Source organism: Sphingomonas sp. YR710, assembly GCF_900101455.1.
Lineage (GTDB): Bacteria > Pseudomonadota > Alphaproteobacteria > Sphingomonadales > Sphingomonadaceae > Rhizorhabdus.
The window spans coordinates 169,564-279,274 of the sequence record NZ_FMZJ01000002.1; the positions used below are offsets into that span (position 1 = coordinate 169,564).

The 109,711-nt window shown below is 64.2% G+C and carries 126 protein-coding genes and 3 tRNA genes (2 of these 129 running past the window's edge); 90 read left to right on the plus strand and 39 right to left on the minus strand.

The genetic code is table 11. The annotated features are described in order from the left end of the window. From BLS13_RS03210 to BLS13_RS03225, 4 genes are all read left to right on the plus strand, one after another. Positions 1-208 carry the final stretch of a DUF1552 domain-containing protein gene (locus BLS13_RS03210; RefSeq protein ID WP_093449753.1) on the plus strand. The gene continues 1,133 nt to the left of window position 1, outside the view, so the window shows 208 of its 1,341 coding nt (coding positions 1,134-1,341); the start codon falls outside the window, past its left edge; it ends in the stop codon at positions 206-208. Beyond that, on the plus strand, positions 201-1,595 hold the full coding sequence (locus tag BLS13_RS03215; protein WP_256325689.1) for an ankyrin repeat domain-containing protein: 1,395 nt from the start codon (positions 201-203) through the stop codon (positions 1,593-1,595). Before BLS13_RS03210 ends, BLS13_RS03215 begins: the two co-directional genes overlap by 8 nt. A gap of 31 nt (positions 1,596-1,626) precedes the next feature. Further along, positions 1,627-2,106 (plus strand): c-type cytochrome, encoded by a 480-nt coding sequence (locus tag BLS13_RS03220; RefSeq protein WP_093449756.1) that lies wholly within the window; start codon positions 1,627-1,629, stop codon positions 2,104-2,106. A 65-nt stretch (positions 2,107-2,171) separates the two neighbouring features. Then, positions 2,172-2,825 (plus strand): cytochrome b/b6 domain-containing protein, encoded by a 654-nt coding sequence (locus BLS13_RS03225; RefSeq protein ID WP_256325690.1) that lies wholly within the window; start codon positions 2,172-2,174, stop codon positions 2,823-2,825. Between the two features lie 117 nt (positions 2,826-2,942). Here BLS13_RS03225 and BLS13_RS03230 read toward each other — a convergent pair whose 3' ends face one another. From BLS13_RS03230 to hisS, 4 genes are all read right to left on the minus strand, one after another. Further along, positions 2,943-4,028, minus strand: coding sequence for a DUF4167 domain-containing protein (locus BLS13_RS03230; RefSeq protein WP_093449757.1), 1,086 nt, complete (start codon positions 4,026-4,028; stop codon positions 2,943-2,945). Positions 4,029-4,323: 295 nt separating this feature from the next. Beyond that, a complete protein-coding gene (prmC, locus tag BLS13_RS03235; protein ID WP_093449759.1) occupies positions 4,324-5,148 on the minus strand; it encodes a peptide chain release factor N(5)-glutamine methyltransferase in 825 nt (274 codons plus the stop codon). A gap of 205 nt (positions 5,149-5,353) precedes the next feature. After that, entirely contained in the window at positions 5,354-6,436 is a 1,083-nt protein-coding gene (gene prfA / locus BLS13_RS03245; RefSeq protein ID WP_093449762.1) for a peptide chain release factor 1, read from the minus strand. A 7-nt stretch (positions 6,437-6,443) separates the two neighbouring features. Beyond that, a complete protein-coding gene (gene hisS, locus BLS13_RS03250; protein WP_093449763.1) occupies positions 6,444-7,691 on the minus strand; it encodes a histidine--tRNA ligase in 1,248 nt (415 codons plus the stop codon). Between the two features lie 142 nt (positions 7,692-7,833). Here hisS and ppa point away from each other — a divergent pair, with 142 nt between their 5' ends. Beyond that, complete coding sequence (ppa, locus tag BLS13_RS03255) at positions 7,834-8,376, plus strand: inorganic diphosphatase (protein WP_093449765.1); 543 nt, start codon at positions 7,834-7,836, stop codon at positions 8,374-8,376. Positions 8,377-8,408: 32 nt separating this feature from the next. Here ppa and BLS13_RS03260 read toward each other — a convergent pair whose 3' ends face one another. Both BLS13_RS03260 and BLS13_RS03265 read right to left on the minus strand, forming a co-directional pair. Beyond that, the gene (locus BLS13_RS03260; RefSeq protein WP_093449766.1) at positions 8,409-8,759 is read right to left on the minus strand and encodes a TfoX/Sxy family protein; all 351 of its coding nucleotides are present in this window, start codon (positions 8,757-8,759) and stop codon (positions 8,409-8,411) included. A gap of 1 nt (position 8,760) precedes the next feature. Beyond that, on the minus strand, positions 8,761-9,078 hold the full coding sequence (locus tag BLS13_RS03265) for a DMT family transporter (RefSeq protein WP_093449768.1): 318 nt from the start codon (positions 9,076-9,078) through the stop codon (positions 8,761-8,763). Between the two features lie 63 nt (positions 9,079-9,141). Between BLS13_RS03265 and BLS13_RS03270 the strand changes: the two genes are divergently transcribed. Then, on the plus strand, positions 9,142-9,798 hold the full coding sequence (locus BLS13_RS03270) for a DUF1345 domain-containing protein (protein WP_093449770.1): 657 nt from the start codon (positions 9,142-9,144) through the stop codon (positions 9,796-9,798). 3 nt (positions 9,799-9,801) lie between these two features. Here the strand turns inward: BLS13_RS03270 and BLS13_RS03275 are convergent, their stop codons facing one another. The 4 genes from BLS13_RS03275 to ispG all read right to left on the minus strand — a co-directional run bounded on the left by BLS13_RS03275 (position 9,802) and on the right by ispG (position 13,491). After that, a complete protein-coding gene (locus BLS13_RS03275; RefSeq protein ID WP_093449772.1) occupies positions 9,802-10,707 on the minus strand; it encodes a DMT family transporter in 906 nt (301 codons plus the stop codon). Positions 10,708-10,866: 159 nt separating this feature from the next. Next, the gene (locus BLS13_RS03280; protein WP_093449773.1) at positions 10,867-11,334 is read right to left on the minus strand and encodes a DUF1203 domain-containing protein; all 468 of its coding nucleotides are present in this window, start codon (positions 11,332-11,334) and stop codon (positions 10,867-10,869) included. Between the two features lie 73 nt (positions 11,335-11,407). Continuing rightward, positions 11,408-12,373, minus strand: coding sequence for a polysaccharide deacetylase family protein (locus BLS13_RS03285; RefSeq protein ID WP_093449775.1), 966 nt, complete (start codon positions 12,371-12,373; stop codon positions 11,408-11,410). Then, positions 12,370-13,491 carry a flavodoxin-dependent (E)-4-hydroxy-3-methylbut-2-enyl-diphosphate synthase gene (gene ispG, locus BLS13_RS03290; RefSeq protein ID WP_093449776.1) on the minus strand — a complete coding sequence of 374 codons (1,122 nt, stop codon included), beginning with the start codon at positions 13,489-13,491 and terminating at the stop codon, positions 12,370-12,372. Before ispG ends, BLS13_RS03285 begins: the two co-directional genes overlap by 4 nt. Before the next feature lie 93 nt (positions 13,492-13,584). Between ispG and BLS13_RS03295 the strand changes: the two genes are divergently transcribed. The 13 genes from BLS13_RS03295 to BLS13_RS03360 all read left to right on the plus strand — a co-directional run bounded on the left by BLS13_RS03295 (position 13,585) and on the right by BLS13_RS03360 (position 25,883). Then, complete coding sequence (locus BLS13_RS03295; RefSeq protein ID WP_093449778.1) at positions 13,585-14,547, plus strand: isoaspartyl peptidase/L-asparaginase family protein; 963 nt, start codon at positions 13,585-13,587, stop codon at positions 14,545-14,547. Further along, entirely contained in the window at positions 14,547-15,389 is an 843-nt protein-coding gene (locus BLS13_RS03300) for a S1/P1 nuclease (protein ID WP_093449779.1), read from the plus strand. Before BLS13_RS03295 ends, BLS13_RS03300 begins: the two co-directional genes overlap by 1 nt. Before the next feature lie 140 nt (positions 15,390-15,529). After that, the gene (locus BLS13_RS03305) at positions 15,530-15,979 is read left to right on the plus strand and encodes a 3'-5' exoribonuclease (RefSeq protein ID WP_093449781.1); all 450 of its coding nucleotides are present in this window, start codon (positions 15,530-15,532) and stop codon (positions 15,977-15,979) included. Between the two features lie 46 nt (positions 15,980-16,025). Then, positions 16,026-16,832 (plus strand): diaminopimelate epimerase, encoded by an 807-nt coding sequence (gene dapF / locus BLS13_RS03310; protein ID WP_093449782.1) that lies wholly within the window; start codon positions 16,026-16,028, stop codon positions 16,830-16,832. 113 nt (positions 16,833-16,945) lie between these two features. After that, positions 16,946-18,247 carry a tRNA (N(6)-L-threonylcarbamoyladenosine(37)-C(2))-methylthiotransferase MtaB gene (gene mtaB / locus BLS13_RS03315; protein ID WP_093449784.1) on the plus strand — a complete coding sequence of 434 codons (1,302 nt, stop codon included), beginning with the start codon at positions 16,946-16,948 and terminating at the stop codon, positions 18,245-18,247. A gap of 223 nt (positions 18,248-18,470) precedes the next feature. Continuing rightward, positions 18,471-19,409, plus strand: coding sequence for a signal recognition particle-docking protein FtsY (gene ftsY / locus BLS13_RS03325; protein WP_093449787.1), 939 nt, complete (start codon positions 18,471-18,473; stop codon positions 19,407-19,409). Continuing rightward, positions 19,409-20,017, plus strand: coding sequence for an inner membrane-spanning protein YciB (locus tag BLS13_RS03330; protein ID WP_093449789.1), 609 nt, complete (start codon positions 19,409-19,411; stop codon positions 20,015-20,017). Before ftsY ends, BLS13_RS03330 begins: the two co-directional genes overlap by 1 nt. Then, on the plus strand, positions 20,017-20,346 hold the full coding sequence (locus tag BLS13_RS03335; protein ID WP_093449790.1) for a cupin domain-containing protein: 330 nt from the start codon (positions 20,017-20,019) through the stop codon (positions 20,344-20,346). The genes BLS13_RS03330 and BLS13_RS03335 overlap by 1 nt, the downstream gene beginning before the upstream one ends. An 87-nt stretch (positions 20,347-20,433) precedes the next feature. Further along, positions 20,434-21,063 carry a glutathione binding-like protein gene (locus tag BLS13_RS03340; RefSeq protein ID WP_093450142.1) on the plus strand — a complete coding sequence of 210 codons (630 nt, stop codon included), beginning with the start codon at positions 20,434-20,436 and terminating at the stop codon, positions 21,061-21,063. 223 nt (positions 21,064-21,286) lie between these two features. Beyond that, complete coding sequence (locus BLS13_RS03345; RefSeq protein ID WP_093449792.1) at positions 21,287-22,480, plus strand: SGNH/GDSL hydrolase family protein; 1,194 nt, start codon at positions 21,287-21,289, stop codon at positions 22,478-22,480. Next, positions 22,477-23,898 (plus strand): SGNH/GDSL hydrolase family protein, encoded by a 1,422-nt coding sequence (locus tag BLS13_RS03350; protein ID WP_093449793.1) that lies wholly within the window; start codon positions 22,477-22,479, stop codon positions 23,896-23,898. Before BLS13_RS03345 ends, BLS13_RS03350 begins: the two co-directional genes overlap by 4 nt. 247 nt (positions 23,899-24,145) lie before the next feature. Continuing rightward, positions 24,146-25,543, plus strand: a complete 1,398-nt coding sequence (locus BLS13_RS03355; protein ID WP_093449795.1) for an MBOAT family O-acyltransferase — start codon at positions 24,146-24,148, stop codon at positions 25,541-25,543. Between the two features lie 10 nt (positions 25,544-25,553). Beyond that, positions 25,554-25,883 (plus strand): hypothetical protein, encoded by a 330-nt coding sequence (locus BLS13_RS03360; protein ID WP_093449797.1) that lies wholly within the window; start codon positions 25,554-25,556, stop codon positions 25,881-25,883. Here the strand turns inward: BLS13_RS03360 and ybaK are convergent, their stop codons facing one another. Together ybaK and BLS13_RS03370 are read right to left on the minus strand one after the other, a co-directional pair. Continuing rightward, positions 25,884-26,357: a Cys-tRNA(Pro) deacylase gene (ybaK, locus tag BLS13_RS03365; protein WP_093450143.1), complete on the minus strand. Its 474-nt coding sequence runs from the start codon at positions 26,355-26,357 to the stop codon at positions 25,884-25,886. It lies immediately after the preceding gene. A 45-nt stretch (positions 26,358-26,402) separates the two neighbouring features. Continuing rightward, the gene (locus BLS13_RS03370) at positions 26,403-26,975 is read right to left on the minus strand and encodes a cell wall hydrolase (protein ID WP_093449798.1); all 573 of its coding nucleotides are present in this window, start codon (positions 26,973-26,975) and stop codon (positions 26,403-26,405) included. A gap of 484 nt (positions 26,976-27,459) precedes the next feature. On the opposite strand from BLS13_RS03370, the gene BLS13_RS03375 reads away from it, so the two are divergent. From BLS13_RS03375 to BLS13_RS03430, 12 genes are all read left to right on the plus strand, one after another. Continuing rightward, positions 27,460-28,602 (plus strand): AI-2E family transporter, encoded by a 1,143-nt coding sequence (locus tag BLS13_RS03375; RefSeq protein ID WP_093450145.1) that lies wholly within the window; start codon positions 27,460-27,462, stop codon positions 28,600-28,602. A 61-nt stretch (positions 28,603-28,663) separates the two neighbouring features. Continuing rightward, positions 28,664-28,740, plus strand: a tRNA-Asp gene (locus BLS13_RS03380). A 355-nt stretch (positions 28,741-29,095) separates the two neighbouring features. After that, positions 29,096-31,021 carry a methyl-accepting chemotaxis protein gene (locus BLS13_RS03385; RefSeq protein ID WP_093449799.1) on the plus strand — a complete coding sequence of 642 codons (1,926 nt, stop codon included), beginning with the start codon at positions 29,096-29,098 and terminating at the stop codon, positions 31,019-31,021. A gap of 10 nt (positions 31,022-31,031) precedes the next feature. Beyond that, a complete protein-coding gene (locus BLS13_RS03390; protein WP_093449801.1) occupies positions 31,032-32,444 on the plus strand; it encodes a chemotaxis protein CheW in 1,413 nt (470 codons plus the stop codon). Next, positions 32,441-33,532 (plus strand): chemotaxis-specific protein-glutamate methyltransferase CheB, encoded by a 1,092-nt coding sequence (cheB, locus tag BLS13_RS03395; RefSeq protein ID WP_093449802.1) that lies wholly within the window; start codon positions 32,441-32,443, stop codon positions 33,530-33,532. The genes BLS13_RS03390 and cheB overlap by 4 nt, the downstream gene beginning before the upstream one ends. Continuing rightward, entirely contained in the window at positions 33,529-34,383 is an 855-nt protein-coding gene (locus BLS13_RS03400; protein ID WP_093449804.1) for a CheR family methyltransferase, read from the plus strand. The genes cheB and BLS13_RS03400 overlap by 4 nt, the downstream gene beginning before the upstream one ends. Next, complete coding sequence (locus BLS13_RS03405; protein WP_093449805.1) at positions 34,383-36,305, plus strand: chemotaxis protein CheA; 1,923 nt, start codon at positions 34,383-34,385, stop codon at positions 36,303-36,305. The genes BLS13_RS03400 and BLS13_RS03405 overlap by 1 nt, the downstream gene beginning before the upstream one ends. 317 nt (positions 36,306-36,622) lie before the next feature. After that, positions 36,623-37,006, plus strand: coding sequence for a response regulator transcription factor (locus tag BLS13_RS03410; protein ID WP_093449807.1), 384 nt, complete (start codon positions 36,623-36,625; stop codon positions 37,004-37,006). Beyond that, the gene (locus BLS13_RS03415; protein WP_093449808.1) at positions 37,003-37,641 is read left to right on the plus strand and encodes a chemotaxis protein CheX; all 639 of its coding nucleotides are present in this window, start codon (positions 37,003-37,005) and stop codon (positions 37,639-37,641) included. The genes BLS13_RS03410 and BLS13_RS03415 overlap by 4 nt, the downstream gene beginning before the upstream one ends. Before the next feature lie 16 nt (positions 37,642-37,657). Continuing rightward, entirely contained in the window at positions 37,658-39,637 is a 1,980-nt protein-coding gene (locus tag BLS13_RS03420; protein ID WP_093449810.1) for a hybrid sensor histidine kinase/response regulator, read from the plus strand. Between the two features lie 183 nt (positions 39,638-39,820). Further along, positions 39,821-40,333: a hemerythrin domain-containing protein gene (locus BLS13_RS03425; protein WP_093450146.1), complete on the plus strand. Its 513-nt coding sequence runs from the start codon at positions 39,821-39,823 to the stop codon at positions 40,331-40,333. A 44-nt stretch (positions 40,334-40,377) separates the two neighbouring features. Continuing rightward, positions 40,378-41,010 (plus strand): SDR family NAD(P)-dependent oxidoreductase, encoded by a 633-nt coding sequence (locus BLS13_RS03430; protein ID WP_093449811.1) that lies wholly within the window; start codon positions 40,378-40,380, stop codon positions 41,008-41,010. Between the two features lie 132 nt (positions 41,011-41,142). Here the strand turns inward: BLS13_RS03430 and BLS13_RS03435 are convergent, their stop codons facing one another. Beyond that, a complete protein-coding gene (locus BLS13_RS03435; RefSeq protein WP_093449813.1) occupies positions 41,143-41,856 on the minus strand; it encodes a Crp/Fnr family transcriptional regulator in 714 nt (237 codons plus the stop codon). Between the two features lie 188 nt (positions 41,857-42,044). Here BLS13_RS03435 and BLS13_RS03440 point away from each other — a divergent pair, with 188 nt between their 5' ends. The 3 genes from BLS13_RS03440 (at position 42,045) to BLS13_RS03450 (ending at position 45,379) form a co-directional block, all read left to right on the plus strand. Beyond that, entirely contained in the window at positions 42,045-42,944 is a 900-nt protein-coding gene (locus BLS13_RS03440; RefSeq protein ID WP_093450148.1) for an iron-containing redox enzyme family protein, read from the plus strand. 150 nt (positions 42,945-43,094) lie between these two features. Further along, entirely contained in the window at positions 43,095-43,847 is a 753-nt protein-coding gene (locus tag BLS13_RS03445; protein ID WP_093449815.1) for an ATP-binding cassette domain-containing protein, read from the plus strand. Continuing rightward, positions 43,844-45,379, plus strand: coding sequence for an ABC transporter permease/substrate-binding protein (locus tag BLS13_RS03450; RefSeq protein WP_093449817.1), 1,536 nt, complete (start codon positions 43,844-43,846; stop codon positions 45,377-45,379). Before BLS13_RS03445 ends, BLS13_RS03450 begins: the two co-directional genes overlap by 4 nt. A gap of 6 nt (positions 45,380-45,385) precedes the next feature. On the opposite strand, the gene BLS13_RS03455 is transcribed toward BLS13_RS03450, so the two are convergent. Then, positions 45,386-45,817, minus strand: coding sequence for a response regulator (locus BLS13_RS03455; protein ID WP_093449818.1), 432 nt, complete (start codon positions 45,815-45,817; stop codon positions 45,386-45,388). Beyond that, positions 45,807-48,212, minus strand: a complete 2,406-nt coding sequence (locus BLS13_RS03460) for a PAS domain S-box protein (RefSeq protein WP_093449820.1) — start codon at positions 48,210-48,212, stop codon at positions 45,807-45,809. The genes BLS13_RS03455 and BLS13_RS03460 overlap by 11 nt, the downstream gene beginning before the upstream one ends. Before the next feature lie 505 nt (positions 48,213-48,717). On the opposite strand from BLS13_RS03460, the gene BLS13_RS03465 reads away from it, so the two are divergent. The 4 genes from BLS13_RS03465 (at position 48,718) to BLS13_RS03480 (ending at position 54,698) form a co-directional block, all read left to right on the plus strand. Continuing rightward, a complete protein-coding gene (locus BLS13_RS03465; RefSeq protein WP_093449822.1) occupies positions 48,718-49,899 on the plus strand; it encodes a sensor histidine kinase in 1,182 nt (393 codons plus the stop codon). Positions 49,900-49,957: 58 nt separating this feature from the next. Next, the gene (locus BLS13_RS03470) at positions 49,958-51,640 is read left to right on the plus strand and encodes a putative bifunctional diguanylate cyclase/phosphodiesterase (RefSeq protein ID WP_176943415.1); all 1,683 of its coding nucleotides are present in this window, start codon (positions 49,958-49,960) and stop codon (positions 51,638-51,640) included. Between the two features lie 142 nt (positions 51,641-51,782). Further along, positions 51,783-53,165 carry an amidohydrolase family protein gene (locus tag BLS13_RS03475; RefSeq protein ID WP_176943416.1) on the plus strand — a complete coding sequence of 461 codons (1,383 nt, stop codon included), beginning with the start codon at positions 51,783-51,785 and terminating at the stop codon, positions 53,163-53,165. Positions 53,166-53,309: 144 nt separating this feature from the next. Then, positions 53,310-54,698, plus strand: a complete 1,389-nt coding sequence (locus tag BLS13_RS03480; RefSeq protein ID WP_093449827.1) for an amidohydrolase family protein — start codon at positions 53,310-53,312, stop codon at positions 54,696-54,698. A gap of 67 nt (positions 54,699-54,765) precedes the next feature. Here the strand turns inward: BLS13_RS03480 and BLS13_RS03485 are convergent. The 15 genes from BLS13_RS03485 to BLS13_RS03555 all read right to left on the minus strand — a co-directional run bounded on the left by BLS13_RS03485 (position 54,766) and on the right by BLS13_RS03555 (position 61,247). Further along, positions 54,766-54,839: transfer RNA gene (locus tag BLS13_RS03485), tRNA-Gly, on the minus strand. Between the two features lie 49 nt (positions 54,840-54,888). Next, on the minus strand, positions 54,889-55,299 hold the full coding sequence (locus BLS13_RS03490) for a DUF2513 domain-containing protein (RefSeq protein ID WP_093449828.1): 411 nt from the start codon (positions 55,297-55,299) through the stop codon (positions 54,889-54,891). Positions 55,300-55,301: 2 nt separating this feature from the next. Beyond that, positions 55,302-56,432, minus strand: a complete 1,131-nt coding sequence (locus BLS13_RS03495) for a tyrosine-type recombinase/integrase (protein WP_093449830.1) — start codon at positions 56,430-56,432, stop codon at positions 55,302-55,304. Continuing rightward, positions 56,429-56,620 (minus strand): hypothetical protein, encoded by a 192-nt coding sequence (locus tag BLS13_RS03500; protein WP_093449832.1) that lies wholly within the window; start codon positions 56,618-56,620, stop codon positions 56,429-56,431. The genes BLS13_RS03495 and BLS13_RS03500 overlap by 4 nt, the downstream gene beginning before the upstream one ends. Next, complete coding sequence (locus tag BLS13_RS03505) at positions 56,617-56,817, minus strand: hypothetical protein (protein WP_093449834.1); 201 nt, start codon at positions 56,815-56,817, stop codon at positions 56,617-56,619. The genes BLS13_RS03500 and BLS13_RS03505 overlap by 4 nt, the downstream gene beginning before the upstream one ends. Then, entirely contained in the window at positions 56,814-57,176 is a 363-nt protein-coding gene (locus BLS13_RS03510; RefSeq protein ID WP_143011855.1) for a hypothetical protein, read from the minus strand. Before BLS13_RS03510 ends, BLS13_RS03505 begins: the two co-directional genes overlap by 4 nt. Before the next feature lie 3 nt (positions 57,177-57,179). Beyond that, on the minus strand, positions 57,180-57,449 hold the full coding sequence (locus BLS13_RS03515; RefSeq protein WP_093449837.1) for a hypothetical protein: 270 nt from the start codon (positions 57,447-57,449) through the stop codon (positions 57,180-57,182). Beyond that, positions 57,449-57,856: a hypothetical protein gene (locus BLS13_RS03520; RefSeq protein ID WP_093449839.1), complete on the minus strand. Its 408-nt coding sequence runs from the start codon at positions 57,854-57,856 to the stop codon at positions 57,449-57,451. Before BLS13_RS03520 ends, BLS13_RS03515 begins: the two co-directional genes overlap by 1 nt. Continuing rightward, positions 57,853-58,473, minus strand: a complete 621-nt coding sequence (locus tag BLS13_RS03525; RefSeq protein ID WP_093449840.1) for a hypothetical protein — start codon at positions 58,471-58,473, stop codon at positions 57,853-57,855. Before BLS13_RS03525 ends, BLS13_RS03520 begins: the two co-directional genes overlap by 4 nt. Beyond that, positions 58,470-58,904, minus strand: a complete 435-nt coding sequence (locus BLS13_RS03530) for a hypothetical protein (RefSeq protein ID WP_093449842.1) — start codon at positions 58,902-58,904, stop codon at positions 58,470-58,472. The genes BLS13_RS03525 and BLS13_RS03530 overlap by 4 nt, the downstream gene beginning before the upstream one ends. After that, on the minus strand, positions 58,901-59,107 hold the full coding sequence (locus tag BLS13_RS03535; protein ID WP_093449843.1) for a hypothetical protein: 207 nt from the start codon (positions 59,105-59,107) through the stop codon (positions 58,901-58,903). Before BLS13_RS03535 ends, BLS13_RS03530 begins: the two co-directional genes overlap by 4 nt. Then, positions 59,104-59,355, minus strand: a complete 252-nt coding sequence (locus BLS13_RS03540; RefSeq protein WP_093449845.1) for a hypothetical protein — start codon at positions 59,353-59,355, stop codon at positions 59,104-59,106. Before BLS13_RS03540 ends, BLS13_RS03535 begins: the two co-directional genes overlap by 4 nt. Continuing rightward, positions 59,352-59,702: a hypothetical protein gene (locus BLS13_RS03545; RefSeq protein ID WP_093449846.1), complete on the minus strand. Its 351-nt coding sequence runs from the start codon at positions 59,700-59,702 to the stop codon at positions 59,352-59,354. Before BLS13_RS03545 ends, BLS13_RS03540 begins: the two co-directional genes overlap by 4 nt. A gap of 70 nt (positions 59,703-59,772) precedes the next feature. Continuing rightward, positions 59,773-60,561 carry a hypothetical protein gene (locus tag BLS13_RS03550; protein ID WP_093449848.1) on the minus strand — a complete coding sequence of 263 codons (789 nt, stop codon included), beginning with the start codon at positions 60,559-60,561 and terminating at the stop codon, positions 59,773-59,775. Then, a complete protein-coding gene (locus tag BLS13_RS03555) occupies positions 60,558-61,247 on the minus strand; it encodes an XRE family transcriptional regulator (RefSeq protein WP_176943417.1) in 690 nt (229 codons plus the stop codon). The genes BLS13_RS03550 and BLS13_RS03555 overlap by 4 nt, the downstream gene beginning before the upstream one ends. 102 nt (positions 61,248-61,349) lie before the next feature. Here BLS13_RS03555 and BLS13_RS03560 point away from each other — a divergent pair, with 102 nt between their 5' ends. Continuing rightward, a complete protein-coding gene (locus tag BLS13_RS03560; protein ID WP_093449851.1) occupies positions 61,350-61,571 on the plus strand; it encodes a helix-turn-helix domain-containing protein in 222 nt (73 codons plus the stop codon). 39 nt (positions 61,572-61,610) lie between these two features. Here the strand turns inward: BLS13_RS03560 and BLS13_RS03565 are convergent, their stop codons facing one another. Both BLS13_RS03565 and BLS13_RS03570 read right to left on the minus strand, forming a co-directional pair. Next, positions 61,611-61,964, minus strand: coding sequence for a hypothetical protein (locus BLS13_RS03565; protein WP_093449852.1), 354 nt, complete (start codon positions 61,962-61,964; stop codon positions 61,611-61,613). A gap of 84 nt (positions 61,965-62,048) precedes the next feature. Next, positions 62,049-62,327, minus strand: a complete 279-nt coding sequence (locus BLS13_RS03570; protein WP_093449854.1) for a hypothetical protein — start codon at positions 62,325-62,327, stop codon at positions 62,049-62,051. Positions 62,328-62,413: 86 nt separating this feature from the next. Here BLS13_RS03570 and BLS13_RS03575 point away from each other — a divergent pair, with 86 nt between their 5' ends. The 41 genes from BLS13_RS03575 (at position 62,414) to BLS13_RS03755 (ending at position 95,811) form a co-directional block, all read left to right on the plus strand. Next, the gene (locus tag BLS13_RS03575; protein WP_093449855.1) at positions 62,414-62,671 is read left to right on the plus strand and encodes a hypothetical protein; all 258 of its coding nucleotides are present in this window, start codon (positions 62,414-62,416) and stop codon (positions 62,669-62,671) included. Continuing rightward, a complete protein-coding gene (locus BLS13_RS03580; RefSeq protein ID WP_093449857.1) occupies positions 62,668-63,150 on the plus strand; it encodes a hypothetical protein in 483 nt (160 codons plus the stop codon). Before BLS13_RS03575 ends, BLS13_RS03580 begins: the two co-directional genes overlap by 4 nt. Before the next feature lie 5 nt (positions 63,151-63,155). Continuing rightward, the gene (locus tag BLS13_RS03585) at positions 63,156-63,761 is read left to right on the plus strand and encodes a hypothetical protein (RefSeq protein WP_093449858.1); all 606 of its coding nucleotides are present in this window, start codon (positions 63,156-63,158) and stop codon (positions 63,759-63,761) included. Then, entirely contained in the window at positions 63,761-64,387 is a 627-nt protein-coding gene (locus BLS13_RS03590; protein ID WP_093449860.1) for a hypothetical protein, read from the plus strand. Before BLS13_RS03585 ends, BLS13_RS03590 begins: the two co-directional genes overlap by 1 nt. Positions 64,388-64,534: 147 nt before the next feature. Continuing rightward, positions 64,535-65,041: a hypothetical protein gene (locus BLS13_RS03595; protein ID WP_256325691.1), complete on the plus strand. Its 507-nt coding sequence runs from the start codon at positions 64,535-64,537 to the stop codon at positions 65,039-65,041. Next, positions 65,038-65,238 (plus strand): hypothetical protein, encoded by a 201-nt coding sequence (locus BLS13_RS03600; protein ID WP_093449864.1) that lies wholly within the window; start codon positions 65,038-65,040, stop codon positions 65,236-65,238. The genes BLS13_RS03595 and BLS13_RS03600 overlap by 4 nt, the downstream gene beginning before the upstream one ends. After that, on the plus strand, positions 65,235-66,344 hold the full coding sequence (locus BLS13_RS03605) for a phage Gp37/Gp68 family protein (RefSeq protein WP_093449865.1): 1,110 nt from the start codon (positions 65,235-65,237) through the stop codon (positions 66,342-66,344). Before BLS13_RS03600 ends, BLS13_RS03605 begins: the two co-directional genes overlap by 4 nt. Beyond that, entirely contained in the window at positions 66,341-66,799 is a 459-nt protein-coding gene (locus BLS13_RS03610) for an ASCH domain-containing protein (RefSeq protein ID WP_093449867.1), read from the plus strand. The genes BLS13_RS03605 and BLS13_RS03610 overlap by 4 nt, the downstream gene beginning before the upstream one ends. After that, on the plus strand, positions 66,796-67,221 hold the full coding sequence (locus BLS13_RS03615) for a DUF4326 domain-containing protein (RefSeq protein ID WP_093449869.1): 426 nt from the start codon (positions 66,796-66,798) through the stop codon (positions 67,219-67,221). Before BLS13_RS03610 ends, BLS13_RS03615 begins: the two co-directional genes overlap by 4 nt. Next, complete coding sequence (locus BLS13_RS03620; protein WP_093449870.1) at positions 67,218-69,947, plus strand: DNA methyltransferase; 2,730 nt, start codon at positions 67,218-67,220, stop codon at positions 69,945-69,947. The genes BLS13_RS03615 and BLS13_RS03620 overlap by 4 nt, the downstream gene beginning before the upstream one ends. After that, positions 69,944-70,387: a hypothetical protein gene (locus BLS13_RS20580; protein WP_176943418.1), complete on the plus strand. Its 444-nt coding sequence runs from the start codon at positions 69,944-69,946 to the stop codon at positions 70,385-70,387. Before BLS13_RS03620 ends, BLS13_RS20580 begins: the two co-directional genes overlap by 4 nt. Continuing rightward, positions 70,381-70,818: a single-stranded DNA-binding protein gene (gene ssb, locus BLS13_RS03625; RefSeq protein ID WP_176943419.1), complete on the plus strand. Its 438-nt coding sequence runs from the start codon at positions 70,381-70,383 to the stop codon at positions 70,816-70,818. Before BLS13_RS20580 ends, ssb begins: the two co-directional genes overlap by 7 nt. Positions 70,819-70,886: 68 nt before the next feature. Beyond that, a complete protein-coding gene (locus BLS13_RS03630) occupies positions 70,887-73,712 on the plus strand; it encodes a phage/plasmid primase, P4 family (RefSeq protein ID WP_093449873.1) in 2,826 nt (941 codons plus the stop codon). A 256-nt stretch (positions 73,713-73,968) separates the two neighbouring features. Continuing rightward, positions 73,969-74,409: a hypothetical protein gene (locus BLS13_RS03635; protein ID WP_093449875.1), complete on the plus strand. Its 441-nt coding sequence runs from the start codon at positions 73,969-73,971 to the stop codon at positions 74,407-74,409. A gap of 193 nt (positions 74,410-74,602) precedes the next feature. After that, positions 74,603-74,953, plus strand: a complete 351-nt coding sequence (locus BLS13_RS03640) for an HNH endonuclease (RefSeq protein ID WP_093449876.1) — start codon at positions 74,603-74,605, stop codon at positions 74,951-74,953. A gap of 108 nt (positions 74,954-75,061) precedes the next feature. Next, positions 75,062-75,532 (plus strand): hypothetical protein, encoded by a 471-nt coding sequence (locus BLS13_RS03645; protein ID WP_218123225.1) that lies wholly within the window; start codon positions 75,062-75,064, stop codon positions 75,530-75,532. Next, positions 75,532-77,199, plus strand: coding sequence for a terminase large subunit (locus BLS13_RS03650; RefSeq protein ID WP_093449879.1), 1,668 nt, complete (start codon positions 75,532-75,534; stop codon positions 77,197-77,199). The genes BLS13_RS03645 and BLS13_RS03650 overlap by 1 nt, the downstream gene beginning before the upstream one ends. Next, positions 77,196-77,369: a hypothetical protein gene (locus tag BLS13_RS20585; RefSeq protein WP_176943420.1), complete on the plus strand. Its 174-nt coding sequence runs from the start codon at positions 77,196-77,198 to the stop codon at positions 77,367-77,369. The genes BLS13_RS03650 and BLS13_RS20585 overlap by 4 nt, the downstream gene beginning before the upstream one ends. Continuing rightward, positions 77,366-78,601 carry a phage portal protein gene (locus BLS13_RS03655; protein WP_093449881.1) on the plus strand — a complete coding sequence of 412 codons (1,236 nt, stop codon included), beginning with the start codon at positions 77,366-77,368 and terminating at the stop codon, positions 78,599-78,601. Before BLS13_RS20585 ends, BLS13_RS03655 begins: the two co-directional genes overlap by 4 nt. Before the next feature lie 10 nt (positions 78,602-78,611). Further along, complete coding sequence (locus BLS13_RS03660) at positions 78,612-79,391, plus strand: HK97 family phage prohead protease (RefSeq protein WP_218123226.1); 780 nt, start codon at positions 78,612-78,614, stop codon at positions 79,389-79,391. Positions 79,392-79,407: 16 nt separating this feature from the next. After that, the gene (locus BLS13_RS03665) at positions 79,408-80,763 is read left to right on the plus strand and encodes a phage major capsid protein (RefSeq protein ID WP_093449882.1); all 1,356 of its coding nucleotides are present in this window, start codon (positions 79,408-79,410) and stop codon (positions 80,761-80,763) included. Positions 80,764-80,833: 70 nt separating this feature from the next. After that, complete coding sequence (locus tag BLS13_RS03670; RefSeq protein WP_093449884.1) at positions 80,834-81,283, plus strand: hypothetical protein; 450 nt, start codon at positions 80,834-80,836, stop codon at positions 81,281-81,283. 67 nt (positions 81,284-81,350) lie between these two features. Next, positions 81,351-81,884 (plus strand): head-tail connector protein, encoded by a 534-nt coding sequence (locus BLS13_RS03675; protein WP_143011856.1) that lies wholly within the window; start codon positions 81,351-81,353, stop codon positions 81,882-81,884. Continuing rightward, positions 81,884-82,228 carry a phage head closure protein gene (locus tag BLS13_RS03680; protein WP_093449887.1) on the plus strand — a complete coding sequence of 115 codons (345 nt, stop codon included), beginning with the start codon at positions 81,884-81,886 and terminating at the stop codon, positions 82,226-82,228. The genes BLS13_RS03675 and BLS13_RS03680 overlap by 1 nt, the downstream gene beginning before the upstream one ends. A gap of 8 nt (positions 82,229-82,236) precedes the next feature. Further along, positions 82,237-82,677: a hypothetical protein gene (locus tag BLS13_RS03685; protein ID WP_093449888.1), complete on the plus strand. Its 441-nt coding sequence runs from the start codon at positions 82,237-82,239 to the stop codon at positions 82,675-82,677. Beyond that, positions 82,670-83,077, plus strand: coding sequence for a tail completion protein gp17 (locus tag BLS13_RS03690; RefSeq protein WP_093449890.1), 408 nt, complete (start codon positions 82,670-82,672; stop codon positions 83,075-83,077). Before BLS13_RS03685 ends, BLS13_RS03690 begins: the two co-directional genes overlap by 8 nt. Before the next feature lie 65 nt (positions 83,078-83,142). Next, entirely contained in the window at positions 83,143-83,580 is a 438-nt protein-coding gene (locus tag BLS13_RS03695; protein WP_093449891.1) for a phage tail tube protein, read from the plus strand. Positions 83,581-83,582: 2 nt separating this feature from the next. After that, positions 83,583-83,996 carry a hypothetical protein gene (locus BLS13_RS03700; protein ID WP_093449893.1) on the plus strand — a complete coding sequence of 138 codons (414 nt, stop codon included), beginning with the start codon at positions 83,583-83,585 and terminating at the stop codon, positions 83,994-83,996. After that, the gene (locus BLS13_RS03705) at positions 83,993-84,127 is read left to right on the plus strand and encodes a phage tail assembly chaperone (RefSeq protein WP_093449894.1); all 135 of its coding nucleotides are present in this window, start codon (positions 83,993-83,995) and stop codon (positions 84,125-84,127) included. Before BLS13_RS03700 ends, BLS13_RS03705 begins: the two co-directional genes overlap by 4 nt. A 3-nt stretch (positions 84,128-84,130) precedes the next feature. Continuing rightward, positions 84,131-85,945, plus strand: a complete 1,815-nt coding sequence (locus BLS13_RS03710) for a phage tail tape measure C-terminal domain-containing protein (protein WP_093449896.1) — start codon at positions 84,131-84,133, stop codon at positions 85,943-85,945. Positions 85,946-85,948: 3 nt separating this feature from the next. After that, positions 85,949-86,542 carry a hypothetical protein gene (locus BLS13_RS03715; RefSeq protein WP_093449897.1) on the plus strand — a complete coding sequence of 198 codons (594 nt, stop codon included), beginning with the start codon at positions 85,949-85,951 and terminating at the stop codon, positions 86,540-86,542. Beyond that, complete coding sequence (locus BLS13_RS03720; protein ID WP_093449899.1) at positions 86,542-87,195, plus strand: hypothetical protein; 654 nt, start codon at positions 86,542-86,544, stop codon at positions 87,193-87,195. Before BLS13_RS03715 ends, BLS13_RS03720 begins: the two co-directional genes overlap by 1 nt. Further along, positions 87,195-87,629: a DUF6950 family protein gene (locus tag BLS13_RS03725; RefSeq protein WP_093449901.1), complete on the plus strand. Its 435-nt coding sequence runs from the start codon at positions 87,195-87,197 to the stop codon at positions 87,627-87,629. The genes BLS13_RS03720 and BLS13_RS03725 overlap by 1 nt, the downstream gene beginning before the upstream one ends. Continuing rightward, on the plus strand, positions 87,626-90,118 hold the full coding sequence (locus BLS13_RS03730; protein WP_093449902.1) for a phage tail protein: 2,493 nt from the start codon (positions 87,626-87,628) through the stop codon (positions 90,116-90,118). The genes BLS13_RS03725 and BLS13_RS03730 overlap by 4 nt, the downstream gene beginning before the upstream one ends. Before the next feature lie 7 nt (positions 90,119-90,125). Next, positions 90,126-90,293, plus strand: coding sequence for a hypothetical protein (locus tag BLS13_RS20590; protein ID WP_176943421.1), 168 nt, complete (start codon positions 90,126-90,128; stop codon positions 90,291-90,293). Between the two features lie 19 nt (positions 90,294-90,312). Then, complete coding sequence (locus tag BLS13_RS03735) at positions 90,313-90,747, plus strand: hypothetical protein (RefSeq protein ID WP_093449904.1); 435 nt, start codon at positions 90,313-90,315, stop codon at positions 90,745-90,747. A gap of 11 nt (positions 90,748-90,758) precedes the next feature. Continuing rightward, positions 90,759-91,454: a glycoside hydrolase family 19 protein gene (locus tag BLS13_RS03740; protein ID WP_093449906.1), complete on the plus strand. Its 696-nt coding sequence runs from the start codon at positions 90,759-90,761 to the stop codon at positions 91,452-91,454. A gap of 70 nt (positions 91,455-91,524) precedes the next feature. Then, a complete protein-coding gene (locus tag BLS13_RS03745) occupies positions 91,525-91,713 on the plus strand; it encodes a hypothetical protein (protein WP_093449907.1) in 189 nt (62 codons plus the stop codon). A 109-nt stretch (positions 91,714-91,822) separates the two neighbouring features. After that, positions 91,823-91,948: a hypothetical protein gene (locus BLS13_RS20950; protein WP_256325692.1), complete on the plus strand. Its 126-nt coding sequence runs from the start codon at positions 91,823-91,825 to the stop codon at positions 91,946-91,948. A 24-nt stretch (positions 91,949-91,972) separates the two neighbouring features. After that, entirely contained in the window at positions 91,973-95,077 is a 3,105-nt protein-coding gene (locus BLS13_RS03750) for a coiled-coil domain-containing protein (protein ID WP_093449909.1), read from the plus strand. Between the two features lie 8 nt (positions 95,078-95,085). After that, a complete protein-coding gene (locus tag BLS13_RS03755) occupies positions 95,086-95,811 on the plus strand; it encodes a hypothetical protein (protein ID WP_093449910.1) in 726 nt (241 codons plus the stop codon). 174 nt (positions 95,812-95,985) lie between these two features. On the opposite strand, the gene BLS13_RS03760 is transcribed toward BLS13_RS03755, so the two are convergent. The 3 genes from BLS13_RS03760 to BLS13_RS03770 all read right to left on the minus strand — a co-directional run bounded on the left by BLS13_RS03760 (position 95,986) and on the right by BLS13_RS03770 (position 97,063). After that, a complete protein-coding gene (locus BLS13_RS03760) occupies positions 95,986-96,378 on the minus strand; it encodes a type II toxin-antitoxin system HicB family antitoxin (RefSeq protein WP_093449912.1) in 393 nt (130 codons plus the stop codon). A gap of 22 nt (positions 96,379-96,400) precedes the next feature. Continuing rightward, positions 96,401-96,601: a type II toxin-antitoxin system HicA family toxin gene (locus tag BLS13_RS03765; protein ID WP_093450150.1), complete on the minus strand. Its 201-nt coding sequence runs from the start codon at positions 96,599-96,601 to the stop codon at positions 96,401-96,403. A gap of 270 nt (positions 96,602-96,871) precedes the next feature. Beyond that, positions 96,872-97,063 (minus strand): hypothetical protein, encoded by a 192-nt coding sequence (locus BLS13_RS03770; RefSeq protein ID WP_037528641.1) that lies wholly within the window; start codon positions 97,061-97,063, stop codon positions 96,872-96,874. Positions 97,064-97,338: 275 nt separating this feature from the next. Here BLS13_RS03770 and BLS13_RS03775 point away from each other — a divergent pair, with 275 nt between their 5' ends. After that, on the plus strand, positions 97,339-97,593 hold the full coding sequence (locus tag BLS13_RS03775; RefSeq protein ID WP_093449913.1) for a hypothetical protein: 255 nt from the start codon (positions 97,339-97,341) through the stop codon (positions 97,591-97,593). 111 nt (positions 97,594-97,704) lie between these two features. Here BLS13_RS03775 and BLS13_RS03780 read toward each other — a convergent pair. Then, positions 97,705-97,790 (minus strand) — tRNA-Tyr (locus BLS13_RS03780). Positions 97,791-97,917: 127 nt separating this feature from the next. Here BLS13_RS03780 and rlmB point away from each other — a divergent pair. Further along, positions 97,918-98,661: a 23S rRNA (guanosine(2251)-2'-O)-methyltransferase RlmB gene (gene rlmB / locus BLS13_RS03785; RefSeq protein WP_093449915.1), complete on the plus strand. Its 744-nt coding sequence runs from the start codon at positions 97,918-97,920 to the stop codon at positions 98,659-98,661. Positions 98,662-98,759: 98 nt separating this feature from the next. Here the strand turns inward: rlmB and BLS13_RS03790 are convergent, their stop codons facing one another. Beyond that, the gene (locus BLS13_RS03790) at positions 98,760-99,077 is read right to left on the minus strand and encodes a 2Fe-2S iron-sulfur cluster-binding protein (RefSeq protein ID WP_093449917.1); all 318 of its coding nucleotides are present in this window, start codon (positions 99,075-99,077) and stop codon (positions 98,760-98,762) included. A 76-nt stretch (positions 99,078-99,153) separates the two neighbouring features. On the opposite strand from BLS13_RS03790, the gene BLS13_RS03795 reads away from it, so the two are divergent. Continuing rightward, positions 99,154-99,798 (plus strand): DNA-3-methyladenine glycosylase family protein, encoded by a 645-nt coding sequence (locus tag BLS13_RS03795; RefSeq protein ID WP_093449918.1) that lies wholly within the window; start codon positions 99,154-99,156, stop codon positions 99,796-99,798. A 53-nt stretch (positions 99,799-99,851) separates the two neighbouring features. Further along, complete coding sequence (locus tag BLS13_RS03800; RefSeq protein WP_093450152.1) at positions 99,852-100,760, plus strand: glucosamine inositolphosphorylceramide transferase family protein; 909 nt, start codon at positions 99,852-99,854, stop codon at positions 100,758-100,760. On the opposite strand, the gene BLS13_RS03805 is transcribed toward BLS13_RS03800, so the two are convergent. Beyond that, positions 100,757-102,022: a glycosyltransferase gene (locus tag BLS13_RS03805; RefSeq protein WP_093449920.1), complete on the minus strand. Its 1,266-nt coding sequence runs from the start codon at positions 102,020-102,022 to the stop codon at positions 100,757-100,759. The genes BLS13_RS03800 and BLS13_RS03805 overlap by 4 nt on opposite strands. Before the next feature lie 170 nt (positions 102,023-102,192). On the opposite strand from BLS13_RS03805, the gene BLS13_RS03810 reads away from it, so the two are divergent. The 5 genes from BLS13_RS03810 to BLS13_RS03830 all read left to right on the plus strand — a co-directional run bounded on the left by BLS13_RS03810 (position 102,193) and on the right by BLS13_RS03830 (position 108,222). After that, positions 102,193-102,762, plus strand: coding sequence for an RNA polymerase sigma factor (locus tag BLS13_RS03810; RefSeq protein ID WP_093449921.1), 570 nt, complete (start codon positions 102,193-102,195; stop codon positions 102,760-102,762). Beyond that, a complete protein-coding gene (locus tag BLS13_RS03815; RefSeq protein ID WP_093449923.1) occupies positions 102,752-103,696 on the plus strand; it encodes a FecR family protein in 945 nt (314 codons plus the stop codon). The genes BLS13_RS03810 and BLS13_RS03815 overlap by 11 nt, the downstream gene beginning before the upstream one ends. Further along, positions 103,686-106,076, plus strand: coding sequence for a TonB-dependent receptor (locus BLS13_RS03820; protein ID WP_093449925.1), 2,391 nt, complete (start codon positions 103,686-103,688; stop codon positions 106,074-106,076). The genes BLS13_RS03815 and BLS13_RS03820 overlap by 11 nt, the downstream gene beginning before the upstream one ends. Positions 106,077-106,174: 98 nt before the next feature. After that, entirely contained in the window at positions 106,175-106,543 is a 369-nt protein-coding gene (locus BLS13_RS03825) for a BlaI/MecI/CopY family transcriptional regulator (protein ID WP_093449926.1), read from the plus strand. After that, positions 106,543-108,222, plus strand: coding sequence for a M56 family metallopeptidase (locus tag BLS13_RS03830; RefSeq protein ID WP_093449928.1), 1,680 nt, complete (start codon positions 106,543-106,545; stop codon positions 108,220-108,222). The genes BLS13_RS03825 and BLS13_RS03830 overlap by 1 nt, the downstream gene beginning before the upstream one ends. Here the strand turns inward: BLS13_RS03830 and BLS13_RS03835 are convergent, their stop codons facing one another. Then, the gene (locus BLS13_RS03835; RefSeq protein WP_093449929.1) at positions 108,223-108,702 is read right to left on the minus strand and encodes a MarR family winged helix-turn-helix transcriptional regulator; all 480 of its coding nucleotides are present in this window, start codon (positions 108,700-108,702) and stop codon (positions 108,223-108,225) included. 79 nt (positions 108,703-108,781) lie between these two features. Here BLS13_RS03835 and hppD point away from each other — a divergent pair, with 79 nt between their 5' ends. After that, positions 108,782-109,711, plus strand: the 5' portion of a protein-coding gene (gene hppD / locus BLS13_RS03840) for a 4-hydroxyphenylpyruvate dioxygenase (RefSeq protein WP_093449931.1). The gene runs 126 nt beyond the window's last position; 930 of the gene's 1,056 nt are visible here — the first part of the coding sequence; it begins with the start codon at positions 108,782-108,784; its stop codon lies off the right edge, out of view.

The following is a 109,711-nucleotide window of genomic DNA, read 5'->3' on the forward strand; positions in this document are numbered from 1 at the left end:
CTCGGCCTTCGGCGATCCCAACGAGCATGACCATATGGATCTGCCCGTGATCGTCGCCGGCGGCCTGGTGAAGGGCGACCGCCACATCGTGGTGGAGAAACATACCACCATGTCGAACCTGTTGCTCGCTTCGCTGCATCTGCTGGACGTGCCCGATGCCTCGTTCGGCGACAGCACCGGGCCGCTTAAGGAACTGGCCAGTGCCTAAGCGCGTCGGGGCCTTCCTCGCCGGCCTGGCCTGTTGTGGCGCCGCCCACGCGCGCACTGTGCCGGACGACGGCGCATTGGCGCGCGCGATCCGCGCCAATGATGTCGCCGCCGCACAGGCGGCGCTCGCGCGGCATGCCGACCCCGATCAGCGGCTGGCGTTCGGCGCGACCCCGCTCAGCCAGGCGGTCAACACGCAAAATCCGGACATGGTCGCGGCCTTGCTCGCCCGAGGCGCTAAACCGAACAGCGCCGACACCGACGGCGTCACCCCGCTGGCGCTCGCGTGCGAGCTGGGGAATCCCGGCATTGTCACCCAGTTGCTGGCCGCGCACGCCGATGTTCGCGCCGCCAGTGCCGATGGCACGACGCCGCTCCACATCTGTGCGCGCTATGGCCCAGCCGACGCCGTCGCGCGGATGCTCGCGGCGGGCGCGACGGCGGACGGTGCCGACAGTCGCGGCCAGACGCCATTGATGTGGGCCGCCGCATCGGGACGGACCGAAGCGATCGCTTTGCTGATCAAGGCCGGTGCGGATGTGAACCGGCTTTCGGCGGGCGGCTTCACCCCCTTGTTCTTCGCTATCAAGAGCGGCGTCGTGCCGGCAACGGAAGCACTGCTCGCAGCCGGAGCAAAGGCCGATTATCGCGGCCCCGAGCACACCAGCGCTGCGCAGCTTGCCGTCTATCAGCACAATTATGCCGCCGCCGCGCTGATGGTCGCGCGCGGCGCCGATCTCACGGAGCGCGATCGTACCGGCCTCCAGTTGCTCCATGCCGCGGCGGCGGGAGGCGATGCAGCACTCGCCAGCCTGCTGCTGACAAAGGGGGCGGACCCCAATGCGCTGACCGGCCCTTCGCGCATCACATGGGTGACCGAGGCCAATTTCGGCCGCCCGCCACCGCCCGTCCCGCCGACACCGCCGCTGCTGCTGGCCGCCGCCGGCGGGCATGAGACCGTCATGAAGCTGTTGCTCGCCGCCGGCGCCAATCCGCGCTTCGTCGCCGAAGACGGCACCAATGTGGTGCTCGCCGCGGCACAGGGCGGCAGCGCGGCGGCACTTGAACTGGCGTTGCGCATTGCCCCCGACGCCAATGTCGCCAATGCCGGTGGCTATACCGCGCTTCACATGCTGGTCGGCGGTGGCATGAAGCCCGAACTCGGCGCGATGATGCGGGTGCTGGCCGCTTATGGCGCGCGCGCCGACATCAAGAGCAAACATGGCCTCACCGCCGCGGCGATGGCCGCCGATGGCCTGACCGAGGTGAAGGCGCTCTTCCTTCAAAGCTTTCCCGCCTCAGCCGGCGCGAAACTCATTGACGGGGCCGGCAATCCGCCGGCCCTCCATCGGCAGGTGGCGACTGCGCGGACGACGGCCCAACCATGACCATCCACCCCCACCCAAAGCGGGAGATCCCATGATCGCTTCACGTTTCCTCAAGGCCTTGTCCGCCGCCATGCTGGCGATGATCGTGCCGGTGCTGACGATCGCACCAGTTGCGGCCGCACCCACGCCGCAGGCCGCGATCGCGACCCGGCAGGCAGGCTATAAGAAGATGGGCGCCGCAATGAAGGCGTTGAACGACCAGCTGAAGAGCGATGCGCCGGCCAAGGCGGTGATGCTCGACGCGGCGCGGACGATCGCCGCCACGGCGCCCGAACAGCCCAAACTCTTTCCCGCCGGCAGCGGTGCTTCGGCCGGGGTGAAGACCGATGCACTCCCGAGCATCTGGACCGATCGCGCCACCTTCGACTCGAAGATGAGGCAACTGCTTACCGAATCCGCCAAACTTGTGACGGTGGTGAATGGCGGCGACGTGGCCGCGATCCGGGCGCAGGCCAAGGCGACCGGCGCGACCTGCGCAGGCTGCCATCGCCAGTTCCGCGCCGACAATTGATCGATCCGGGAACACGGAGCCGACTTATGCCCCCCGTCCAGACCATCACAACAGAAAAAGCACGCATGCTCATATGGGATGTGCCAATCCGCCTGTTCCACTGGTCGCTTGTCGGGCTGCTCGCTTTCTCGTGGTGGAGCGGCGAGCAGCACGCGATGGATTGGCATCGCCGTTCCGGCTATGCGATCCTCGCGCTGCTGATCTTCCGCATCTACTGGGGCTTTTTCGGCGGGCGGACGGCACGGTTCGTGCAATTCGTGCGGGGGCCACGCGCGACGATCGGCTATATCCGTTCGTTCGCAAGCGGCAGCTACGCCACAACGCCGGGGCATAACCCAATCGGCGGGTGGAGCGTGGTGCTGATGCTGGCCAGCCTGATGGTTATGGTCGTCGCGGGGCTATTTTCGGTCGATGTCGACGGGCTCGAATCCGGGCCGCTCGCCGATTATGTGAGCTTCGATCAGGGCCGCCTCGCCGCGGCAACCCACCATATCATGTTCAACCTGCTGCTCGCACTCGTGGCGCTGCACGTGCTGGCGATCCTGTTCTATCTGATCGGGCTGCGACACGATCTGATCACGCCGATGATTCACGGGCGCCGCCGCGTCGACACGCCGACTCCCGTCGGCGATCTCGGCGCCTCGGCATGGAAAGCGGCGATCGGCGTCCTTATTGCCGGGGCCTGTACCTATGCGATTGCGCAAGGCTTCCGCCTATAGGCGACCCATGCCGGCCAATAGTTTCCCGAAATGCAAAGCGCCTGTGCGGTAGCCCGCACAGGCGCTTTGCAGTCGCGATGCTGCAAGCAGGGGCCTGACCCCGCTCGCCGCGTTCAATCAGACATCGGCAACGGTACCGTCGCCTGTCCGTGCGCGCCGAACACGGCGGCGTGGCTTTTCATCGGCATCGTTCGCGGGATCGGATGGCGGCGGCGTCAGTGCGAAAGCCGGCGGCAGGCGATCCGCCTGGATCCGTTCGGCCTCGGCGGGGACCTCCTCGACCGAGCTCGCGGCAGGCCGGCGACCGCGCTTCGCCCGTATTGGGCTGTCTTCGGCCGCAGGCGCCACTTCGGCGACGGGCGGGACGGGGGCCGCTTCCACCGCGGGCTGCTCGCGGCGCGGACGACGGATCCGCTCCTCACCACGCGGGGCTGCGTCGCGGACGGGCTCCGGCGGGGCCGATATCGGCGCGGACGCCTCCTGCGTGACCCGCACGTCGGACCGCTCGTTCGGCTCGCGGCGCGGACGACGTGACCGATCCTCTCCGCGATATTCACTGTCGCGGGGCGGACGTGCGGCTTCCGAAGGCTGGCTGTTGCCATTGGAAGACTGGTTGTTGCCATTATAGGCATCACCATCCTGGCGCATGCCCTGATCCCGGCGCGGACGACCATAGCCGTCGCCATTGTCGGCGCGGGGGGCCTGATCACGACGGGGCGGGCGACGGCCACGATCATCGTCACGCGCTTCATCGCGGCGACCATCGCCTTCATTGCCATAGCGGTTGCCGTCGTTGCGCGGAGCATAGCCGCGATCGGCCGACGGCTGTTCGTCACGCTGATCCGTGCCGGTCAGATCGCCTTCGTCGCCAAACTCCTCGTCACCCTCGTTCGGCGACATGAAATCGTCACGCCGCGGACGCGGCTGCTGCTCCTCGAAACGCGAGCGGCTTTCGGCCAGTACGCGAAAGTAATGATCCGAGAATTGCAGATAATATTCGGTCGACACGCGATCGCCCTGCATCTGCGCATCGCGGGCCAATGCCTTATATTTCTCATGGAGCTGGGCGGCATTGCCGCGCGCGCGATTGTCGATGCGATTACCGCGTTCGGCGCCCGCGCCATTGCCACTGTTGGGCCGCGGCGCACCACCTGCGCCGCCGCCACGACCGCGACGACGGCCGTTCTGACGATTGTTGATCAACTTTCCGATGTCCTCGCAACTCGTGGTATCGGTTCACCACTCCCAACACCGGGACAGCCCCGGATCTGCTCTTCAGGGCACCGCCCCGAATCCATTTGAATTGCAAGCCGCCACAGCAGGCGCAGACCTTCCGGTCTGCATCCGCCAAAGGTCCCGGTCGCCTTCGCTGGCGTCCATGGCATTGGGGGTCGGCTGCATCGGGCCGATGCAGTTCAGCATCCCAAGCCCGTGTCCATAGGCCCGATGTAAGGTGTTGCGCGACGTTTTCCAAGCGGAATATGCGCATAGCCGAGATTCAGTGTGTCGCAACGATACAGCGATCGCGACCCGCCAGATCCTTTTCGACTTTCATCATAAGTGCATGATTAGCGAAGATATCTCGAACCGCCTCGGCCTGATCTGCCCCGATTTCGACCGCGGCCATTCCCCCGCGAGCGATCAGACGGGGAAGCTGCGGCGCCAGTCGCCGATAATCGTCGAGCCCATCGGCCCCCGCAAACAGCGCCTCGGCCGGCTCAAAATCCGCCACGTCGGGCGGCAAAGGCGCCGCCTGCTCGATATAGGGCGGGTTGCACAAAACGAGATCGAACGCCTCGTCTATGCCCACCCCCCAATCGCCCTTTCGCAATGCCGTGCGTTGGCCAAGACCAAGCCGGTCGGCATTGGCGCCCGTCACGGCCAGCGCGACATCCGATCGATCGACGCCCACGCCGGTCGCCGACGGCCATTCGGCCAGCGCGGCGAGCAGCAAGGCACCCGATCCGGTGCCGAGATCGAGAATGCGGCGCGGGCCGGCAGCACCGAAATGCGCCACCGCCGCCTCGATCAGAGTTTCGCTATCAGGCCGGGGAATGAGTACGCCGGGCCGGACGTCGAGCGTGATCGTCCAGAAATCGCGATGGCCCGTAATATAAGCCAGCGGCTCATGGCGCGCGCGCCGAGCGACGAGCGACGCGAAACCGGGGGGTTCGGGGTCGGCGATATGCCTCAGCAGCATCGTCTCGCGCGATATGCCGAGCGCGTGCGCCATCAGCAGTTCAGCGTCGAGCCGGGGCGTATCGCTGGCCGATGCCAGACGAGCGGCGGCGTCACGGATTGCCGAGGCGACTGAGTCAACCACGGTACGGGTCCGGGTGTCGCCACAGCGGATTCATGAAGTCAGCCAAATGGATCCCGCTTCCGCACATAAGCGCTGACGCGGTGGCGAGCGGTACCAATTCCTCCCCGAGCTTGCTCGGGGAGGAATTAAGTATCGCTTGCAGCATGGATGTTCGTCCAAAGTCGGCGACTATGCGCAAGAGCAGTACCGCCGGCATTCCGCGCAATCATCCATCGAGCTGCGCAAGCCGCGCCGCTTCGTCCTCGGCGATCAGCGCGCTGATCAGCTCGTCGAGCCCGGGGCCCTCCAATATTTCGGACAGCCGGTGCAGAGTCAGGTTGATGCGGTGATCGGTCACCCGGCCCTGCGGGAAATTATAGGTGCGAATGCGTTCGGAGCGATCACCCGACCCGACCATCGACTTGCGCGCGCCGGCGCGGGCACTGGCCAGCCGTTCGCGTTCGAGCTCATAGAGGCGCGTGCGCAGCACCTTCAGCGCCTTGGCCTTGTTCTTGTGCTGCGATTTTTCGTCCTGCTGGATCACGACGAGACCGCTCGGAAGGTGGGTGATGCGAACCGCGCTGTCGGTGGTGTTGACCGACTGACCGCCCGGGCCAGACGAGCGATAGACATCGATCCGCAGATCCTTGTCGTCGATCTGGACATCAACCTCCTCGGCCTCGGGCAAGACCGCGACCGTCGCCGCCGAGGTGTGGATGCGCCCGCCGCTTTCGGTGACCGGCACGCGCTGGACGCGGTGGACGCCGCTTTCGAACTTCAACCGCGCGAACACGCCGGCCCCGGTGACGCTGGCCACCACTTCCTTATAGCCGCCGAGATCGGCCGCGCTCGCGGAAATCAATTCGACCCGCCAGCCGCGATCCTCGGCATAACGCTGATACATGCGAAACAGGTCGCCGGCGAACAAGGCCGCCTCATCGCCACCGGTGCCGGCGCGGATTTCGAGCATCGCCGAGCGCTCATCGGCCGCATCGCGCGGCAACAGACTCAGCGCGAGCGCGCGTTCGGCGTCAGGCAAGCGGGCGCGGATATCATCGGCCTCCTGAACCGCCATCGCGCGCAGTTCGGGATCGTCGGCCTCGCTATCGGCCAGTTCGGCGAGCACGCCAAGTTCGGCGCGCAACCGGCGCACTTCGCCGGCCGCCACCGCGACCGGCTCGATCTCGGCATAGTCCTTCGACAGGCGGACGAACTGGTCCGCGGCCAGATCGCCGCGCGACATCGCCGCCTGCAGCTCGTCGCGCCGCGCCTCGATCGCCGCGATCCGCTGCGATGTGATGCTCACCATCGTGCGATCAGCCCCTGAGGATTTCGATCAGGCGCGCACGCGACACCCATTGCTGCGTCTGATTGGCGAGATCCTTCAACGCGAATTCGTCGCGCGCAATCTCGTCATCGCCGATGATGACGGCGAAGCGCGCACCCGATTGATCGGCCTTGTGCATGCGCTTCTTCATATTGCCCTTATAGCTCATGTCGGCCGCAACCCCGGCCCGGCGCAACCGCGCCAGCAGATCGGTCGCCGCCGGCTCGGCCGCGGCGCCCATCGGAATGATCATCGCGGTGATCGATTCGGGCTCGGGCAGGTCGATCAGCATCGCCAGCCGCTCGATCCCCGCCGCCCAGCCCACCGCCGGGGTGGCCGGGCCGCCCAGCGCCTCGATCAGCCCGTCATAACGGCCACCGCCCAGTACGGTCCCTTGCGCACCCAGCCGATCGGTGACGAATTCGAAGGCGGTGTGGCGATAATAATCGAGCCCGCGCACCAGCCGCGCGTTACGCGTCCAGCGGACATGCGCCGAATCGAGCCCCGTCGTCACCGCCTCGAAAAAGCGCCCGGCATCGGCCGACAGGAAGGCATCGATCTCCGGCGCGGCATCGGCGATGGGCCGATCGCGCGGATCCTTCGAATCGAGGATACGCAGCGGATTCTTTTCGAGCCGATCGATGCTTTCCTGCGACAATTGATCGCGATTGGCGGAGAAGTGCGCGATCAGCGCGGCGCGCCAGGCCTCGCGCGTCTCCGCATCGCCCAGCGTGTTGAGCGTGAGCGTGACGCCGTTCTCGATCCCCAGTTCGCGGAGCAGCTGATCGGCAAAGCACAGCAACTCGATATCGGCGAGCGGCTCGGCTGCGCCGATCACCTCGGCGTCGAGCTGGTGAAACTGGCGATAGCGCCCCTTTTGCGGCCGCTCATAGCGGAACAAGGGGCCATGCGTGACGACCTTGAGCGGCGCGTGCTGCTGCCAGCCTTCGGTGAGGAAGGCACGCGAGATGCCGGCGGTGAATTCGGGCCGCAAGGTCACCGATTCGCCGCCGCGATCCTCGAACGAATACATTTCCTTCGAAACCACATCGGTCGTCTCGCCCAGCGAGCGCGCAAACACTGCGGTCGGCTCGATCACCGGCACTTCGACCCGCCCGAATCCATAGAGCCGGCGCACGCGATCGAACGTATCGACGACATGGCCGAAACGCTGCGCCTGTTCGCCCAGCATATCCTGTGTGCCCCTGATCGGGCGGGGGGTTTCTATCCTGCTCATGGGTCGCAGCCCTTAGAGCATTTGCGGCCCTGTGGGAAAGATGCCGCCGCCCCGGCGATATCGGACGCGAAACGTCGGCAATTGTGACAGATTTGCGTGATCCCCGCTTGGCAACTAATGCGGTGCAGCATAAGGGACGCGCATGAACATCGAACTCATCCCCGTGGGCGACGATCCGCCCAACAGCCTCAACGTCATCATCGAAGTGCCGGTGGGCGGCGAACCCGTAAAATACGAATTCGACAAGAAATCGGGCGCGCTGTTCGTCGACCGCATCCTGCACACGCCGATGCGTTATCCCGCCAATTACGGCTTCGTGCCGCACACGCTGTCGCCCGATGGCGATCCGCTCGATGCGTTGGTCGTCGCGCGCTCGCCCTTCGTACCGGGCTGCGTCGTGCGCGTCCGCCCGATCGCGGTGCTGAAGCTCGAAGACGAGGCCGGCGGCGACGAAAAGCTGCTGACCGTGCCGGTCGACGCGACCTTCCCTTATTATACGAATGTCGGCGAAAAAGAGCATCTGCCCGAAATCCTGATGCAGCAGATTGAGCATTTCTTCACCCACTATAAGGATCTGGAGCCCAAGAAGTGGGTCCGGATCGGTACCTGGGGCGATGCCGACGAGGCCCGCCGCGTCGTGCTCGAAGCGATCGAAGCCGCCAAGCAGGCCAAGGCCGCCGGCTGACCGTTCCAACCCCTCCCGACACGCGGGAGGGGTTATTTTTTGCGTTTGGGCTTGGGCTTGGAACGCCGGCCGGCCGCTATCGCCGGCTCGGCCCATAAGCGCATCGCATCGGCATCGTCATAGACGTCGCCAGGCGCCCGGCGATAATTCATCGTCTGCGGGATGCCATCCTTTTCACCATATACGAAGCGATCGGCGCCTTCCGCGTCCCACATCGCATCGCTGACGGCATCGGATTTGAACCAGAGTTCGCCATGCGCTGTGATGGCGAAAATCGTGCCGTCGCAATAGAGCGTCCTGCCACCCATCATCGCGCGGTGCGTGACCATGCCGATCGGCTCCAGCGCCTCGACCACCCACTCGGCGAGACCGTCATCGGCCATATCAGCCCCCCGCCAGCTTGAGCCCGACCACGCACAGGACCACGCCGAAAATCAGGCCGATCCTGATCATCGAGACCGGCTCCGTAAACCAGCACATGCCGACGATGACCGTACCGATCGCGCCGATCGCCCCCCATACCGCATAGGCCGTGCCCATCGGGATCGACCGGCTCGCAACCTCGAGAAGCCCCATCGACAGCGTCACCGACAGCAGGAAGCCACCGGTCCAGGGCAGGTTCCGGAAGCCATCGACGAAGCGCAGACAGGTAGTGAACCCCACTTCGAAACAGCCGCCGATGATCAATAATAGCCATGCCATCGATGGTTTTCCCGCCTTTTCACAAGTGATAGCCTGCCCGTCGCCGCTGCGCTAGAAGCGAGCATGGCTTCCCTTCCCAGGCTCGATCTCGGCCGCCGCGTCGCCCCGCCCCGCTTCATCGCTTTCCTGCTGATCAGCGCGATCGGCTTTGCCGTCGCGATCCGTTGGGCTGGCTGGTCGCATGCCGCATTGATCGGATTCGATGCGGGCGCGATCGTCTTCCTGCTCTCCTGTGTGCCGCTGCTCAACAATCCCCCGGACAGCATGCGCGACGCCGCAAAGCGCAACGACGCCAACCGCGTCATGCTCCTGGCGCTTACCGGCATCGTGACGAGTGTCGTCCTTGTCGCGATCGCGGTCGAGCTGGCGCAGAAGGGCAGGGCCCAGCCGCCCATCATCATCCTGGTCATCGTCACACTGCTGCTGGCGTGGCTATTCACCAATATGATCTATGCCCTTCATTATGCGCACCTGTTCTACAGCCGGAACACGGATGGCACCGCCGATGCGGCCGGGATCGATTTTTCGGGAGAATGCCCCGAACCCGATTATTGGGACTTCATCTATTTCGCCTTCACCCTGGGCATGACCTTCCAGACTTCCGATACGGCGGTTTCCAGCCCGCGCATCCGCAAGGTCGTCACCGTCCACAGCTTCGCGGCGTTCGTCTTCAACATCGGCGTGCTGGCCTTCACGATCAACGTGCTGGGCGGCGGCTGATCGTCACGCCTGATATTCGGCCGGCAGCACGGGAACCTGCCCGCGGCGCGACGCCGCGATACAGCCGCCGATGATCAGCGCCGCGCCGATCGCAGTCGTCAGGCGGACATGTTCGCCGAACAGCCAATAGCCGTAGAAGCTCGCCCACAGGATTGCCGAATATTCGACCGCGGAGAGATAATTGGCCTCCGCCCGCGCATAGGCCCAGGACAGCAGCAGCAGCGAGATGCTGGCCAGCGCCGCCGCCAATGCGATTCCGGGGAAGTGCACGACATCGGGCACATGCCCGAACCAGGGCGATAGCGAGGCGAGGCAGAGCGCGACGGTGATGTTCTGGAACAAGGCCACCTCGAACGGATCGGCAACCTGCGCCTGCCGCCGCATCAGGATGATATTATAGGCATAGCATAAGGCGGACAGCAGGATCGCGATCGCGCCGATCCCCGATTCCGGCCCCGGCGGCGCCTGCAACTGGCCCGACAGGATGATCCCCACCCCGGCCAGCCCGCATACCGATCCGACCTTGGCATTGCGCCCGATCTGTTCCTTGAGCAGCAGTGCCGCGAGCAGCAAGGCGATCAGCGGCGCGATGAAGGTCAGCGCGATCGCCTGCGCCATCGGCACCCGTGCGAGCCCCCAGAAGAACAGCCACGCCATCGCCGCCGATACGATGCCGCGCTCGGCATGCAGCTTCAGCGCGGCGCGGGTCGGCCGGCCCGGCCTGCGCAACAGCCACGGCACGCCGACAAGGACCACGCCGATGATGCTGCGCCAGAGCAGAGTATCGTAGGTGCCGATCGCCAGACTCACGCTCTTCACGACCGCGTCCATCGTCGAGAAGAAGGCGATTCCGAGCAAGGCGACCGCGAACGCGACGATTGTGGTGGAGGGAGGGGCCGCGCGCGTCATGGTCGCTCTCGTAGCGACGGGACGGGCGATCGTCACGGGGGAGTTCGGTTTCCCTTCCGTCACCCCAGCGAAGGGGTCCATCCCACATCCGTTTCAGGAGAGCCGGTTGGAGGGATGCCATCCTACGCTGGCATGACGAGAGAAGGGAAGAGCAGTGCCTCAGCTGCGCTCGATCCGCGCCGCATAGCAGCCGCGCCTGGCAAAATGGGCATGGAGATAGTCCACCGTCAGATCGCCAAAGAACCTTTCGATCAAAGGCTCCAGATCGGTGCCCGCCACAAGATCCGCATCGATCATCTCCCCGCGCGCGTTGAAGGCCCGCAGCGAGATCGGGCGAACCCGCAAAACGTCCGGAATAACGTCGATCAGTTCCACGGCCTGCTCCGCCCCTTCGCGGACGAAGATCGCATGGCTCGCGCGGTAAGGCGTATCGGCCGGCTGATGGACATAGTTCAGCAGCAACAAACGCTCGTCCGGCTCGGCGTCCCGCAGCTCGATGCGGTCCGGGAAGCCCGGTTTGGCGTCGGCGATATGGCGTTGCACACCCTTCGCCGCGAGCACTGAGTCGGACAGGCCGTAGAGATGCCGGAAGGGGGCGGGGTCGAGCCCCAGGACGCGATAAGCCATGTTCGTTCTCCCTGGATAGAGTCCGAACATCGCGGCTTACATCAAGCGCTGCACTCCGCAGCTTGCTTTGAAATCAGTTCGTCGGCATCCGCGGCGTATCGTGATCGAGCCGGTCGGACGCCGTCACAATGCTCTGCGGTACGTTCGGGAAGATCCCGTACGGCAAGGGCTTGTGCATCGCCTGCGACCAGCGTTCGAGCCATTCATTGCCGTCCGGCCCGACATAATCGTCGGGCATCTTATAGGCCGAATCCTGCATAGCCTTGTCGAGCGACACCACCTTCAGGTCGTTCCGCGCGAGGATGCGGGCGAGCGCGCCGATGCTGTCACCATTGAGCCGGCTGGCGTGGAGCAGGAAGACGAAATCGATCTCGCGGCCGAGCAGGGCGACCGAAGCCTTGCGATACCAGTCGACGGCCGCCGCGGTATAATCGATATATTGCTGGCGGATGCGCTTCGCCCCGCGCCGATCGCCGCGCTTCAGCGCATCGGCATAAGGCGGATCGAACTGCCAGTCCGAATTTTCCATCGTCACCGGCGCGATCCGATAGCCATGTGCCGACAGCCATTGCTCGAAGCCCTGCTTGGCGGCGAGCGTCGGGCCGGTTTCGAGATAGGGATAGCGATACCAACGCTCGGCCCGACCTCTGGCTGCCAGCAATTTTCCCGTAACATCGTCGCCGCGGGCGACGTCGGCGATATAGTCGGCGAGCGGCGTATCGTTGAGCGACACGTGCGAATAACTATGATTGCCAAGCTCCATGCCGGCATCGAGCCATTGCTTCAGCATATCGGTGCGCGCCTGGCGATCGGCCCGTGCGAGCTGGATCTCGTTGACGAAGCCGATCGCCACGAAATGATGCCGGCGCAGGCTGCCGAGCAATTTCTTCGTAGTCTCCTCACCCTGTTTGGTCGACGACGCCTTGCCGAAGACCGGCAGATCATCGAAGGTCAGCGCAACTTCGCCGGCCTGAGCCGGCAAAGATACAGAGAGAGCGAGGGCAGCCAGCGCCCCGATGGCAGCGAAACGGATTCTCACTCTGCTGCTTGCGCCTGCGATTCCGCTGCCTCGATCGCCGCGGCCTTTTCCTCGACCAGCTTGACGATATGCTCGATCATGTCGGCATCCTGCACCGTGTGATCGGTGACGCCCGACAGATAGACCATATGCTTGCCCGCCCCGCCGCCGGTGAGCCCGATATCGGTTTCGCGCGCCTCGCCGGGGCCGTTGACGACGCAGCCGAGCACCGACAGCGACATCGGCGTGCGGATATGCTGGAGCCGCTCCTCGAGCGCCTGCACCGTGCGGATCACGTCGAAACCCTGCCGCGCGCAGGACGGGCAGGACACGACACGCACGCCGCGATTGCGGATGCCGAGCGATTTGAGGATCTCGAAACCGACCCGCACTTCCTCTTCGGGTTCGGCCGAAAGCGAGACGCGGATCGTGTCGCCGATCCCGGCCCACAGCAGATTGCCCATGCCGATCGATGACTTGACGGTGCCGCCGATCAGCCCGCCGGCCTCGGTGATGCCAAGATGAAGCGGGCAATCGACCGCATCGGCCAGCGCCATATAGGCTGCCACGGCCAGGAACACATCCGACGCCTTCACCGCGACCTTATATTCGTGGAAATCGCGATCCTGCAGCAGCTTGATATGATCGAGCGCGCTTTCCACCAAAGCCTCGGGGCAGGGCTCGCCATATTTTTCGAGCAGATCCTTTTCGAGGCTGCCCGCGTTGACGCCGATCCGGATCGAACAGCCATTGGCCTTGGCGGCGCGCACCACCTCTGCAACGCGCTCGCTCGATCCGATATTGCCGGGATTGATGCGCAGGCAGGCGGCGCCGGCATCGGCGGCTTCGAGTGCGCGCTTATAGTGGAAATGAATGTCGGCGACGATCGGCACCCGCGACGCGCGCACGATCTGCTTGAGCGCGGCGGTCGATTCCTCGTCGGGGCAGGAAACGCGGATGATGTCGACGCCGGCATCCTCGCAGCGGCGAATCTGGTCGATCGTCGCCTTCGCATCGCTGGTCAGCGTGTTCGTCATCGTCTGGACGGTGACAGGGGCGCCGCCACCCACCGGCACGTTGCCAACCATGATCTGGCGCGATTCGCGCCGTGCTATGTCACGCCAGGGTCGAAGGGACATCGGATTCCATTCTGCAGATACAGTTGAGCGCTTTATAGGCCGGCTTTGCGTCGATATGAAGATGCTGCACCACGGAAGGCCAAAACCCACGAAATGACGGCAAAGCGCGATCATATCATCATATCGCACTGGATCAGCGCACCCGATGGCTGGACCCTGCTGATCCACGGCGGCGCCGGCCAGATTCGTCGCGAAGCGACCGATGCAGCCACCGATGCCGGGGTGCGCGACGCGTTGCGCCTTGCGCTGGAGGCGGGATCGGCGCTGCTCGCCGAGGGCAAATCGGCGCTCGATGCCGTCGAGGCGGCGGTGCGGCTGCTCGAGGACGATCCCTATTTCAACGCGGGTCGCGGCGCCGTCTTCACCGCCGACGGCGTCAACGAACTCGATGCCGCGATGATGGACGGGGCCACCCGCAGCGCCGGGGCGGTCAGCGCGATCACGCGCACCCGCAACCCGGTGTCGCTCGCCCGCGCGGTGATGGCGAAGGGCCCCCATGTGATGCTGAGTGGCGCGGGTGCCGATCGCTTCGCCGCCGAACAGGGGCTCGAACAGGTCGATCCGTCCTGGTTCCGGGTGGAGGAACGCTGGCGCCAGTTCGAGGAAATGCGCGACAGCGGCACGTTCGACGTCGACCTCAAATATGGCACGGTCGGCGCGGTCGCGCGCGACGTGCAGGGCCATCTTGCCGCCGCGACGTCGACCGGGGGCCTCACCGGCAAGCGCTGGAACCGGATCGGCGATTCGCCGGTGATCGGCGCGGGTACCTGGGCCGACGATCGCGGGGCGGCGACCTCCTGCACCGGCTCCGGCGAGCATTTCATCCGCGCGGGAGCGGCGCATGAGATTTCGAGCCGGGTGCGGCTGGCCGACGAGCCGCTCGGCCTCGCCGCCGATGCGGTGATGGACGATATCGGCTCGTTGGGCGGGACAGGCGGCGTCATCAGCATCGACGGCAGCGGCGCCGGGGGCTGGTGCTTCAACACGCCCGGCATGTATCGCGGGCTGGCCACCGCCAGCGGTGTGCTTTGCGTAGCCCTTTACGGAGACGAATGATGATCCGCCTCCTGCTTGCGTTCACTGCCTTGATCGCGGTGTCGAGCCCGGCCGCCGCCTGGTGGGAATATGGCCATGAGAGCGTCGCGACGATCGCGATGGCATCGGCGAAGCCATCGACCCAGCGCGCGATCCGCCGCCTGCTCGCGCATGATCGATTACTGGAAACGCCGACCTGCCCGGCCCGCACGGTCGAGCAAGCCTCGGTCTGGGCCGATTGCGTCAAGGGCCTCAAGGATCGCTACAGCTACGCCTATAATTGGCATTATCAGAATATCGATATCTGCAAGCCGTTCGACATCAAGGCCAATTGCCCCGACGGCAATTGCGTATCGCGCCAGATCGAGCGCGACGTGCGGCTGCTCAAGGATCGCAGCCAGCCCGAGCGGGTACGGATCGAGGCTTTGGTGTTCCTCGTCCATTTCATGGGCGACCTGCACCAGCCCTTGCATGCGGGCGACCGGCATGATCGCGGCGGCAACGACGTGAAAGCCAATTATGGCGCGATCCCGAATACCAATTTGCACAGCATCTGGGACGGCCTGCTCGCCGACCGGGCGATCTCAACGCCGCCGGGCGGCGCGAAAGGCATATTGTCCCAAGTGCCGGTTGCCGATCGCGCCGCGATGGCGAGCGGCACAGTCGAGGACTGGAGCCGCGAAAGCTGGCAGGTCGCGCATGATGCCTATGCCGCGTTGATCGGCGAGGCGTGCGGGCCGAAGCCGGATGCGCGGCCGACGTTGGACGAGGCGAAGGTGCAGACGCTGATTCCGGTGTTGCGGCTCCAGGTCGCGCGCGGCGGGCTCAGGCTGGCGCGGTTGCTCGACGAGGCTTTGGGGTGATGGGATGCACGCAAGTTCCTCCCCGGAACGGGGAGGGGGACCATGCGCAGCATGGTGGAGGGGCCTCCGCCCTCCGATCGACGCGCAAACCCCACCACCGCCTTCGGCGGTCCCCCTCCCCGTTCCGGGGAGGAATTTAGGTGCGCTATTTCCTCGATACCGAGTTCAACGGGTTCGGCGGCGAGCTGATCAGCCTGGCTTTGGTGCCCGAATATGGCGACCAGGAATATTATGTCGTGATCCCGCTCGAAACGCCGGCCGAGCCCTGGGTCGAACGGCATGTGATGCCCTATCTCGAACGCGTGCCGCCGCTGAGCTTCAACCGGCTCGATCGGGTTGCAGCGGCGCATGACATCGCCGCTTTTCTGTCGACCGACGACGATCCGGTGATCGTTGCCGACTGGCCCGAGGATATCGCCTTGTTCTGCCGATTGCTGCTGGTCGGCGCGACCGATATCGTCGACGTGCAATCGATCTGCTTCGAATTCCGCCGCACGCCGGGCTTCAGCACCGCGCGCAACAGCAAGGTGCCGCACAATGCGCTCCATGACGCGCGCGCGCTGCGCGATTTCATCCTCGACAACGAATAGGCCAATGGTGGACTTCGGGGGCCGGAATCCCTAGATCGCGCGGGCGATGATGGTTCGCTTTCACAAGATGCATGGTCTCGGCAATGATTTCGTCGTGATCGATGCGCGCGAGGCGCCCGTGGCGATGCCCACGGCGCGCGCCCGTGCGCTCGCCGATCGCCGGCGCGGCATCGGTTGCGACCAGCTCATCCTGATCGAGCCGTCGACGGTGGCCGATGCCAGGATGCGGATCTTCAATGCCGATGGCAGCGAGGTCGAAGCCTGCGGCAATGCCACCCGCTGCGTCGTCAGCTTGCTCGGCGGCAGCCCTTCGATCGAGACGCTGGGCGGCGTGCTGAGCGGCGCGAATGACGGCGATCTGGTATCGGTCGACATGGGCGAACCGCGCTTCGGCTGGGACGAGATTCCGCTCGCCTTCGCGATGGACACGATGGCTATGCCGGTCGCGTGGGACGAACTGGCGTCGCCGATGGCCGTGAATGTCGGCAATCCGCACGTCATCTTCTTCGTGCCCGACACCGATTCGGTCGATCTCGAACGGCTGGGCCCGATCATCGAAACCGATCCGCTGTTTCCCGCCCGCATCAACGTCAACGTCGCGACGATCGTCGACCGGTCGACGCTGCGGCTGCGCGTGTGGGAACGCGGTGTCGGGGTGACCCTCGCCTGCGGGACCGGCGCCTGCGCCACCGCGGTCGCCGCGATCCGCGCCGGCCATGTCGACGGGCCGGTGGCGGTGCATCTGCCCGGCGGTGCGTTGCGCATCGATTGGGCGCCCGGCGGGCCGATCACCATGTCCGGCCCCGCCACCCATGTCTTCACCGCCGAGGCCGATCTGAGCGCCTTCGGATGAATATCGTCGAGTCGAGCGCCATTGGAGGGGACGCGTCCTCCCCTCCTTCGTCATTCCCGCGAAGGCGGGAACCCATAAACTCCCACGTGCGAACCTCTTGCGGTTCCGAGAATATGGGTCCCCGCCTTCGCGGGAATGACGAAGAAAAGAGAGATAGCGAGAGGAAGGGGCGGGGCCCCGAACTGATCACGCTCGGCTGCCGGCTCAACATCGCCGAGAGCGAGACGATACGGACGCTGGCACACGATCAGGATGACCTGATCATCGTCAACAGCTGCGCCGTCACCGCCGAGGCGGTCCGCCAGACCCGCAAGGCAATTCGCAAGGCCGCGCGCGCACGCCCCGATGCCCGTATCGTCGTCACCGGCTGCGCGGCCCAGACCGAGCCGCAGACCTTCGCCGCGATGCCCGAGGTGGCCCGCGTGCTCGGCAACGCCGACAAGCAGCAGGCGGCCTTGTTCCGTTTCGTGCCCGAGCCCTCCGCCGATATCCGCGTTTCCGACATCATGGCGCTGCGCGAGACGGCGCCGCATCTGGTGTCCGGCTTCACCGATCATGCCCGCGCCTTCGTCGAAGTGCAGAATGGCTGCGATCATCGCTGCACCTTCTGCGTGATTCCCTATGGGCGCGGCAACAGCCGGTCGGTGCCGGCCGGCGCCGTGATCGATCGCATCGCCGCGCTCGTCGATCTGGGCTATGCCGAGATCGTGCTGACCGGGGTCGACCTGACCAGTTACGGCCCCGATCTGCCCGGCGCGCCATCGCTGGGCAGTCTGGTCGAGCGGATATTGCGGCATGTGCCGGGGCTGAAGCGGCTGCGGCTGTCGTCACTCGATTCGGTCGAGATCGACGACCGGCTGTTCGACCTGCTGACCGGCGAGCGCCGCGTGATGCCGCATCTCCATCTTTCACTGCAGGCCGGCGACGACATGATCCTCAAGCGGATGAAGCGCCGCCACAGCCGGGCGGAGGCGGTGGCGATCGTCGAGCGGCTGAAGGCGAAGCGGCCCGATATCGCGATCGGCGCGGACCTGATCGCGGGCTTCCCGACCGAAGACGAGGCGATGTTCGACAATAGCCTCCGCCTGATCGACGATTGCGATATCGTGTTCGGGCACGTCTTTCCTTACTCGCCGCGTGCCGGGACGCCGGCGGCGCGGATGCCGCAGGTCGATCTCGCGACGATTCGCGGGCGGGCGAAGCGGCTGCGCGAAGCGGCCGAACGCCGGCAGGCGGCGTGGGAACGCAGCCTCGACGGGACGATTCAGAACGTCCTCGTCGAGCGTGGCGGGGCCGGTCATGCGGAGAATTTCGCGCGGGTGCAGCTGCCCGATGCGACCGGGGATATGATTGGCACGGTGATCCGGGCACAGATCGATGCCGGCAGCGGGACTTTGACAGGCACGATGATATGACGGTGCAAGCCTCCCTTGCCACCGTCGCCCCCGCGAAGGCGAGAATGAACGACTGCAAGCCCCTCCCCTTCAGGGGAGGGGTTGGGGTGGGGCACCCGCGTCTCACCGAGATCAGCGTCGGTTGGGAGAAGAGGCCCCACCCCAACCCCTCCCCTGAAGGGGAGGGGCTTTTTCATATCCTTACACGCTTCTACGCGGGGATGACGGCAGAGAGAATAGTGGCATGAGCGACACCCCCTGGACCGAAAAGATCTTCGGCGGCTTCAGGCGCACGTCGGAGAAACTCGGCGAGAATCTCTCCGGCCTGTTCACCAAGGCCGCGCTCGATCGCGAGACGCTCGACGAAATCGAGGAAGCGTTGATCGCATCCGATCTTGGCCCGGCGACCGCCGCCAAGATCCGCGCGCGGCTATCGGACGAGCGCTATGACAAAGGCATCGACGAAGCCGGCGTCCGCCAGGTCGTCGCCGAGGAAATCGAGAAGATCCTGGCGCCCGTCGCCAAGCCGCTCGAGATCGAGGCATTCCCGCGGCCGCAGGTGATCCTGGTGATCGGCGTCAACGGATCAGGCAAGACGACGACGATCGCCAAGCTAGCCCATCTGCTGACCGAACAGGATTATGCGGTAATGCTGGTCGCCGGAGATACGTTCCGCGCAGCCGCGATCGGACAGCTCAAGGTGTGGGCCGACCGGATCGGCGTGCCGATCATATCCGGCAAGGAAGGCGGCGACGCGGCCGGGCTGGTGTTCGAAGGCGTCAAGCAGGGCACCGCCAAGGGCATCGACGTGCTGATTGTCGATACCGCCGGGCGCCTGCAGAACAAGACTGGCCTGATGGACGAGCTATCGAAGATACGCCGGGTGCTCGGTCGGCTGAACCCGGCCGCGCCGCACGACGTTCTGCTCGTGCTCGATGCGACGACGGGGCAGAATGCGCTGAACCAGATCGAGATCTTCAAGGAGAGCGCCGGCGTGACCGGCCTGGTGATGACCAAGCTGGACGGCACGGCGCGCGGCGGCGTGCTGGTCGCGGCGGCGGAGAAATATGGCATGCCGGTGCATGCGATCGGGATTGGCGAAGGCGTGGGTGATCTGCGCCCGTTCGATCCCGCAGAGGTGGCCCGCGCGATCGCCGGTGTCGAGAGGATCAGGAAAGCGTGATGCGTACCGAAACTGCCAAGGAACCCGGCCCTCTGGTCAAGCTGGCGATCGATCTGGGGCCGCTGCTCGTTTATCTGCTGGCCTATTGGTTCACCAAGCATGTGATATTGTCGACTGCGGCCTTCATGGGGGCCACTGCGCTTGCGATCCTCGCGTCGAAGCTGCTGCACGGTCGCATTTCGGCGATGCTGTGGTTTTCGGGCGTGATGGTGCTGGTGCTGGGCGGCCTCACCGTCTGGTTCCACGATCCGCGCTTCATTCAGATGAAGCCGACCATCTATTATCTGATGGTCTCGGCGATCCTGGCCTTTGGTATGATCACCGATCGACCCATGCTGAAGATGGTGCTGGGCCAGGCCTATCCGGGGCTGAGCGATATCGGCTGGGCCAAGCTGACGCGCAACTGGGCCCTGTTCTTCGTCGCGATGGCGATCGCCAACGAAGCGGTGTGGCGATCGACCAGCATGGATTTCTGGCTGGGCTACAAATTATGGGGTGCGATGCCGGCGACCCTGCTGTTCGCGATCGCTAACATCCCGATGCTGATGAAGCATGGCCTGTCGGCGGAAAAGGCCGAAGCCGATCCACCATTGCCGCCGCAGGGCTGATGCCTGGCCTGCTCGACGATCTGACGACGCCCGGCGACCGGGAGCGGTTCGACGAACTGCTCGTGCGGCCTGGCGTGGTGATCGAACGGATCGTGTCGACGGGGCAGGTCACGCCGGTCGAAACGCCTTATCAGCAGGCCTGGGACGAATGGGTATTGCTGGTGTCGGGCGGCGCGCAGCTGTGGATCGAGGGGCAGGAAGAGATCGCGCTGGCGCCGGGAGACCATGTGCTGATCCCGGCACAGGTGCGGCACCGCGTGCTGTGGACGCAGGCCGAGCCGCCGACGGTGTGGCTGGCGCTGCATTTTCGCGACCGCGAGGGTTCTTAGCGATAATTTTATGCAGAGGCGGTTGACCCCCATCGCACGAGCCACGATATGTTACCGATCGGTACACCCATCAGGAACCCGCGCACGATGATCGATCTGTTCTACTGGAAGACGCCCAACGGCCACAAGATCACGCTCTTTCTGGAGGAGGCCGGGGTCGATTATCGGGTCCATCCGGTGGACATTACCAAGAACGAGCAGTTCGCCCCCGATTTCCTGGCAATCGCACCGAACAATCGCATTCCCGCGATCGTCGATACCGATCCGGCCGATGGCGGCGCGCCGATCGCCTTGTTCGAATCGGGCGCGATCCTGCTCTACCTCGCCGAAAAGACCGGGCAGTTCGTACCCGCCGATGCCCGCCGCAAGGCCGAGGTTTCGCAATGGCTGTTCTGGCAGATGGGCGGGCTTGGCCCGATGGCCGGGCAGAACCACCATTTCTCCGGCGCCGCGCCGGAGAAGATCCCTTATGCGATCAACCGCTATGTGAAGGAAACCGCGCGACTATACGGCGTGCTCGACAAAAGGCTTGCCGATCGGCCGTTTGTGGCCGGCGATGACTATAGCATCGCCGACATGGCGATCTATCCTTGGATCGTCCTATACGAGCGTCAGCAGCAGGATCTGGCCGATTTCCCGAACATCCGCCGCTGGTTCGATACGATCGCGGCGCGGCCGGCCACCGCCCGCGCCTATGCCGTCGCCGAGACGGTGTAGAATGCGTCGAAATGCCCGGCATCATCGACAGAGCGTGAGCGCCGCACGGCCGGTGGTCGCTGCGGGCGAACAATTCACCCGATCCCGCTCGACAGGCTCAACCACCCCGCGTTAAGGACGGCCTATCCCCGCGTCGGGGCGGCATTTTTTGGTGCGGGGTCGTTCAGGTGCGCACGGGTAGAGTTTTCCGGCTGATGTTGGTTCCCTGTCGGAAAAATGCCCGATGAAGGCGGTTCGCTTGCTGTTCGATCGTACGGCTGTTCTGTTTCTGGGCGTCGCCGCCGGGGTAGCGATCGGCTATGCCTTCGGGATCAAACAACAGATCGAAGTGTCTGGCATCGCGCCGCCGCCGCAGCTTCCCGTGGCCGAGGCCGGCGCGGCCCCTCCGCCCGACATGGTGATGCTGAACGGGAAGCCGGCCCCCTTGCCACAGCACCCGGCGACCGCCGGTGCGACACCCCCCGGCCCTCCGGTCGTTGCCGAAACCCGCCCGATCCAGCCCGGCATCCTGGGCGCGATAGCAGCGGGCCGTCCGGTGCGGGTGGGGGTGTTTGGCGACAGCTTCGGCGACGGCGTCTGGACCGCGCTTTACAACCAGCTCAATCGCAAGGCCGGCTATCAAATTCTCAAGTTCAGCCAGCAGGCGACCGGCTTCACCCGTTATCGCACGCTCAATCTGGAAGAACATGATCGCGGCCGGCTGGCCGCGACACCGGTCGACATTGCGGTGATCTCGTTCGGGGCGAACGACATGATGGGCGTGGCCAGCGGCGGCCATGTCTATGCGCTGCTGACCCCCAACTGGCAGGCCGAGATCGGCCGGCGCGTTTCATCCTATGTCGCGATGCTGCGCGCGCAGGGGGCAATCGTCTATTGGGTCGGGCTGCCCAAGATGCGCGATGCAGCCTATGATGCCGATGTCGTGCGGATGAATGCGTTCTACCGGCAATTGATGGGCCAGCTTGGCGTACCGTTCATCGAAACCGCGCCGTACAGCGTCGATGCCGACGGCCAATATGCCGCCTACCTGCCCGATCCGGTCACTGCCAGGCCGGTGCTGATGCGCGCCAATGACGGCATCCACATGTCGGTGAACGGCTATATCCGGATCACGCGCGGGCTGGCCGGCCGTATCAGATCCTATGTCGATCGCGCGCGCGAGGCGGCCGGCAAGGGCAGCGAAACACCGCCCCCGGCTCCGGCCTTCGTGCAACCCGAGCCGCCCAGACCGCCGGTTGCCAGCCGCCCCCCCAAACCGACCCTCAAGCTCGAGGATCCGCTGGCCGACGAGCCACGGCCCGCCCGGGACACGCCGCCATCCGCGCCAAAACATGCGCCAGCCGGCAAAGGTGCACCGATCGATCTGCTGCCGCCCGGCATGCAGAGCGAGCCGGCCGACGGCAACATCAGCGGATGATCGGCCTGCTCGCCCTGATCGCGGCCGCGGGGGCGCCTGTCGTCACGTCCGATTGTGCCGGCTCGCTATGCGGCTATTCGCTGCTGCGTCCGTATTTCGAGAAGCTGGCGGCGGCGCGCGGCGGATCGGGCAAGCCGGTCCACATCCTGCAGATCGGCGACAGCCATACCGCAGGCGACGCAATCACCGGCGCCTGGCGTGACATATTGCAGGCGCGCTATGGCAGCGGCGGGCGCGGGGTGATGCCACCGGGCAAGCCGTTCAATGGCTATAACCCGCACGGCGTGAGCGTCGACATGTCGGCGGGATGGTCGATCGCCTCGATCTTCGGACCAGGATCGCAGCAGCCCCATCCACCGATCGGGCTAGCCGGCTTCAGCCTGACGTCGCAGGTCGACGGCGCGCGGATCGGGATGTCGGCCGCCGCGAACGAAGCCTTCACCCGTTTCGTGATCTGCGCAATGTCGCGGCCGGGTGCCGGCACGTTGATCATCAGCATCGGTGGGCAGAACGATCGGATGGAGCTGAACTCCTTCACGGCGCGCCCCGAATGCAAGGAGATGACCTTCGATACGCCGCAGGTCGCAGTTTCGGTGGCAGTGCAGGGCGGGCCCGTGACGATCACGAGCTGGGCAAGCTTCCGCGATGCCGGCGGCGTGGCGCTGTCGAACCTCGGCGTCGTCGGATCGCAGCTCGTCCATTTCTCGCGCAACGACGATGCCGTGATTGCGGAGGAATTGCGCAGCTATGACCCGGACCTGATCGTCGTCGCCTTCGGCACCAATGAAGGTTTCGCCCCGCGCGTCAGTCCGCAGGAATATGAGATCATCCTACGCAGCCAGATCGGGCGGCTGCGGCGGCTGGCCGGCCGCGTGCCGATCCTGCTGCTCGGCGCGCCCGATGCCCTCACCCGCCGCTCCGAATTGATGAACAATGCGCCCGCCGCGACGCCGGCCCCCTGCCTCGAGCCCGCCCCCTTGCCGCCACCGCCCGTTACGACGTCTCCACAGCAGCCGACGACGCAGAGCGGAATCGACGACGTTCTTGCAGCCCTCGACGCCCGCGCAACCCATAGCAGCGACGGTCAGCGCGTGACCGCGGCGCAGCCCGGGCCCATCGTCGCGCCACCAGTCCCGACGACAATCGGCTGGTCGCTGACCGTGCATCCGCTGTTTCCGCCAGCTGGATTGAAGGTTGTCCGCGATGTCCAGCGCAACGTCGCGCAACAGTTGCGGCTCGGCTTCTGGGATTGGGAAGCCCGGATGGGCGGGCGCTGCACCGCGGTGAGCTGGGTCAAGCTGCCGCCGCAGCGGATGCGCGGCGACTATGTGCATTATACCTCGCTGGGCGGGCAGGACATCGGATCGCGGTTGCAGGCCGATCTGGATGCCGCCGCCAATGCCATCGCGGGGCGCTGAGATGACGTCCTTCCCAAAATCTTGCCGGAGCGGGGCTGCGGCGTTCGCGCATACGGGTTTTGTTCGCGATGACGTAAATTCCTCCCCGAGCTTGCTCGGGGAGGTGGCAGCGCGAAGCGCTGACGGAGGGGCAATCCCGACCGTTGCGCAAACCCCTCCACCACCCGGCTGCGCCGGGCGGTCCCCCTCCCCGAGACAAGCTCGGGGAGGAATTTGTATTCGTGAATATGGCAGGGAACGCGGCTAGATGCTGTTTCCGACGCTGGAATTCGGGCTGTTCTTCCTGTTCGCCTTCGCGGTGGTGTGGGCGGCATCGCGCAGCAACGAATGGCGCAAGATCCTGCTGCTGCTCGGAAGCTGGGTCTTCTACGGCGCGTGGGACTGGCGGTTCGTGGCGCTGCTGATCGGGTCGGCCTTCCTGAACTGGGGGGCCGCGCGCATCGTCGATGCCGTCGAGACGCGCGGCATGCAAAAGGCGGTGGTCACGATCGGCGTGATCGCCAATCTGGGCATACTCGGCTTCTTCAAATATTATGATTTCTTCCTCGAACAGCTTGGCGGCCTGCTGACCCATATCGGGTTCGGCCGCGACCTGCCGCTGATGCAGATCGTGCTGCCAGTGGGTGTATCCTTCTTCACCTTCCAGGCGATGTCCTATCTGATCGACGTTTATCGCGGGCGGGTGAAGGCCGGCTCGCTGCTCGACATCACGTTGCTGATGTCCTTCTTCCCGCATCTCGTCGCCGGGCCGATCGTGCGTGCGTCGGACCTGCTGCCGCAATTTCGCAAGGTGCCGAAGCTCGATCGCGGCATGGTGGCGATGGCGCTGCTGCTGATCGTGTGGGGGCTGTTCAAGAAGGCGGTGGTCGCGTCCGAACTGTCGGTCAACCTCGTCGATCCGGTATTCTTCGATCCGTCGGCGCATTCGAGCCTCGATCTGCTGATGGCAGCCTATGGCTATGCGGTGCAGATCTATTGCGATTTTTCGGCCTATAGCGACATGGCGATCGGGATCGCGGCGCTGTTCGGCTATCGTTTCCCGCGCAATTTCAACCAGCCCTATCGCGCCAGCTCGCTCCAGGATTTCTGGCGGCGCTGGCATATCAGCCTGTCGAGCTGGCTGCGCGACTATCTCTACATCGGCCTCGGCGGCAATCGCGGCGGCCTGTTCATGCAGTGCCGCAACATCGCACTGACGATGCTGCTCGGCGGCTTCTGGCATGGTGCCAAATGGACCTTCCTGATCTGGGGCGGGCTCCACGGCGCGGTGCAGGTGGTCGAGACCCTGTGGCGCAAGGCGCGCCTGCCCGGCCTGCCCAGGCTGCTGGCGATCATCGTCACGTTCCACATTGTGACATTGGGCTGGATCTTCTTCCGCGCCGAAAGCTTCAGCGCGGCGATCGCCTATCTGGGCGGCATGATGCAGGGCGACTGGCGCAACACCGTCACCACGCCGTTGCTCGCCGGGCTGATGGTGCTGGGCATGGCCTATCATTTCACGCCGCCATCGATGCCGCAGCGCGTGGCGATGGGGCTGCGGCGGCTGCCGGCGCCGGCGCTCGGCGTGCTGATCGCCGCGATCATCCTGGTGATCGACAGCATGCGCTATGAAGGCGTCGCGCCCTTCATCTATTATCAGTTCTAGGAGGGCACGGATGGCGCATGATCCCCATATCCACGATCTGCCATCGCCGGTCGACCTGCCGCGGGACGCCCACTCGGCACGCCATCCCTTGCAATGGACTGCGGTGACGATCGCCGTCGCGACAGTCGCATTGCTTGTCACCAATCCGGGCGCGCTGTCCGACTGGATCGGCGAGCGCGATCCGACCCCGATCCAATTAAAGGCCTCCGAGCTTGCCGACCACTGGACCGCGCTGATGGATCAGGCCGGCATGACGGCACCGCGCCAGAAGCTCCACGCCCTCTGGAAGCAAGGCCAGGCGAAGCGGTTCGGCAACGAGGCGTCGACCGCCACGCCGTGATCAGGCGATGAGCGGCGTGACGATCGCATTGGTGGCGCGCACGACATCGGCCGGCGCCAGTCGCACCTGCAGCCCGCGCAGGCCGCCATTGACGAACACATAGGGTTCCGCCTGCGCGGCCGCCTCGATCATTGTCGGTACAGGCTTCTTCTGGCCGAACGGGCTGATCCCGCCAACATGATAAGCGGTCAGCCGTTCGGCCCGTGCGGGCGGCATCATGCGCGCCGTCTTGCCGCCGAGCACGGCTGCCGCCTTGCGCAGCGAAAGTTCGCAATCCGATGGGATGATCGCGCAGGCCGGCTTGCCGTCCACCTCGATCATCAGGGTTTTCAGCACGCGGGAAGGCGATTCGCCGAGCGCCTCGGCCGCCTGCAGGCCGACCCGTTCGCCGCCGGGCGCATATTCATAGCTTTGGACGGAGAAGGGCACGCCCGCCTTGGCGAGCGCGATCGTGGCGCGGGTGCTTCTGGACATGCCGGCCTTCTTATAACGACCGGATCCGGCCGTTAAGAGCCGCAATCAGCGGTAGAAGACGTGATCGCCGACGGTCGTCAGACGCTGACGGGTCCGGAAGAAGGCATTCGCCGGCTGGAAGGCCGCATGATAATAGATCGCGCCGGGCACAACCGGGTCGGCCGCGCCAGCCATCGCCTCGCGCGAGACTTCCACCGCCGTCGCCCAGCGATCGGTGTCGCGGCGGGGATGATAGGATGCCGTGTTGAAGAACTGGCCATGCTGGTTGGTCACCTCGCAGACCGTATCGGCGAAGCGATCCTTGCCCACGCGGTTCATGATGAGCTGCGCAACCGCGAGCTGGCCCGAGCGCGGCTGATTGCCGGCTTCGTGATGAACCACCTTTGCCATGCACTCGAGCTGTTCGTCGAGCTTGGCGGTGGCGGAAGGGGTTTCCTTGAGGAGAACCTTGTCGATCCCGTCCGCGACGACATGGTCGTCGGCGGTGATCTGGCTGGTCATTTCGTAAGCGAGAGTCGGTTCGGAAGTCGGAATAGCCGCAAAGCCCATGGCTCCTGTGGCGGCGGCAAACAACATTGCGGCCAACATGAGCGGATGTTGAGCAAGCTTAGCGGACATTCAGCACTCCAACCTATGCGCGAATGCCAACGCCCGCCCCGAACACCAAAACAAGGGGCGGCGTGCTCATTCACGACTTGTCGCGAGGGGGGCGGAAAGAGTTGTCGTGCCCCCGTACGACCGGATTTGCGCCCCTCTGATGGCCAAAGCGTAAATCCGTCAACCTATCCACGACGAGTCGTTACGCCAGCGGGACAGCCCGAGTGAGGCTGCGGACGCCGTTCAGGCCGCAGAAATCATGAAAAACGCCTTATCTTCGCCACGAAACTGTTGTGAAATTGCAATATTCGGCGGGGCGGGTCAGTAGGGATTCCAGCCCTTGTCCATTGCGACGAATCATCGCCGCACAACGGTCTGGCCGATCGAGGATGAAGATATCGTGCGACTCGCGGCCGGCGACGAACTGCAACACAAAGAGCCGGGGGTGGAAACGCCCGCTTCCGAATCCGGGTCTGTCAGCGTCGTCGATGCCGTCAGGGCATCGATGGTCAATCAGGCCGAAATGGCCTACCGCCGCGACCGCCTGCTCGCCTGGCTGGCGCTGACCGCCGGCGCCGGTATCATCTTGGCCATCCCCTTTGCCCTGCATGCGGGTTCGGAATTTTTTCTGCCGGTTACGTGCGCGCTGGTGATCGCCGTCGCGCTGGTGCCGTTGCTCGAATGGCTGGAGCGCAGGGGCATGCCTTCGGCGATCGCGTCGCTGTTCTGCGTGCTGCTGTTCCTTGTCCTGGCCAATGCCGCGATCGCATCGGTGATCGTGCCAGCGACCGACTGGTTCGCGCTGCTGCCCTCACGTATCGCATTGATCCGACACAATCTGTCGCCACTGATCGATATCTATGCCGCGTTCGAGCGGTTCGTCGATCAGACGATGGGAACGTTCGCGCGCAGTTCGGCCACCAGCGCGCGCACTGTGACGGTCGAGGCACCGAACTCGCTGTTCGATTATGTCGCGACGTCGGCGCCGCACGCGATCGTGCAGATGCTGTTCTCCACCCTGGTCGTCTATTTCTTCCTGAGCGGGTGGACGCGGATGCGCCGGCGCACGATCACCAGCCGGGGCAGCTTTTCGAGCGCGATGACGACGGCACGCGTGATCCAGGAGATGGTCGACCGCACATCGGCCTATCTCGCGACGATCACCACCGTGAACATCGGCATGGGCGTGCTTGTGTCGCTGGTGCTGTGGTTCGTGGGCATGCCGACGCCGATGATGTGGGGCGGGCTGGTCGCGATCCTCAATTATATCCCCTATTTCGGCCCCATCCTCGGGGCCGGGCTGCTGGCAATCGGGGGACTGATGACCTTCGCCGATCTCGGCTATGCGCTGGTGCCGGCGGCAATGTTCGTCGCTGTCCATCTGGTGGAGGCGAATGTGCTGACGCCCATGCTGGTCGGCCGCCGGCTGACGATCAATCCGCTGTTGATTCTGGTGGCGCTGAGCTTCTGGAGCTGGGTGTGGGGGACGGCAGGCGCGCTGCTCGCGGTGCCGCTGCTGATCATCCTGAAGACGATCCTCGACGCCGCGGGCTGGCCGGATATCACCGGCTTCCTGTTCGCCGAGGGCACTTTCACGAACGCACATGGAGATGAGGAGCCGCTCGCGCAGTCCTGGCCCGAAAAATGAGTCGCCCGGCGGTTGACACGCCACGGGGCCTCCACTAGTTCGCCCCCCACGACGCAGTAATGCGGGTGTAGCTCAGTTGGTTAGAGCGCCGGCCTGTCACGCCGGAGGTCGCGGGTTCGAGCCCCGTCACTCGCGCCACTCTTTCAATAGCTCAGGAAGAGATGGCGGCGGTCAGATTTCATCGCGCCCGTCAGATAGAACGACCGCCACGTCCGGCACGCCAACAGCCAAAGAACACCCCTGTTACCATCCCGTCTCTTCTGAGACGACCCTGGCATCGGCGCCCCCCGATCCCGCTGCGGCTCCTCATAGCTCGACACCGTTTCGAGCCGTCGGAACACCGGCGAGCCTGCGCCGCGCCCTGACCAGGCACCGGCCTTCGTCGCAGTGCCGCGTAGCCACCTTGCACCATTCAAGTCTTTGCCGCACGTTAGCCCCAGTGCGTCTTTCTCGCGCACCCGTTAGTGGTTCAATCCCGGAAGGCGCGTTCGCCATGGCTCTTGTCAAGAAATCCACGCTCGCCGCGCGCCCGGCTACACGGCCAGCCGCCACCCCGGCGAAACCGGCGAAACCGGCGGCGCGAACAGAGCGCATGCGGACGCAGGTTGCAACGAGCCAGGACGGGCTCGCCGAACGCATCGCCGCCGCCTCACAGGAGCTTGCCAGCGGCCTGACCGAAGCGGCTTCGGCTGCTGCAGAATTGCAACGCGCAATGGACCAGATTTCGAGCGGTGCGGAGGAGGCCGCCGGCGCGGCACAGGAGTCGTTGGGATTAATCGGATCGCTGACCGCCGAATTCGGCGCCGCACGCGAACGCGCCGAAGCCGCGCGGCGCCAGACCGAGTTGCTTCAATCCGCCTTTCTGGAAACGAGCGGACAGATCGACGGTTCGATCGCCGCGATCGAAATCAATGCCACGCGCCAGCTTGCCTCGGTCAAAGTCATCAGCTCGCTTGAGGCGCGCGCCGGCGATATCGGCGACATCAGCAGGATCGTCGCCGATATCTCGGATCAGACCAGCCTGCTCGCCCTCAACGCTACGATCGAGGCTGCACGCGCGGGCGATCATGGGCAAGGCTTCGCCGTCGTTGCCGACGAGGTGCGTGCGCTCGCCGAAACGTCCGAGGCGAGCGCAAGCGACGTTCAGCAGCTTTCACTCGAAGTGGTCGAACTGGTTCGCGCCGTCGCCGCCCGCATTCGCTCGGCGGCGGACCTGGCCAGCGGCGAAGCCGCTTCCGGCCGGGCGGTCGTGACGACGCTCGATGCTGCCCGTACCGATCTGGCGCGACTGTCGGAAGGCGCCCAAGCTATTCTTCAGGTGGCGATCGAGGCCGATATCGCGGCGCGCGAAGCGATCCAGGGATCGGAGCAGGTCGCCGCCGCCGCCGAGGAGCAATCCGCGGCTGCGACTGAAGCGCAGCAGGGCGTCGAGCAGCAGAGCATTTCGCTCGACCAAAGCCAGCAGACTGCGGACGAACTCGCCGCGCTGACCGAGCGACTTCAGTCGGGCGACGATATCCAAGAGTCCGCCGAACAGGTGGCCGCCGCGGCCGAGGAACTCTCTGCAACGGTTCAGGAACTGTCCGGTGCCGCAGGCCAGATCCTTGTCGCGATCGAACAGATCAGCCGCGGCGCCGAGCTTCAGGCGTCGGCGACCACCGAGGCCAACGCCGCAATGGCACAGATCGAGAAGGCAGCAAACGTGGCCCAGGGGCGCGCGCGTGAAGGCGTTGCCGGTGCGGCTTCGGTGACCACGCATATTACCGAAGGGCGGGCGACAATCGCCCGGCTTGCCGATGGCGTTGGCGCGGCGCTCGAAGAGACCCGCGCGGTGATGGGTGCGGTGGCGGGACTGAACGACGTCACCCGCAAGATCGAAAAAATCATCGATGCGCTCGCGCTCGTGGCGGTGCAGACCAACATGCTTGCGGTCAGCGGGTCGGTTGAGGCAACCCGCGCTGGCGAGGCGGGGCGGGGATTTGCCACGGTGTCGGCCGATATTCGGAAGCTCGCGCGCGACAGCGCCGCCAATGGCGAGCGCGCCCGCGACGTCGTTCGTGCGATGCAGGACGAGATCGCAACCGTCCGCCGCGACCTGGACCAGCTGGCGAGCGCTTCCGAACTCGAAGTGGTGCGAAACCGCGGCGTACTGGATCGCTTTGCCACGATCCTCGCCGACATGGCGCAGACCTCGGCCTCAAGCAGCGCGATATTTGAGGGCAGCAATACGATCCTGAACGCAGTGCGCGAGATACGCAGCGGAACCGAACAGATTGCAACCGTCGCCGAAGAGGCGTCGGCGGCAGCGGGGCAGGCGGCAAGCGCGGCAAGGCAGCAGGCACACAGCGCCGAGGATCTCGCGGCGGCGATCGAGGAAATAGCCTCGCTTGCCAGCGCTCTTCTGACCGCGAAAAGCTGACACGCCACTTATGTCATCCAGCGTGTCCGAACAGCTGCTGAGCTTCCGCGTGGGGGTGGAGTGTTTCGCTATCCCGGCGAGCGCTGTGCAGGAGGTCATCAGGCGGCCGGCAATGGTTCGCGTGCCGCATGCCCCGGCGCCGTTGGTAGGCCTTGGCAATCTGCGGGGCACGATCCTGTCGGTGGTATCGCTTGCGGCCTTGATGGAGCGCAAGGGCGGCGCCGATGGGCAGCGCGTCATCGTGCTTGGTGGTGCCGACGGCGTGGCGCTTCTCGTCGATGACGTGTCGGCGTTGATCAGCGACGAGCAGACCCGCGGCAGCGGTCGCATCGCCCGAAAGATCGATGTTCCCGGGCTGCTCGCGAGGAACTTCGTCGCGCCGCAAGCCCGATCGCACCGTGTGGCGCAGGGCCAAGCCGTCGTCGACACGTCCGCCAGTGCCGTTAGCCAGCTCATATTGCTGGGCTTCACGATCGGAGAGCAGCTGTTCGCGCTTCCGGTCGACCAGATCGACGAGGTCATCCGCCTGCCGGACAGTATCGCCTTGCTGCCGCAGTCCGACGACGCCGTGGTCGGGACGGCGGGGCACCGCGGCGCGCTGCTGCCGATATTGTCGCTGCGCCATCTGCTGATGCTGCCCGGGACCGACAGGGATGTCGTGCCCAGGATCGTGATCGCCCGCATCGGTCGCCATCGGGTCGGGCTCATTGTCGACGCGGTCAACACGATCGCCCGGGTCGATGAAGGCGCGGTCGACCTCATTCCGGCGGTGTTGGCACGGGGGGCGGGCGAGGCGCGAATAAAAGCGATTTGCCGCCTCGATGGCGGGCGGCGCCTGATCTCCGTTCTGGATGCGGGCCAGTTGTTGCGCGACGATATCATCGCGCAACTCGCAGAGGCGCAAAGCGAGGAACAGATCATGGTCGAGGCCGACAAGGCCGCTGCCGACAGCGAGCAATTTCTGATCTTCCGCATCGGCGAGGATATGTTCGGCCTTCCGGTGACGGCGGTGAGCGAAGTCGTCAGGATGCCGGAAAGCCTCGGAACGCTGCCACGCGCCCCGGCCTTCATCGAAGGGATCATGAACCTGCGCGGCCAAGCGATCCCGGTTATCGACCAACGGCGGCGCTTCGATGCGCCGGCCGATGCCAACATACGCCGCCGCGTGATTATCGTCAGCCTGGCTGACATGCAGGCCGGATTCGTGGTCGACGGCGTCTCCGACGTCGTTCGTGTCCGCCGCGACTCATTGCAGCCGGCGCCCGATCTCGGCGACGGCGCGGTCCGCATCTTCGATCGGGTGGCGATGATCGGCGCCGAGCAGCGCATGATCCTGCTGGTGGAGCCTCGCGAACTCCTCGACCGCGCCGAACGCGATCTTCTCGATGCGATGAACGCCGGAGATGCGCCGTCCGCCCCATGACCCGATTGCTGATCGTCGACGATTCTCCGCTGATGCGGCGCCTGCTCGGCGGCATTTTCGCCGCCGAGGGCGATTTCGAAATCGAAACCGCGCGCAACGGCACCGAAGCGCTCGACAAGCTGACGGCCTTCAGCCCCGATGTCGTAACCCTCGACATCCACATGCCGGGAATGGATGGGCTCGCCTGCCTCGATCGGATCATGGTCGAACGTCCCTGCCCGGTGGTGATGGTTTCCTCGTTGACGGCCGAAGGCGCTGCGGAGACGCTTGAGGCGCTTTCACTGGGCGCCGTCGCTTTCGTGGAAAAGCCCAGCGGCCCCGTTTCGATCGAGATCGAGCGGATAGCAGCGGATCTCGTCGCAACCGTGCGCGCAGCCGCGACCGCTCGCCTTTCGCGGACGCACCGGCTGAGCGAGCGGTTGCGGAAACGGGGCGAGCGGTTCATTGCGCCTTTGGCGCGGATTTCCGCTCCGGCCGGGCGTATCCGACGCAAACCCCACCAGCCGAGCCGCAAGGGCATCGTGCTGGTGGGAAGTTCGACCGGCGGCCCGCCGGCGCTGGACGCACTTCTGGCGCCGCTACCGGCGGATTTCCCATGGCCGATCGTGGTTGCGCAGCACATGCCGGCGACGTTCACCAAGGCGCTCGCCGCGCGGCTGGATCGCCTTTGCGCGCTAAGCGTAGTTGAGGTGTCCGCGCCGGTTCTGCTTGATGCGGGGACCGTATATGTCGGGCGCGGCGACGCCGACCTCATATTGGTCAGCCGTCCCACCGGCGTGATGGCAATGGCGGCACCAGCCGACGCCGCCTATCACTGGCATCCAAGCGTTGATCGCCTCGTCAGCAGCGCGATGGCGGTTGCGGAACCGGAGAGCCTTATCGGTGTATTGATGACCGGCATGGGCGCGGACGGAGCAGAGGCAATGACCAGACTTTACGGCGCCGGCGGCCAAACGATCGCCGAGGCCGAAGACAGCGCCGTCGTCTGGGGCATGCCCGGCGCTCTGGTCAAGGCAGGCGGGGCCGGGTTCGTCGTCAGTCTGCGGCGCATTGCTGCGCGCCTCATCGACCTGGTCCTGACCGCATGAACGTACGGTCGCCGCCGGCCCAGCCGGATTGGCCCGCGTTGTCCGGTGACGAACTGCGCCGGCTGACTGACTTTCTGTACCAGAAAACAGGAATGATTTTCGGCGAAAACAAGCGATATTATATCGAAAGGCGCGTCAACCAGCGGATCGCCGAGACAGGAGCCTCGGGTTTCCGCAGCTATTTCCCGCACCTGGTGGCCGAGCCGGCCGAACATGAGGCTCTGATCAACGCCTTCACGATCAACGAGACCTATTTTTATCGCGAAGAGCATCAGCTTGCGGCGCTGAGCCGCGACATCCTTCCGTCACTGACGCAGGGGCGGAAACCCGGGGACCTCATTCGCATCTGGTCGATGCCATGTTCGAGCGGTGAAGAACCGTATTCGATCGCAATCTGGCTGCTCGAAAACTGGCCGCTGGTCGACGCGTTTCATATCGAGATCGTCGGTTCGGATATCGACACCGCCGCGATCCTGCAGGCCGGCGCCGGAATCTACGGCGAACGGTCGCTGTCGCGCCTGCCCGCCGACATCGTCGATCGCTATTTCGAACCGAAACAGGGCCACACGCGCAAGATCATCGACGATATTCGCGAATCGGTGCACTTTGTTCCGGTCAATCTGGTCGAGAAAGATGCGATGATCCGGATGGGGCGATTCGACGTGATATTCTGTCGCAACCTGCTCATCTATTTCGACGACGCCTCGCGTCTGGCCGCTGCCGGCCATCTTTTCGACAGCCTCAATCCGGGCGGCTACCTCTGCCTGGGACATACCGAATCGATGGCGCGGATCAGCGACCGTTTCGCGATGGCTCGCTTTGACGACGCGATCGTCTATCGTCGGCCCTGATGGATGACCTGCTCGAACAATTCGTGATCGAGTCGCGCGACCTAATCGCGGAGGGACATGTCCATCTTGCGGTGTTGGAGCGCAGGCCCGACGAGCGCGCCGCGATCGACGGCGCGTTCCGCGCCGTCCACACGCTCAAAGGATCCGTCGCGATCTTCGATATGGTGCCTGCGCTGCGCGCCCTTCATGCCGCCGAAGACGTGCTCGACAAGGTCAGAAGTGGCGCGGCGCGTCTGGGAGGCGCGCAAATTGCTGCACTCATCGACACGCTCGACCAATCCGATCGCTGGGTCGAGGCGATCGAGCATGACGGTACCCTCCCCGCGGCCGCAGCGACGGACTCGGCGGTGCTTGTCGCGAGGCTCGGCGGAGCGCAGGTAGCCGCACGAACCGAAGGCCCCGCGATGGTCGAGGATTGGGCGCTGGCGCTGGCAGGCGAACTGGGCGACACGCGTCCGGCCGGTGCCTTGGTGGCGTTCTGCTACGAACCCGACCCAGACTGCTTTTTTCGCGGAGACGATCCGCTAGCCGTGGTCGCGGCCGTCCCCGACCTCGCCGCATTCGATATCGCCGCCCGCGAGCCGTTTCCGCCGCTGAGCGAGGTTGAACCGTTTCGCTGCAACATGCGACTGACCGGCATCTCGGCAGCGTCGCGCGAAGCGGTCCAGGCCGCATTTCGCCTTGTCGCCGATCAGGTTCGCATCGCCGGCGTACCGGCAACATTCCCGCTAATCGCGCCGCCACGTTCCGATCCCGCCGCAGTCGGGCGGTCGTTCAGGGTCGATGCCGCGCGGATCGATGCCATTGCCGACGGCGTTGGCGAGCTGGTGGTCGCGACGAATGCGCTCCGGCAGGTCGCGCAGCGCGCCGAACGGGTCGAACCCACGATCGCCGCCGACATCCGCTCGGTGCAGGACACCCTGGACCGGATCGTCGGCGAGATGCGCGGCGCAGTCACGGCTGTCCGCATGGTCTCGATCGCCCCCACGCTGCGACGGTTGCCGCGCATGGTGCGGGAGCTGGCTACCGCTACCGGTCGTGATGTCGCGCTGACGATGCAAGGTGAAACCACCGAGATCGACAAAGCGATTGCCGATGAGCTCTTCGAGCCGCTGCTCCATCTCGTGCGCAATGCCGTCGACCATGGCATCGAACTCGCCGCGGAACGCGCCGCGGCCGGGAAGCCGACACAGGGGATGATTACACTTTCGGTCGCCGTACATGGCCGGCAGGTCGAGATCCGGCTGCGCGACGACGGTCGGGGAATCAATCCGGCCCGCATCCGAGAAGTGGCGGTCGCCCGGGGATTGCTCGTGGCGGAGGCGGCGGAAGCGCTTGACGATGATACCGCCCGCCGACTGATCTTTGCGCCCGGTTTTTCGACCACTACCAACGTGACGGACGTTTCGGGGCGCGGTGTGGGAATGGACGCCGTTCAAGCCGCAATCGAACGGCTTGGCGGACGCATCGAACTCACCAGCGTGGTGGGTGAAGGAACGACGATCGCGCTCCTGCTGCCACTCCACGCGATCACCACCAAATTGCTCATCGTCGAAGTCGGAGATGACCGCTTCGGGGTGCCGCTCGAGCACATAATCGAGACTGCCACGCTCGACCGCTCGGCTGTTTTTCCGATCGGACGCGGACGCGCCTGCGTTCATCGCAACCGAACGCTGCCGCTGCTCAGCCTCGCCCATTTGCTCGACCACACGGCCGCCGAGCGCGGAGAAACGAAGCTGATCGTCATGGGAACCGGAACCGACGCCGTCGGTATTACCGTCACTGCCTTCAAGGATCGCATCGACGCCATGGTTCGCCCCCCGCGCGGATTGCTCGCACATGTCAGCGGAATCACCGGGACGACGTTGCTCGGCGATGGTGGCGTGCTGCTGGTGCTCGACTTGCCAGGGCTCGCGGCATGAGTGTTGTGCACGACGGTGAGCAGATCCGGCTTGTCGGAGCCTGTCCGGTCGAGGATGCAGAAACAATGCTTGCCCGGCTTCAGCAAGCGCCGGACACAATCGTAAATCTCACAGAGTGTACACATATGCACGCTGCCGTCGCGCAGGCCTTGTTAGTATCGGGCGCGACGACGACGGGCACATCGACAGGATTTCTTGCCGAATGGCTATTGCCTTCGCTCGCGCGACAATCAAATGCCCGCTCCTCTATCGGCAGAAGCGCCGATGACTTATGAAACCGACAAGCGTGGTCTATGGACCACTTCTGGAGAATAAGAATGCCCGTGACCGTGATGATTGTCGATGATAGCAAACTTGCGCGGATCGTCGCAGGCAAAGCCCTCGCCGAACTGCAGCCGGACTGGGTACGAATCGAAGCGGGAAGCGCCGCGCAGGCACTCGACATCGTCGCGGGACAGACCATCGATGTTGCTTTGATCGACTATAATATGGTTGAAATGGACGGGCTCCAGCTTGCCGGAAGGCTTCGCGAGCTGTTTCCCGTCATGCCGATGGCGATCATTACCGCCAATATTCAGGACGAGATCATAGCCGGCGCGCGCGCGATCAGTACGACGTTCGTTCCGAAGCCCGTAAATGCTGACGGGCTGCGGGGCTTTGTTTCGGGTGCTGCGCTACGTCTGCGGGCCGCGAAGTCATGATTCCCGTCGAGGTCGCGCTCGGCGAACTTGAGCGGGACGCGCTGACCGAAATCGTGAATATCGGCGTGAGCCGCGCGGCTTCCAACTTGCGGAAGATGGTCGGGGATCAGGTGTCGCTGTCGGTGCCATCGATCGAGGTTGTCACTCAGCGGCGCGCGGCTCGCCTGATCAGCGAGCGCGAAATCGTCCAACTCGTCGCGATACGGCAGGATTTCAACGGGGCTTTTTCCGGTCGCGCCCTGCTGATCTTCCCCGAAACCAACAGCCTCGAGCTGGTCCGCGCGGTAACCGGCGATGAGCTATCGCCTCAGGAACTGATCGAGATGGAGCATGAGGCGCTCGCCGAGACCGGCAATATCATCCTCAATTCCTGTCTGGCCACCATGGCCAATATGCTGCGCCGTTCGCTGGTGATGACGATTCCCGAGGTATTGCGCGGCGACGGCGCACTGATGTTTGATATCGAGGAAGGAAAGGCGTCCGACGGTCTTGTGCTGTTCCTCTATATCGATTTTGCGGTACGGCGCCGCGATATACGGGGCTATATCGCGATGTTGATGGACATGCCCGCACTCACGATCCTGAAGGGCTTGCTCGACGAATTTATCGAACGTGTCACGGGCGATGATTCTTGATTGACAGGCTGCCTTCATGCCGTTGAGCGACGGGGAAGAACCGCACCGCGCGCTGTTCGCGGCGGCGGGGGCCAGCGGCACCTGGGACTGGGATATCCTTCGGAACCGGCTCTTCGTGGACGAAGCGTTTGCCGAACTGTACGGGCTCGATCCGCGTGAGGGGCGCGCAGGACTTCCCGTAAAGGCGTTTTTCAGCGCGATCCACCCGGATGACAGGGCCCGCATGCGTATTGCCGTCGCGGGCATATTAGGGGGAGCGGAGCTCTTTTCAAAGGAGTTCCGGATCGTCCTTCCCGATGAGACGAGTCTGTGGGTGCATGCGCGTGGCCATTGCCAGCGCGACGACGACGAACAGCCTCTGCATTTTTCGGGTGTCCTCGTTGATGTGACCGAGCGCAAGCGCACGGAGGAACGACTGCGTATCGCGCAGAGCGCCGGCGGCGTCGGAACGTTCGAATATGTCGATGGGTTCGCCACTGTCTCCGTCTCTGAACAGTTCTGCCGCCTGCTCGGCTTGCATCCGACGAGCGTCCTGCCGGTTCGCACCATCAACAGTGTTGTTGTATCGGGCAGCGATCCAATCATCCCCGAAGCCGAACAAGGCGCTGCCTCGACCATCGAGCCACTGCACGGGGAATTCGAGATCGTGCGCAGGGACGACGGCGCGCCGCGCTGGATCGCGCGCAGAGGCGAAATCGTCCGCGATCTCGGCACGGGCTTCCGTTTCGTGGGCGTCATTTACGATGTTACGGCCGCCAAGGATGCCGAGCACGCCCTGCGCGCGCTCAACGACAATCTCGAAAGCCGCGTTCTCGAAGAGATCGCCGTCCGCCAGCAGGCCGAGGAAGCCTTGCGGCAGGCACAGAAGATGGAGGCGGTAGGACAATTGACCGGTGGCATCGCGCATGACTTCAACAATCTGCTGACAATTATCATTGGGAATATAGACACCGTCACCCGTCGGTTTGGCGCCGCCGCCGATCCGCGCATCAAACGCTCGCTCGAGAATGCGCTCAAGGGCGCGGAGCGCGCCGCCGCCCTCACGCAGCGGCTGCTTGCCTTTTCACGCCAGCAGCCGCTTGCCCCCAAGCAAATTCATGTCGGGCGTCTGATCGCCGGGATGTCCGACCTCCTGAAACGGACGATCACCGAAGTCATAAGCACCGAGATCGTTTCGGACCCCGATTTGTGGAGCGTCAATGTCGACCCCAATCAACTCGAGAATGCGATCCTCAATCTCGTCGTGAACGCCCGCGACGCCATGGTCGATGGTGGCGCGCTTCGGGTCGAGGCGGAAAATGCGCTACTCGGTGGAGCCGAAGCGGGCCGGCTCCAATTGACGGCAGGCCATTATGTCGTCGTGAGCGTCACCGATACGGGTTCTGGCATGTCCCCCGCAACTCTGGCGCGGGCTTGCGATCCCTTCTTCACAACCAAGGATGTCGGAAAGGGCACGGGTCTTGGGCTTTCAATGGTCTATGGCTTTATCCAGCAAACTGGCGGTCAGGTGGATATTGCCTCGACTTTGGGAGAGGGCACGCGGATTTGCCTATACCTTCCGGCGCATTTGGACGCAGCGGGAGAGGAGCCAGTGATCCTCGACGAGTTTGCCGCGATGGGGAGCGCCACGGAGACGATTCTCGTCGTTGAGGATGACGACGACGTACGCGCCTACACGGTCGAGATGCTGCGGGAACTCGGCTATCGCGTGGTCGAGGCGCATGATCCACTCTCCGCGCTTCGCCTGCTCGAACGGCAGGATGAGCCGATCAAGCTCCTGTTCACCGATGTCGTCATGCCGGGCATGTCGGGACGCGAACTGGTCGAGGCGGCACGGGCGCTCCAGCCCGATTTGCGCGTGCTTTACGCATCGGGCTATCCGCGCGATGCGATCACCCAGGCAGGTCGACTCGACGAAGGCGTTGAACTTCTCTCGAAGCCATTCACTTTTCTTTCGTTGTCGCAGCGTGTGCGTGAATTGATCGAACGACCCTGACGGACCAAGGTCCCGTGCATCGGCTGAGGGATGAGTATCGCGGCGTAACCATTACGCCAATCCGACGGTAAGACAGTTTCTCTGCGCCTTCTTAACCTGGATCAAGCGGATTGCGCGCTATCGTACAGCAGCCTTTAGATGTGCCGTGCGTTCTTCCATCTGATCCAACGGGAAGGACAGATAATGCCAGCAACTTCGTTCACCGATGCAATCGCTTTGCTCAAGGCCGATCACCGAAAGGTCGAAGGTCTGTTCGAACAATATGAAAAAGCGGCCAGTGACGGCACCAAGAAGAAGATCGCACATCAGATCTGCACCGAATTGAAAATCCATACTCTGATTGAGGAAAAAATCTTCTATCCGGCGTTCCGAGGGAAAATCGAAGACGACACGCTCGACGAGGCCTATGTCGAGCATGATGGCGCCAAGCTTCTCGTCAACGACATCGAGGCCGGCTCGCCCGGCGACGAATACTACGATGCGAAGGTCAGGGTTCTATCCGAAGAGATCAAGCACCATGTCCACGAGGAGGAAATGCCGCGCGAGGGCATGTTTGCGCAATGCCGCGAGACGGATGTGGATCTGGTCGTTCTGCGCGACCGCATGATGTCGTTGAAGGACGAACTGATGGAACAGGCCGAAACCTCGGGTTTGCCGGCGGCTAAAGCCACGACCGTGAAACTTCAGTTGGCCTGAGCCATCGCGGAAATCATTGCGAAATGCCGTAAGAGGAGGCTCCGATGGCCAGCAAATTCGCGATGATTACCGGCGCGTCGCGCGGCGTTGGCTATTATCTCGCCTGCCTCGCTGCGGAAAACGATTATGATCTGGTGATCGCGGGCGAGGACGCCATCATCGATGGCGCCGCGGCCGACCTGCGCAACTATCGTGTCGACGTCCGTGCGGTCGCAGCAGATATTCCCCCAGCCGAATATGTGGACGGCCTGCTGGCCGCCGCAGATGGCAGGCCGATCGATATCCTGTGCATCGATGCCAGCGGCCATCCGGAACCGCCGGATTTTGCCGGCCCAAGAAGGTCCGGCGCCAGTGCGGCGATGGTCGAATTGCTTCGAAGCATCCTCAGCGGCATGGCGGTCCGCAAATCAGGCAAGGTGCTGATAACCGCTTCAGTGGCTGTCTCAGCAAGCGGGTTCAATGCGGAGCGCTCTCGCGCCGCGATGTTGGCCTCCGCATTGAGGGCCGAACTCGCCCCCTCCAGAGGCGTGACCGTTACCGCGCTGATGGCCGACACCGGTCGCGATGGGGTCGATATGTTCCATATTGCCACTGACGGTTGGGAGGCAGCAATGGCGGGTAAAGTCGGCGTCGTTTCGGGGACTGTCGGCGCTTCTGTGTCCCCCTGCTCACGATGATCCGCAACCAGCCGCACCCCAAAGCTTATTGCGCGGGGTAGAGCCTTGATGAGATGGCCGAAGAGCAACGACCTGCGTTGGTGTGGGTTGAGATCGAAAGTCGAAACCTTGTCTCGGCACGGTTTCGGGCAATCAGTCGCCACCGGTCAGATACAGATAATGGGATGAAAACTCGCCCCGCCGGGCCAGCGCGTCGGCATCGAGAATTTCAACCACCGATGATCGAAAAATGCAGATTCGCTTCTCACGCAACTGGCGCAGCACGCGGTTGACATGAATGTTGGTCAGCCCGCAGATTTCAGCGAGATCGATCTGGGTGAGGCCGAGCGCAAAGCGATGACCGTTGCTGAGCCCGACGGCGCGCAGGCGCGCCTCGGTTTCGCAAAGGAAATGGGCCACCCGGCCCATGGCATCGAGCCGCCCGACACGAAACAGCCATGCGCGGTGCATCGCCGCATCCAGCAGCGTCGAAAACCAGAGCTTGCGGCAGAGCTGCGGTTGTTCCGCGACAATCCGGTCGAGAGCAACGTGTGGAATCACAGCCACTGTCGCGCCCGTAAGCGTTGCGACGTCATGATCGAGCTTCGTCAGCGGAAAGCCATGCAGGTCGACAAAATCGCCCGGTACCTGCATCGCGACGAGCTGGCGATGGCCCTGGCGGTTGTCGATATAGCGGCACATGAGGCCGTCAATGAGCAGCAGGCTTCGATCGAGACGCTCGCCTTCGCGGACGATGATGTGGCGCGCGCCAAGGGTCAGCACTTCGGAGATCGCTCCTTCGATCGTCGCCCGTTCGGCGGGTTCGAGGGAGACCGTGCGATCGCGTAGAAACTTTTCGGTCAACATCGCGTGCACGTCCGTCTTGTCGGCGGCCGGCGGCCGCGATCAATTCTCGCAATGGCTAACGCGGACGGGTCCCGCCTGATCCGTACCCTCGCCACATTCGGCTTGCCGCAGGTTAATTTGCACGTCGCCGCGCACCCAAACGCTCCATGGCGGGTTTATATGCCAACACCGCATATGAGAGGCTTCCCATGCCACCCCATCGTATTTCCGCGACGCCTGCAACGGATTCGCAATTTCGGACCGACAGTTTCCAGCGCGGGCTCGCGCGCTGGAACCGCGAACGTCTGCGGCCGGGATTTCCTGTCGAGGATTGGCAGCAAAATCTCGATCGCGACGCGCGGATGCTGCGGCTCGAAGGGGGATTCCTGGAAGAGCTGCGCGCGGAGGTGAAAGCCGAAGCTGCCGATATTCCGACCGATCCGGCAGATTTTGTCATATGGTTCGAACGGCTGAAGGAGGTCGGCCCCGGCCAGGGCGATCCCCTCTTCCCCTGGCTGGCCGAGGTGGCGACCGCTGAACAACTGCGCTGGTTCTTCGAGCAGGAGGCTGCGGGCGAAGCCGGCTTCGACGATCTTGTGGCCTATACACAGGTCAAAATGCCGGTGGGGCCCAAGCTCGAACTTGCGCGCAACTATTGGGATGAGATGGGACGCGGCAACGCCAAGGGCATGCATGGTCCGATGCTCGATGCCCTCGTCGAGACGATGGAGGTCACACCCTCGATCGATACGACGGTGTGGGAAAGCCTTGCGCTGGCAAACGCTATGACGGCGATGGCAACCGCCCGGCGCTATGCGTGGCATTCGGTCGGCGCGCTTGGCGTGATCGAACTGACCGCCCCTGGGCGGTCAGCCTGTGTTGCGCAGGGGCTTCGCCGGATCGGCCTAAGCGATAGGGAACGGCGCTATTTCGACCTTCATGCCGTGCTCGACGTCAAGCATAGCGCCGACTGGAACCGAGAGGCACTCTTGCCTGCCATCGCCGAGGATCCAGCGCGTGCGACCGCCATCGCCGAGGGCGCACTGATCCGTTTGCGGTGCGGCGCCCGTTGCTTCGATCGATATCGATCGCTGTTGTGGCAATCCTGACGGCAATTCTGTCGACAAGCGACAACGTGGAGCGAGGCAAGTAACGAGCATAGTGCCGGGTAGCCCCGTCTCACCATCGTCACTTGCCATTGGCCGCTGTGCGCCGGACAAGGCATGCATGTCGTCAGCCCCTGCACGTTCCCGCTATCCATGAGCCTGGACCTCGTCGGGCTGCGCAAAGCGCATGGCGGCCGCGCCGCGGTCGACAATGTCAGCCTGTCGATCGCGCCCGGCACCTTGCTTGCGCTGGTCGGGCCTTCGGGTTCGGGCAAGACGAGCCTGCTCAAGATGATCAACGGGCTGGTCCTGTCCGATGCCGGATCGGTGCGAATCGATGGTGTCGACGTCCGCGATGCACACGCCGCCGAACTGCGCCGCCGGATCGGCTATGTGATCCAGGGCATCGGCCTGTTCCCACATATGACCGTCGCCGAGAATATCGCGATCGTGCCCCGGTTGATCGGCATGCCCCTCCCCGAGCGCTCGGCGCGGATAGCGGAGTTGCTGGCGCTGGTGGCGCTGCCGCAGGATATGGCGTCGCGCTATCCGCGGCAATTGTCGGGCGGACAGGCGCAGCGTGTGGGCGTCGCTCGCGCGCTGGCGGCGCGACCAGCGATCATGCTGATGGACGAGCCGTTCGGCGCGCTCGATCCGGTGACGCGCGACGAGCTGGGGCAGGCCTATCGCAGGCTGCATGACGATCTCGGCCTGACGACGATCATGGTGACGCACGATATGACCGAAGCACTGCTGCTCGCCGACAGGATCGTCGTGCTGCACGAAGGCCGCATCCGCGCCGATGCGACGCCCGCACAACTGATCGCAGGCCATCCCGATCCGATCGTCGCGGAACTGATCGCGATACCGCGCCGACAGGCCGAACGGCTGGCGGCGCTGCGATGAATGCCCCGTTAACCGAAGCCGTCGGCGAGCTGCCGGCGCTGATCGCAGCGCATCTGCTGCTCAGCGGCTGCGCGGTGGCGATCGGCACTGCGATCGGGCTGCCGCTCGCAATCTGGGCGGCGGCCAGCCGGCGCGTCAGAATTCCGCTGCTGGCATTGGCCGGCCTGGTGCAGACGATCCCGGCGCTGGCGTTGCTCGCCTTATTCTATCCGCTGCTGCTCGCGACGGGGCGGCTGACCGGCACCGCGATCCCCGCGCTCGGCTTCCTCCCGGCGCTGATCGCGCTCAGCCTCTACGCGCTGCTGCCTGTGGTGCGGAACGGGCTTGCGGCGATCATCGGGCTCGATCCGAACGTGATCGAGGCGGCGGACGGGATCGGCATGACACGGTGGCAAAGGCTGAGGTTGATCGAGCTGCCGCTGGGGGCACCAATCATCCTCGCCGGCATCCGCACGGCGAGCGTCTGGACGATCGGTGCGGCGACGCTGGCGACCACGGTCGGCCAGGCGAGCCTGGGCAATCTGATCTTTTCGGGCCTGCAGACCGAAAACTGGATCCGCGTGCTGGTGGGTTGCACGGCATCGGCGGTGCTCGCGCTGACCGCCGATGGGCTGCTCGCGCTGATCGAGCACGGCGTGGCGAGACGATCGCGGTGGCGGACATGGCTGGGCATCGGTCTGTTGGGCGCGGGCATGGCGCTTGCTTTGCTGCCGCTGGCAGCGGGCCAGAGCAGCCGCGGCACCATCATGATCGGCGCCAAGAATTTTTCCGAACAATATATTCTCGCCAGCGTGATCGAAACGAAGCTGCGCGCCGCCGGCTTCGCGACGACGCGGCGCGACGACCTCGGATCGGCGGTCGCCTATCGCGCGCTCGCGGCCGGCGATATCGATGTCTATGTCGATTATAGCGGCACCTTGTGGGCGAATGTGCTCGGCCGCACCGATATCCCGCCCGCCGCAACGATGCGGCGCGCGCTCACGACTGAATTGCGCCGGCGCGACGGCGTCGAACTGCTGGGCGGCCTTGGCTTCGAAAACGCTTATGTGCTGGCGATGCGCAAGGACAAGGCGGCGACGCTCGGCATTCGATCGCTCGACGATCTCGCAGCGGCCGCGCCGCGGCTGCACATGGCGAGCGACATCGAATTTCTGAGCCGGCCCGAATGGCGATCGGTGGTGGCAAGCTATGGCATCCGGTTCGCGGGCCAGAAATCCTACAACCCGACCTTCATGTATCGCGCCGTGGCCGACGGATCGGCCGACGTCATATCCGCTTTCTCATCGGACGGCCGCATCCCGGCGCTCGGCCTGACGATCCTCTCCGATCCGCGCGGCGCGCTGCCGAGCTATGAGGCGGTGCTGCTGCTATCCCCGAAACGCGCCCATGACCGGGCCTTCATTGCCACGCTGAGGCCGCTGATCGGCGCCATCCCGATCGATCGCATGCAGAAGGCGAACCTGATGGTCGATCGCGACACCGACAAAAGCACCCCGGCTGAAGCGGCACGCTGGCTGGTGCGACGAAAGTAGCTGCTCTCAGGGCAGTTTGACGATCGACAGCCAGAATGTTTCGACCGACTGCACGACGTGCATGAACTGATCGAGGTCGAGCGGCTTGGTGACGTAGCAGTTCGCGCCGATCTCATAGCTCTCGACGATATCGCGCTCGGCCGACGAAGACGTCATCACCACGATCGGGATGACCTCAAGATTGGCATCCCCCTTGATCGCGCTGAGCACCTCCCGCCCCGACATGCCGGGCAGGTTGAGATCGAGCAGGATCAAATCGGGCCGGGCAGCATCGGTATATTCGCCGGTGCGCCGCAGGAATCGCATCGCTTCATCGCCGTCGCTGACATGGTGCAGCCGATTGTGCAATTTGATGTCACGCATCGATTCGCGGACGAGCATCGCATCGCCCGGATTGTCCTCGACCAGCAATATGTTGACGTATTCGTCAGACGCCATCGATAGTCTCCTGTAAGATCGGCAAGGTGAAGTGGAAGGTGGTCCCCGACCGGCCATCGGATTCGATGCCAATCGTCCCGCCCGCGTTCTCGACGATGCGGCGGCACAAAGCGAGGCCGATACCTGTGCCACCCGGATCCCCCTCGCCCCCGCGCTTCAGCCGCTGGAAGATCTGGAAAACCTTTTCGTGAAAGCGCGGCTCGATCCCGATGCCATTGTCGCGCACGAAGAAGCGCGCGAATCCGTCCGCGACTTCCGATACGCCGATCTCGATCCGCGGCGGCGCATCCGAACGATAGCGCAGCGCGTTGCCGATCAGATTCTGGAACAGCTGATTCGCGGCGACGGGGCTGATCCGCATGACAGGAAGATCGGGGCTGACGACCAGTTCCGCTTCGGTGGCGGCGAGACGATCGACCAGCAGCCGTCGCACATGCGTGATCGCGGCGGCGACCTCGCAGCGGCTATCGGCCGCCATCGGCTGCCGGAGGCGGGAATAGACCAGAAGATCGTCGATCAGGCGCTGCATCCGGCGCGCGCCATCGACGACATATCCGAACATGAGCCGACCATCATCATCGAGATGGACCGCATAGCGGCGCTCGATCAGCTGCGTGTAGCTGGTGATCATCCGCAGCGGCTCCTGCAGATCGTGCGACGCAGCATAAGCAAATTGTTCGAGTTCGGCATTCGAGCGTTCAAGGTCGCGCGCGTAAGATTGTGCCGCCGCCAGCATGTCGCGGCGTTCCTGAACGTCGGTATTGGATCCGAACCATTTGGTAATGCGGCCATCCCGATCACGAAGCGGCAGCGCCCGCGTATCGAACCAGCGCCATTCGCCGTCGAACCGCCGCAGCCGGATTTCGAAAGCCAATGGCGTTCCATTTTCCAGCGACTGTCTCCAGCCCGCCCGGGCGGTCTCCCGGTCATCGGGATGCAGCAGGCCGAGCAACCCAGCGCCCGACAGTTCAGCGATGGAGCGACCGGTATATTCCGTCCATCTGTCGCTGAGATAATCGGGATATCCGTTAAGATCGCTGGTCCAAATCAGCTGCGGTACCGAATTTGCGACTTCCCGGATACGCGACTCGCTGGCTGCCAGCGCGCCGACGAGCTCGACCAGATCGGAGATATCGCGCGCAATTCTGGAGATGCCGACCACACGGCCGGTACTGTTGCGGACCGGCGAAACCGCCATCGACACGGCGATCGTTGTCCCGTCGCGCCGGCACCGGCTGGTTTCGAAGGCCGGGATGGTTTCGCCCGATTCGATACGCCCGAAGATGAGCGCCTCCTCCGCCCGCCGGTCCTGCGGCACCAACATCATGCTGTTCCGCCCTATCAGTTCGTCGGCCGTGAAACCGAAGATCCTCTCCGCACTGGCATTGACCGATTGCATCGTGCCGTCGAGCGACTCGCTGATGATGGCATCAATGCTTGAAGCAACGATCGCCTTTTGCAGATCTTGCAGGCCCTCGATCCTCCGCCGGATCGAAATATCGACGAGCGACACCAGAATCAGCTTCCGGTCCGACATGTCGATCGGCGTGAGCGCAATTTCGAGCGGCACGAGATCGCCGTTGCTGCGCGTGCCGTACACGTCACGCCCTGCCCCCATCTCCCGGCTGCCGCCCTCCGCAACGAACGTTTCGCGCAACCTGGCATGATCCTGGCGCACCGTTTGCGGCACCAGTTTGTCAACATTCATGGCTTCCAGCTCGCGCCGGGCCCAACCGAATAGATCCGCAGCGGCACGGTTCGCCGAATTGATCCGTCCGTCGCGCTCGACGAGCAGATAGGCGATCGGTGCCTGATCCAGCAAAAGCACAAAATGATCGGCGCTTTGGCGCGCATAAGCGGCACTGTGTGCCTTCGCCTCGATCGCGGCCAGCGCCGCGCCTATCCCCGCAGCGCTCATCGCCACCAGCAACAAGGTGGACAAGTCCATCATATCGACATGGTGCCGATAGTGCATGAAAAGGCCGCCACCGGTTACGGCGATCGGCCCGATCACCGCCACCAGGATCAGGAACCGCAGCGATCGCCCCTCCGCCGAGCGCACGATCAGCCGATCAAACAGAGCCAGTTTCGGATTCAGGAGGACGGCGCCAACGTCCAGCACGATCAGGAGCAAGGCTGTCGGCAGCGGCATGAGCCCCAGCCCCCCCGCCGGCGTGACCGGGCCCAGCCACGGAATCGTCGACATGCGCTGCAACGGCATCCCGAGCGCGAAGATCGCCGCCGCCACGACCAACGGCATCACGGGGCGTTCGCGCTGCAGCAAAGCAGCGGCTATCGCCAGCGCGACGAGGCTCAGCGACGCGGCCGGCGGCGGCGGCGAAAACCACCGGTCGGGTGGGGCATCGGGAAAGAATATTAGGGAGGAAAATACCATTATTGCGACAAAGCACGACAGAAACAACGCCCATCTCGGGCCTCGCCCCGGGCGTGCTGTGACAAAAAGCGCCGCGCTCAACAGAAAGAGTGATGTTAAGGCAAGTGGTCTCGCCGCTGGCCAGCCCGGCACGATCCGGCGGAATATATCTATGTCAAAGCCCCATCCGAGAAGGGCCAAAACGACGATTGTTAGCGCCGTTCCCGCTGCAACGCAGCAAACTGCGCCAGGGTGAAAGCTTAATCGGTTGTTCAAATCTTTTTGTTGGTCCCCGAGCACTTCTCCCTGCTAGCATAGTAATCCATTTCAGTACTCAAAATATCGGACTTTAGGGGATTATACGGAGCGGATATTACGATAGAGCGGGTATAGGCTTCGTCTCTTATGGTCGGTCGTCGGTTTAACGTCGTTTCCGGCTAGGGTGGGTAGCAATGCGATCATCTGGTAAGCGCGTATTCTTGTCTCGGGCGCTGTCTCGGCCACGCTTCTCGGCGATCACGCACGGATGACGATCGTGCCGGCATCCGATCCCGCGCTGAATGACGTAGCAGAGCAGCTATATGACCTGCGAAGATCCTGTCAGACGCTGGAAGACCGGATCGCGGCCTCTGCGGAAAAGTTCGACAATCTCGTGCGAGCCGCGGCGGTCGCGGCCGTGTTCGTCGATGCCGATCTGGCGATATCGGATTTCACGCCGAACGCCGCGCGCCTTTTCGATCTGAATGACGCCGATATCGGGCGGACCGTTTCGGGCCTGGGCTGCAGGATCGCCTTCGATCAATTCAACGATTCTATCAGGCAGGTCATCACCTCCCGCACCCCGTTCGAACGCGACGTGCTCCAGATCGACGGAGGATGGCTCGCGATGCGTGTCCACCCTTGTGAATCTGCTGATCCGCGGGCGCGTGGCGGCGCGATCATCATATTCCGCGATATCCAGTCCTTGAAAATCGCCCAAGCCGGCCTCGAGAAGCGCAGCACCGACCTTCAAAGCTTTGCCTATGCGGTCTCGCACGATCTGCAGGAGCCGGCACGAATGATCATCAGCTTCTCCGAACTGATCGAGCGCCGCTACGGAAACGGGCAGGATGAGACGCAGCAATCCTACCTGGAGCAGATCCGATCGGGCGGTCGCCGGCTGCGCGACATGCTCGACAGTCTGCTGCGTTATTCGCGGGTCGACACGCGCGGCGCGCCGATGACCGATTTCCCGCTGGATCGGGCTCTGGCCGCGGCGCGCGAGACGCTGTCCGACCGGATCGCCCGGGAAGACGCCTCCTTCGAGGTCGCGCCCCTGCCATCGGTCTGGGGCGACGAGGCTCAACTCCGCTGGGTGTTGCGCGAGCTGATCGAAAATGCCCTCAAATTCCGGTCCGACCGCAGACCCCATCTGCGGATTCAGGCCGGACGGCGCAGTGATGGACTGTGGCGGATCGCAGTGTCGGACAATGGGATCGGCATCGGCGGCGGCCAGGCCGAGAATGCATTCCGTATTTTCAAGCGGCTTCGCGATCACGCCGCGGGCCATGGCGTGGGCGCGGGACTCGCGGTGGTAGCCCGTATCGTCGAGCGCCATGGCGGCGAAATCCAGGCCGAGTCGGCCGAGGATGGTGGTACAACCCTGTGGTTTACGCTGCACGGACACGCACCGGCGCCATCAGCTGCGAGGGCTCTAAATGCCGGCTAAGAGCATGCTCCGCGGTCGCCCCGTCAGGCTGATAGTTCTGTGCCGCGGCGCCCACGAAATGCTGTTGATCAAAGACCTGCTGATGGAAGCCACCGAGGTGCGGTTCGATTGCCAACGGGTGGAAGATCTGACCGCACTGGACACGATGATGTCTGAACGCGCGGCGCGGGCCGATGCGATATTGGCGTGGATCGCGCAGCCTTCAGCGGAGGAGGAAATAGCGCTGCGGCACATCGCCTCTGCCGCACCGCATATACCGCTGCTGCTGAGCACCGAATTTCCGAACGCCGAATCCGCGGTACGCTGGGCAAGCTTTGGCATTCAGGATCTGGTTCCTCGCGACGGGTTGCGCCCCGAAACGCTTGCCAACGCCATCATGTTCGCGATCGCGCGGTCACTGCGAAACGCCCGCGCCGGGCATGACGAGCTGACCGCGCTACCCACCCGGGCGATCTGGCAGGACCGGCTTTCGCACGCGCTGCGTCGCAGTCGGCGCAACAACAGCCTGATGGCGATGATGGTCATCGATATCGACGACTTCAAACAGGTGAACGATGTGCTGGGGCACGATATCGGCGACGCCTTTTTGATCGAAATCGGGCACCGAATTCGCGCGACCGTTCGTTCGCGCGACACCGTGGCGCGCATCGGCGGCGACGAATTTGCCATCCTGCTGGAAGATGTGCCCTTCGCCGAGGCCGCCCTGCGCGTGGCGCGCAAGATCATTCGCGCCGTGGCCGAGCCGGTGGTGCTCGCACGGGCGAGCCTGAAGGCCGCGGTCAGCATCGGCATCGCCATTCTCGACCCGGACCAACCCAACCTTGATGCGGATTGGGCGCATCAGGCGTCCGACATTGCCCTTTACGACGCCAAACGACTGGGCAAAAATCAGTACAGCGTTTTTACCGCTGATATGGACCGCGCGCTACTGAGCAGCCTGCAACTGGACAGCGATTTGCTCGACGGCGTGGAGGCCGATGAATTCGTCTTCTACTATCAACCAATGGTCAGCACCGACACCGGCCATCTCGAAGGATTCGAAGCCCTGCTGCGGTGGGAGCGCGCTTCGGGCGAAATCGTCGCACCGGATGAATTTCTTCCCGCACTCGAACGGCTCGGCTTGATGGACAGAATCAGCCGCACCTTATTTGCACGGGCACTCGATCAGTTGGGAAACTGGCGAACTCTCACCGGGGCTCCGCTTTCGATGCACGTCAATCTTTCGGCAACGCAGCTGATCGACCAGCATTTCTCGGACATGCTGCTTGGCCTGATCGCGCATGCCGACCTTCCACCGTCGGCGCTGACGATCGAACTCACCGAAACAGTGGCATTCCGCTATGGCGCGCTGATCGAAGGCGAGTTCGCGCGGCTGCGGCGGCACGGCGTGCGGTTCGCGATCGACGATTTCGGCACCGGCTATAATTCGATGACCTATCTCAAGCAGTTTCAGCCAGATGTCGTGAAGATCGACCGCAGCTTTATCGCGACTATGAACGAGTCGCGTGTCGACGCCGCGATCGTGCGCGCGCAATCGGTGATGGCGGAATCGCTGGGGATCGACGCGATCGCAGAGGGCGTCGAGACAGCCGAGCAGCTCGATGCGCTTCGGCTGATGCGCGGCGTCAACTTCATCCAGGGCTATCTGACCGGCCGGCCGATGTCCGCCGCCGATCTCGAGCGCGACTATATTCCGTTGCGCGAAATGCTGCACGATCGACGCCCGCAGATGATCCGTTGATCTATTCAGGACATTCGCACTCCGGAGCGCGAAAGCGGCACCTTCAAAATCGCAAATGTACATCGGCGTACGCTTAATTTATGTTATCCTCAGGGGGAGCGAAGACCCCGGGCCCGAAGGGGCCATAAGGAGAGCGATGGACATGGACAGACTCACAATCGTCTCGGTGGACGGGCATGCCCAGATGCCACCCGAAGCCTGGCCGAAATATCTCGACAAGCGCTATCACGATTCCCTGCCGGGCCTGATCGAGGAAAACCGCAGCTACACGCAGATCACCGCGCATTTCACGCAGCGGCTGCACAACACCCATCTCCTCGACATATTCGACACGGAAAAGGCGCTGAGCAATGGCGGCGGCTACGGCGTATGGGATCGCAAGATCCGCATTCAGGAGATGGACCGCGAGGGCATCGCCGGCGAATTCGTCCATAGCGGCGATGCACGCGCCGCCGGGCTTTTCTACCAGTCTTCGAACTGGACGCACACGATGGACGTCGCTCAGGCCGGCGTGAAGGCCTATAATCGCTGGCTGCTCGATGAATTCGGCCCCGATTCGGATCGCTTGTTCCTGATCGCTAATATCGGCTCGGCGCCCTGGCGCGACATGGATGAACTGCTCGCGGAACTCGACTGGATCGCCGACAACGGCTTCAAGGCAACATCGGTGCCCGGCTACGTCGCCTATCCCGGCCAGCCACCGCTGTTCGATCGATATTGGGATCCATTCTGGGCCCGGTGCCAGGAACGCGACATCACCTTGTGGATGCACGCCGGCCAGGGTGAAGGCCAGGGCGAGCTCGGCGCCATCTTCCAGCGCATCGGCGTGCAGGTCGGCGAAGAAGAAGGGAATGTCGGCAAGGCGATCGATCGGCTGCGCAACGAGTTCTTCAAGGGCAAGATCTTCTCAAGCATCAAGCCGCGCCGGGCGACCTGGCAGATCATGATGGGCGGTGTCTTCGATCGTTTCCCCAAGCTGCGGCTCATGCTCAGCGAGATCTATGGCGACTGGCTCGGCCCGACGTTCAAATATCTCGACGCGCAGTTCGAACAGCATCGGGACAGCATCGCCGCCAAGTTGAAGCCGAGCGAATATTACAAGGCGCATTGCATGAACGGCCTGTCGTTCATCCGCCGCTGCGAAGTCGACCTGCGGCATGACCTCGGTGTCGAGCGCCTGGCGTTCGGGCGCGACTATCCGCACGGCGAAGGTACATGGCCCAACACGATTCCCTGGCTGCGGGATGCGCTGGGCGGGATCCCGCGGGATGAAGCGATCGGCATCATGGGCGGCAACGCCATGCGGTTCCTGGGGCTCGACAAGACGAAGCTCGATGCGATCGCGCAGCGGATCGGCCCGTCGACGGATGCGATCTTCGGTGAGCATCCGCCACTGCCCGACGACCTGATCGCGCATTTCGACAACCGCGCACAATATCTGGCCCAGCCCGAGCGCGAGACGCGCGTCCCGGAGATGGACCGCGCGATGAAGGAAGACCTCTGGCGCGCCAAGGTCTTCGCCTGACGCGCGGCGCGCGGCCCGGCGGCAACGATGGCGGACAAGGGCCCGTCATCGTTGCCGCGGCCTATCATTGGAGCAGGCAATGGCAGAGCTGCAGCGCTCACGCCATTGTCGGTGCCGTGAAATCCCTTGGGAAAAGGTTGCAGAATGGAAGAGCTCATCATCGCGTCCGCGGACAGTCACGCGGGCATGCCGTCCGAACTCTGGCCGGAATATCTCGACAGGAAATATCACAAATATCTCCGGCGTCTGCACGACGAAAAGGATCTGTTCTCCGGCACGATGCAGCTGCTCTGCAACATGCGCATGTCGGACGAAGCGAGGCCGGTCTTCGACAAGGACGGATGCTTCGACCGCGGACAGGGCGGCCTTTGGGACCTTGACGTCCGCCTGCAGGAGATGGACCGCGAAGGCATCGCCGCCGAGCTTGTCTTCCCGGGCGATTTTCGCGCCGTCGACATGTTCTGGAACACCGTCAACGGGACCTATGCGCTGCCGGCTGTCGATGCTGGTGCGCGCGGGCACAATCGCTGGTGTTCCGACACGTTCGGGAGCGCGAAAGATCGCCTGCTGATGATTGGCGCGCCACTGTCGGGCATCGATCGGCAAAGCGTGCTCGATGAGGCCGACTACATGGCCGATCATGGCTTCGCAGGCGTTTTTACCCCCTGCTACTGTGCATTGCCGACCCAGATTCCGGTTTTCGAATCCGACTGGGATCCGGTGTTCGCCGCTTATGCCGAGCGCAACCTGGCCCTCATCACCCACGCCGGATACGGCATGCCGCAAGGCTTCATGCACTCGGAAGTCGAAACCGCGGCCGCAGAGATCAAGGCGGAGGGCGGAGGGCCGCAGGAACTGGTCAGGAAGCTGGTGACCACCGTGTTCAACGACGGCGGCGTCTTCGGAGATCTGCGCGCGCGCCAGGGGATGTGGCAGTTCATGCTGAGCGGCGTGTTCGATCGCCACCCGACGCTCAGGATGATGGTGACCGAAGTTCGCGCCGACTGGATCCCGGCAACGCTGGCGTTGCTCGACCGGGTCTGGGAACAGAATCGCGACAGCTTGCCCGCCAAACGTCGCCCCAGCGAATATTGGGGGGTAAACTGCATCGCCGGACTGTCGTTCATGAACAAGGCCGAGCTGGACATGCGCGACGAGATCGGCGTCGATACGATGGCGTTCGGGCGCGACTATCCGCATATCGAAGGCACCTGGCCCAACAGCAACGACTATTTTTCGGACATGTTTCAAGGCGTGCCGGAGAGCGAAGTCCGGGCGATGCTCGGCGAAAATCTGATACGCTTCCTTCGCCTCGACCGCGCGCATCTGGCCGACATTGCGGCGCGTATCGCGGCGCCCACATACGAGCAGCTTATCAGGGGTGGCGCGCTTTCTCCCGCGCTGAAAAGCCATCTGAGCGATCGCTGCGGCTACAGCAAGCCGGCGGAGCGCGACCGGCGCATCGCGGAGGTGGAGCCGATGCTGACACGCGACATTCCGCGCCTCGTCGCAGCCGGTTCGGCTTATCGGTGAGTCGGCCGATCGGCGTACTATCGGCTATGATGGACCGGCGCGCCCGCGGACTGATGTACTGTGCTGTTGGAGCGGGCGAAGGGAATCGAACCCTCCTAGCTAGCTTGGAAGGCTAGAGCATTACCACTATGCTACGCCCGCATTTTCAAGCACTTAGTGCCCGGTTGGGCGCCTCGTTTTACAGAGCGTTTTACGAGCCCTTGCTTGTGACACTTCCCTTAAGGCCTCTCGATGCGTCCGTCAAACGAGATGCCGATTTCCTTCTGAAGCCTTTAGCAACTTCCAGAGCGACGTCGAACGGCACGCCGCCGCAAGCGTCGATAGCTTCCTTTGCCGCCAACCAAACCTTTGGGTTACGCACCGCAGTCAGAAAATCATGGGCTCGCATTGTGAGGCCTTCAACACGAATATCTTCGTCGCCGGATGCCGCGCGCTCGGCCGTACCGATCAGCAAACCACCTTCGATCATAAGCTCGGCATGGTAAGAAATCTCGGCTGCGCTGAAGCCATTGATTTCGCAGTCGCGCATCAAGACGGGAGTGGTGGGGATGTCGTCGACCCAGAGCAAGATTTCCCTCAATAGGCCGATGTCGCGCTTCATAATCAAACCTTCTGGCGCGCAATGCGCCTCGCCATCGAGATCACGACGGCAGCATCGTCGACGTACACCTGCCGGATGCGCTCGACGCTCTCAACCGACCAGGCGGCGGCGCGGGCGATTTCTTCGTTCGAGAGGCCGGCGCGGCAAAGGTGGGTGACGAAGGTGCCGCGGCAATCGTGGAGGTGCTTGCGCTTGGGGGCGATGCCCAGCTCGGCGTTGCCGGGCTGCTCGATGCCGCCTTTCTTGGTGATCGCATTCACAGCTTCGGTCAGGCTCTCGGGCTTCCACGGCGCGCCGCGCGCGCCGACCAGCAGGTTGCGGACGCCTTCCTTGCGGGGCAGCGCGCGCAGTTCGTCGATCAGTTCGGCGAGGGCGGGGAACATCGGGATTACCGCGCGGCGCCGGCGGCCCCGGCTTTTCTTCGCGGCGGTGCGGATGATCGCATGGTCGAAGACTTCGTCGAGCGTGACGGCGGCCAGATCGCCGCGGCGCATGCCGGTCAAGGTAGCGAGGCGGATGATGTCATAGATTCTCGGGCGCTTCAGTTCGTCGGCCGCTGCCTTCGCCTTCTTCATGTCGTCATCGGTCCAGATAATCTCGGCGCGATCGGAACCATGATAAAGTTGGGGAATATCCTTCGCGACGTTGATGCGCACCTTCGCGCGGAGCCGGGCCCATTCGAGCAGCTCGGCCAGAACAGTGATGCCGACATCGGCTGCACGCGGGGTGGAGGCGCGGCTGTCGCGCCACGCCACGACGATCGCGACCATGCGCGGATCGTCCCACGCGGCGAGGGTCGACCGGCCCCATTTGGCATCGATCAAATCAAGCGATCCGCCCCACAGCGCACGGGTCGATGGGGCAAGAGCCCGCCATTCCGGGCTGGCGGTCGCGAGATCGACACCATTGCCGCGCCAGCCCCGGATCATGGCGCGCAGGATCCTTTCATCGGGCGCGGTGGCGGCCTTCATCTTCTCGCCGATCGAGGTCACTTCCGCCTTGCCGAGCTTCGGCTTGTTCGGGCCTTCGGCCTTCATGACGCAGGGGCCGCCGCGCCAGGCGTAGACGTACCAGCGAATCGGCTTGCCCGGCTTCGCTATGCGAACGAAGTGGACGCCTTCGATATCACTCACCAGATGCTCTCCGGAGTCACATCCTCGCCGGTGCGAAGATCGATGATCGATCGAATGTCGCGTGGCAGCGTTTTGCCGTGGGCGGCTGCTTCTTCGATGGTGTCGAAGCTATCGACGAAGTCGCCCCAGCCCCCGCTCGGATAGCAGTCGTTAAATGCGAACAGCGCAAATTGCTTCAGGTCGCTCAAATCAGTCCCTCGCGCTGGCAGCGGTCGAATTCGCTCTCCGCCGGCTTGGGCAGTGCCCGCGCTTCGACGACGCGAATCGTGCCGTCAGGCGACACCTCGATGCCGGCGACGTCAAGGCCGCAATCCCGCGCGGTCTCGATCACATGGCGGATCGCGACCTTGCCGGGATAGGCGGATTTGGCGGCAGCGCCCCTCATGGCAGATCGTGGCACCGCGACAGGCGGCGGATATATTGGTCCATCGGCATGCGCCCGGCGTCGCGATCCTCGGCGGCCCATTGTCGCTTGAGGCGCTGGGCCGATCGGGCGGCGCGCACGCCGATATCGGTATCGCGGATGCGGCCGTTGCGGGTGACGCTGACGGCCATCTCAAGCGGCGCGAGCTGGCGGCCGCGGATGCGCCAGCGATCGTGGAACGCATTCTTGTGATCGGTGCAGCAAAAGAGCTGGCTGTTCTGCCGGGGCGCGAAGGGCGCCATGCACTCCGCACAGGCTGGCAATGGCCGCGCAGGGGCGGTCTTTTCAGCGTCGGCGATTTCCGGGCGGGCGTGGTCCACGGCTCAGGCGCTCTTAGCCAGCGTCGCGGCGTATTCTTCCTCCGTAGGAAGCGCGTCGATCCACGCGAAGGCCGCCGCTCTTGCAGCCTCATGGTCGGGAGCCGGCGGGAAAGTCATATCGTTTTGCCAGTCGCCTGCGTCGAAGAACGCATCGATGGCTCCATCCGGTTCGAAATGGATCGTCACCTCGATGTTCCGGTATATCCAGATTTCCTCGGGGCAACCGCAGTCAGCGTTCGGGTTGGCTGCAGAGAGGTGTGGCGCGCCGCTCATCATGCCCACCCTTCGAGATAGCGGCTGAGCGCGCGGAGCAACTGTTTGCGCTCGCCGTCGATCTCGGCCGCAGGCAGCGCTTCGAGCGCCATCTTAAGCGCATCAGCGAACTTCTCGATCGGCTCGACCATGTGATCGAACATCGTGTGGCCATGGTCGCCCTCGCGGGCGTAGCGCAGCAGCTCGGTCGATGCTTCGGTGGCGGCGTGGGCGGCGGCGATCGCCAGCCATTGCGGATCGCTCGGGACGATGTCGGGATCCTCCCCGCGCAGCTTGGCGGTGCCGCGTTCGAAGGCGGCGATCAGGCGGCGGTCACCCTGCAGGGTTTCCTCGGCCAGCGCGTCGCCGGCAACGCCGAGCACGGCCTCGATTTCGAGCGGGGTGAGCGGGCGGATGTGGCGGGTCATGCCGCAGGGCCGATAAGGGCTAGAAGGGCGTCCGCGTCGGAAAGGACAATGGACTGGTATTCCGGTGTTTGCTCATCCCAAACAGGCATGATACGCCGCCCGCTAACACCCGTCATGCGGTCTCGAAGGCGATCGTGCAGAAGGCGCGCCACAGCCAACCGATCCACCTTCGCGGGTTCGGGCGGAGGCATGATGCCCGGTCTCATGCCGCTGTCACGGCCTGTAAGGCGTTGATGCCAGTTGAATAGTGCGGCAGCGGTACTGATCGTGTGGTGTTTGGCCTTTTCGATATCGCCACGAACGGCAGCGTCTGCCGCCTTCTGTGCGAGGTAGCCAATCAACCAGAACCAATCGAATGGCGTCTTTCCGGCATCGTGATCGACGCTCCAGCGAGCGCGCTGGTGAAACGCCTCTCGCGTAACGCCTTCGGTGAAGTTCGCGGTTTCGGGTGTGTCGCGGTCTTTCAGAAGACGAAGGATTGCTTCGATTGCGGCTTCGTGAACCCATATTTCGCGGTTGAGGCCCCTGACGGAATAACCGACGCTGCTGGGTGTCTCTCGTATTTCTGCAGCGATTAGCTTGACCGCGTCATCTGCGACTGGTTGCCCCTCGATCATGCCGCGATCCTTTCGGCATCACGCGCCGCCCGCTCGCGCGCGATCAGCGTGCCGCGCACCATGTGGAACGGGCCGTCGCTGAAGCGCTCGTGCCACCACAGCATGGCGGCGGTGCAGTCGCGGCGGTTGGCGAGGAAATCGTTGTGCGGATCGGCGGCGGCCGTGGCATGCAGGCGGCGCAGCGCGATGCGCAGGGTTTCGATCATCGCGTGGCGATCGAAGGCAAAGTCATGCTCCGGCAGGCGAAAGGCGGCGGCTTCGCGCCAGACGGCGACGACGGCCGTCATCGCGGCGATGCCGCGGGCGGCAGCTTCGGGGGTGAGCTTGTTCGCGGCGACGGCTTCGGGATAGCCGGCCACGCGATCGGCGAGCAGCAGCTCGGCGCACTCGGCCAGCGAGCGCCATTCGTGGGCGTGAAGCGGCGGGCTCATTTGAAGAACCCGCCGGCGATGAGGATGAAGAAGATCAACGCGAAATTGCGGAGCGCGTGGAACGCGTTGTATTTGCGCGGCAGCTTCGTCCCCGGCTCGACCATCGGATCGCCATGGATCGAGCAGCTGACCAGAAGGCTCACGCTGTACAGGATGATGATCGTCCATTGCGGCCAATGCCACAGGCTGGTGTCGATGATCATGCGGGATCTCCGACATAGAGCATGACGGGCGGATGGCCGGTGCCGACGATTCGCAGCATGATCTTCGCGCCGGACAGGATCGCGCGGAGTTCGGCTGGCGTCGGCTCCCAGGCCGAGACCATGCACGGCAAGTCGCCGTTCACTTCGTCGCGGATCGGGAGGCCAAGGCATGGGCCGCTGGTTTCCGGCGTCCAGCCTGCGGGGGCGCCAAGCACGCGGGTGCAGCCGGCGATGCGGGCGATGATCATGCCGCCACCCGCAGCGCCGGCAGCAATTGCCGGTCCCAACAGATGCCGTAGGTTTCGACCAGGCCGTTGCGCACGAGCATCTGGCGCTGAACGCTGTGCGTCCGTGCCATCAGCGCGTGGAAGGCTTCGGGGGTCAGGATGCCGGGTTCGCGGCAGGCGCGGGCGAAGGCGCGGCAATCGCGGTGGAGCGCGGCTTCCGGCGTCCAGCCCAGCGCGTTGGGCGATATCCGGGTACGGGCGCGGTACCAGGCTTCGAAGACGATCGCCGGCAGCGGCGCATGCGCCGCCTTGGGCGTCTCGGCCGGTTCAGGGGCAGGGGCAGGCTTGGGATTGGGTGGACGTCGCATGGTGGCCTCCGTCGTGGTGACGGCGGCTAAAACACCATATTGGTGCTATCGTGTCAACACCAATATGGTGTTACTGATCGTCCCACTGATCCAACTTCGACTTCGGAAAAACAGTGTGCCCAAAGGTTATGGCAACGCATCGTGTGTGGATCACGGCTCTGAGCTGCCGGAAATGATATTCGGTTGGGTCAGTCACGGTGGCGGGAGAGCTATCGTCGTCTTCGTCCGTCAGATCGCCGAGCCGGCCGAGAATGTGGAGTTCGCCGAAACCGGCCTTGAGCAGCAGAGCGTCGGTTGGCGACAAGGGAACTTCGAACTGGGGCGGCTCGCCCGGTAGCCAGAATATCGCCGCCTCGATCTCTTGTCCGGTGGTGACCGTGATAATGCGTTTGACCCCATAGGCGTTAGACGCGGGGATCTTTTGCTTTTTGACATTCCAGTAACCAATCGGAATGGCCTTAACGCCAGTCAGGTCAATCGTCAGCAGGTTGTGGTCGGCGTCGTAGCTGATCGCGTCATTCGGAACAGGTGTGCGAATATAGATCTTGTCGAGATCGCCGACCGCAGCCCGCTTGGCCTGCGCAAGGCGTGCCGAATAGGCCGCCGAACTTTCGAACTCTGACTTTGAGGAAGTGGCGTCGCCGAGAAGGCGGTGAAGAAGCCCGTTTGACGGCACTAGCGAGGCGACATGTTCGACGAACGACTGACAGTTATTGATCGGCGATAGCAAGGTCTGCTGCTTCAAAAACGCTTGCGCAAACGGCATCGGCTTTGCCGGAAGCTTTTTGGGTGCGGCAAGCGACGGCGTGGCGCAGATGAGGGCGACCGTCAGCCCGATGCGGAGACTCTCGCGCCTCACCCAAGCAAGTCCGAAAGGCTCATCACCCGGTCGATGCGCGTGATTTCGTCGATGGATATCCTGAAGGTGATCGGCGGAGTGTATTGTTCAAGTTCGATATAGGCCGCCGTCTTCCGCACTAGACGCTTCACTAAGGCCGCGCGGGCACGTTGCCCATCGTCATCATCGCCTCTGGCGCGAAGGTAGACCACGACGTTGTCTCCGATTCGCGCCGGACGCTTCGTCTCGGCGAGGATTATCTCGCCCTCATCATATTTCGGCGCCATCGACTGACCGACGACGTACAACGCATAAGCGTCGGCGCGACCGTTCAGGATCACTGGTCGCTTAGCATACCCCACGACATCCCCCTGGTTGAGATGGGTTTGCTCCACCGCTTCGCCATCGATCATCTTGGGTGCGCCAAGCGCTGTCCCGTAGATCGGCAGATCTTCGTGCATCCGTTCTGCCGACGGGCCTTCAAGGAGCACCGGTTTAGCGTTCGGAGGCGGGCTCTCGCCTGAGATGATCGCTGCGGGAGAAATTTCGAAGGCCGCTGCGAACCTCTCTATCCAATCGAGCGTCAGGCGTCGCATCCCTTTTTCTAGCTTCTCGATCTGTTGCGCAGATGTGCCCATGCGTTCGGCAAGCTGGGGCCGCGACCAGCCGGCGCTCTTTCGCAGTTGCATGAGATTGTTTTCGGCCACGCCGCATTCTGCACCAATTCGGTGCGTTTCTGCCACGCGCCAATTTGGTGTTGACAACGGTGTTATAACAACACCATTATGGTGTCTAACGGAGGTCATCGAATGGCGACGCTGGGTGAATGGCTGGATGAAGAGAACGTGCCGGTCGTCGTCTTTGCCGTGCGCATCGGTCGATCTCCGCAGGCTGTGCGGCGGTACGTGAACGGTGAGAGGATCCCGGACAGGGAAACCATGCCGCTGATTGTCGCTGAGACGGGCGGCAAGGTCACAGCGAACGATTTCTTCGGGATCGGCACGTCGTCTTCCGCAGAGGAGGCCGCGTAGATGGGCGATCTCGGAAACGCGGGGCGCGTTGCCCGCTCTTCAGGCTGTGCCTGTATCCTTACGCAATTCGAGCACGCCGTTGGCTGCCTCGGACAAAGCGAGCAACAGGTTGGCGGGCAGCCGGAAGCCCATCGGGCCGACCTGCTCGCTGACAACCAGCATATCGGCGCCGCCATTGGTGCCTGGCCGCAGCAGGATCTCGGAAATCCCGTCAACGATCCGATCCGCGCCACCTTCCATGGTGACGGCGACGCTCGCGAGTTTGTTGGCGAGGGCCAGAGCGGTTGCGCCGTCCATCCGGACGGTGCGCAGTCGCCCGTCGATCGGCACGCGCAGGGCAACGATCCCGCGATCGGCCGTAACCTCCATTGGTTGACCTTTGTTGATGGCCATTGGGTTCCCCTTTCATGCTGCCCGGCGGGATGTCGGGGCATGGACCGCGGGCTGTCAAGGGAGGCCGCGTAGATGGCCACCGGGTCAACAAAGCGGGTTGTCGCGGATCGCGCGCGGATCGTCCGGAAAGGATGTTCCGGTGTCGAGTTGGATCGCCTTGAGCGTGGAGAGCAGGAACAATGCCTGAACGAAATCCATCCGGACCTCATGAAAACCGTCCGGATTGCGAAACTGAACCGCGAGCTGATCGGGGCGCCGCTTCGCATCCAGTTCGATCCGGCATCCCAGTATATGATCCGCGCGTACCGGCCGGACGGCCGCGCCGGTAGCAAATTCGCCGTAAATTCTCGCGGTTTCCGACATCGTCTTTCCCCTTCGGTCGCTGTTCGCACCACGACTGTAGCCGATGCCGGGGGCGAGACAATCGCCCCCGGCGAAGGCGCATAGCCATGGGCTGGGGGGCCATCATCGACTTCCTGATCGGCGGTGTGACCGTCGTCGCCGGGATGACTTTCGCCACGATCGCGATTGTCTGGATCGGCGAGCAGACCGGAATCGCGATCGACCAGATGTTCGGCGTTGGCGGCCCGTGGGAGGCGGAGCGGCGGCGCGAAGAGCAGCCCCCCCATCCGGCTGACGAAGACAGGCGGCGCTTCGGCGCTGATGCGATATGTGCCGTTGTGGACCATGCGGAGCCTTCTGCATGAGTGCGGTGCAGCAAATCCACGGCAAGCGGCGATCATTTGCCGTTTCTGACGCGCTTTCCACGCTGGGCGCCGACCTGGCGAAGATCCGCGAGGAAGACGGGCTGACCTGGGCCGATGTCGGCCGGGTGCTCGGCAAGTCGGACGATCGCGCGGCGGACTATGCCAAGGCGATCAGCGAAATGCCGGTCTCGGCGTTCCTGCTCGGCCTGCGCGAATGGAACGGCCGGTTCGGCGGGCGGGTGCTGGCGATGATCGGCCAGCAGATCGGCCCGCTCTCCAGCGCCGACATGAGCGACAATGAGCGGCTCAGCCATCTGCTGCACCTCGCGCACCTGCTGAGCCTGGCCTTGCTCGATGACGGGCAGGTCGACGACGGCGAATTGCGCGGGATCGGATCGGCGGCGCTGGACAATGCGGCGCGCGGGATCGCGGCGCTGCGCACGCGGCTCGCCGCGATCGAAGCGACCTTGGAGGAGTGAGGGATATGGGGGGATTTCGTGTTGCCGAACGTCTGCTGACCGATCGGATCGCCCGCGCCACCGGCGACGATCTGATCCGCGTCGTGCAGATGGATCGATATGGCACGTCGCGCGGCGTGAACAATCGCGGGCAATTGCTGCTCGCCAACTGGATCATGGAATATCCGGCGGATCGCGAGATCCTGTTCGATGGCCGCGGCTTCGATGTCGAGCGGCTGATCGCGGGCGAGCTGCTGCCGGGCAACATGACGGCCGCGATCATCGAGATGATCACCGCCAACGCCGTGATGATCGGCCACTGGCAACAAAGATTGACGATAGACGAACCCCGCGCCGGCCGAGACGTCGGCATCCGAGCGGCGCGGGCAGGCGATGATGCGGAGATGATAGCCACCCCCGCCGCATCATCGCCGACCCTTTTGACGATCGACCGTCCGGTCTGCCGCCTGGGCGAACGCACGCATGGGCCATTGTTCGAGGCGCATCGCACCCCGGGCGGTGCGATCCTGCTGGCCGGCATGGGCGTTGCGCTCACGCTCGATGAAGGCATGGCGACGGTGGCGCGCGACGCGCTGACCCGCGCGCTCGATGCCCGCAAGGCGGTGCAGTGATGGCAAGCCTTGCCATCTTGCCGCCGGCGCCCGCGCCGGTGCAGCCGGGCTTTGCCTCGGCGTTCGTCCAGGGCCTGTCGGGCACCGGCATCGCGATCTGCCAGATCGCGGCGCTCGATGCGTGGGTGGCGGCGGCGCGCGAAGGCGAGACATTCCTCTATGCGAAGGGCTGCGGCCTGCCGAAGTGGTCGAAGGTGCCGGCGCGGGTGCGCACGCTGGGCGATGCCGGGTTCGTCACCCTGCGGCAGGTGCACCAGGCGGAATTCGATACCGATTTCCTTGTGCGGCGCACGGCGCTGCCCTGGGTGGCCGATGTCGGGCCGGTGCCGTGCTCGGCCGGCGCTTTCGATCGGATGGCCAGCGACCGCCAGCGCGACGCCGAGGCGGCGATGCTGCTCGGCCTGCTGGGCACGGCGGCGTCACTCGATGCGCCCTGCCCGTCCAACGCATGGCTGGCCGGCCGGATCGGCTGCTGCCCCGATCGGGTGAAGCGGCTGTTCGACGTGCTGATCAATGCCGGTTCGATCCGGCGCCGCCATTCCGAATGGGAGCCCGGCCGGATCGTGACGATCGTCGCGACCGGCCGCGAAACCGGCACCGATGGGGGGGGAGCGATCCGTGGTTAGCCGGATGGGTGGGCGCAAATGAGCGCGCCGCGCGTCCTCGTCGCCTGCGAATTCTCAGGCACGGTTCGGAACGCCTTTCTGTCGCGTGGCTATGATGCATGGTCGTGTGACCTGTTGCCGTCAGAGGATGGCAGCAACCGGCATATCGTGGGCGATGCGCGCGATCATCTGAACGATGGGTGGGACCTTCTGATGGTCGCCCATCCGCCCTGCACGAGGCTCTGCAATTCCGGCGTGCGCTGGCTGAGCACCCCGCCGCCGGGGCGTTCGCTCCCCGAGATGTGGCGCGAGCTTGATGAAGCGGCCGATCTGTTCTCGACGTTCTGGTCGGCGCCGATCGAGCGGATCGCCATCGAAAATCCGGTCATGCACCGGCACGCGAAGGAACGGATCAGGGATTACCGCCACTTCGCGCAATCGATCCAGCCTTGGCAGTTCGGCCACCCCGAAACCAAACGCACCTGCCTTTGGCTCAAAAACCTGCCCTCGCTGACGCCGACGAACGTCGTCGCCGGGCGCGAAGCACGAGTGCACCGGATGGCGGGCAATCGCAACCGGCGCCACGAGCGGTCGCGCTTCTTCTCAGGTGTGGCCGAAGCGATGGCCGATCAGTGGGGCCGATACATGCTGTTTGGTCAGAGGCAGGCGGCATGACCGCGAGCGTCTCGCGTGAGGGCATTGCCCTCTACCTCGAAAGCGAAGCGGATGCCGTGCGCAGCGGCGCCGGGCTTGGCGTCTCGCCCGAGGCGATCGACTTCGCGCGCCACCGGCTGCGCGCCATCGCCGGCAACCTGCGGGCCGGTCTCGATCTGCCCGACCCCGTCATCACCAAGAGCGAGGTGTCCGAATGACCGGCTCCAAGATTGAATGGACGGGGGAGACGTGGAACCCCATCGTCGGCTGCTCGCTCGAATCTCCGGGCTGCAAGCTCTGCTACGCGATGCGCGACGCCTATCGAAAGCAGTTCCACCCGAACGCGAAGATCGCCGCGAAATATGAGGGCGTGGCGACGAATGTGAACGGCCATATCGTGTGGACCGGCCGGCTGAACTTCTCCGAAGATGCGCTGAGCATCCCGCTGCGCAAGCGGAAGCCGACGACATGGTTCGTCAACAGCATGTCGGACCTGTTTCATCCCGACGTGACCGACGAACAGATCGACCGCGTGTTCGCTGTGATGACAATGACTCCGCACCATACATATCAGGTGCTGACCAAGCGTTCGGAGCGGATGCGGGATTATCTGACGACTTTCGAGGATCGACCAGAACAATTCGGAGAAGCGCTAGCGAAGATTGTTCTGGCAGCGGGCCTGGCGCGAGACGAGGGAATTGCAGCGCTCGATGCAATGCACTGGCCGCTTCCCAACGTCTGGCTTGGTGTTTCGGTCGAGGATCAGCGACGCGCCGATGAACGGATACCCAACCTGCTGGCGACGCCGGCGGCCGTGCGGTTTCTGTCGATGGAGCCGTTGCTGGGGCCTGTCGATCTGAACAGTTCTCTGGGCGGAACGCGGTGGATCGGCGGGCAGCGCGGATGCGCAGGTTCACCCGAGCGCAACGGCGCGATGCACCACGGGACGGGTGCTCCAGATTGCCCGCGCCATCTCCACCACCATCACGATGACCGCTGTCAGCCTGGGCTCGACTGGATAATCGTCGGCGGCGAAAGTGGTCCCGGCGCGCGCCCGATGCATCCAGATTGGGCGCGGAAGATCCGGGACGATTGCTCGGCGGCCAATGTGCCGATGTTCTTCAAGCAATGGGGCGAGTGGGAACCGCGCGACGAATGGTCGCCTGATCTGCGATTGCCCATGGTCGCCATCAAGGTCGACGGTTCTCAGGTACCGCACGATGTCGCGCCTCAGGATGTCGGTGGTTGCCGCATGGCACGGGTCGGCAAGAAAGCTGCCGGACGGCTGCTCGATAGCGTCCAGCATGACGGGATGCCGGGATGACTGCCGACCTTTTCCAGGCAGATGCCGATCGCCTTACGGCGATATCGCTGTGGCAGCCTTACGCGTCGGCGATCCCGCTTGGCCTGAAGGCGATCGAGACTCGCCATTGGAAGACGCGGCATCGCGGCGAAATCGCGATCCATGCCGCCCGGAAATGGGATGGTGAGAATCGCCCCTTTGCCTCCATCGAGCACACCCTTGGGCGATTGCCCGCGCCCCTGCCCCTCGGCGCGATCGTCGCTGTCGCTACTTTGGTCGACATACGGCCCACCGACGAACTGAAGCTGAGTGTCTCGGCGATCGAGCGGCTGTACGGCAATTATGAGCCCGGCCGGTACGGATGGATGCTGGAGAATGTCCGCCCATTGCGCGAGCCGGTGGGCTGCATCGGCCGCCAGTCGCTCTGGACGCTCGATGCTGAAGTGACGGCAGCCGTGCGGGCGCAACTATCATGATCGCCCCCGTGCGCATCCAGCTCCGCCGCGCCGCCGGATGGCGGATGCCGCGCAACACCGTGAAGGTGGATCGCTCGACCAAATGGGGCAATCCTTTCCGGGTTAAGGATATCGTCTGGCTTGCGGTCGCGATGGGCTTCAGGGGCGATCTCGCCGGCCGGCGGGCTGCCGCAGTCGAGCTGCACCGCCGCTGGCTGGGCCTGCCGCCCAAGGATGGCCCGATGCGCAGTGCCGTCCAGGGCGTGGCGACGAATATCCAGATCCTGTTGAACGGCAACACGATCGAGTGCCCGGCCCCGCCGACGATCGCTGAGATCGTGGCCGAACTACGCGGCAAGGATATCGGTTGCTGGTGTGGCGCCGATGGCCCCTGCCACGGCGATACCTTGCTTGAGATCGCGAACCGCGAGGTGGCGGCATGAACGCCTTCGCGCCCCTGCTGCAAAGCACCGCGCTCCAGAACGTCGATTATCTCGACTTCCTGCGCGCCAAGATCGCGGCGGCGCCGTCCTTCGGTGCCGATGTCGCCGCGTGGGGCGATTACCGGATCAATCCGATCCTGAAACCGCATCAGGCGGCGATCGTCCGATGGGCGATCGAGGGTGGCCGGCGCGCGATCTTTGCGCGTTTCGGGCTGGGCAAGAGCGTGATGCAGCTCGAAATCTGCCGCATCCTGCGCACGTGGACGGGTGATCGCGCTTTGATCGTCTGCCCGCTCGGCGTGCGGCAGGAATTTGCGCGCGATGCGGCGATGCTGGGGATCGCGACGCGCTTCGCCCGCAGCTCGGCCGCGATACTCGACCATGAACGCGCGCTGTCGGCCGAGGCCGGATGCGAGGGCGCGCGGTTCGACGGGATCTGGCTGACCAATTACGAATCGGTCCGCGATGGCAAGATCGATGTGGCCGGCCTGTTTTCGATCGCGACGCTCGACGAGGCGAGCTGCCTGCGCGGCTTCGGCGGCACGAAGACGTTCCGCGAATTCATGCGGCTGTTCGATGGCGTGCCGTACAAGTTCGTCGCCACCGCCACGCCGAGCCCGAACGAATATATCGAGCTGCTGGCCTATGCCGCGTTCCTCGAGGTGATGGATGTCGGCCAGGCGAAGACGCGGTTCTTCAAGCGCAACAGCGAGAAGGCCGATCAGCTTACCATCCATCCGCACAAGGAAGCCGAATTCTGGCATTGGGTGAATAGCTGGGCGGCGTTCGTGCAGAAGCCGAGCGACCTGGGTTTTTCCGACGAAGGCTATGATCTGCCGCCGATCGAGGTGCGCTGGCACGAGGTGGCCACCGATCATGCGCAGGCCGGTTTCGAAAAGAGCGGGCAGGGCCGGCTGCTGAAGGCCGACGCGATCGGCGTGGTCGACGCGAGCCGCGAGAAGCGCGACAGCCTAAGCGCGCGCGTGGCGAAGATGATGGAGCTGCGCGCCGAAGATCCGGACGCGCACCGGCTGCTGTGGCACGATCTGGAGGCCGAGCGGGCGGCGATCGAGGCGGCGATCCCGAATGTCGTGTCGGTCTACGGCACGCAGGATCTCGACGCGCGCGAGCGGGCGATCATCGCCTTTTCGGATGGCGAGGTGCGCGAGCTGGCGGCCAAGCCGGTGCTCGCCGGATCGGGATGCAATTTCCAGCGGCATTGCCACTGGGCGATATTCCTGGGCATCGGTTTCAAGTTCAACGATTTCGTCCAGGCGATCCACCGTATCCAGCGGTTCCTGCAGCCGCATCCCGTGCGCATCGACCTGATCTACAGCGAGGCCGAGCGCGCGGTGCGCGCCCGCCTGGAGGAGAAATGGCGCCGGCACGACGAGACGGCCGAGCGGATGAGCGAGATCATCCGGACCTACGGCCTGGGCCTGATCGGCGCCGGCGACGTGCTGGCGCGGACGATCAGCGCCGGCGAGGATCCTTTGGTCGAACAGGGCACGCCGCTTCCCGGATCGGCGGTACCGGCATGGCGCGTGGCGAACCGCGACACCGTGATCGAGACGCGATCGATGGCGAGCGACAGCGTCGGCCTGATCGTGACCAGCATCCCGTTTTCCACGCAGTATGAATATACGCCGAGCTACAACGATTTCGGCCATACCGACGACAATGCGCATTTCTTCGCGCAGATGGACTATCTGACGCCCGAGCTGTTGCGAGTCCTGCAGCCCGGCCGGGTCGCCGCGATCCACGTCAAGGATCGGATACGGCCGGGGGGGATGGACGGCCTCGGCTTCCAGACGGTCGATCCGTTCCATAGCCAGTGCATCGATCATTACCGGGCGCACGGCTTTGCCTATCTCGGCATGATCACCGTCGTCACCGACGTGGTGCGCGAGAATAACCAGACCTATCGGCTCGGGTGGAGCGAGAAGGCCAAGGATGGCACCCGCATGGGCGTGGGCATGCCCGAATATGTGCTGCTGTTCCGCAAGGCCCAGACCGATCGCTCGCGCGGCTATGCCGACGATCCGGTGACCAAGACGAAGCCCTTGTGTCTGGCGCCGGATGGCGAGGCGGTGCCGTGGGACGAGGCGATGGCGGCCGAAAAGGATGGCGGCCCCGATCTGTGGCCGATCCCGGGCAGCGGCTTCAGCCGGGCGAAATGGCAGATCGACGCATCGGGCTATTGGCGATCGTCCGGCGATCGTCTGCTGACCATCGACGATTTCGCCGGACTGCCGCACGATGCGATCTACCGGCTGTTTCGCGGGCACAGCTTTGCCACCGTCTATGATTATGACGCGCATGTGCTGATCAGCGAGCAGATGGAGGCCAAGGCCGCCTTGCCGACCGATTTCGCGCTATTGCCGGCGCAGAGCTGGCACCCGCAGGTATGGACCGACGTCGCCCGCATGCGGACGCTGAACGGCGAGCAATCGGCCAAGGGACGCGAGATGCACCTGTGCCCGCTCCAGTTCGACATCGTCGACCGGCTGATCGAGGATCGCAGCATGCCGGGCGAGCTGGTCTATGATCCGTTCGGCGGGCTGATGACGGTGCCGTTGCGGGCCGTGAAGCTCGGCCGGCGCGGTGCCGCGGCCGAGCTGAACCCCGGCTATTTCGCCGACGGCGTGCGCATTCTGCGTGAAGCGGATGCGGGGCGCGCCACGGGCAGCCTGTTCGATCTCCTGGCGGTGGAGGATGCGGCATGAGGGAACTTCTGCAGCGCGAGGCGCGGGTGCTGCGCGCGCTCGAATGGGCGGCGGCGCTGGCCAAGCCGTGCCCGACAAACATCGAGCTGGCGGATCTCGTTGGCGGTCACGCGACGGCAAGGCGTATATCGCAGATCGTCGGTGACCTGGCCGACGCCGGCTATATCCGGCTGCAGCGTTTTTCGGCGAGCCGCGTCGTGACGATCGTCGCCACCGGCAAGTCCACCGCGCCGATCGCGGGCACGCCGCATTGGTCGACCGATGGCGGGAAATGGCCACCCGGCCGATCCGTCGCACCGGTTCACCGCCATGTGCCTCCGCCATCCGACATCGATGGGCGGCCGCGTGTCAACCGCGATCCCTGCCCGCGCTGCGGCGTGCGGCGCGATGCGGTGCCGGGCTGCGGGCACGGCTATGTAGGGGAGAGACTGACATGCTGACCAACCATGTTCGCCTGATGGGATGCCTCGGCCAGGACGCGACCGTGCGCAGTTTCCAGCATGGCGGCGAGATGGTGGCGCTCAACGTCGCCACCACCGATCGATGGACCGACAAGGCGACCGGCGAGCGCAAGGAACATACCGACTGGCACAAGGTATCGATCCTGACGCCCAACGACGTCCGCCGCGCGAAGGATCTGCGCAAGGGCGACTGGATCGAGGTCGACGGGAAGCTGGCCACGCGATCCTATGAGAAGACCGGTGTCCGGCATTTCGTGACCGAAGTCGTCGTGCGCGGCCCCGGCCACCGGCTGCTCGTGCTGCCCCGGCCCAAGCCGCGGCCTGATGATGGCTATGGCGAGCGCCCGCCCGAATTCGGGAAAGAGCCGGCCGGCGGGCAAACCGATCCGGATGACGACGTGCCGTTCTGATCGCCCCTCATGACCCGCTGGCAGGCCGGGAAAGCCTGATGATCGTCTAGGGGTGGAAAGTTGCCAGAATGACTGTTCACAATCTCCCGTCGCCGATGTGCACGGCGGCGCTGCAATATGCGCGCCGCGGATGGAAGGTGTTTCCGTGCCGGCCGGAGGACGACAGCTACATCAACAATAAGGATGAACGCGTCCTGCTGTCGGCGAAATCGCCGTTCGTCGGTCACGGTGTCAAGGATGCGACAACCGATGAAGAGGTGATCAAGGGTTGGTGGCGGCGCTGGCCGAACGCGATGATCGGGCTGGCGATGGGCGGCGATGGGCTGTTCGTGCTCGATTTCGATCCGCGCTACGACGAAGAGACCGGCGAGGAATTCACGCTCGAATCGCTCAAGGCCGAGCTGGAAGCGATCATGGGCTGCGAGCTGCCGACGTCGCTGGCCGCGCGCACGCCGTCCGGGGGCGTGCACGTCTATCTAACGCAGCCGAAGGATGCCGGCGAGCGATTGCGTAACCGGGTCGGCACGAAAAAGAGCAACCTGCCGCAGCATGTCGATGTCAGAGCGGAAGGCGGTTATGTCATCCTGCCGCCGAGCCGGTGCCTGGGCGGTGCCGAAAGCGGCGCGGCCGAGGGGCAATATCGCTGGCTGCGCGGAAAGGCCGATGCCCCGGTCGCCGATGCCCCGGCCGCTGTCGTCGAGCTGTGCCGTACCAGGGCGAAGGCAGAGCCTGCGGCGCCGCGACCGTCGCCAGCGCGCGCCAATGTGCCCCGGCCGGCCAATGTCGACGATCAGATGCTCGACGAGCTGCGCAAATATGCAATGCGCGGGCTCGATGGCGAATGCCAGGCGGTGCGCGGCTTCAGGGGTGCCGGCCGGAATTCGCAGCTCAACGAAAGCGCGCTGAAAGTCGCCTCGTTGGTTGCCGCCGGCGTGCTCGACGAGGCGATCGCGCGTGCATCGATCGAGGCCGCGGCCCGCGACAATCCCGGCCGGGACGATGAAAGCGCGCTGCTCGCCACCATCGCGAGCGGATGGACCGCCGGCATCAATCAACCTCGTGATCTCGGAGAGATCACGGCATCAATTCGTGACCGCCTTTCGCGCCGCTCCGCTCCCCGGATGGGGGCTTCGCCGCCGCATCCTCCCGCGCCCGCGCGCGCCGCCGCCCCGCGCCCCGATCACGACAATGATGGCTGGCCATCCTCCCAAGGGGGAGGCAGCGGGCCGGGTTTTCAGAAGCGGGGGCCGGGGGGAGACGACGATTTGCGGTTGACGCGGGAATGCGCGTTCCTGCCGCAGACCGATCTCGGCAATCTTGAACGCTTTCTGAAGCGCTATGGCCGGGACTTCATCTATGTCGAGGCGTGGGGCTGGCTGGCATGGGACGGCCGGCGCTGGAGCCGAGAAATGGCGCTGGCGGCGCTCGGCCGGGCCATTCAGGACACGATGCGCGCGATCCAGGAGGAAGCGAAGCTGATCGCCGAAAGCGGCATCGCGCCCGAGCCTCTGGAAATGTGGGATGCGGCGCAAAAGGCCGCGCACAAGCTGGAGCATGCCGGCAAGCTTGATCGAGTGATAAGCATGAAGCGCGGCGTCATCACCCTGCTGTCCGATACGATCGCAAAGTGGGGCCGAACGTCAGAGGGAGCGGGGCACATCAAGTGCATCGCGGGAATGGCCGAAGCGCGGCTTTCGCGCGGCGTGGCTGATTTCGACACCGATCCGCTGCTCGTCTGCGTGGGCAACGGCACGCTGATCTTCACGCGGGGCGACGGCACGACAAAGGCGAGCGTCGTCCTCGGCCCGCACCGGCGCGCCGATCTGATGACGCGGATGGCAACGGCGGATTATCGACCCGAGGCGACGTGCCCGGCGTACGATGCCTTTCTTGAGCGGGTCCAGCCCGATGCCGCGATGCGCGATTTCCTCGACATATGGGCCGGCTATAACAGCCTCGGCGACGCATCCGCGCAGAAGATGGCGATCTTCTTCGGAGAGGGCGCGAACGGCAAGGGTGTGTGGATCAACACGAAGCGCGCAATCCTCGGTGACTATGCCTGGGCGGCATCGATCAACAGCTTCATGGATAACGATCGGCAGAATCGCGGGTCGGAGGCCACGCCCGATCTGGCGGCGCTCGCCGGCCGTCGCATGGTCACAGCTAACGAGGCCAAGGAAGGATCGAAGTTCGACGACGGCCTGGTCAAGGAGCTTACCAGCGACGAGCCGAAGGGCGGCGTACGTGAGCTGCTGAAAGCGCCGTTCGAGCTGCAGATCACCTTCAAGAACACCGTCATCTGCAACAACACTCCGCGGATCGGCACCGATCACGGCATCCGGCGCCGCATTCAGATAGTGCCGTGGACCGTCATCATTCCCGGCGACGAACAAGATCCTCGGTTGAAATCGCGCCTGATGGAGGAAGCCAGCGGCATCCTCAACCGGATGGTGCGCGGTGCGCTAGCCTTCCTCGACAGCGGGCTGCCGGAGCCCGAGGCGATCCGGGAAGCGACCGATAAATATCTCGACGAGAATGACATCCTCGGCCGCTTCCTGACGCTGTGCATCGAGCGATCGGACGGTGCGACGATCGGCGCGTCGGCGCTGCACGAGCTGTTCGCCGCGTGGCAGACGTGGGCGCAACTGCTGCCTGCGGCCGGCAAGCCGTGGTCGCCGAAATATCTGGCGCAACAGATGGAGAAGAAGCGCTTCCACAAGCGCAAGTCCAGTTCGATGGTGTGGGATGGCATCGTCGCGCTGTATGAGCCCACGCACTTCCTCGACAGCGCTGGCAAGCCGGTTGTGAGCGAATTGCCGCCGCCGCGCCGCGTCAACGTCCCCCGCGCCCCCGATACCGATGACGGCTTCTATCCGTTCGATCTGCCGCCATGATCCCAACTTCCCGGCGGCGGGAGCTTCACGCATCACGCTAAACGATTGAAAAGGCGTCATTCGGGAGCTTGTGGGAGTTTGGGAGCCATTTCGCGGGTTGTCTTCCTAATGTGGGCGCAGGCGCACGCACGAAACAACCCCAATATTCGCTCCCATGATCCCTGATACATCCTAATCCACTGATAATACTTATTTATATCCTCCCATTATGGCTCCCTTTGACGGGACCGTGGGACCGAACCGGGATGATTGGGCAATGGTAGAGTTCTGGACCTTCGACATGGTGCAGGAACGCCTTGTGGAGGCGATGGAGGTGTTGCTGCGCGGCGCCGATCGCGAACGGGCGTGGTTGGAAACGGCCACCATGTCGCTGTGGCGGCAGGCCGCCCGCGATGACACCGAGACGGCCGAAGACGACAAGCCGATCGTCACCTGCCGGCACACCCGCCTGCAGGTCGCGATGGCAGAGGAGGCGCTGGCGTGGGTGGACAAGGCCGTGGCCACCGGGCCGACGCGGCACGTGCTCGGCCTCGGCCTGGTGCAGCTTGCGCGCGGCGATCGGCAGCGGATCGAATGGACGCGGGTGTGGCGGGCGATGGGCGGGCAGGCCGGTGGATGGACGACTGACGGCCTGCGCATGCGGTACAGCCGGGCGATCACAGCCATCGCGGTCCAACTTAACCGAACGAAATCATAGGGTTCACCTGTCAATCCCGATAATCTGCACGCCTGAAAATATAGCATGTTCGTTTGAGGCCTGATCTGGGTGTATTCCAATCTACGTTCGGGAACCCGTCTGGCACGGCTACCGGGCATCCTCTCCTCTGAAACCTCACCGCGCCCGCATCGATCCCTTCGGTGCGGGCGCGGTGCGTTGTGGGCCATGTGCGATGGGCAAGCTGTCGACCATGAAGCCCGCGATCGGCAAGGCGCCGCCCTCGATAGGATGGGCGCCGGCCGACAAGGTGGAGCGGGAACGCTATCGCAACGCGCAGCCGTGGCGCGCTTGGTATCACACGGCGCGCTGGAAGGCGCTGCGCATCGTCATCTTCGTGCGCGACGGCTTCCGGTGCCAGTGGCCTGGCTGCGGCGTGATCGAACATCGCACGTCCAAGCTGGTCGCTGACCATCGCAAGGCGCACCGCGGCGACGAACGCCTGTTCTGGGACGAAGGCAACCTGCAGACCCTCTGCAAGCCCTGCCACGACAGCCGCAAGCAGCGCGAGGAGGCCGGCAGGTAGCCGTCCGCCCGTCCACGCATCGCGAACCGGCAGGCCCCGGGGGGTGGGTCAAAGTCTGCGGCCCCCTGCCGCCCACACCGCTATGGGTCTCATCTGGAGATTTTTTTCTTGGCCGACGTGATTTTGGACCTGCTCGGGGACCCGATCCCGCCGGAGCATGTCGGTCGCGGTCGACCGCCGCACGTACCGACTGAGAAAAACCGCATGAAAATCATGCTGTTACTCGCGCTCGGCAACACGGAGGATGATGTCGCCGCAGCGATTGGGATCACGGCCAAGACGCTGCGGAAGCATTATTCCCGCCAGCTCAAAGAGCGGGCCTCGGCCCGGCTCCGGCTTGACGGCGAGCTGCTCGCCTCGCTGGCCGCGGCGGCGGCAAAGGAAAATGTCGGCGCGATCAAGGAACTCTACAAGCGGCTCGACAAGCACGAGATGGTGCAGCTTGCGGACAAGGTCGCCGATCGCGGTCGCGCCGTTGCCCCACCGCCCAAGCTGGGCAAGAAAGAGGAGGCTCGGATCACCGCCGGTAACGTCACCGGCAAGTTTGCACCGCCACCGGCGCCGCGGTTGATCAACTGATGGAATGGTCGACGGCCTGCCCCGATTGGGAAGCCCGCATCGTCCAGCGCCGCTCGCTGGTGCCGTGCGATCCGCTGTTCCCGAACGAGGCCGAGGCGGCGCTCGCGGTATTCAAGTCGCTGCGCATTGTCGATCTGCCCGGCATGCCGACGTTCGGCGAGGCATGTGACGAATGGGTTTTCGAATTCGTCGCGGTCATCTTCGGCGCATATGATTCCGAAGCGGCCCGCCGCCTGATCACCGAATTCTTCCTGCTGATCAGCAAGAAGAACGGCAAGTCGACGATCGCCGCCGGCATCATGGTCACGGCTTTGATCCGCAACTGGCGGCATTATGCCGAGCTGCTTCTGCTCGCGCCGACGATCGAGATTGCCAACAACGCGTTCGGCCCGGCAGCCGGGATGGTGCGCGTCGATCCCGAGCTTAACGAACTGCTGCACATCATCGATAATCAGCGGATCATCCGGCATCGCGTAACGCACGCCGAACTGAAGATCGTGTCCGCCAGCAACGATGTCGTTTCGGGCAAGAAGGCCGCCTTCGTGCTGGTCGATGAACTTTGGCTGTTCGGCAAGCGCGCCGATGCAGCGGCGATGATCGGCGAGGCGACTGGCGGGCTGGTCTCGCGACTGGAAGGGTTCGTGATCTTCCTGTCGACGCATAGCGACGAAACGCCGGCCGGAATCTTCAAGGCGAAGCTCGCCCAATATCGTGCGATCCGGGACGGACGCGTGATCGATCCCCGCCGGCTCGGCGTCTTGTACGAATGGCCGACGGCGATGATCGAGGCCGAGGAATATCTCCGGCCATCCAATTTCTATGTGACGAACCCGAGCCTCGGCCGCGGCGTCGATGCTGACTGGATCGAGGACAAGCTCCGCGAGGCACAGTCGACCGGGCAGGGCGAGCTGCAGGTGTTTCTCGCAAAACACCTCAATGTCGAGATCGGCCTGCGCCTGGCGCGCGATCGCTGGCGCGGGGCCGATTATTGGGAGCGTCAGGGCGATCCTTCGATCACCTTCGACAGTATGCTCGAACGCTGCGAGGTGATCGTGGCGGGTGTCGATGGTGGCGGGCTCGACGATCTGGAGGCGCTCGCGCTGGTCGGCCGTTGCAAGGTGACGCGGGACTGGCTGGTGTGGTGTCACGCCTGGGTGCAGCGCGACGTGCTCGATCTGCGCAAGGAAATCGCCCCGCGCCTGCTCGATTTCGAACGCGAAGGCACGCTGACGATCTGCGACGACGCCACTGCCGATATCATCGGGGTCGCGAACTATATCGAGCAGGTGCGCGACGCGGGCCTGCTGCCAGAAAAATACGGCGTAGGCCTCGATCCGGTCGGCGTCATCGCCCTGGTCGAGGAATTGGCGGCGCGCGGCATCGATGGCGAGCAGGTTGTTGCGGTCAATCAGGGTTATCGGCTCTCGGGCGCGATCTGGGGCTCGGAACGCAAGTTGAAAGACAGAACGATGTGGCACGCCGCGCAAGCGCTGATGGCGTGGTGCGTCGGCAACGCCAAGGTCGAACAGAAGGGCAACGCCGTGCTGATCACGAAACAGGCATCGGGCAAAGCGAAGATCGACCCCTTGATGGCGAAATTGAACGCGGTCTCGCTGATGAGCCGCAACCCGGAAAGTTCAGGCAAATCCTTTTGGGAGGCAGCATGATCCGCAAGACTGTCGCCTTCCTGCGTCGGAACGGAACGGTGATCGCGCGCGATCTCGTCGGCCTCGCGGGTGTCATGATGATATCCGGCGGCGCGGCTGCGATCTATGAGCCTGCGGGCTGGATCGTCGGCGGCGCAATGCTGCTCGCCGCGGCCTGGCGCCTGTCGTGAGGGGCCTGTTCGCCTCGCTGGCTGCGCCATCTGCGAAGGATGCGCGCCCGCTCGACATGCTGCCCGGCTTCCTGATGGGGCCGGACAGCAAATCCGGCGTGACGGTCACCTTCACGACGGCGCTGCAGGTCGCCGCGGTACTCGCCTGCGTCAAGGTTGTGGCGGAGGGTGTCGCCCAGTCGCCGTGCAAGCTGATGAAATCGATGCCCACGGGCACGGGGGCCAATCCCGCGCGCGATCATCCGCTGTTCTGGAAGCTCTATCGCCAGCCCTTCGGCCGCCAGACGGCGTTCGAATTCTGGGAAACGATCGTCATCCACATCATGTTGGCCGGCAACGCCTTCGTGTACATCAACCGCGTCGCCGGCAGGATCTTCGAACTGATCCTGCTGGAGCCTGGCAAGGTCGTGGTCACCCGCCATGCGGATCTGTCGCTCAGCTATGAGGTGCGCGGGCCGGATGGTGTCGGCACGCGCACCGTCCCGGCAGAAGATATCTGGCATCTGCGCGGCCCGTCATGGAATGGTTGGATGGGCATGGAGACCGTCCGCCTGGCGCGCGAGGCGATCGGCCTCGCCATCGCGCTCGAACAAAGCCATGCCGGCCTGCACAAGAATGGCGCGAAACCCGGCGGCGTCTATTCGATCGAAGGGCCGCTGACCGATCCGCAGCACGCGCAGCTGACCGAATGGCTCAAGAAATTTGCGGCGTCCGACAGCGGCACACCGATGATCCTCGATCGCGGCGCCAAATGGCTGTCGCAGCAGATGACCGGCGTGGATGCGCAGCATCTCGAAACGCGCCGCTTCCAGATCGAGGAGGTCTGCCGTCTTTTCCGCGTCATGCCGATCATGGTTGGCCTGTCCGAAAAAACGGCGACCTATGCCAGCTCGGAACAGATGTTCCTGGCGCACGTGATCCACACATTGCTGCCCTGGGTGACCCGGATCGAGCAGTCGGTTGAGGTCAGCCTGCTGACCGACAAGGAACAGGCCGAAGGCTATTTCCTGAAATTCAACCTCTCGGGCATGATGCGCGGCGATTACAAGTCGCGACAGGAAGGCCTGCAGATCCAGCGCCGCAACGGCATCATCAATGCCGACGAATGGCGCGACCTGGAGGATATGAACCCGCGCGCCGATGCAGGCGGCGTCCAATATATCGTCGAATCGAACATGGCCATTCAGGATGGCCGCGATCTTGTGCCGACCGCGACCCCGCCGGCCAAATAGGAGCATGAGCATGGATCGTCCGCCCGCCGCGCCACCTTCGGGTGTCGCGAAGCCGCTGGCTGCCCCGCGTTCGGGCATAGGCCGCATCTTCGTGCCGCTGCGCGCGCCCGAGCGGAAGGGCATGGATCGCTTGGCCTTCGATTGCGAAATCAAGCTGGCGGGCGACGGCGCGGCTGTCGGCACGATCGAGGGCTATGGCTCGGTGTTCGGGCTGATGGACCGCGGCGGCGATATCGTCGAGCCCGGCGCGTTCAAGGCCTCGCTCGCCGATTGGCGCCGTCGCAAGGCAATGCCGCCGATGCTATGGCATCATGATCCGGCGATGCCGGTCGGCGTCTGGACCGAAGTTTCGGAGGATGACAAGGGCCTGAAACTCAAGGGCCAGCTTGTCATGGACGTGCCGATGGCTGCCAGCGCGCGCGCGCTGATCGCCGCCGGCGCAGTCAAGGGCCTATCGATCGGCTTCAACACGATCGAGGATAAGATCGATCGTGCGACCGGCGTCCGTCACCTGAAGAAGGTCGATCTGTGGGAGGTGTCTTTGGTCACCTTCCCGATGCTGCCGGAAGCCCAGATCAGCAACGTAAAACAGTTCGATCCGCTCGTGCTGCGCGCGATCGAAGCGGACCTGAAATCCGAATTGAATTTGTCGAACGCTTCCGCCGTGAGGGCGGTCGCGATCTTCAAGAAGCATCTCCGCGAGGGAGGTGGACAGCCCGAGCATGAACCCCGTGACGGGGCCAAAGACATGCTCATGTCCCTGCGCAAAGCGGCCGAAGCCCTGCGCTGAAACGGAGATTATTGCCATGTTTATCGGAAAGCAGGGCGCGTTCCTCGCGGGCGTGTCCCCCTTGGCGCTCGAAAAGGCGCCCGAAACCAAGGATGGCGATCTCGCTGTCGAGGTCAAGAAGGCGGTCGATGCGCTCGCCAAAACCTTCGAGGATTTCAAGGCGAAGAATGACGACCGCCTGAAACAGGTCGAAACCAAGCGCGGCGAGGATGCTGTCACCAGGGATGAGGTCGAAAAGCTCAACAAGGCGATCGACGACGCTCAGGCCGAACTCAAGAAGCGCCTCGACGAGATGGAGGCCAAGGCCAACCGGCTCGCGCTGTCCGGCGGCGATGGGGCGAAGGAAGCGAAGGCGGCGAACGCGTTCGGCGAACTGATCAACAAGTCCGATTATGGTGTCGAGCAGCTCCGCGAATATAAGGGCGATCTCGGCGGCTATCTTCGTCGGGCCGAATTCAAGGCGACCACGATGCAGGTCGCGTCCGATCCGTCGGGCGGCTATTGGGTGACGCCCGATGTTTCTGGCCGCATGGTGCAGAAGATCTACGAATCGACCCCGATGCGACAGCTCGCCAACGTCGTCCAGATCGGCACCGATGCGCTCGAAGGGCCGATCGATAATGGCGAGATGGAAGCGGCATGGGTGGGCGAGAAGCAGACCCGTTCCCAGACCGATACGCCCCAGCTTGGCATGTGGCGCATCCCGGTCAACGAACTCTATGCCTATCCGTGGGTGACGCAGAAACTGCTCGAAGATAGCAAGATCGACGTCGAGGCATGGCTGGGTACAAAAGCAGCACCGAAGTTCGCCCGCAAGGAAAATACCGGCTTTATCAGCGGCGACGGCGTGTTGAAGCCGAAGGGCGTCCTGTCCTACGACTTCGCCACCACGGCCGATGCTACGCGCGCATGGGGTACCTTCCAATATGTCCCGTCGGGGGCGGCCGGAGCTTTCGCATCGACGGCGCCTGCCGATAAGCTGATCGATCTCATCTTCGAACTGAAGGCGGGTTATCGCCAGAACGCCAACTTCCTGATGGCTCGTCGCACGATCGCGGCGATCCGCAAGCTCAAGGATGGCCAGGGCAATTATCTGGTCGATCTGCGCCTGCGCGATGGCGCTCTGGTCGAATCGATCTTCGGCTTTGCCGTCACCGATGGGGAAGATATGCCGGCGATCGCCGCCGACAGCTTCTCGATCCTGTTCGGCGATTTCAACGAAGCCTACACGATCGTCGATCGCCTCGGCACCTCGGTTGTCCGCGACAACATCACCCAGCCCGGCTTCGTCAAGTTCCACATGCGGCGCCGCACCGGCGGCGGCGCGGTGAATTTCGAGGCATTGAAGGCGATGAAGTTCGCTTCCTCCTGACCGCGACACTCGAAACCCATCGGGCGGCGGCCAGACTGCCGCCGCCCTTTTTTCTTGAAAGGAACAGGCCATGACCCCCGAACGGGACCAGGTATCGAGCATCTTCCCGATTGCCGCCCTCGCCGCCGCCACGCTGGCGGCAGATAACACCCCCGCCGCAGTCGATCTGCGCGATTATGGCAGCGCCACCCTGCTGCTCAACATCGGCGTCGGCGGCATCACTTTTTCGGGCACGAACAAGATCGAATTCGTGCTCACCCACAGCGACGACGACACCACCTATACCAACGTCACCGACGACGACGTGATCAAGGATAGCCTGGCGCCGACGACGATCGCCAACGGCATCATCCGCTCGCTGGTCGCCGCGCACGCCTCGCCGACCCTGCAGAAGCTCGGCTATGTCGGCGGCAAGCACTATCTGAAGCTGCTCGCCGATTTCTCCGGCACCCACGGCACCGGCACGCCGATGTCGGCCACCGTCGTACGTGGCCGTGCGTCGCTGCGCGGCACCGCCTGACCGATACCGGGCCGGGCCGCGCGCTTCGGCTGCGGCCCGGCCCGAACCTTCCGACCCGGAGACCATCATGCCGCTGCTCAGCCTGGCCGAGGCGAAGGATCACCTTCGCCTCGAGGATGACGATCTCGACAGCGATCTGACGATCGGCGGCCTGATTTCGACAGCACAGCGCATGCTCGACGAGAGCTTTGGCGTCGTCATCGATCTGGTCCAACGGCGTTGGACGTTGGACAGCTTCGCGGATTTCCTGCTGATCCCGTTCCGCCCGATCGATGCCGACACCATCGAAATCACATGGCTCGACGATGCCGGCACCGCGCAGCCGTTCACGGCCTTTCGTGCGGTCGCGATCGGGGGCTGGCTCCGCCTGCTGCCCGCGATCGGCACGAGCTGGCCGATCCCGGCCGATGCGCCGGGTGTCGTCACGGTTACCGCCACCGCGGGCTATGCCGAGGATGCGGTGCCCGATGATCTGAAGACGGTCGGCAAGATGCTGGTCGCGCATTGGTTTGAAAATCGCGAGGCGGCGGGCGGATCGATGGTGGAGGTGCCGCTAGCGGTCGGCATGCTGCTCGATCCCTATATCCTGCGGCGGGTCTGATGAAATCGGGCCAGCTCAACCGCCGGGTGATCGTGCAGCGCGCCACGTCCGTCAGCGACGGCGCCGGCGGCCAGGTCCGCGAATGGCCGGAGATCGGCCGGCCCTGGGTGAAGGCCAGTCTCTGGTCGACCGGGCGCGGCGCCGGCGGCGGGCAGTCCGCTGTCGCCGATGTGATGCAGGACAACCAGGCCTTCGTCATCCGGATGCGGCCGCGCGATATCGCGACCGGCGATAGGATCGTGCTCGACGGGCTCAACTATCGCGTCCGGGCTGTCGTCGATCCGAACGGGCGGCGCCGGGAACTGCAGGTGTCGATCGAACTGGAGGTGCCCGAGAATGCCTGAGAAAACCCATGGCTGAGCGTCTCCAGGGGCTGCGCAATGCCAAGCGCATCATCAAGAATATCCCGGACAGCGCCCGCAAGATCCTGTCCGATGATCTGCAGGCGATCGGCAACCGGCTGCTCGGGCGGGCGGAGGCCGAGACGCCGGTCAAGTCGGGTGGTCTGAAGGCCGCGCTCAAGATGAAGTTCACGATGGGCGTCAGCATGATCCTGCGGATAGGGCTGCTCGATAAGCGCGCGAAGAGCCGCTATTTCTACGGTTACATTCTCGACGCCGGGCGGAAGGCGTACACCAGGAAGGGTCGCCACATCGGCGCGATCGGCCGCGAAAAATATAATTTCGTGTTCGGCCGCCGGGCGGATTTCAACGCCAACGAATTGCCGAACCTGCGTTCGGTCTGGACGAAGATTTTGCAGGATGCATCGGCGGGAGGGAACCCGAATGACTGATCCCCGCGCGATCGATTATGAATATCAGCTTCAGAAGGCGATCTTCGTGCGGCTCGATGATCAGGTGACCGGCGCGACCGTCCATCAGCATGTGCCCGACAAGACACCCATGCCCGTCGTGATCATCGGTGAGATGAACCCCGAGGATCAGGGCGTGAAGGGCGCGGTCTTCGATCGCTGGGCGGTCACCATCAACACTTTGACCAAAGGCCCGCTCAGGAGCCGCTGCACCGCGTTGCAGGCGCAGAACCGGGCGGCACTCGATGGCTGGAAACCCGATCCGGCGAACGGCGTGATCTTTGGCCATCTCTATCAGCAGAACTCCACCGCGATTCTGCTGCCCGAAGAGGAAGTCTACGTCGGTACGCAGACATTCACCTGCACCACCGAGCCGGTCTGAAACCGCGATTTTGACGATTACCTGCCCTGCTCGATCGGCGGGGCCATTACCTATGGAGAAACGAGATGGCGTATCTGAATGCCGATAACTACCGCCTTTGGGTTGGCGATGGAGCCACACCGGAGGTTTTTCATGAAGTCGCCGGGCAGCGTGGAATGTCCTATACCATGTCACGCAGCAAGATAGATCAATCGACGAAGGCCGATGAGTATGCCGTATCCCGACCAGGCATCGGAGAAATGAGCCTTTCTCTCGATATTCTTGTCACCCTTCCGGATGCAAACGGCTATTCGGCGCTTGAGTTGGCTCTTTATTCGAAGACTGTGAAGGATATCCAGATCCGGAAGGATGGATCGTCAGGCGACGGCACAACGGACGTCGTTTTCACCGCGGCCGTCTATGTCACCAGCATTGCACAGGACTTCCAGGCGAAAAGTGATGTGGGCGTAAAAATTGAGTTCATGCTGGCGGCAACGCCAGGCGTGAATCTTCTGGCGGCCTGAGCATGAGCGGGACTGCAAACCCCATCCGTGGCGAACAGCGCATCAGGCTCGACGCCGATTACGTCATGCGCCCCAGCCACGAAGCGCTGCAGGCGATCGAGGATCAGACCGGGCTGTCGATGTTCCGATTGTCGATGCAGGCGACCAGCGGCGACATGAAGGGACTGAACATCGCGATCATCGTCACCGAATGCATCAAGGCCGATCTCCGCCACACCGGCAAGGCCGATCAGGCAGATCGGTGGGACGTCAATCGTGTCGGCAAGCTGCTGATGGACACCGAAGGCGGTCTGTTCGAGGTGATCAAGAAGCTTATTCCGCTGCTCAATGATGCCATCACCGGGAAATATACATCCAAGGGGGAAGCGAAGCCGGCGGTCGCAAAAAAGACGAAAGACACCCCCGCCGGCGCATGATGGGCTGGGCCATCGTCAATCTGCACTGGACGCCCGACCAATATTGGCGGGCCACCCCCAACGAACTCTGGTCAGCCGTCGAAATCTTCGACGATCAGGCCGAAGCACGCGAAACCGAAAGGAGCAAGTGAACCATGGCAGCGATCGATGCCGGCCTGGTGCTGCGCCTTGAGGCGACCACGGCTTTGTTGCAGCAGCAGCTCCGCCAGGCCGCCAACGACGTCGATGGCTACGCCGGCAAGGTCGTGCCGAAGCTCGATCAGGTTGCCAACACGTTCAAGCGCGGCGGCGATACCATCGTCGTGTCGGCAAAACAGCAACAGCAGGCGATGAAGAATGTCGGCTTTCAGGTCGGCGATTTCTTCACGCAGGTTCAGCTCGGGCAGGGCGTGATCCGCGCATTCATATCGCAGGCGGGGCAGCTTGCCGGCGCGATGGCCGATCTGGGCGGTAAGGTCGGCGCTGTAGGCCGGTTCTTCTCGGGCATGGCCGGTGCCGGCATCCTGGTCGCGGTCAGCGCGCTTGCCCAATATGTCGAGAAGATGTTCGAGGCCGATACCGCCGCCGATAAGGCGACCGGATCGGCCGATGCCTTCGCCGATGCACAGAGCAAGCTGGCGCCGCTGATCGACACAACGACGCAGGCGCTCAAGACGCACAATATCTATCTGGCCGAGAATATTCGGCTGCAAGCGCAACAGGATCTGAAGGCCGCGAAAAAGGCGCAGCAAGACGCCACGGGTGGCGTGCAAGGTATCCGGACGACGCTTCCGCTGGCGTTCGGCAGAGGCGGAGCCGTGGGCGCGGCAAACACCGGCGCCCTAGCCGGGATGGTCTTTGGTGGCGGCGTTTCCGGGGGGCTCACGGAGCTTAAGACGAAGGTGCTGAACGGCGCCTTCGATCTCAAGGATGGCGGGCTTGATGTAAAAAGCATCCGTCTTGAACTGGAGGCACTGGAAAAGCAGGGGCGCACCGCCGGGCAGATGGCCGCCGACCTTACGCCAAAGTTCATGGCGCTGGCGAAGGCGCGTGAGGAAGTCCTGTCCAATCAGGCGATCATCACCGCGATAGACTCTGGCGTGATCGATCCACGCCTTGTGCCTTACAAGCGGCCTCCAAAGGCACGGAAGGGCAAGGAATACACCGCGCTCGATCTGTGGGTGCAGTCGTTCACCAGCTTCGAGACGTACGATAAATGGCTTGAGGAAACCAAGAAACAGGGTGAAGCCAGCCTGAAGCAGACCGATATCGCCCGGTTCAAGATCGGCGACGTCGATGCGCCGGGCATCACCGAGGGTTCCGGCAGGTTCGAAAACAGCATCGTCCCGAGGGGCAATACCGATAGCCTGTTGAACGACAATCAGGGCGAGATCGAGAAGGCGCTGAAGGGCAATCCGCTCCAGCAGTTCGGCGATCAGCTCGATTTCGAGAGCAGGCACATCACCGAGGCGTTTCAGTCGATCGAGGTCGACGGCCTCAACAGCCTGACCAATGGTATCACCGATGCGATCACCGGCGCGAAATCGCTCGGCGATGCGTTCAAGCACGTCGCCAACCAGATCATCGCCGATCTGATCCGCATCGCGGTGCGCCAGGCGATCATTAAGCCGCTCGCCAGCGCGCTCGGCTTTGGTGGCGGTGGCCTGCCGGGTTTTGCCAATGGCGGCGATCCGCCCGTCGGAATGCCGTTCCTCGTCGGCGAGCGTGGACCGGAAATCCTGATGTCGAAAGCGCCCACGACCGTGATCCCGAACCACCGCCTCAACATGATGGGCGGTGGCGGCCAGTCGATCAGCGTGACGGTCGATGCCCGCAACGCAACCGATCCGGCGATGGTGGAGGCGGCGGCCTATCGCGCGGTCTATGCCAGCGCGCCGGTGCTGCTCGCCGCCGCGCAGGGCCGCACCACGGCTGCCTTGCAGCGGCCGAACCTTGCATATTCGGGATAGACCATGACGATCATCGCCTTTCCCAATGATCCGAAGATCGCCCAGATCATGTGGACGCCGCCGGCCAAGACGCAGATCAACCGTTCGACCTTCGTCGGGCGCCGTCGCGGCACGATCCTGCCATCGGCGGGCTTCTGGAAATGCCAGGTCTCGTTTCCGCTGGTGATGAGCGAGGCCGAATTCCTGCCCTGGCGCGCATTCCTGCTCGCCTGCAACGGCCAGGCGAACAGTTTCCGGATCGAGATCGCAGATTCGCCGCAGACAGCTGCCACCAGCGTGCTCGTCAACGGCGCCGGCCAGGCCGGGCTGTCGCTGGCAACCGATGGCTGGCCGACATCGGGCATCGTGCTGAAGGCCGGCCATGCCATCACCGTCGGCGAACAGCCGATCGTGCTCGCGGCCGATGCGGTGGCATCCGGCGGCGCCGCCACCTTGTCGCTTAGCCGCGTGTTGCGATCGAGCCCCGCCGACAATGCCCCGGTCGAGGTCCGGCTGCCGACGGCGTTGATGGCGTCGGAAAAGGATGATCTGCCCTACACGGCCTTGCCCGGCCAGATGTACCAGATCCAGCCCTTCGGCTGTGAGGAAGCGTTCTGATGCTCAACACGCCAGACGCCACCGCCCAGACCGCGCTCGCGGCGCAGACCTCGCGTGTGGCTTATTTCGGCCTGCTCGATTTCGCCGGCGATCCGCTGCGGCTGTCGACTACCGATTATCCGGTCACCTTCTCGGGCACCGGCGATGACGATCTCGACGGGCATATGTTCGATGCGCTCGGCGGGGCGTGGATGGATGTGTCGCCCGTCCAGCACAAGGAAGGCGGCGGTAGCCAGGTGACCGTCACGCTGTCCGGCTTGATCGGGGTCGATACCGATGCGTTGAACCAGATCGGCAGCCGGGCCTATTTTCAGGGCCGGATCTGCCGCCTGTGGGCGATGATGCGCGATCCGGCCACGGATGCGCCGATCGGCAATATCTGGTCTTATTATACCGGCTATATGCAGGTGCCAAAGCTGAGCGGAGACGACACCTATCAGACGATCACGATGACGATCGAAAGCTGGCTGGCCTTCGCGACCACGGCCAGCGGGCGCACCTGGCTGGCGCAACCGCGATACGATCCTGATGATCATTCGGCCGAGCTGTCGATCGCCATCGCCAACGGCACGACGCAGGGCAATCTCGCCGGCAGCAGCGGATCGGCGGGTGCTATCGTTCCGGCCTATGGCCGCAGGGTGGACATACCGTAATGCGCTACGCCGATTGGGAAACGCGCCTCGGGGGCTTCCTCGGGAAATGCCGGTCCGTGCCATTCGCTTATGGCAAGCATGATTGCTGCACCTTCGCCAGCGGGGCCGTGCTGGCGATGACCGGCGTGGATGCGATGGCCGAGTTTCGCGGCCGCTATCGCAGCATGGCCGGATCGGTGCGGGCGTTGCGCCGGATCGGCAAGGGCACGCTGGCCGCCACGCTCGATGCGAAATTCGAAGCGGTGGAGCCTGCGTTCGCGCATCGCGGCGATCTCGTGATGGCCGATGACGGCCAATGGGTCGATGGTCGCTGCGGCGGCGCCTTGTGCGTGTCGTTCGGCGCGTTCGCGATCGGCGTCGGATCGGAAGGCCAGCATGAAGGTCTGGTCAAGGTCGATCGTCGCCATTGGCAGCGGGCGTGGCGGGTCGCATGAGCAAGATCGTCAAGCCGCTGCTGATCGTCGCCGCGATCGCGGTCAATGTCATTCCCGGCGCGGGGCAGGCCGTCAGCGCGAGTATCTTTGGCGCGATTGCCGGATCTGTGGGCCTCGCCGCCGCGGCCACGATTGCCAGCCTGGCGCCGCTCGCCCTTACTGTCGCCGGACTGGCGGCGGCGTCATCGCTGTTGTCGCCCAAAATGCCGCAGTCGCCGCTCGGTCAGCTCGATCGTCTCAATGCATCGGTCAATCCGAATGCCTTCCGCACGATGGTGCTCGGGCAGACGGCGATGGGCACCGATATTCGCTATGTCGAGCCGTCGGGGACCGATCAGGAATATATCGATTATATCATCGGCGTCGCCTGCCATAAGGTGACGTCGATCGACGAAATATGGTTCGAACAGCGGCTCGCCTGGAGCGCCGGCGGCGGCGTCGACAGTTTCTATGCGGGCTATCTGTCGATCGATACCGTGCTGGAGGGCAATGCCTCCAACACGATCGCGATCAACGGCGGCGGCACCTGGGGCAGTAACGCCCGCCTCACCGGCTGCGCTTATGTCCATGTCCGGCTCAAGCGGACGGGCAGCAGCAGCAAGGCGACCAGCCCGCTTGCCAGCGGCCTGCCCTCGCGCGTCACGATCATCGGCAAGGGCATGCCGCTCTACGATCCGCGCCGCGACAGCACGGTGCCGGGCGGCAGCGGATCGATGCGCGCCGACGATCAATCGACATGGTCCTTCGCGCCGGGCGGGACCGAGATCGGCAACAATCTCGCGCTGCAGATCCTCAATTACCATCTCGGATGGCGGATAGAAGGCGAACTGTCGGTCGGCCCCGGCCTGCCCAAGGAACGACTCAACATGCCGAGCTTCATCGTCGCGGCCAATCTGTGCGACGAAGCGGTGACGAAGGCAGATTCGAGCACCGAGCCGCGCTACCATGGCGGCGCCGTCGTTACCGAAGGCAATCAGCCCGGGCAGGTGCATTCTGTGCTGGTCGCCGCGTGCAACGGCCGGCTGCGCGACAATGGCGGCAAGCTCAGCCTTGCCATCATGCACAACGATCTTGCGGTGATCGATGCCGATGACGGCCTGACCGATGTCGATGTGCTGCCGGGCGGCTACACATGGGATCCGTTCCCCACGGTTTCCGAAAATATCGTGCGCGGCAAATATACCGATCCGTCGCCGAATTCGCTTTATCAGCCGATCGACTATCCCGAAGTGAAGCTTTCCAGCCTCGACGGCATCGATCGCGTGCTGACGCTCGATCTGCTCGCGGTAGAGAGCCCCAGCCAGGGCGAACGCATCGCGAAACAGGTCCTCGAACGGCACCAATATCCAGGCACATTCAGCGCCGTCTTTTCGAACCGCGCGTGGAAATATCAGATCGGCGATCCGCTGCCGTTGACCTTTTCCGGTTGTGCCTTCGTCCGCAAGAAGTTCCGCGTCGCCGATCAGACGATCACCTATGACGGCACCTGCCCGATGGTGCTGACCGAAGAAAATGATGCGATCTATGCATGGGACGCGAGCGAGACCGCGCCTGTCACCGCCGCCGCGCCGATCACCTTCGATCCGCGCAACGCGCCTTATGTTTTGGGGATCGAGGATGCGAGGCTCTCAGCGGCGGATGCGGCCTCGGCTGCTGCCACGGCGGAAGCGGATGCCACCACCGCGCTGACGGAAATCGGGACGATCGTTGCCGACAACGTTCTGGATAGATCGGAAAAGCCAGCCATCGTTGCCGATTATGGCGTCCTGACGTCCGAACAATCCGGCATCGATGCGCAGGCCACGGCCTATGCCATCACGACGGAGCAGACGGCCTATGATTCCGCCATCACGTCGCTGGGCGTCTACCTCGCGGCGCTGTCGCCGGCCTATAACGATTATACTGCGGACACGGCCATTGTCCGGTCGGTGTTCATTTCGACGTTTCAGGCGGCCTATGCGGCCCGCCAGACGCTGTTGAACAAGATCGCGGCGATAGCCGGGACGGTATCGACGTGGGGCGGGGTTTCGAGCCGCCCCACCGAATTGACCGATGGCCGCATTCCGGCGGCGCTCGATAGCAGCGGCGTCGTCAACCCCGACAAGGTCAAGACGCTGTCGATCGAGGACGCATCGGTGACGATCCGTGCGGGCGTCGAACAGGTCGGCACGGAGGCGGGGTCGGGATCTCTCGTGACGATCCTGACCTTCACCCTGGTGCTGCCCTATGACGGCATGGTGATCATCCAGGCGGTGGGATCGCAGAACTATTATTCGGGAATTCCGGATTGGGAAGCGCACATCAATATAGGCGGTTCGCCGATCGCGGGCGCATCGGGCGGTGCCGGCGACTATCAAAGCATTGTCGCGATGGCCGGGATCGCCAGCCTGTCAGCGGGCACATACACGATCGACATGACGTGGAAGGGCGGCACCTCGGCCATCGTGCTCAGCGAAGCCGCCCTGATCATCGACGCAAGCATGAAATGAGGGCCGGATGCGGGTGGCGATTGGAAAGCCGGGCGAGGTGGTGCGGACCTATGTCACCGCGCCGCCGGCGGTGATCGTCGCGCAACTGCGCGACGGCGAGATCCCGGTGGAAACCAGGATCAAGGGGCGTGCCACGATCAGCGAGGATGGCCAGCAGGTTATCGCGGCCGACTGATTTTTCGGAAAGGGACATCATGGCGGATACGGGGGGCACCTCGCCGGGGGAACTCGGCGGGATGTTGGCGGGTGCGCTCGCCATATTGGGCGCGGCCGGGGCTGCGGCGAAATGGGTGATTGGCTGGCTGTCGGGGCGCGAGGAAACGCGATCGACCCGCAATGCCGCCTGGGAACGCGATCTCGATGCGCGCGAGAAGGGACTGGAAACCCGGATCGCCGAGAGTCTGGCGCGCTGCGAGGAGCATTGCGCGACGGTCGACGCCAAGTTCGACAAGGTTCGCATCGCCATCCTGCTGATCCTGCCCGAGCTGCAGCGCGCCGCACCCTATTCGCCGGCGCTGAAACGGGTCGGCGTGCTGCTGCGCGATGTCTTCCCGATCTCGCTTGATCAGCCCGACGACATGGCCGCCGGCATCGCCGCGATCGACGCCGCGGCGCCCGACACCAACTGAAAGGACAGAAGATGCCGATCGACTGGCAGGCCGCGCAGGTGCTGCTGACGGCGCAGGGCTATGCCTGCGGCACGCCGGATGGCGTGGCCGGGCCGAAAACCTTCACGGCGCTCTATGCCTTTGCGGCATCCCGGCAGGCGGACGACATGATCCGGCTGCGCGGCAAGGTCGCCGCGGAGCATTTCGCCGCTTATGGCATGACGACGGCGCCGCGCATCGCGGAATTCATCGCGCAGTGCTGCAACGAAACCGGCGGGTTCCGGCGTTTCGTCGAGAATATGAGCTACAGCGCACAGGCGCTGGTCGCCTTGTGGCCGTCGCATTTCACCAAGGCGCAGGCGCTGGCGGCGGTCGGTAACCCGGTGGAGATTGCGAGCCGGGCATATGGCGGGCGCATGGGGAACGATCCATGGCCGAGCCATGACGGCTACACCTATCGCGGCCGATACGATCTGCAGCTCACCGGCAAAGTCAATTACAAGCATTATGGTGACCTGATCGGCATCGATCTGGTCACCAATCCCGATGCCGCGCCGCCCGAAGCCGGCCCGCTGATCGCGCTCGAATTCTTCCGCCAGGGCAAGGTCAACGCCGCGGTCGATCGCGGTGATTTCGTCGAGGCCCGGCGGATCACGAACGGCGGGCGCATCGGGCTGGAAAACGTCGCCAAAATCCGCAACCGGCTGCGCGGCATCCTGCTCGGCTGAACCGGTTCGACGGCCGCCACGCGCCGGCCCACACTCCTGTTCGTGCGCGTCACCTGAAAGGAAGTACCCCATGAAAAGCATCCTCAACTGGCTCGGGCGCAAGGTGAAGGAGCCTTCGACCTATGTCGGCCTCGCCACCATCGCCACCGTTGCCGGTGCGCCCGCCGCCGGCGCGCAGATCGGCGCGGTCGGCCAGGCCGTCGCGCTGATCCTCGGCGGCGGCCTGGTCGCCCACAGCCCGCAGGCGCCCGCCGCCTGATCGCCCCTGCCGGCGCCGCGCGCGCCGGCGGTCCACATCAAGCATCTGACGGCGCGGAGCGCCGCAAGGCCGAGCGACCGCCGGGAAGTCCATCACGGCGGGCATCGCCATGCTGGCCGGCGTGATGGACTTCCCGACGCCGCTAGAGAGCGCGGCCGCCACCGCGCTGAACGTCAACTGCGGCACGACGGGAGCGAACGTGCTGGTGAATGTGCAGGGCTATCAGGCGCCCTGATCCTCCTGATCTGAAGGAACCCCCATGGCCGGACTTCCGACGCCCGGAGCGCTGACCCTGCGCTCCGGCGAGCCCTATGTGCTGCACGCCGCGCTTGCCGACGCGGCGGGCGATCCGCAGCTTCTGAGCGGGCGCAGCTTCAGGCTGGAGATCAGCCGCACGCTCGCCAACCAGGTATCGCTGAGCGTCGACGCAACGCTGTCGGTCGATGCCTTCTATATGATCGTCAGCCTCACCGGCGAGCAGACCGCCGCGCTCTATGCCGAATTCGCGGCGCGCGCCGGCTCCTACGCGATCCGCGAGATCGTGACCGGCGGCGAGATCTGGCGCGGCGGCGACCGTATCATCGTCGCGCCGGGGACCTCGGACGGCTCCGACGTGCAGCCGGTCACGATCGACCTGCCTTATGCCGATGCTTTGATTTCGCCCGCCGTGGTGATGATCAAGGAAACCGGCGCGCGCGGCCTGTCGGCCGCCGAGCAGTTCGCGATCGGCGGGATCGACGAAGGCGACCCACTGACCAACGCGATGTTCGCAGCCCTCGGCGACGGTATCCGGGCCGAGGTGCAGGACATAGCCGATGCGGCGGGGCAGAGCGAAACGAATGCCGGCGAATACCGCGACCAAGCTCAAGCTGCACGCGACATAGCGAACGAGGATGCCGAGGCGACGGGCGCCGACCGCGCGGCGGTCGCTGGCGACAAGCAAACCGTCCTTACGGCGCAGGAAGATGTCGCTGGCCGCCAGGCCGATATCGTCGAGCGACAGGACGACGTGGCGACTCGGCAGCAGAATGTTGCGGATCGCCAGGCCGACGTAATGGAGCGTCAGTCGGATGTATCCGATCGACAGGCGGATATCATCGAACGGCAGGACGATGTGACCGACCGACAGGCCGCCGTCGTCACCATGCAGGGCGATGTCGCGCTCCGCCAGGCCGATGTCATCACCCGCCAATCGGATGTCGCAGGCAAGCAAGCTACGGTCGCGGCCGACAAGGGCATTACACAAGGCTATCGCGACCAGGCGGCCGGTTATGCGTCCAATGCCTATGATGCTTATGCGGCGGTCCTGTTGTCGGCGAACCGTTACCCCGATTATGCGACCGGATTCGCGGCCACGACATCAGGCCAATATTTTCTTGTGATCGCGCCCTCCACGGACGTGTTCGCGACCTTGTACCGCAATCCCAGCGCGGCCGCGATCGCCAGCTTCCCGAACGCCTCGGCGCTGGCGGTGGCGGTAGCAGCGCTGCTGACCAATGCGACCGATGCAGGCTCGTCGCACGCACTGACCGATAAATGGGGCGGGGTCATCGCCGAATTTTCCGGCGACGGTCGGGATATCATTCTACCGGCCGGCGTTATCCGGGTCGACGACGGAGTGATAAGTTTCATATCCAAAGACGAAGCCGCACCCGGCGTTTCAACTCCGCAGATCTCGAAGGTCGGCGGCGTCGTTCGCATCGGCACGTCCGGAACATATATCAGCGTCGATCCGGTGACGGGCTCGATCTCGCTGGGAAGCCTGGGCGTGGTTTCGTTCGACGATGGCGTTGCCTTCCTCGACGGCTATGGCGGCGTCGCGCACCGCTTGGGTTGGGACGGGACTGCGGAGATCGCAGGTTTTTCCCTCAACGCCGATAGCACGATCACAACGCCCGGCGGCGGGACGATCACCGCTTCCGCAGGCGGGAATTTCTCGACAGACTACATTGCCGCAAAAAACAGCCTGGCCGAACAGCGCGCCGCGATCCTGCGGGAGCGCACCGTGAGCCCGGCGCAAGTTGTCGGTCTGTCGACCAAGAACACGGTCTTCCCCGTCTATGGCCAGTCGAACAGCGTCGGGCAGATGGCGCATCCGGCGCAATGGGGTTGGTCTGTGGGCCTCGGCGATACCTTCCTCGGCCGAACCCTCGGCCTGCGCATGATGGGCAACAGCCTGCACGGCAATTCGGCATCCGGCGGCCCTTGGGTGCAAATGGGGTCGGCTGCGTTCAATACGATGATCAGCACGGTGCGCGGAACCGGCGACGGCACCTTGCTCGATGCATCCGCGCAAGCCGCGCTCGATCCCACCGCAAGCAATCTGGGGCAGACGATAGCGGAAACCGCGCTGGCCACCCTTAGCTGGCTGCGGCTTCGCCGCGCGGGGCTTGCCAGCGATACGAGCCGCTTCATCGCTTATGCGGCCGGCATGAGCGGCAAGAGCATCGCTGAATTGAGCAAAGGGACCTCGCCCGACTATTACCGCCGGCTCGGCGACGGGGCGACGATCGCCAAGAGCATCGCGACCGGCCTCGGCGAGGCTATTCGCGAGGGTGGGTTGATCTACCTTCAGGGCGAACAGGATGGCTCGCTCGGCACCGCCCCCGCAACATGGAAGACCGCGTTCCGGCAATTGCGGTCCGATCATCATGCCGACACGACGCTGGGCGTTTTCGGCCAGACCGGCGAACCGCAAGTGCCCGTCTATATCCAGCAGATTTGTGGTGCCGGCATCATTTCACCCGGTGGCCTCGACATTGCCAATGCGCAGCTTGATCTGGCGCTGGAGGATGGCGGGCCGATCCTTGTGAGCGGCTATCGCGGTTCCTCGAAAGGCCTCCACTTCGATGTCAACACGACGGCATGGCGCGGGATGCAGTTGGGCGTGCGCATGTTCGAGCATCAGGTGCTCGGCAAGGTGCCGTTCCCATTCTCGCCTTACAGCGTCGAGACGAAGGGCAACCAGATGCTGGTCACCTTCCTTGTCCCCGAACCGCCGATCCAGTTCCTCGACACTTATAGCGGCTACACGGCCGCGCAGCCGACCAACAAAGGGCTGTTCCCATGGGATGCGACCGGCGACCTGACCGTAACCGATGTCTCGATCGTTGCGAGTTCGACCTTGCTGATCACCTGCAACCGCGCGTTCGGTGCATCGCCTGCGCTCGATTATGGACGGCGAACGGCCCCGATCATTGGCGCCGGCAACATCTATGACAGTCGGAAGTTCGGACTGCTCTCGCACTTCTATGCGGCTCTGTCCGGTTACGATCCGCAGGAAAACACTGTCAGCTATGCCGGAACCTATTTCCCCGGCGAAGAGGCATGCTGCCTGTTCAAACGCTCCGCAACCGCACTTTAGGAGGTTCCATGTCCCTTGGCCTAATCGATAGCACGGGCGCTGGCAGCGGCCCGCGTTCGCGCGTCATCCTTCCGGTTTCGACCGGCTTGCAGATGCTCAACTATATCGGCATCGACGCCGCCAATTCGGTGAAGAACCGCGCGGCGCGGGCATCTACGCCTTCGGCGATCGTCGGCACGCCATCCTATGCCGCCGACCGCGCAACCCTCTCTGCGGCAAACTATCTGACACATACCGAACTGGCGGAGCCGCTGAGCTTTACACGCCTGTTCGTGTGGCGCGGCACCGTCGTTCCATCCAGCGCGACAACAAATCGCTGCGCGCCGGTTGGTTTCGGATCGAACACGAAATGCTATGTGAATGATGTCGGCACATTTCGTTTCGCGACGACGATCGGCGGATCGATCGTCACCTCGACGATGAACCGCACCGCGACCGAAATGCAGACGATCCGCATGATGGCGTGGGTTGTGGAAGCTGGCGTTGGACAACGGCTTTATGATCTGACGGCGGCCGACAGTGTGGTGACGGCGAACGCCGGCTCGCGCGTGGCCAGCGGCCTGACCCTCATTACCGGCGGCGCGCAGGGGACATTCACGGCGCCTGTCGAAATGAGCCTCGACGTGCTGCACAATGTGGCGCTGACAAAGGCGCAAATCGATCTCAACGCCGCCCAGCTCGCGCGTTTTCTGAAGGATGTGCGCGGAATCACCGCGTTGGTGCCCGGTGTGTGACGCGCCGGTGGTCTATCAGGCGGTCCAATTCAAGTTGGCGAATTATGCCTCGCCGATTCCGATCTGATCGGTGGTGGCGGCTCAGGCAGATCATCCATCCGCTCGAACCGCCACCGCTCGCCGTTCCTCATCATTTCGACGGCGATGATGCGTTCGGGATCATCGCCCGTCGGCTTAATGTCTGCCCTGGATTTCATTGCGGGCCGCCTCGGCCAGAAAGGCGCTTCGGGTCAACTTGCGCGCCCCAGCGGCCGAATCGATCGCGGCGAGCGTACCCTGATCGAGCGACAGATTGACCCTTGTCAGCTTGCCGCTCACCGTCATGCGCGGAACGGCGATCAGAAAGGCACCATCGGCCAGATCATCCACCGCTTTCTCCCTTACGGCGGCGAGACTGCCGGGCGCGGGCTCGGGCTGATCTTCAAGCCAAAGCTCCATCGCCTCGATCGCGTTCGGTAACACATCGTCCAGATCGTCCGCCGCCGAGAAGCATCCGGGCAGATCGGGAAAGTGCACGCCATAGGCGCTGTCAGGATCTTTGTGCACGACGGCGTAAAAATATTTCATGTCGAACCTCCGAAGGGGTGGCTTAGAGCCACCCCGCTGCCTTAGCGATGCTGCGGGCGGTGCCGATTGGCAAATCCCGCTTGGGGTGTGGGACAACGAGCGAAACCTCCCCGCGCCGGAACTTGTGGTGCGAGCCCCGCACCGAAACCTGTTCCCAGCCTTCTGCGAGAAGGCGCTTGATGATCTTTTTGCTATCCCGTTCTATGCGCAAATAAATACACACTAGGCGCAGGGGTGTCAACAGGAATGTGCAAATATATACACACAAATCGATCGCCGCGTTTTACAGCCTGCCGCTAAGCTATTGATCGTAAACAGCCGATTTTCGGGCCGTTTTACGCCAAAGAGCCCGGAATTGCTGAATGATGGGGAGCTTGGAAGGCTAGAGCATTACCACTATGCTACGCCCGCGTCGCGGTGCAGATAGCCCAAAGCGCGGGCGCGCGACAAGCCCTTCGGCCGCGCCTTTCGCGTCTTTGCCGAAATTGCGCGATCAGTGGACCAGCGATGCCCATGCTGCGGCGCTCGCGGCAAGCGCCGCACCCGTGACCGAAGCCGCCATCAGCCCGCGCCCGGCGAGCGCCAGGATCGGCGCATCCGGCCGCCGCTCGCGGCGATTGCGGCTAAGGCTCGACAGGACGAACATCGCGACGAAACCATAAAGCAGTGCAAAGACAGACAGCATTTCCACCCCCGACAACCGACCTTTGGACCGCGCAGGCGCCGCCATCGATCGTTGGTCCGTTATCGACCGAACATGGTAAATTTCTGGCAAATATTGCGACGCACGAGCCAGCCCGTGCCACCATCGCGACAAATTGGCGCGCGCTTTCGTCATGCAACCCTTGGCCCCGCTCCGATGGAACCTCTTCAGCCTTATGCAGGTTGAAAAGCTTGTCGAGCGGCAACGCCTGTGCAGGGCCTCCCCACAGCCGAACGCTCCGCAGGAAGGAAACCGCCATGCGCCAATTTGTGTCAGGCACCGAAATCCGCACCTACGTCCAGAACCGGGTCGACGCCGACCCCAGACTTCGATCGGCCCGAGCGAAGATCCTCATCCCGATGCCGAAGCCGACTGCGACCGAAAGCATGACCGGCTGCAACTGGACGATGCATTATATCGGGCAATATGGCGACCTGCAGCGCATCGCCGACGATGCCGTAGCGATCGTGCAGAATGATTTCAACATCGGTGGGCCAGGCCAGCCGGGCTGATCCGGCAGGGGTGAAGCGGCCTTTGGCGGCAACGCGTTGCACGCATGCGCTGCTCCGCCGGCGCGGGAGTTTCGCACCAAATTGCCCCCCGGCCAATTTGTTACGCGAAACTGGTGGAGGGGGCTGGATTCGAACCAGCGTACGGAAAACCGGGCAGATTTACAGTCTGCTGCCTTTAACCACTCGGCCACCCCTCCATGAGGCGCCAAAAGCGAGGCGGTCCAATGGCCAATCGCAATCCGCCTGTCAACGGCAGCGTGCGCGAAAGTTGATCGGCATCACGCGACTTGCGCGAAACAGGCTGGCGTGGAAAAGGCTCCGGCCATGCGCAAAGGCCATCGACCATCCCAATCCGCCCCCGGCAAACCCCGTTTCTGGGGCCGCCATGCCGTCACAGCCGCGCTCGCCAATCCCGATCGGGTCGTGCGACGCATCTGGGGGACGCGCGAGGCGCTGGCGGCGCTGGCGCTCCCGCCGCTGCTTCAGACGACCTATGCCGATGTCGCCGATCTCGGCCGGCTAGTGCCGCAGGACGCGCCGCATCAGGGGCTCGTGATCGAAGTCGATCCGCTGCCCGATATCTGGCTGGGCGATCTGCTGGACAAGGGCCGCGACGATCGCCGGCCGCTCATCATCCTCGATCAGGTGACCGATCCGCATAATGTCGGCGCGGTGCTGCGCTCGGCGGCTGCGTTCAATGCGCTGGGCATCATCACCCAGGATCGCCATTCGCCGCCCGAATCGGGGGCGCTCGCCCGATCCGCATCGGGCGCACTCGAAGTTGTGCCATGGGTTCGCGTCGTCAATCTGGCGCGCGCGCTCGATGAAATCGCCGAGGCGGGATTCTGGCGGATCGGGATGACCGGCCATGCCAAGGGCACGTTGCAACAGGTGATGGGCGAGGGCCGCATCGCGATCGTGCTGGGTGCCGAAGGCGAGGGCATGCGCCAGAATACCGAGTCGCATTGCGATGAGCTGGCAAAGCTGCCGATCAGTCCACTGGTGGAAAGTCTGAACATCTCGAATGCGGCCGCGATCGCGCTCTACGCGATCGCAACCCGCGGATAATTCGGCAAGGGGGACGGCGGGCGTTCTTGTGCTGCCGTGATTTCCGAGCCGCCAGACGATTCCATCCGGCTTGAAATCACCTCAGGCCCGCCGATTCATCAATCCTCAGGCGCGATCGTGACGATCAGACCGTCGAGTTCGTCGGTCATCTGAAGCTGGCACGAAAGCCGCGACGTATCGTTGCGATGATCGCTGCTATCGAGCAGATCATTCTCGTCGTCGCTCATCTCGGGGAGGATCGCCGCGAAGGCGGGATCGACATAGACATGGCAGGTCGCGCAGGAGCAGCAACCACCGCATAGCGCCAGCAGCTCATCGACGCCATTATCCCGGATGATTTCCATCACCGAAAGACCGGTATCGGCCTCGAACACCGATTCGTCGCCCTCGCGCGTGACGACCACCAATTTCGGCATTAACCCACTCCCCGACAAAAACAGAATCGCCGCGGCTATGTCTTGCCGGGGCGGTGAAATCAAGACCGGAGCCCGAATGGCACTTTCCGCCGAACGCATTCGCCTTTGCCTCGATGCGCTGGCCGACATCGAACCGGCCTTTGCGCGAGCGCTGGACCGGGCCGGATATCCCGAGCCGCGCATTCGCGCACCCGGATATCAGACGATGCTCCGCACGATCGTCGGCCAGCAAGTGAGCGTCGCCGCGGCAGCCTCGATCTGGGCCAAGCTTGAGGCCGCGGTGGGATCCGGCCTCGATCCGGCTGCCGTCGCTGCCGCGCCGGACGAGCTGCTGCGGACGGCGGGGCTATCCCGCCAGAAGGTGAGCTATGCGAAAAGCCTGGCCGAGCATGTCGCGTCGGGAACGCTGGACCTCGACGCGCTGCCCGCCGACGACGAGGAGGCGATCGCCGCGCTGACGGCGGTCAAGGGCGTCGGGCGCTGGTCGGCCGAGATTTACCTGCTGTTCGCCGAGGGGCGCGGCGATATCTGGCCCGCGGGCGATCTGGCCGTGCAGATCGAGATCGGCCGGATGCTCGATCTCCCCGAGCGCCCCACCGAACGCGCACTGAGGACGGTCGCCGAACCATGGCGGCCGCATCGCGGCGCCGCCGCGATCTTCGCCTGGCACGGCTATGCCCATCGCAGTGCCGCGGAAAAGACGAACAAGATGCCTTTATAGAAGCCCGCGGCCTGCCTATGGCAGGGGGCCGCCACGGGGCATGGGAGACGCGCTTGGGCTTACGCAAGGATATCTGGCGCCCGTTGATCGTCGAAGCCACACCGGCCCAGATTGTTGCGCGCGGCACCATCGACGGTTTTCGATCGCACTGGCTGCCGCCCATGGGATCGTTTTGCTTCCTGGCCGATCCGTTCGGCATCTGGCGCGACGACCGGCTGCATGTCTTCGTCGAAACCTATGACTATCGCGTGCGGATCGGCGCGATCGAGGTGCTAACCTATTCGCGTGACTTCGCGCTGCTGGGCCGCGCGCCGGCCCTCAGCGAGCCTTGGCACCTGTCCTATCCGATCATCATCGAGGCGGAGGGCGAGACGTGGATGCTGCCCGAAGCGCACCGATCGAACCGATCGACCTTGTATCGGGCCGTGGAGTTCCCGCATCGCTGGGAGGCCGCACATATCGTCGGCCTCGATCATGTGCCGGTCGACGCAACGCCGATCTTCCACGACGGCCTGTGGTGGCTGTTCTACACATCGGCCTCCCGCGAGGCCGATAAGATGTCGGCCCTGCACATCGCCTTTGCCGAGCGCCTGGCCGGCCCCTGGCGCCCGCATCCGGGCAATCCCGTGCGCGTCGACCGCGCGAGCTCGCGGCCCGGCGGCACGGCGCAGATCATCGACGGCCGGGTAATGCTGCCGGTGCAGGATTGTTCGGCGACCTATGGCGGCGCGATCCGCCCACTCTGGTTCGACGAACTTTCGACAAGCCGCGTCCACATGCGTGAAGGCACGGCCATCACGCCCCCTGGCGCACTCGCACCCTTTGTCGAAGGATTGCACACCCTGTCCGCGGCGGGGGACGTCTCGCTGGTCGATGTCAAGCGGACAGAATTGTCGGCGCACGGCCTTTCGATCGAAATCGCGCGCGAGGCCAAAAAGTTGGCGCGGCGCCTCCGCGCCTAAACCCGCGCACTCGCCCAGCGGGCCGTATCGAGCCGATCAAGCAGGTCGAGATATTGCTGTGCGACCGGCTCGAGGCGGTATCCGTCGACGCTGGCCGCGAGGCGGACCGGATCGCTGGGCGCCGCAGCGAGCATCGCGGCGATCGCCCTGGCCATCTCCGCTGCATCGTCGATCGGAACGACCCGGCCAGCGGTAAAATTCGGCAACAATTCGGTGGTCGCGGGCGTACAGTCCGTGGCGACGATCGGCCGGCCGGCGGCGAGCGCCTCCACCATGACCGCCGGAAATCCTTCGAAACGCGACGACAGCACGAACAGCCGACTCGCATCGAGCCACGGACGGATGCACGGCACATAGCCCGGCATATAAACGCGATCGGAAACGCCCAGATCGATCGCGAGCGCGGTCAGGCGGACACGGTCCGGCCCCTCGCCGACGATAACCAGTTCTGCCGCCGGATTGCGCTCCCCCGCTGTCATCAGCGCGAAGGCCCGGATGAGCGTGTCGAAGCCCTTTTCAGGCACGAGCCGCCCCGCGGCGACGATCCGCTGGTTCGCGGCAGCCGGCGCACTCGGTCGAGCGACGCCGCCATCGAGCGCGGGCAGCATGATCGTCGTCGTCCGCCGCGCTCCGATGATATGATCGGCCTGGCGCCGGGCCGGATCGCACAGCGCCACCGTAGCGTCGACATTGCCGAGCAGCTTGCGCATTCGCACATCATAGAGAAACTGGCGGATCGGGCCGCGCTGCCCCTTTCGCAGGGCCGCGCTGATCTGTGCGATGACCACCGGCCGAATCGACAAAGGCAGCCGCGAAACGACCGCCGCCACCGGCCAGTGATAATTACCGGGCACGAAACATCCGTCGACAGGGTCCCGCGCGATTTGGCGCGCGACCGCCGCCGCCAGTCGCCATTGCGAACCCCGGCCGCGCATGATCGGCGTTGCGGGGCGGGCGATCGCAACCATCGGATTCAGCATCGTCAGCAGCGGCCCTTCGGCCGCGCCGGCGAAAACCGTGACCGCCGCCCCGATTTTCGCCCATTCGTTGGCAAGCCGGACGGCGATACGTTCGGTTCCACCCAACGAAAAATCATGCAGCGCGATCAGGATCGATCGCGGCTTCGCGGGATTACGGTCACCGTCGATCAACTGAAGGGTGGGACCCGCATGTTGCAGCGACAACGGGACCGGCATGGCAACGCCAGGCTCGATCGCCACAAAGGCATCCTCTGCCAGAATCTTCTTCAATGCTTCGCTCATGTCTGCATGACGTCGCCCTCCCGGAATATGCCCATCGGATTGGGCATTATTCCGGCAATTTTATTTTCAGGCCCGAATTTTCTTTATCCTTCGGTCACTCTATGATGGCTTGCTCCCACCACGGTCCTCTTGCAGGCATTGGCATGGGAACGCGTTGGGGAGGCGTTGGCATGGGGCGCTACGATGCGCAGAAGGGCTTCGGTGCGAATGGGCTGAAGGCGCATTTCCTGAACGAGCGCCCGATGCTGCTGCGCTTGTTGCGCGCGCGCCTGGGCAGCATCGACGATGCCGAGGAAATTCTCCAGGATATGTGGCTGAAGCTCGATCATGCGACATCCGGCCCTATCGCCGAGCCCGGCGCCTACCTGTTTCGGATCGCCAACAATCTGGCGCTTGATCGTCGTCGTGCCACGCTTGCCCGCCTGAAGCGGGAAAGCGACTGGAGCGACATTCACGTGACCGACTCCCACGCCCCGTCCGCCGAATGGACGGCGATCCACAGCCAGCGCCTGGCGCAGATCGATACAGTGCTTAGCCAGCTGCCCGAACGCACGGCGCGGATCTTTCGCGACTATCGTTATGAAGGCCTCGGCCGCAAGCTGATCGGGGAGACGCTGGGCATCAGCGTGAGCGCCGTCGAAAAGCATCTGCAGCGCGCTTATCGCGCGATTCATGGAATCGATCCCGCCGAAACGGCGGCAGATCGCGGCGATCCGAAAGCGATGACCGATGATCGATGATCGCCGCGAGGCAATCCGCCAGGCCATCGACTGGCACCTTCGGCTCCCGCAGGCCGATGAGCAGGCATGGCACCAATTCGTGCTGTGGCTGGAGGCGGATTCGGTGCATCGCGATGTCTATGATCGGATCGCGCTCGACGATTCGCTGCTGACCCAGCCGCTCAAGGCTGACAATGACGATCAACCCGTCGCGTCACGCCAGCCATTCCTTCGGATGGCGCTGGCCGCGGCCATGATCCTGGCTGTGCTCGGTATCGGGAGTGCATCGCTGTTTCTGCAGCAATCCGCCGAAACGATCCGCTATGCGGTCGAAACCGATCGGGCAGCGCCGCGAAGCATCACGCTGGCCGATGGCAGCAGGATCGATATCAATCGCGACAGCCGCGTGACCCTCGACCGAACTAACCCGCGCTTTGCGATTGTCGAGCGGGGCGAGGCGACATTCCACATACGCCATGATCCGCGCGCGCCATTCCGCGTCGAAAGCGGATCGACCGTCTTGCAGGATATCGGCACCGTGTTCGACGTCATTCGCGAAGGCGATCGTCTTGATGTTGCGGTGGCTGAGGGCGGCGTGCTGTTTCAACCGCAACGCGAAGCGATCGCACTGAAGCCAGGCATGCAGCTGGTCGTTCGCAAGGCCGCGCGAGCCGTGATTCGCGTCGTGCCCACGGACAGCGTCGGCGGATGGCAGCGCGACAGAATCGAATTCCGGAATGCCGCGCTGATCGATGTGGCGCAGGATGCCGCACGCATCGCAGGCACATCGATCCATGTCGCGCCCGCGCTCAGCGAGCGCCGCCTGTCCGGAACGTTGCGCAGCGATCATGGCGAGGTCGAGCTCGTGGCGGCGTTGGCGGCGCTGACGGGCACCCGGGCGCAACGCATTGTCGGCGGATGGACGCTGACAGCGGACGGCGACGGTGCATATTAGGCCGATCGCCTGCCTCCTGATTGCTGCGACCTGGGCCGTCCCCGCATCGGCAGCGGAAGTGCATGATTTCGCCATTCCGGCTGGCCCGCTCGAACGGGCCCTGATCGTCGCGGGCGATCAGGCGCGCGCCAATATCGGGTTCAGCGACGCCAGGCTGCAAAAGCTGACGACACGCGGCGTTTCCGGGCGGATGACGACAGCCAGGGCACTGGCCCGGCTGCTCGAAAATAGCGGCTTCGAGGCCAATGAGCTGCGTCCCCAGACTTTCCGCATCCTCGCGATCAGGCGCAGCGCGTCGCGGCCCCAAACCGCATCCGGGCCGGCACCGTCCGGGATATCCGAATCGCCGCCGGAAATTGTGGTTATTTCGAGCAAGAGAGGCATTCCTCTCGATCGGCTGGCGGGGTCGGCGGTCGTCGTCGCGCTCGATCCGCAAGACGGCGCACTGGGCGAGGCCCGGACTCTGAACGATCTGGGTTCGAGATTGCCCATCATCCAGAGCACCGCATTGGGGCCGGGTCGCGACAAGCTGTTTTTGCGCGGCATCGCCGACAGCAGTTTCGCCGGGCCGACCCAATCGACGATCGGCAGCTATTTTGGCGAGACGCGGCTGCTCTACAGCGGCCCCGACCCCAATCTGCTGCTGTACGATATCGATCAGGTCGAATTGCTGATCGGCCCGCAAGGCACATTGTACGGGGCCGGCGCGATCGGTGGTATCGTGCGTGTTTCGCCGCGGCTGCCAGCTCTCGACGAACGGGCCGGCTCGGTCTCCGCGGGCCTCGGGCTGACCGAAGGCGGCAATCCCAGCCACGATCTGTCGGCGATGATCAACCTGCCCATTGTCAGCGACACGATGGCAATACGTGCGGTGGGATATCAGGCAAATGACGGCGGATATATCGATGATAGCACCAGAAAATTACAAAATATCAATGGTGTATTGACGACGGGCGGACGACTGGCTGTGCGGGCGAAACCCGCGCCGGCTTGGACGATCGACGTGGGCGCCTTCCTGCAATCGTCCGAAGCCCGCGATCTGCAATATGCGACCAGCTCGGCGCGCGGCGATTCCCGCAGTTCGGCTATCGCCCAACCGTTTCACGATCGCTTCGTCGCCGGCTATACCTCGGTCGGCTATGCGGGGGGTGGCGGAACCAACTTTTTGCTGACCTTTGGCGCCACCGATCGCACCACCCGCACCCTGTATGACGCCACGGGGCGGCCCGGCCCCGATCCCATCGCCTATGAACAGACAGGCAATGATCGGCTGTTCAGCGTCGAAGGCCGGATCTGGCGAAGCCTGCCGTCTGGCCTGACATGGTTTGTCGGCGCATCAGCGCTCATCAACCACAATGCCGAAAATCGTAGTCTGGGCCCAATTTCAAATCCACGCGATCTGGTGGGTGTCGACAATCGCACCAAGGATTTCGCCCTGTTCGGCGAAGCGACGGTTCCGTTGCCGCTACACTTTTCAGCAACGGTTGGCGGCAGATTGACCTATGCCCGTACCGATGGCCAGCCGCTCGACGTATTGAATGGCGCCGGTTTCATTCCTGGCAACAGCAGCACGCGATTCGATCCGTCCCTTGGTTTCGTTGGCCAGATCACCTCCAATATCAGCTGGTTCGGACGCTACGGCGTGGGATTCCGGACGGGCGGGCTCGCCGTGGCGGCGAGAGTCGGCCGCACGGCCGTCTATGACCTCGACAAGATCCAGGTCGTCGAGACGGGTTTGCGGTTCGGCAAGGCAGATCGAATCGGCCTGTCCGGCCATGCATCGATATCCTTTGCGCGCTGGAACCATATTCAGGCCGATCTGGTGGCCACGAATGGCTTTCCATTTACCGCCAACGTGGGCAATGGGCGCATCGGCGGGCTGGAGGCCATGATCGACTGGCGCTATTCGCGGACATTGCTGATCGGCGCTGCCGCCTTCATCAATCGCAGCAAGCTGACCGATCCCGCCCCAGCCTTCGTCCGCGCCGTTGGCGATCCGCTGCCCGATACGCCGGCCGCCAGCGGCAACTTCCATATCGTCTGGAATCCGACGGGCAACGTAAGAACCGGTCCGCAATTCGAACTGGCCACACATTATGTCGGCCATTCACGGCTCGGTGTCGGCCCCCGGCTGTCGCTTCCGCAAGGCGGTTATGCGCAGGTTGATCTGGGCGCCGTGATTCCGCTTCGGGCGGCGACGATCGGCTTTCGCATCGACAATCTCACCGCCCATCGCGGGAACCGCTTCGCCGTTGGCAATCCGCTGCTGCTCGGCCGCGAGGATCAGTTCACGCCGCTGCGCCCCCGAACGTTTCGGTTCACGATATCGACCGCCATTGGTGAAAAGGATGGGCATCTCGTGCTTGGCCGGAAGCAATAGCGACCGCATCGGGACGATCCGCAGCGCCACGTTGGTGCGATGCTTGACGATTACGTCTGTAGTCTATATTGACTACAGACGTAATCAGAAGGTGCGGAATGGCCGAACGGATCAGCGACGGTGAACTTGCGGTGATGGAGGTGCTCTGGACACAGGCGCCGCTCACCGCGCTCGATGTCGCCGAGCGGATCGATCCCGCCCGCAACTGGAGCGACCGTACCGTCAAGACGATGCTCGCCCGGCTGCTCGCCAAGGGCGCGATTGCGCATGAAGAGGATGGCCGGCGCTATCTCTACCGGCCGATCGTCGATCGCGGCGCCTATGTCACCGGCGAATCGCGGCGACTGGTCGACCGGTTGTTCGGCGGCCGCGCGGCGCCGCTGATCGCGCACCTCGCCGAACATGATGGCCTGTCCGAGGCCGACATTGCCGAGCTGATGCAATTGCTCAAGGATCTGCGGCGGTGATGTCCTGGCTGGTTCCGGCGCTGTTCTCCTCGACCGCGCTGATGCTGGCGGTGCTCGTCGCGCGTGAGACGGTCGCCCGCCTGTTCGGGCCGAAGGCGGCCTATGCCCTGTGGCTGCTGCCGGCGCTTCGCCTGCTGCTGCCCCCGCTGCCGGGCTGGCACTCGCCGATCGCCGCGGCAGCACCGATCGGCAGCTTCTCGCAGGACATGGCGGTGCCGCTGGCAATTCGGCACGACCCTGTCGCCGCGGCGATCGGGAGCGTCTCCCTTTCCGCTCCCGATCCCGCGATTGCCCCCGCCGCGCAGACCGTCTGGTCGATGTTGTCCTATATTCCGATGCTGCTGATCGCGCTGTGGCTGGGTGGCGCGGCATTGTGGTTCAGCTGGCAATTGCTGCGTTACCGCCACTTCCTGCGCCGGTCGCTGCGCGGCGCGAAAACGCTGGCGAATGAGCGCGGCGTCGAGATATTGCTGGGCGAAGAGTTCGAAGGGCCGCTCGCCGCCGGCATCGTCAGGCGCCGCATCCTGCTCCCCGCCGATTTCCGGACGCGCTATTCGGTGGAGGAGCAAAGGCTCGCCTTGCTGCACGAACGCGCGCACCACGATCGGCACGATCTCGCCGCCAACTTGGCGGGGCTGGCGGTACTGGCACTGCATTGGTGGAACCCGATCGCGCACCGTGCCTATCGCGCATTCCGCGCCGATCAGGAACTGGCCTGCGACGCCACCGTCCTTGCGCAGACCGGCGGCAGTGACCGGCTGGCCTATGGCAGCGCGCTTTTGAAATCGGCACGCGGCGCGGCACCGGCGGTGGCCTGCTCACTTCACAACAAGGTGCAACTCAAGCGGAGAATCGGCATGATGCAACACCATCCTGTGAGCGCGCTGCGCCGCATCCTTGGCTCGACCGTGGCGACCGCGATCATATCGGGCGGTTTGCTGCTGACCGCGACCGGCGCGGTATCGGCGCATGTCGAGCATCTCGCGCTCGCGGCGGCACCGCCCGTAACCCCGGTGCGTCCCTTGCCGGCCGTCGCCCCGGTCCCGCCCGTGCCGCCCGCTCCCGCTATAACCGCAAAACCGGCGACCCCGCCGGCCCCTCCCGCACCGCCAGCGCCTCTTGCCCCCGAGCGGATGTCAGGCGATAGCCATGCCGACCATGGCGATGCCGATGAGACACGCCGCGCCGTCCACGAAGCCGCCCGCGTGGCGCGCGACGCGGCCCGAGTAGCCCGCACGCAGGCCCGCGAAGCCGCAGCCGCGGCACGCGAACAGGCTCGCACCGCAGCCGCCGAAGCGCGCAGCGCAGCGCTCGAGCAGGGGCGTGCGGCCCGAGAGCGCGCGATCGCCGAAGCGCATGCTGCGATCGCCCGGATCGATGTGGCGAAGATCGTCCGCACCTCGATGGAGGCGACCCGAGCCAATATGGCGGCGCGCTGCGCAACGACCGGGGCGCATGTCGATCCCGGTGCCGACTGGAGCACGCTCGCCACCTGCGGCAGGCTCCGCGAGACGATCCGCGCGTCGCTCGCTCGCGCACGGGCGTCGGTCGCCAAAGCGCGGGGACTCAACGATTGCCAGCGCAAGGATGCACTCTCTGCGATCGACGACGCGCTGGCCGATTTCGATCGCAATGGAGAAGGTGCTACCGACTTGCAGCCGTATCCCAGCATGATGTGATCAGTCGGCGGTGGGATCCCCGGCGCTCGCGTCGTCCCCGATGTCCAGCGCTATCCGATCGATGCTGCGCAACATTTCGGTGAAGCCATCGAGCGTCGCCTGGTCGAACGCCCCGAAAATCCGCGTTTCGAGCTCGAGCGCCTTGGGCACGACTTGATCGTAGAGCGCGCGACCCGATGCGCTGAGCACAAGCCGGTTCGATCGCCGATCGGCCGGATTTCCGCTGCGCTCTATCAATCCACGATGCGCTAAAGCGATCGCCGCGCGGCTGACCGTCACCTTGTCCATCCGGGTTTTCACGCCGATCGCCTGTTGGCTGATGCCGTCATTCTCGGCGATCACCGCGATCAGGCGCCATTGCGGGATCGTGAGGCCGAACAATGCTTCATAGGTGCCCGCGATCGCATCGCTCACGAGATTCGACGTGATCGACAACCGATAGGGCAGAAATTCGTCGAGCTGCAGTTTTGCGGCGGTCATTGCAGCATAGTATCAATTGACACCAACTGCGCAAGGCGCGATATTGGTTTCAACTGATACCATATAGCGAGCCCGGACCATGCCGCACGACAATCCGCTCGGACTCGACGGCTTCGAATTCGTCGAATTTACCAGCCCCCAGCCCGATGCGCTGGCCGGCCTCTTCGAAGCGATGGGCTTCACCCATCTTGCCAATCATCGCAGCAAGAATGTCCGCCGCTATGCGCAGGGCGATGTCAGCTTCCTGCTCAACATGGATACGCAGGGCCAGGCCGCGCTGTTCCGCAACGCCCATGGCCCGTCCGCCAATGCGATGGCGTTTCGCGTCCACGATGCGCGGCTGGCCTTCGAAGATGCCATGCGGCGCGGCGCGACCCCGGTCCACGGCCCGGTCGGCCCCATGGAGCTCAACATTCCGGCGATCGAAGGCATCGGCGGCTCGAATCTCTATTTGGTCGATCGTTACGGCGCGCAGGAGATTTACGATGTCGACTTCGTCCCCGTTCCCGGCGCGGTGCGCGATTCGGGCTCGGTCGGCATCTGCGCGCTCGATCATCTCACCCACAATGTGAATCGCGGGCGGATGGACCATTGGGCGAATTTCTACGAACGCATCTTCAACTTCCGCGAGATCCGCCATTTCGACATCGAGGGACAGGCCACCGCGCTCGTCAGCCGCGCGATGACCGCGCCCGACGACAAGATCCGCATTCCGCTCAACGAGAGCCAGGATGAGCATAGCCAGATCGAGGAGTTTTTGCGCGAATATAAGGGCGAAGGCATCCAGCATCTGGCGCTCGCCACCGATGACATCTTCGCGACCGTCGATCGGCTGCGCGCCAACGGCATCCGTTTCCAGGACAGCCCGGACAGCTATTATGACATGATCGACCAGCGCCTGCCCGGCCATGGCCACGACATCGAGGAAGTGCGCAAACGCCGTATCCTGATCGATGGCGCACCCGAGGCCGGCGGCGGGATTTTGCTGCAGATCTTTACCGAGAATATG

What these genes read in the sequence shown, in the direction of transcription:
- BLS13_RS03415 (WP_093449808.1), top strand. Translation starts at nt 37,003, where the DNA reads ATGATTCCCGTCGAGGTCGCGCTCGGCGAACTTGAGCGGGACGCGCTG.
- BLS13_RS03735 (WP_093449904.1), top strand. Translation starts at nt 90,313, where the DNA reads ATGGCGGATACGGGGGGCACCTCGCCGGGGGAACTCGGCGGGATGTTG.
- BLS13_RS03825 (WP_093449926.1), top strand. Translation starts at nt 106,175, where the DNA reads ATGGCCGAACGGATCAGCGACGGTGAACTTGCGGTGATGGAGGTGCTC.
- BLS13_RS03740 (WP_093449906.1), top strand. Translation starts at nt 90,759, where the DNA reads ATGCCGATCGACTGGCAGGCCGCGCAGGTGCTGCTGACGGCGCAGGGC.
- BLS13_RS03760 (WP_093449912.1), bottom strand. Translation starts at nt 96,378, where the DNA reads ATGAAATATTTTTACGCCGTCGTGCACAAAGATCCTGACAGCGCCTAT.
- BLS13_RS03710 (WP_093449896.1), top strand. Translation starts at nt 84,131, where the DNA reads ATGGCAGCGATCGATGCCGGCCTGGTGCTGCGCCTTGAGGCGACCACG.
- BLS13_RS03270 (WP_093449770.1), top strand. Translation starts at nt 9,142, where the DNA reads ATGGCTTCCCTTCCCAGGCTCGATCTCGGCCGCCGCGTCGCCCCGCCC.
- BLS13_RS03490 (WP_093449828.1), bottom strand. Translation starts at nt 55,299, where the DNA reads ATGAAGCGCGACATCGGCCTATTGAGGGAAATCTTGCTCTGGGTCGAC.
- BLS13_RS03435 (WP_093449813.1), bottom strand. Translation starts at nt 41,856, where the DNA reads ATGTTGACCGAAAAGTTTCTACGCGATCGCACGGTCTCCCTCGAACCC.
- BLS13_RS03705 (WP_093449894.1), top strand. Translation starts at nt 83,993, where the DNA reads ATGATGGGCTGGGCCATCGTCAATCTGCACTGGACGCCCGACCAATAT.
- BLS13_RS03685 (WP_093449888.1), top strand. Translation starts at nt 82,237, where the DNA reads ATGGCTGAGCGTCTCCAGGGGCTGCGCAATGCCAAGCGCATCATCAAG.
- BLS13_RS03260 (WP_093449766.1), bottom strand. Translation starts at nt 8,759, where the DNA reads ATGGCCGATGACGGTCTCGCCGAGTGGGTGGTCGAGGCGCTGGAGCCG.
- rlmB (WP_093449915.1), top strand. Translation starts at nt 97,918, where the DNA reads ATGCGCAAAGGCCATCGACCATCCCAATCCGCCCCCGGCAAACCCCGT.
- BLS13_RS03475 (WP_176943416.1), top strand. Translation starts at nt 51,783, where the DNA reads ATGGACAGACTCACAATCGTCTCGGTGGACGGGCATGCCCAGATGCCA.
- BLS13_RS03445 (WP_093449815.1), top strand. Translation starts at nt 43,095, where the DNA reads ATGAGCCTGGACCTCGTCGGGCTGCGCAAAGCGCATGGCGGCCGCGCC.
- BLS13_RS03600 (WP_093449864.1), top strand. Translation starts at nt 65,038, where the DNA reads ATGACCGCGAGCGTCTCGCGTGAGGGCATTGCCCTCTACCTCGAAAGC.
- BLS13_RS03770 (WP_037528641.1), bottom strand. Translation starts at nt 97,063, where the DNA reads ATGCTGTCTGTCTTTGCACTGCTTTATGGTTTCGTCGCGATGTTCGTC.
- BLS13_RS03370 (WP_093449798.1), bottom strand. Translation starts at nt 26,975, where the DNA reads ATGTCCGCTAAGCTTGCTCAACATCCGCTCATGTTGGCCGCAATGTTG.
- BLS13_RS03295 (WP_093449778.1), top strand. Translation starts at nt 13,585, where the DNA reads ATGACGGCAAAGCGCGATCATATCATCATATCGCACTGGATCAGCGCA.
- BLS13_RS03830 (WP_093449928.1), top strand. Translation starts at nt 106,543, where the DNA reads ATGTCCTGGCTGGTTCCGGCGCTGTTCTCCTCGACCGCGCTGATGCTG.
- BLS13_RS03700 (WP_093449893.1), top strand. Translation starts at nt 83,583, where the DNA reads ATGAGCGGGACTGCAAACCCCATCCGTGGCGAACAGCGCATCAGGCTC.
- BLS13_RS03540 (WP_093449845.1), bottom strand. Translation starts at nt 59,355, where the DNA reads ATGATCATCGCCCGCATCGCCGGCTGCACCCGCGTGCTTGGCGCCCCC.
- BLS13_RS03675 (WP_143011856.1), top strand. Translation starts at nt 81,351, where the DNA reads ATGCCGCTGCTCAGCCTGGCCGAGGCGAAGGATCACCTTCGCCTCGAG.
- mtaB (WP_093449784.1), top strand. Translation starts at nt 16,946, where the DNA reads ATGGGTCCCCGCCTTCGCGGGAATGACGAAGAAAAGAGAGATAGCGAG.
- BLS13_RS03265 (WP_093449768.1), bottom strand. Translation starts at nt 9,078, where the DNA reads ATGGCATGGCTATTATTGATCATCGGCGGCTGTTTCGAAGTGGGGTTC.
- BLS13_RS03605 (WP_093449865.1), top strand. Translation starts at nt 65,235, where the DNA reads ATGACCGGCTCCAAGATTGAATGGACGGGGGAGACGTGGAACCCCATC.
- BLS13_RS03720 (WP_093449899.1), top strand. Translation starts at nt 86,542, where the DNA reads ATGCTCAACACGCCAGACGCCACCGCCCAGACCGCGCTCGCGGCGCAG.
- ispG (WP_093449776.1), bottom strand. Translation starts at nt 13,491, where the DNA reads ATGTCCCTTCGACCCTGGCGTGACATAGCACGGCGCGAATCGCGCCAG.
- BLS13_RS03470 (WP_176943415.1), top strand. Translation starts at nt 49,958, where the DNA reads ATGCTGTTGATCAAAGACCTGCTGATGGAAGCCACCGAGGTGCGGTTC.
- BLS13_RS03730 (WP_093449902.1), top strand. Translation starts at nt 87,626, where the DNA reads ATGAGCAAGATCGTCAAGCCGCTGCTGATCGTCGCCGCGATCGCGGTC.
- BLS13_RS03545 (WP_093449846.1), bottom strand. Translation starts at nt 59,702, where the DNA reads ATGCGACGTCCACCCAATCCCAAGCCTGCCCCTGCCCCTGAACCGGCC.
- BLS13_RS03405 (WP_093449805.1), top strand. Translation starts at nt 34,383, where the DNA reads ATGGATGACCTGCTCGAACAATTCGTGATCGAGTCGCGCGACCTAATC.
- BLS13_RS03520 (WP_093449839.1), bottom strand. Translation starts at nt 57,856, where the DNA reads ATGACCCGCCACATCCGCCCGCTCACCCCGCTCGAAATCGAGGCCGTG.
- BLS13_RS03340 (WP_093450142.1), top strand. Translation starts at nt 20,434, where the DNA reads ATGATCGATCTGTTCTACTGGAAGACGCCCAACGGCCACAAGATCACG.
- BLS13_RS03480 (WP_093449827.1), top strand. Translation starts at nt 53,310, where the DNA reads ATGGAAGAGCTCATCATCGCGTCCGCGGACAGTCACGCGGGCATGCCG.
- BLS13_RS03585 (WP_093449858.1), top strand. Translation starts at nt 63,156, where the DNA reads ATGGGGGGATTTCGTGTTGCCGAACGTCTGCTGACCGATCGGATCGCC.
- BLS13_RS03300 (WP_093449779.1), top strand. Translation starts at nt 14,547, where the DNA reads ATGATCCGCCTCCTGCTTGCGTTCACTGCCTTGATCGCGGTGTCGAGC.
- BLS13_RS03220 (WP_093449756.1), top strand. Translation starts at nt 1,627, where the DNA reads ATGATCGCTTCACGTTTCCTCAAGGCCTTGTCCGCCGCCATGCTGGCG.
- ppa (WP_093449765.1), top strand. Translation starts at nt 7,834, where the DNA reads ATGAACATCGAACTCATCCCCGTGGGCGACGATCCGCCCAACAGCCTC.
- BLS13_RS03620 (WP_093449870.1), top strand. Translation starts at nt 67,218, where the DNA reads ATGAACGCCTTCGCGCCCCTGCTGCAAAGCACCGCGCTCCAGAACGTC.
- BLS13_RS03460 (WP_093449820.1), bottom strand. Translation starts at nt 48,212, where the DNA reads ATGGTATTTTCCTCCCTAATATTCTTTCCCGATGCCCCACCCGACCGG.
- BLS13_RS03560 (WP_093449851.1), top strand. Translation starts at nt 61,350, where the DNA reads ATGGCGACGCTGGGTGAATGGCTGGATGAAGAGAACGTGCCGGTCGTC.
- BLS13_RS03440 (WP_093450148.1), top strand. Translation starts at nt 42,045, where the DNA reads ATGCCACCCCATCGTATTTCCGCGACGCCTGCAACGGATTCGCAATTT.
- BLS13_RS03630 (WP_093449873.1), top strand. Translation starts at nt 70,887, where the DNA reads ATGACTGTTCACAATCTCCCGTCGCCGATGTGCACGGCGGCGCTGCAA.
- BLS13_RS03465 (WP_093449822.1), top strand. Translation starts at nt 48,718, where the DNA reads ATGACGATCGTGCCGGCATCCGATCCCGCGCTGAATGACGTAGCAGAG.
- prfA (WP_093449762.1), bottom strand. Translation starts at nt 6,436, where the DNA reads ATGGTGAGCATCACATCGCAGCGGATCGCGGCGATCGAGGCGCGGCGC.
- dapF (WP_093449782.1), top strand. Translation starts at nt 16,026, where the DNA reads ATGATGGTTCGCTTTCACAAGATGCATGGTCTCGGCAATGATTTCGTC.
- ssb (WP_176943419.1), top strand. Translation starts at nt 70,381, where the DNA reads ATGCTGACCAACCATGTTCGCCTGATGGGATGCCTCGGCCAGGACGCG.
- BLS13_RS03345 (WP_093449792.1), top strand. Translation starts at nt 21,287, where the DNA reads ATGAAGGCGGTTCGCTTGCTGTTCGATCGTACGGCTGTTCTGTTTCTG.
- BLS13_RS03670 (WP_093449884.1), top strand. Translation starts at nt 80,834, where the DNA reads ATGACCCCCGAACGGGACCAGGTATCGAGCATCTTCCCGATTGCCGCC.
- BLS13_RS03725 (WP_093449901.1), top strand. Translation starts at nt 87,195, where the DNA reads ATGCGCTACGCCGATTGGGAAACGCGCCTCGGGGGCTTCCTCGGGAAA.
- BLS13_RS03750 (WP_093449909.1), top strand. Translation starts at nt 91,973, where the DNA reads ATGGCCGGACTTCCGACGCCCGGAGCGCTGACCCTGCGCTCCGGCGAG.
- BLS13_RS03280 (WP_093449773.1), bottom strand. Translation starts at nt 11,334, where the DNA reads ATGGCTTATCGCGTCCTGGGGCTCGACCCCGCCCCCTTCCGGCATCTC.
- BLS13_RS03610 (WP_093449867.1), top strand. Translation starts at nt 66,341, where the DNA reads ATGACTGCCGACCTTTTCCAGGCAGATGCCGATCGCCTTACGGCGATA.
- BLS13_RS03565 (WP_093449852.1), bottom strand. Translation starts at nt 61,964, where the DNA reads ATGGCCATCAACAAAGGTCAACCAATGGAGGTTACGGCCGATCGCGGG.
- BLS13_RS03745 (WP_093449907.1), top strand. Translation starts at nt 91,525, where the DNA reads ATGAAAAGCATCCTCAACTGGCTCGGGCGCAAGGTGAAGGAGCCTTCG.
- BLS13_RS03410 (WP_093449807.1), top strand. Translation starts at nt 36,623, where the DNA reads ATGCCCGTGACCGTGATGATTGTCGATGATAGCAAACTTGCGCGGATC.
- BLS13_RS03615 (WP_093449869.1), top strand. Translation starts at nt 66,796, where the DNA reads ATGATCGCCCCCGTGCGCATCCAGCTCCGCCGCGCCGCCGGATGGCGG.
- BLS13_RS03450 (WP_093449817.1), top strand. Translation starts at nt 43,844, where the DNA reads ATGAATGCCCCGTTAACCGAAGCCGTCGGCGAGCTGCCGGCGCTGATC.
- BLS13_RS20580 (WP_176943418.1), top strand. Translation starts at nt 69,944, where the DNA reads ATGAGGGAACTTCTGCAGCGCGAGGCGCGGGTGCTGCGCGCGCTCGAA.
- BLS13_RS03425 (WP_093450146.1), top strand. Translation starts at nt 39,821, where the DNA reads ATGCCAGCAACTTCGTTCACCGATGCAATCGCTTTGCTCAAGGCCGAT.
- BLS13_RS03660 (WP_218123226.1), top strand. Translation starts at nt 78,612, where the DNA reads ATGGATCGTCCGCCCGCCGCGCCACCTTCGGGTGTCGCGAAGCCGCTG.
- BLS13_RS03535 (WP_093449843.1), bottom strand. Translation starts at nt 59,107, where the DNA reads ATGATCATCGACACCAGCCTGTGGCATTGGCCGCAATGGACGATCATC.
- BLS13_RS03505 (WP_093449834.1), bottom strand. Translation starts at nt 56,817, where the DNA reads ATGAGGGGCGCTGCCGCCAAATCCGCCTATCCCGGCAAGGTCGCGATC.
- BLS13_RS03680 (WP_093449887.1), top strand. Translation starts at nt 81,884, where the DNA reads ATGAAATCGGGCCAGCTCAACCGCCGGGTGATCGTGCAGCGCGCCACG.
- BLS13_RS20950 (WP_256325692.1), top strand. Translation starts at nt 91,823, where the DNA reads ATGCTGGCCGGCGTGATGGACTTCCCGACGCCGCTAGAGAGCGCGGCC.
- BLS13_RS03755 (WP_093449910.1), top strand. Translation starts at nt 95,086, where the DNA reads ATGTCCCTTGGCCTAATCGATAGCACGGGCGCTGGCAGCGGCCCGCGT.
- BLS13_RS03530 (WP_093449842.1), bottom strand. Translation starts at nt 58,904, where the DNA reads ATGAGCCCGCCGCTTCACGCCCACGAATGGCGCTCGCTGGCCGAGTGC.
- BLS13_RS20590 (WP_176943421.1), top strand. Translation starts at nt 90,126, where the DNA reads ATGCGGGTGGCGATTGGAAAGCCGGGCGAGGTGGTGCGGACCTATGTC.
- hisS (WP_093449763.1), bottom strand. Translation starts at nt 7,691, where the DNA reads ATGAGCAGGATAGAAACCCCCCGCCCGATCAGGGGCACACAGGATATG.
- BLS13_RS03525 (WP_093449840.1), bottom strand. Translation starts at nt 58,473, where the DNA reads ATGATCGAGGGGCAACCAGTCGCAGATGACGCGGTCAAGCTAATCGCT.
- BLS13_RS03790 (WP_093449917.1), bottom strand. Translation starts at nt 99,077, where the DNA reads ATGCCGAAATTGGTGGTCGTCACGCGCGAGGGCGACGAATCGGTGTTC.
- BLS13_RS03430 (WP_093449811.1), top strand. Translation starts at nt 40,378, where the DNA reads ATGGCCAGCAAATTCGCGATGATTACCGGCGCGTCGCGCGGCGTTGGC.
- BLS13_RS03390 (WP_093449801.1), top strand. Translation starts at nt 31,032, where the DNA reads ATGTCATCCAGCGTGTCCGAACAGCTGCTGAGCTTCCGCGTGGGGGTG.
- BLS13_RS03455 (WP_093449818.1), bottom strand. Translation starts at nt 45,817, where the DNA reads ATGGCGTCTGACGAATACGTCAACATATTGCTGGTCGAGGACAATCCG.
- BLS13_RS20585 (WP_176943420.1), top strand. Translation starts at nt 77,196, where the DNA reads ATGATCCGCAAGACTGTCGCCTTCCTGCGTCGGAACGGAACGGTGATC.
- BLS13_RS03375 (WP_093450145.1), top strand. Translation starts at nt 27,460, where the DNA reads ATGGTCAATCAGGCCGAAATGGCCTACCGCCGCGACCGCCTGCTCGCC.
- BLS13_RS03775 (WP_093449913.1), top strand. Translation starts at nt 97,339, where the DNA reads ATGCGCCAATTTGTGTCAGGCACCGAAATCCGCACCTACGTCCAGAAC.
- BLS13_RS03650 (WP_093449879.1), top strand. Translation starts at nt 75,532, where the DNA reads ATGGAATGGTCGACGGCCTGCCCCGATTGGGAAGCCCGCATCGTCCAG.
- BLS13_RS03590 (WP_093449860.1), top strand. Translation starts at nt 63,761, where the DNA reads ATGGCAAGCCTTGCCATCTTGCCGCCGGCGCCCGCGCCGGTGCAGCCG.
- BLS13_RS03575 (WP_093449855.1), top strand. Translation starts at nt 62,414, where the DNA reads ATGGGCTGGGGGGCCATCATCGACTTCCTGATCGGCGGTGTGACCGTC.
- BLS13_RS03805 (WP_093449920.1), bottom strand. Translation starts at nt 102,022, where the DNA reads ATGAGCGAAGCATTGAAGAAGATTCTGGCAGAGGATGCCTTTGTGGCG.
- BLS13_RS03690 (WP_093449890.1), top strand. Translation starts at nt 82,670, where the DNA reads ATGACTGATCCCCGCGCGATCGATTATGAATATCAGCTTCAGAAGGCG.
- BLS13_RS03640 (WP_093449876.1), top strand. Translation starts at nt 74,603, where the DNA reads ATGGGCAAGCTGTCGACCATGAAGCCCGCGATCGGCAAGGCGCCGCCC.
- BLS13_RS03225 (WP_256325690.1), top strand. Translation starts at nt 2,172, where the DNA reads ATGCTCATATGGGATGTGCCAATCCGCCTGTTCCACTGGTCGCTTGTC.
- BLS13_RS03355 (WP_093449795.1), top strand. Translation starts at nt 24,146, where the DNA reads ATGCTGTTTCCGACGCTGGAATTCGGGCTGTTCTTCCTGTTCGCCTTC.
- BLS13_RS03715 (WP_093449897.1), top strand. Translation starts at nt 85,949, where the DNA reads ATGACGATCATCGCCTTTCCCAATGATCCGAAGATCGCCCAGATCATG.
- BLS13_RS03635 (WP_093449875.1), top strand. Translation starts at nt 73,969, where the DNA reads ATGGTAGAGTTCTGGACCTTCGACATGGTGCAGGAACGCCTTGTGGAG.
- BLS13_RS03835 (WP_093449929.1), bottom strand. Translation starts at nt 108,702, where the DNA reads ATGACCGCCGCAAAACTGCAGCTCGACGAATTTCTGCCCTATCGGTTG.
- BLS13_RS03795 (WP_093449918.1), top strand. Translation starts at nt 99,154, where the DNA reads ATGGCACTTTCCGCCGAACGCATTCGCCTTTGCCTCGATGCGCTGGCC.
- BLS13_RS03330 (WP_093449789.1), top strand. Translation starts at nt 19,409, where the DNA reads ATGCGTACCGAAACTGCCAAGGAACCCGGCCCTCTGGTCAAGCTGGCG.
- cheB (WP_093449802.1), top strand. Translation starts at nt 32,441, where the DNA reads ATGACCCGATTGCTGATCGTCGACGATTCTCCGCTGATGCGGCGCCTG.
- BLS13_RS03335 (WP_093449790.1), top strand. Translation starts at nt 20,017, where the DNA reads ATGCCTGGCCTGCTCGACGATCTGACGACGCCCGGCGACCGGGAGCGG.
- BLS13_RS03275 (WP_093449772.1), bottom strand. Translation starts at nt 10,707, where the DNA reads ATGACGCGCGCGGCCCCTCCCTCCACCACAATCGTCGCGTTCGCGGTC.
- BLS13_RS03695 (WP_093449891.1), top strand. Translation starts at nt 83,143, where the DNA reads ATGGCGTATCTGAATGCCGATAACTACCGCCTTTGGGTTGGCGATGGA.
- BLS13_RS03400 (WP_093449804.1), top strand. Translation starts at nt 33,529, where the DNA reads ATGAACGTACGGTCGCCGCCGGCCCAGCCGGATTGGCCCGCGTTGTCC.
- ftsY (WP_093449787.1), top strand. Translation starts at nt 18,471, where the DNA reads ATGAGCGACACCCCCTGGACCGAAAAGATCTTCGGCGGCTTCAGGCGC.
- BLS13_RS03580 (WP_093449857.1), top strand. Translation starts at nt 62,668, where the DNA reads ATGAGTGCGGTGCAGCAAATCCACGGCAAGCGGCGATCATTTGCCGTT.
- ybaK (WP_093450143.1), bottom strand. Translation starts at nt 26,357, where the DNA reads ATGTCCAGAAGCACCCGCGCCACGATCGCGCTCGCCAAGGCGGGCGTG.
- BLS13_RS03570 (WP_093449854.1), bottom strand. Translation starts at nt 62,327, where the DNA reads ATGTCGGAAACCGCGAGAATTTACGGCGAATTTGCTACCGGCGCGGCC.
- BLS13_RS03815 (WP_093449923.1), top strand. Translation starts at nt 102,752, where the DNA reads ATGATCGATGATCGCCGCGAGGCAATCCGCCAGGCCATCGACTGGCAC.
- BLS13_RS03385 (WP_093449799.1), top strand. Translation starts at nt 29,096, where the DNA reads ATGGCTCTTGTCAAGAAATCCACGCTCGCCGCGCGCCCGGCTACACGG.
- BLS13_RS03420 (WP_093449810.1), top strand. Translation starts at nt 37,658, where the DNA reads ATGCCGTTGAGCGACGGGGAAGAACCGCACCGCGCGCTGTTCGCGGCG.
- BLS13_RS03360 (WP_093449797.1), top strand. Translation starts at nt 25,554, where the DNA reads ATGGCGCATGATCCCCATATCCACGATCTGCCATCGCCGGTCGACCTG.
- BLS13_RS03665 (WP_093449882.1), top strand. Translation starts at nt 79,408, where the DNA reads ATGTTTATCGGAAAGCAGGGCGCGTTCCTCGCGGGCGTGTCCCCCTTG.
- BLS13_RS03350 (WP_093449793.1), top strand. Translation starts at nt 22,477, where the DNA reads ATGATCGGCCTGCTCGCCCTGATCGCGGCCGCGGGGGCGCCTGTCGTC.
- BLS13_RS03515 (WP_093449837.1), bottom strand. Translation starts at nt 57,449, where the DNA reads ATGAGCGGCGCGCCACACCTCTCTGCAGCCAACCCGAACGCTGACTGC.
- BLS13_RS03810 (WP_093449921.1), top strand. Translation starts at nt 102,193, where the DNA reads ATGGGGCGCTACGATGCGCAGAAGGGCTTCGGTGCGAATGGGCTGAAG.